Origin of the sequence: Actomonas aquatica (assembly GCF_019679435.2) — a bacterium.
GTDB lineage: Bacteria > Verrucomicrobiota > Verrucomicrobiia > Opitutales > Opitutaceae > Actomonas > Actomonas aquatica.
Window position 1 is genome coordinate 3,112,808 of sequence record NZ_CP139781.1, and the last position, 115,343, is coordinate 3,228,150.

Here is a 115,343-nt window from a genome sequence, read left to right on the forward strand (position 1 = left end):
AAGAATGCTGAGTGGTGAGTGGTGAATCCGTAGCACCGTATGCGGCTTGGGGTTCGGCGACGATGGGTTCGGGTTTCGCGAAGGTGCGTTCGCGCAGGGCGTCGGTGACCGTCGCTTTGTTAATTTTGTCGAGGTCGGCGAAGGCGCCGTCTTCGCCACTGTGTTCTTCTTCGAGTTCGGTGATCTCGGCGGTGATGGCTTCGAGGTCGGCGGTGAGGCGGTCGAGCTCGGCCTGCTCCCGCGCAAAGTAGCGGGCGACGAGCAGGGGCTTGGGCACGAGGTCGCAGGTCCAGCCTTTGTCCTTTTCCTTCCCTTTCTTGTCCTTCTCCACGATGCGGCTGGTCTCGGCTTTCCAGCCGTCGGCGGCGATGAGGTAGGCATCGTCCTGCATCGTCTCGGCCCAGTAGTCCATGAGGTGCTGGTAGATCGCATACGGATCGACCAGCGCCTTGCCGTGGTAGTGGGCGAGCAGGGCTTCGCTGTGGCGGTGAATGAGTTCCTTGGGTTGGAAGCCGGACTCCAGCGCGCGCAACGCGGTGGCGGAGCGGTCGCGCCACGCGGCGAAGTGCCGGTCCATGTCGGCGACGAAGGTGGCGAACTCGGCGTGGGCGGCGATCGTGGGCTTGAGGTTGGCGGCGGTGACACCGTCGCGGAGCGTGGCGTAGCCGGGGCGCAGGATGGTGAAGAGCGCGTCGCGGAGGGACGGGCAGACTTTCCAATAAGCGCCGAGGGCGTCGAGGTCGGCGGTAGGGATGCCGCCGTGGAGGTGACCGGCGATGTCGTGAATGTCCTCGGCGTCCTGGGTATCGAGGTAGCGCGGCAGGTTGAGGTTGAATTCGTTTTTCTCGATTTCGGCCAGCGGCACAAGGCGGGCGTAGCCGGGCTTGTCGGCGGCCTTGGTGAAGACGTCGACGATCTGGTGAAGGTCCCGCGAGCGCAGCCGGTTCTTGTTGCCGTCCTTCAGGAAGCCGCGGCTGGCATCGATCATGAAGATGCCCTTGCGACCGGGCGCGCCGGCCTTGTCGATGACGAGGATGCAGGCGGGGATGCCGGTGCCGTAGAAGAGGTTGGCGGGCAGGCCGATGATGCCCTTCAGGTAGCCGCGGCGGACGAGGTTTTGGCGGATGACGGCCTCGGCGTTGCCGCGGAAGAGCACACCGTGCGGCAGAATGATGGCACCCTGCCCGGAGGGCTTGAGCGAGCGGATGAGGTGCAGCAGGTAGGCGTAGTCGCCCTGCTTGTCGGGGGGCACGCCGAAGCCGCGGAAGCGTTCGTAGGGATCGTGGGCCGGGTCGAGACCGGTGCTCCAGCGCTTGTCGGAGAAGGGCGGGTTGGCGACGACGTAGTCGAAGGTCTTGAGGCTGTCGCCGGTGAGGAAGCGCGGCGCGGAGAGGGTGTTGCCCTGCTTGACCTCGGCGGTGGGGTTGCCGTGCAGGATCATGTTCATGCGCGCCAGACCGGTGGTCGTCGCATCCTTTTCCTGACCGTAGAGGGTGACGGGAGTGCGGGCGGCGTCGGCGACCTTAAGCAGGAGCGAACCCGAGCCGCAGGTCGGGTCGTAGACGGTGGTGTCGGGAGACGTCTGGGCGGCGCCGATGCCGATGACCTCGGCCATGATGCGGCTCACCTCGGCCGGAGTGTAGAACTGACCCTTGCTCTTGCCGCTCTCGGTGGCGAAGTGCCGCATGAGGTATTCGTAGGCGTCGCCGAGGATGTCGTCGCCGTCGGCGCGGTTGCGGGAGAAATCGAGCGCCGGGTCCTCAAAAATGGCGACGAGGTTGGTGAGGCGCTCGACCATCTCCTTCGGGTCGCCGAGCTTGGTCGGGTCGGCGAAGTCAGGGAAGTCGGACTGGGAAAGCTGGGTGTTGGCCGCGACCAGCGGGGCGATGATCTTCTTGTTGATGTCGTCGCCGATATCCTTGGAGCCCTTGAGAGCGACCATGGCGGCGAAGGACGCGCCGGGCGGAATGGTGAGCGGGGCGAAGGGTTTGCCGGCGTATTTGTCGCTGACGTATTTGATGAACAGCAGGACGAGGACGTAGTCCTTGTATTGGCTGGCATCCATGCCGCCGCGCAACTCGTCGCAGCTGGCCCACAGGGAGGAGTAAAGTTGGGATTTCTTAAGCGCCATGAGCGAAGGTGCTCATGCCTAACCGCGTGATCTTGCGCCGCGAGCGAGAAGGTTGGCTCGAGGCGGAAATCTGGGGCAAGGCGAGAGGGATAAGATCGTCCGCGAGAGCCTAATCCAGAGATGCTGAGTCAGCCCATACACTCACAAATCAACGATTCTCCCAAAGGCGGTCGGTCGGACAGCTCCTTTGCTTCAGATCAACTGAGCTGCAGGTATTCGAGACCTCACATTTCAAGGATCAACGATAGCCCCCCCCCGACGTCCTCAGCGATAGACGTCATTGTCAGTTTCATTGTCACTTTGGGGTGCCCAGAGAAACAAAAAGCCCTGTAACTCATTCGAGTCACAGGGCTTCCGAAAAGTGGCGTCCCCACGGGGATTCGAACCCCGGTTCTCACCGTGAAAGGGTGGTGTCCTAGGCCGGGCTAGACGATAGGGACGTAAAGCGCGGGAGGGCGCAACGTAGGTAGCCATTCGGCCCACGCAAGGGAATTTTTTAGGGTTTTTTTAGCGGATTTTTCCCTCCCCTCGCTTTAACGCTCGCGTTTGCCCCTCAGGCTTCACGCTTCCTACCTCCCAGATACCATGACCGCCGCCGAGATCGCCGCCTCACTCCCCGCCGCCGCCCGCACGTCCATTTCCGGTCTGCCCTTTCCCCTCATCGCCTCCGGCAAGGTGCGGGAAATCTTCGACCTCAACGACGCCCTCCTCCTCGTCGCCACCGACCGCCTCTCGGCCTTCGACGTCATCCTGCCCGACGGCATCCCCGGCAAAGGCATCCTGCTCAACCAACTGAGCCTATGGTGGTTTGATCGCACCCGCGACCTCCTCCCCAACCACTTGCTACCCGACCAAGCCGGCGAATTTGCCCGCCGCGGCATCACCGATACCGATCTCCAACTGCGCTCCATGATCGTGCGCAAACTCACCCCACTCACCATCGAGTGCGTCGTCCGCGGCTACCTCGTGGGCAGCGGTTGGTCCTCCTACCAAAAGACCGGCCAAGTCTGCGGTCACACCCTGCCGGCCGGCCTGCGCCAAGCCGATAAGCTGCCCGCCCCCCTCTTCACCCCGACCACCAAGGCTCCCAAGGGCGAACACGACGAACCGATCAACGACGCCCAGGGCGCCGCCGCCGTCGGCCCCGCGCTCTACGAGCAGGTCAAAGCCACCAGCCTCGCCCTCTACCAGCGCGGCCACGACACCGCCGCCGCCGCCGGCATGATCCTCGCCGACACGAAGTTCGAGTTTGGCACCGACGCCGAGGGCAACCTCATCCTCATCGACGAAGTCCTCACCCCCGATTCCTCCCGCTACTGGCCGGCCGACGAATACCGGGTCGATTGCTCGCCCCCTTCCTACGACAAGCAATTTGTGCGCGACCATCTCGAGGCCGTCGCCTGGGACAAGGCCCCGCCCGCCCCCGTTCTGCCCGCCGAGACCATCGCCCGCACGCAGGAGAAATACCTCGCCGCCGTGCGCAACCTGATCGGCTAAGGCCTACGGCTTCGCGCCCAAAGCCTACGGCCTCACACCTAGAGCCTTCCGCTTAAAGCCATCTTCAAACCCGCTCACCGGGTTTGAGCATATCGAGCGTGCGGTTCACCGCCTCGCGAGTAGGGAAGATCGTGGCATCCACGCGCTCTTTATCGAGTCCGGCCTGCTTGAGCACCGCCTCGTCGGTCGTCCAAAAATCGCGTTCGATCGGCAGCCCCTGTTCCAACGCGTCACAGCCCCAGCAGGCCAGGTGCAGCAGCGCCGGCTCGAGTTGGCGCCGGGCATCCTGCGTTGGCGACCACGCGTAGCGCAGTCCGTTCACGGTCGTTGGGGCAAAGTCCCACAATTCCAGCAACTGCGCGCCGGCTTCGTCGGCCGACATGCCAAAAGTCGCCAGCTCCCACGCCCGGGTCTCCGCGCCGTTGGCTTTTGCGCCGCTGGTCGGCGGCAAGGCCGCCTCCTGCCCGATGCGCTGCAACAGCATGCGTCCCGCACTGCGCAACAGCCCCAGCGTGTAAGCCTCGCGCGGATCGCGCCCGCACGCCGTCGCCATTTGCTCCGCCGCCAGTGCCGTGACGAGCGCGTTGAGCCAAAGCGCATCGCCCGAAATCCGATAGAGCGGCAGCCCCACCGCGAAAAGTTGATCGGCCACCGCCGCGCCCACCAGCCGATGGATCTCACGCAGACCGATGCGACTGATCGCCATGTCGAGGCTCTCCACCGCATCGCCGCGGCGAAACACCGGACTATTGGCCACGCGGATCACCCGCACCGCCAGACTCGGGTCGACTCGCACCACCTCCACGACCGAGTCGATCGCCACATCGGGGTTGCGCAGCGCCGCCTCCAACGCGCCAAAGACGCGCGGCGAGGACGGCAGACGTTTCGCCGCCGCGGCCAAGGTTCCGGAAGTGATGTTTAGCTGGGACAAGTCATTCCCCTTTCGACGCGGTTTCAGGCAGCTTTACCGACAATTCCCTGACTGCGACACATTTAGCATCGTTAGCACCAGCGCTACTTTCATTTCGCCGCCCTCATGAAACGACCTCGCAGCTCCTTCCGGAAGCTCACCGATCGTGCAGACCGAGCGACGGCAAGCCCGGCGACTGATTGTCCCGCGCCTTCACCAACTCGCGCCGCAACCAATCGAGCGCGAAATTCACCGCGCGCAATTTCACCGCCTGGCGCGGCCCCGGATAACGGATGCGCTTCGACCACACACCTTCCTGCGTGTAGAGCGCCACAAACATCGTGCCCACCGGGTTCTCATTGTTGCCGCCACACGGCCCCGCAAACCCCGTGATCGCCAGCCCGTAGGCCGCCCCCAGTTTTTCCGCCGCGCCCGCCGCCATCGCGATGGCGTTCTCGGCGCTCACCGCTCCGTGCTGCATGAGGATCTCCTCCGGCACATCCAGCAGCTGCATCTTGGACTCGTTGGAATAACAAACCGAACCGCCGGCAAAAAACTTCGTCGCGCCCGATAGGTCCGTGAACGAACTCGCCAACATGCCGCCGGTGGCCGTCTCCGCCACCGCCAACATCGCTTCCTGCTCGCGCAACAGATCCGCACAGATCTTCGCCAACGAATCGTGGCCGAAGCCCATAAAGTCCGCGCCCAACTCCGCCGCGCACTGCTGCGCGACCTCCTCCAACCGCGCTCGCGACACGTCGGCACGGGCCGGACTCAACCGGCAGTCCACCTGGCCTTGGTGCGCACAAAACGCCACCTCCAGCTCGCCGGCGTGCGCGTCGAATATCGGCTGCAACATCGACTCCAGCGCCGACTCACCCACCCCCGCCGTGCGCAGTTGCACATACGACTCGCCTTCCGCGAGCACGCCCATCGCCGCCAGCCGCGGCAACACCTGCTCGACCAACATCGGCTGCAATTCGTTGGGCGGCCCCGGCAGCATCACCAGCACCTTGCCGTCCCGCTCATACCAGAGCCCCGGCGCCGTGCCGTTGGCGTTGCGCAACACCTCGCCGTCGGCGAAGCGGTAGGCCTGTTTTAAATTGTTGTCGGTCATCGGCCGTCCAAACGCCCGAAACCGTTCCCGCATGTCTTCCGCGATGGTGTCGTCGAAAACCAATTCCTGACCCAGCACCTTGGCCACCTCCTCGCGCGTGCGGTCATCGCAGGTCGGCCCGAGCCCGCCGGTCGTGATCACCACCGTCGCCCGCGCCCAACTCTCGGCAAACTGCGCCGCGATCGCCGTCGCCTCGTCGCCGATCGTCACGTTGCGCAACAAACGCCCGCCGCGTTTGCTGATTTCCTGACCAATGAAGGTCAGATGGCCGTTCGCCGTCAGCCCGAGCAGCAGCTCGTCGCCCAAGGTGATGAGCTCGATCGCCGGCCGAGGGGCATCTTGCGACGTCGGAGAATTATCGTCAGAGGGAGTTGGTGAAACCATTTGCAGCGGTTGAAACTAGGCCAAACTCCCCGATTTTCCAGTTCCTGCCGTAATTCGATCTATCGAACAGTTCCCGCCACCGATTCACCGACCACCAAACCATGTCCGTCCAAGCCAACCTCAAAGAGAAAGTCCGCCAGTTGCCCGAGAAGCCTGGCGTCTACCTCATGAAGGATCGGCTCGGCCGCATCATCTACGTCGGCAAAGCCAAGGCCCTGCGCAAACGCGTCAGCTCCTACTTCACCCCCTCGCGCGCCCACTACCACTCGCCGAAGATCCGCACGCTGGTGCAAATGATCGCCGACTTCGAAACCATCGAGGTGAAGTCGGAACCCGAAGCCCTCCTCCTCGAAGGCCGGCTTATCAAGCAGTGGAAACCCAAATACAACACCGACTTCGTCGACGATAAACGCTTCCTCATGGTGCGCGTCGACCTCGCCGAGCCGCTCCCGCGCTTCCGCCTCACCCGCTTTCGCAAAGACCAACGCTCGCGCTACTTCGGCCCCTTCGCCCACAGCGGCCTCCTCCGCAAAACCCTCGCCCAGATGCGCCGCCAATACGGCATCCTGCTCGGCGACTCCACCCCGCAGCGCCTCCCCGACGGCCGCTGGCGCCTCTACGACGACGTCCGCCAGGAGATCTACGGCCACACCAACGAGATCACCGCCGAGGCCTACCGCGAACGCGTCGCCGACGCCTGTGACTTCCTCGACGGAAAGTCCCGCGAATGGCTCGCCACCCTCCGCGAAGAGATGCTCACCGCCGCCGCCGAACAACGTTTCGAAAAAGCCGCCGAGCTGCGCGACATCGTCTTCGCCCTCGAAGGCACCCTCAAAAAAACCCGCCGGTTCGAGCGCGACCACCCTGTCGTCCGCACCGACGAAGAAGCCCTCGGCCGCCTGCGCGACGCCCTCCGCCTGCCAGGCCTGCCGGAGAACATGGAGTGTTTCGATATCTCCCACATCAGCGGCACCTTCGTCGTCGCCTCCATGGTGCACTTCACCCACGGCCGTCCCGATAAAGCCCTCTACCGCCGCTTCAAAATCAAGAGCTTCATCGGCAACGACGACTTCCGCGCCATGGAGGAAGTGGTCGGCCGCCGCTACCGCCGCCTCCGCGACGAAGGCCGCCCGCTGCCCGAGCTCGTCGTCATCGATGGTGGCCGTGGCCAGATCGGCGCCGCGTTGAAAGCCTTCATCGCCCTCGACCTCGAACCGCCGCCCATGATCGGCCTGGCGAAGAAGCACGAGACCATCATCTTCCCCGACGAACGTGAGCCCTTGAACCTCGGCCTCACCGACCCCGGACTGCAGCTCCTGCAACGCCTGCGCGACGAAGCCCACCGCTTCGCCAACACGTTCAACGCCGACCTGCGCAGCCAAAAAATCAAAGAGTCGATCCTCGATGATTTCCCGGGTCTCGGCCCCCGCCGCCGCGCCGCGTTGATGGAGCACTTTGGCACGATCGATAAACTCAAAGCCGCCAGCGCCGCCGAACTCTGCGACGTCGAAGGCATCGGCGACAAATTCGCCCGAGACCTCCACCGCTACCTGCGCCAGGACGGGCCCGTGAAGCCATAGGCCAAATGCCACTCACGCCGCGGCAAGATGCCGCGCCCACTCCCCACATCGCTACCGTAAAACCGTGGCCGAGGCTTCCAGCCTCGGGTGCCTTCCCGCCGTCCACACCGCGGCAAGATGCCGCGCCCACTCCCCACATCCCTACCGCAAAACCGCGGCCGAGGCTTCCAGCCTCGGGTCCCCTCCCGCTGCTACCCGTGACAGAACCCTTTGCTTTCTTTAACCCCACCCTCGACGTCTACATCAGCCAAGGCGATCTACCGCATTGGCGACAACCCCGTGCGCTCTACTTCGTAACCTTCCGCACCGCCGATTCACTGCCGCACCACCTGATCGAAGCATGGCGCATTCAAAGAGAGGACTGGTTGAATCAGCACCCCAAACCGTGGGACGAAGCGACTGCCGACGCGTATCGCGAACGCTTCCCGCGCCAGCTGCAACGGTCGTTGGACCAAGCTCACGGTGAATGCCTGTTGCGCGATAAAGACCTACGCGAACTGGTAGACTCATCTCTTCGTCGGTTCCACCAAGAGCGTTATTGGCTCGATGAGCATGTTGTCGCGGCGAACCACGTTCATGCCCTGATCGCACCGCTGGGAACTTGGGAGCTCTCTCGAATTCTACACTCGTGGAAATCCTTCACAGCCACAGCCATCAACAAAGCAGCCCACCGCAGCGGACCCTTTTGGCAGAAAGAGAGCTACGATCACATCGTGCGAAACCCCATCGAACTGGAACACATCCGAAACTACATCAAGGCTCACAAATAGCCCTCTCCCCACCCACTTCCTTAACCTGTGGCCGAGGCTTCCAGCCTCGGGTCCCCTCCACCGTCCACGCCGCGGCAAGATGCCGCGCCCACTTCATCGGCCCCCCCAACTCCCCGCCTATTCCACTGGCAAACTCCGCCGATCCGCGTAGCGGTGTGGCATGCCCCCTTCCTCGTTGCCCCAACCCACTCCCTCCCGTCGCGCCTTCTTTAAAACCGCTGGGCTCGCTGCCGCTTCACTCACCCTCGGCCGCACCTCCGCTTCCGCCACCGCGCCGATTCCCGACGGCACCCACGACGCCGTCCGCAACAGCGACCTCATTCCCTTCCACATCGGTGTCGCCAGCTACTCCCTGCGCGAACTTTCCGTCGACGGGGTGATCGACGCCATGCACGCGCTGCAGACGCCTTGGCTCTGCCTCAAATCCTTCCACCTGCCCTACGAGCTTTCGCCCGACGAGATGGCGGCGGCCCGCGCCAAATACGAAGCCGCCGGCCTCACCATCGTCGGTGGCGGCAACATAGCCCTGCGCAAGGATGACGATGACGACATCCGCAAATATTTCGACTACGCCAAAGCCGCCGGCATGCCGGTCATGGTCTGCTCACCGCTCATCGCCGCCCTGCCGCGCATCGAGAAGTTCGTAAAGGAATACGACATCAAGATCGCCATCCATAACCACGGCCCCGAGGACAAGGAATACCCCGCCGCCTCCGACGCCCTGCGCTACCTCGAGGGCATGGACCCGCGCATGGGCGTCTGTCTCGACATCGGACACGCCACCCGCGCCGGCGCCGACATCGTGGAAGAAGCCGCCCTCGCCGGGCCGCGCCTTTTTGATGTCCACCTCAAGGACCTCAAGGTCGCCACCGAGCGCGACAGCCAATGTATCATGGGCGAAGGCGTGCTGCCGCTTGCCCCTCTCTTCCGTCAACTCCAACGCCAAGGCTACACCGGCTGCGCCAACCTCGAATACGAGATCGACGCCAAAGACCCCGTGCCCGGCATGCTCCGCTCCATCGCCTACCTCCGCGGCACCCTCGCCGGCCTCACCACCGCCTGAGCCCAAACGTATTCAACCACAGATTACACAGAGACCACAGATCCATCCTCTGTGCTCTTCTGTGAAATCTGTGGTTTTATCATCTGCACTCCGTCCTTCCCCCGTGTCCTCGCGCCGCCTGACCCCATTCCTCCTCGCCGTCGCCACTGCGGCCACCACCCTCTCGGCCGCGCCGCCCGCTTCGCCCAACCTCGAGTTCACCGAGTTCGCCCGCGAGCCGATGGTGCGCAACGTCGTCGCCGTCAGCGTCGATGAACAGGGCCGCGTTTACGCCACCTCCGTGGTGCGCCGCCAAGCAGCCGACCTCGATATCCGCCGCTTCACCGAGTGGATCGAGACCGACCTCTCCCTCACGTCCGTCGACGCCAAACGCGACTTCTTCCAAAGCCAACTCACTCCGGCCAACTCGGCCACGTTCGCCGAGCGTTTCGAAGACACCAACGGCGACGGCTCCTACGACTTCGCCGACCTCAATCTACTCGCCGACACCATCAGCCGCCTCGAAGACACCGATGGCGACGGCGTCGCCGATCGCGTCACCAAGTTCAACGCCACTGAGAACACCCACATCACCGGCATCGCCGCCGGGCTCGCCGCCTGGGACCACTCGCTCTACGTCGCTGTCGAACCCGACCTCATTCGCCTCACCGACACCGATGGCGACGACCGGCCCGACACCCGTGACGTCCTCGCCCACGGCTTCTCCAATCACATCGGTTACGGCGGTCACAACTTCTCTGGCGCCACCATCGGTCCCGACGGCCGCATCTACGCCGCCGTGGCCGATCGCGGCATGAACGTCACCGCCTTCGACGGCTCCCGCCACGCCAACCCGCACAGCGGCGCCATCGTGCGCGCCGAACTCGATGGCTCCGGCTTCGAGATCTACGCCACCGGCATTCGCAACGTCCAGGAGCCCGCCTTCGACGCCCACGGCAACCTTCTCGGCGTCGACAACGACGGTGACATGCCCGGCGAACGCGAACGCTTCGTCTACCTCGCCGAGGGCAGCGACACCGGCTGGCGCACTTACTGGCAGTATCGTAAATCCAACTACAACCCGTGGCAGCACGAAGGTCTCGAGAAACCGCCCCACGCCGGCCAGCCCGCCTACCTCTTTCCGCCGCTCTCGCTCTACTACGACGGCCCCGCCGGTTTCGCCTTCAACCCCGGCACCGCCCTCTCCCCCACCTACCGCGACTACTTTTTCCTCTCCGCCTTCCCTTCCCGCCAGCTCTACGCGTTCCAGGTCGAGCCCGACGGCGCCGCCTTCCGCATGATCAACTCCCACACCGCCGCCTCCGGCGTGCTCATGGTGGGACTTGCCTTCGGTCCCGACGGCAAACTCTACGCCGCCGATTGGTCCTCCGACGGTTACGCCATGAACGAAAACGGCGCCGTCTGGACGATCGACGATCCAGCCTACGCCGACTCGGACCTGCGCCGCGAAACCGCCACCCTTCTCGCCCGCGATTGGACCCGCGTCTCTCTCACCGAACTCCCGGCCCACCTCGCCCACGCCGATCAACGCGTGCGTTTGAAGGCCCAGTTCGAACTCGCACGACAGCAGGCCGACGACGTTCTCCTCAACGTCGCCGTCGACCATCATCAGCCGCAACTTGCCCGCCTGCACGCCATCTGGGGCATCGGACAATGCCTCCGTTCGGGGAAGTGGGGCCTCACCCCGGGCGCGTTCTCCATCCTCTGCATCGACCCCGATCCGGAGGTGCGCGCCCAGACCGCCAAGATCCTCGGCGAAATCAAAACCGACACCCGGCCATCGTCCACCGATCTGCTCCACATCCTCGTCCGCGATCCCGCCGACCGACCGCGCTTCTTCGCCGCCATCGCGCTGGGCCGCACCGGCCGCCCCGACGCCGTGCCGCTCCTCCTAGATTACCTGCGGCAGGATGGCGCCGATCCCTATCACCGCCACGCCGCCGTGATGGGCCTCGCGGGCTGTGCCACACCCGCGCAACTCGCCACCCTCGCCACCGACGCCGATGTGCACGTGCGCCTCGGCGCCGTGGTCGCCCTGCGGCGCCAAGCTTCACCCCTCGTCGCCGACTTCCTGGCCGATCCCGATCCGCTGGTCGTCGCCGAAGCCGCCCTCGCCATCTACGACGACAGCGCCATCCCCGCCGCGTGGCCCGCACTCGCCGCCCTGCTCGACCACCGCGAGCGCCCGCAACTCGAACGCAGCACCCGCCGCGCCCTCGCCACCGCCCAACGCCTGCGCGACGCCACCAACGCCACCCGCGTCGCCACCTACGCCACCGACTCAAACCAGCCCCTCCCGCTCCGTCACTACGCTCTCACCCTGCTGCAGGACTGGGCCGAACCCGCCCGCCTCGATTCCGTGCAAGGGGCCTACCGCGCCTTGCCAGCCGTCGACGCCACCACCCTCGCCACCGCCGTTGCCCCAAGTCTTCGCACGCTCGCCACGACCCCCGATCCCGAACTCGCCCGCGCCGCGTGGGATGCTGCCACGGCCTTCGGCATCGAACCCAACGTCGCCGACCTGCGCCTGATCGTGCAACAGGACACGCCGCTCGCCGCCGACGCCCTGCGTATCCTCACCGCCACTACCGCCACCAACAACCTCGCCGACCTCGCGACCACCGCACTCGACTCCGCTCACCCACCCGTGCGCGCCGCCGCCCTGCGCGCTCTGGCGCAGGCCGATCCCGCCGCCGCCAACCACTACTTTGAAACTCACGCGACCGCGCTCCCCGCGCCCGTCACGCGCGCGGCGTTGGAGGTGATTCCGTCAACCACCGCCCTGCGCGACCTCACGACCGCGTTGCGCGATGACACGCTGCCGCCGGATCTCGCGCTCGACGTTCTCCTCGCCGCGCAAGCCTCCGCCGACGCCACCGTGCAAGCCACGCTCGCAGCGTATCAGAATTCCAAGGACGCCACCGATCCACTCGCGCCTTATCGCGAAACCCTGCACGGCGGCGACCCCGCCGCCGGAGCCGAAGTGTTCCGCACCTCCGTGACCGCGCAATGCACGCTCTGTCACCGCGTCGAAGGCCCCGGCAGCAACGTTGGTCCCGCTCTCGCACGCATCGGTCAAAAACGTTCGCCGGAATACCTGCTGCGCGCCCTCGTCGCTCCTGGGGCGGATGTCGCACTCGGATTTGGCTTCACCTCGCTCACCTTGCAAAACGGCGAAGTCGTCGGTGGCACCCTGCTCGCCGAAACCGCCGAAGCCGTGACGATGAAACTCGCCGACAATACCGAGCGCATCGTCCCGCTCGCCGACATCGCCGCCCGCACGCCGCTCATGTCGTCCATGCCACCGATGGGCCAGATCATGACGCGCCCCCAGCTGCGCGACCTCCTCGCCTACCTGCAGTCGCTGCAATAAAGGAGGTGTCTCCGCTGTAGCCGGGTTCGCTGAGCCCGGTCCTCCACCCCTCCCACGCTCCGGGCTCACCGAGCCCGTCTACAGCGACCCTTTCCTCCGAGCCTCACTTCGCATCGCGCGTCGCGTCGTGCTCCGTTTGCAGCGCGTGCAACTGCTCGATGATCCCCGCCAAACGCTCGCCCGCCGGCGTGAGATGATACTCCACATGCAGAGTCGTCGCCTCCGATAGGTCACGCCGCACGATCAATCCATACTCCAACAACCGGCGCAGTCGCTCATTCAGGATCTTCGTCGAGATGCCCGGAATGTAGCGCTCCAGTTTGCCCGGTCGCACCACGCCGCGTTGCAGCGCGCCCACCACCGCGGCCGACCATTTGCACCCCACCACATCTTCCAGACTACGGTAGGCGTTTCGTTCTTTAAGACTGAGGTGTGGGGTAGGCATGGACCGGCGAGGGTAGCAACTGCTTCGGCCACTGCCTAGCCCGCACTTTTTGGTAAGGGGGAGGCACCACTTTGTGCCCAATTCACGCCGCCCCCGTTCCGCGTTAAGGTGGGTCCATCGGCACGCCAGTCCGGCGGCCTCAATCCAACAAACCAGGAAACACCTCCCATGAAATCCTCCGCCAAGTTCTACCACGCCGGTTGCCCGGTCTGCATCGAAGCCCAAACCGTCGTCGAGTCCTACCTCGATACCACCAAGACCGATCTCGAAATCGTGCACCTCGGTGAGGCCGCCGAACGCCTCCCGGAAGCCGAAGCCGCCGGCGTCGTTTCGGTGCCCGCGCTCTTCGTTGATGGTCGTGTCCTGCACCTCAATCACGGGGCCGATCTCACCGCGTTGAAGTAAGCAACCGCCCAACCGGTCATCCTCGAACGATGACCGCTCAACCCAATTCGACTGCGGCCGACGGCCCCTTCCGCAGGGTCCGTCGGCATGCGCTTGCACACACTTGATCGCCTTTCCCGCCGCCTCCTGAATCTCAGCCTCGGGCTCGCCCTGGCTGGCTCCGTTTTCGCCGCGGCCCCCACCACCTTCACGGTCGCTCGCAGCGGTCCGTCCGCCCCCGATACGCCCGCTCTCATCTTCGTGCCGGGGCTCGCCTGCAACGGCAGCGTGTGGGACGACGCCGTCGCCCGCTACGCCGAAGACTACGATTGTCACGTGCTCAGCCTCGCCGGTTTCGCCGGCACGCCCGCCGCCGACAATCACGACGCCTTCATCAACTCGGTGCGCGATGAGCTCATCACCTACATCCGCGAAGAGAAGCTCCACAACCCCGTGCTGATCGGCCACAGTCTCGGTGGTTTCACCGGCCTGAAACTTTCCCTCGCCGCCCCCGACCTGCTGCACGGTCTGATGATCGTCGACAGCCTGCCCTTCTTCCCCGCCGGCTCCAATCCCGCCGCCACCGTCGACGCCATCCTGCCCATGGCCACCGCTCAACGTAACGCCATGCGCGGCGGCACCATGAGCGCCGCCCAGTCCCGCCAGATGATGGCCATGATGGTCACCGATCCCGCCGACGTCGAACGCGCCGTGCAAATGACCCTCGACAGCGATCCCGCCGCCGTCGCCCAGGCCTACTTCGAAATCAACACGACCGACCTCCGCGACCAACTCGACCAAGCCTCCACGCCCACCGTCGTGCTCGGCTCCTGGATCGCCTACCAAGCCTTCGGTGCCACCGAGGCCACCACCCGCGCCATCTTCGAGGCCCAATACGCCAAACACCCGCAACACCGCATCGTTATGAGCCCGAAAGGTCGCCACTTCATCCAGTGGGACGATCCGGAATTCTTCTTCGCGGAGTTAGACACCCTGCTGGCCGACGGCCAATAAGCCTCCCCCGCGGGCGACGCCTTGCGTCGCCCGCTTTCCCCACCATGTTTGGCGGGCCATGAAAATCCCGTCCGCGATTCTCGTCGCCCTCTCTCTCACCGCCGTTGCTTCGGCCGACGTGGTGCTCGCACCGCTCTTCACCGACCACGGTGTCCTGCAGCGCGACCAAGCGGTCCCGGTCTGGGGCACCGCCGATGCGGGCGAGGCCGTCACCGTCAGCTTTGCCGGTCAAAGCGTCTCCACCACCGCCGACGAGGCCGGTAAGTGGCGCGTCGATCTCGCCGCCATGCCGGTCAACGCCACCGGCCAGACCCTCACGGTCAACGGCCACAACACCCTCACTCTCACCGACATCCTCGTCGGCGACGTCTGGCTCTGCGGCGGCCAGTCGAACATGGAGTGGCCCCTGCGCAACACCACCGACGCCGACACCGCCATCCCGAGCGCCAACTTCCCGCTCATCCGCCACATCAAGATCGAGCGCCGCATCGCCCGCGATCCGCTCACCACCGCCACCGGTAGCTGGACCGTCTGCTCGCCCGAAACCGTCCCGCACTTCACCGCCGTCGGTTATTATTTTGCCCGCCAGCTGCACGCCGAACTCGGGGTGCCAATCGGCCTCGTGAACAGCAACTGGGGTGGCACCCCCGCCGAGGCCTGGCTGCCGCCCGCCGCCCTCGAAGACCTCGACATCCTCCTTGCCGCCACCTCCCACCAAGCCTACTCCTACACCGGCATCCACGCCAACCTCGTCAACTACCAGGAGAAGCTCGCTGCGTGGGAAGCCGACCCCGAGAACGTTGAAAAACCCTCCATGCCCTGGCGCCCCGGCGCGGAGAACCACTCCCTCGTGCTCAACAACGGCATGATCGCCCCGCTCGCCCCCTACGGCCTCAAGGGCGTCATCTGGTATCAGGGCGAAGCCAACGCCGACCAGCCCGAGACCTACCGCACCCTCTTCGGTGCCGTCATCGAATCTTGGCGCGACCAGTTTGAGCAGCCCGAGTTGCCCTTCTACTGGGTCCAACTCGCCAACTGGCAACCCGGCGGCATCGGCTGGGCCTTCCTCCGCGAAGCCCAAACCCAGACGCTCGAGCTGCCCCACACCGGCCAGGTCGTGATCAACGACGTCGGCGACCCCGACGACATTCACCCGCGCAACAAAACCGCCGTCGGCGACCGCCTCGCCCGCGTCGCCCTCCGTCGCCTGCACGGCTTCGACATCGAGGACACCGGTCCGACCTTCGCCTCCGCCATTCTGCGCGACGCCACCATCGAACTGAGCTTCACCCACGCCGCCGGCCTGCACACGACCGACGGCGCCGCGCCGAAAGGCTTCCAGGTTGCCGGAGCCGACGGCGTGTTTCATCCCGCCACCGCCGCCCTCACGCCGAATGGCACGATCAAGGTGACGAGCGACGCCGTGAGCATCGCCCACTTCGTGCGCTACGCCTGGGACGGCCACCTCGAGGTCAACCTCGTCAACGGCGACGACCTCCCCGCCGCCCCCTTCCGCACCGACCGCCTGTAAAGCGGACCGCGCCAAAACCGAACGGTCGCTGCCGGTAGGGTCGGACCGCCGGGCCGACCGTTCGCTGCCCCTCCGCCGTTAGCGCGACCAAGGTCGCGGCCTACGTTTCGTCATCGAACCCGCACTGTAGGCTGCGAGCTTGCTCGCGCTGCGTTGCCCCACCGCCACCGGGCTCACCGAGCCCGGCTACAGCAAACAGCTGTCCGGGGGTAGCAGCGGCCGTCTCGGCCGCTCCCCGTTGCCCCTCCCACGTTAGCGCGACCAAGGTCGCGGCCTACATTTCGTCATCGAAACCGCACTGTAGGCTGCGAGCTTGCTCGCGCTGCGTTGCCCCACCGCCGCCCCAAATCTTTCTCTTTATTCTTTATCTTTCTCTTTATCCCCACCGGCCGCACCCGGCCACCCGGCCCTACTCACCCGCGCCAGGCAGGCGACGCTCCGCGTCGTCAGAGAAAGATAAAGATAAAGACGAAAGAGAAAGAGGGGCTCCCGCCCCTCCTCGCGGCGCCCCTTACCGCTCCAACCAAACGTTCTGCAGCGGGTGGATGTCCAACAAGGTCGGATTCCAGCCTTTCACCGCGGGATCAATGAGGAACGAACGCGTGTAGGTGTAGAGCGGAATCACCGGCACATCGCTACCGAGGATCTGCTCCATCTCGTCGAAGATCGCTTTGCGCTGCGCTTCGTCGCGCACGGCCAGCGCCTGCTCGACGAGCTCATCGTAGTGCGGATTCGACCAGCCGGTGCGGTTGTTGCCGCCATCGGTCACCATCATGTCGAAGAAGGTCAGCGGGTCCACGTAGTCACCGATCCAAGCACTCCATGCGAGGTCGTAGTCCTGCTCGTTCATCGAGTTCAGGTAAACCTTCCACTCCTGGTTGTAGAGGCGCACGTCGATGTTGAGGTTCTCGCGCAACATCGCCTGCAAAGCCTCACACACGATGCGACCGCTGTCGGAAGTCGGATACAGGATCTCGATCGGCGGCATGCCTTCCCCATTCGGGAAACCGGCCTCGGCCAGCAAAGCCTTCGCCGCCTCCACATTGTCCTCAAATGTCGCCGGCGGCGTGTAGCCCGGCATCTTCGGACAGAAGCTGAAGCCCGGCAGTTTCACCCCGCGCAACACTTCATAAGCCAGCCCATCACGATCGATCGCCAGACCCAGCGCGCGGCGCACCCGCGGGTCCTGCAATTGCGGCTTGTTCACGTTCACGCGGAAGTAGGCCGCCGCCATAAAGTCATCCAGACGCAGCACGTCCGACCGCTCGTCGCGGTAGTGGTCGATCTTGCTCAGCGGCACCGAATTGGTGACGTCGAGCTGACCGGTCCGGAACATGCGCTCCTCGGCATCCTCGCTGTCGATCGGGTAAAACCGCACGCCGTCGAGCTTCACCTGGTCCGCCCCCCAATAGGTCGGACTGGGGGCGATCTGAATGTGTTGATTCGGTATCCATTCCGTCAGGACAAAGGGACCGTTGCCCACGTAGTTGCCCGGGCGGGTCCAGCGGGAGCCCTTGCGCTCCATGCCGTCAAACTTGGCCACCGTCGGCGGATGAATCGGATACCAGCTGTAGTGGTGCATCACCTCTAGCAGGTAGCTGGTCGGGTGATCGAGGGTGATTTGGATGGTGCGCTCGTCGAGGGCCTTGAAGCCGGTCTGCGCAAAGTCGGTCAGTTCGCCCTTGTTATAGGCCTCGGCGCCCACCACCGGGAACAGCATGTAGGCGTATTCAGATCCCAATGACGGTGTCAGAATGCGTTTCCACGACGTGATAAAGTGCTCCGCGGTGACCGGGTCGCCATTGGACCACTTGGCGTCGGGCCGCAGGTGAAAGGTGTAAACCAGACCATCATCGGAGATCTCCCACGACTCGGCTTGGCCGGGCATGGGTTTGAGAGTCTTGGGATCGGGGATGACCAGACCTTCCATCAGCGTGCGGATGATGGTGCTCTCGGGGCGGCCGGTGACGGTCTGCGGGTCGAGGTCCGAGGGCTCGGTGCCGTTGGCCATGTGCAGCACATTGCCCTTGGCGGCACCGGTGGCCGACTTGGCGCAACCGGCGGCACCGCCGAGCAGGACGGCGAGCAGGCCAATACACAGGAGGAGCGGTCGGAGGCGGGAGGAGGTAGTGGATCGGGAGGGTGTCATGATCAGATGGAGTATTTTTCGCGCACATCGGCGGGAATCGCCACCGCGCGGTTCGTTTTCAGGTCTATCAAAGCGTAGTCACAGGTGCCGTCGCAGGAGCGTTTGCGATCGGGCAGCCGGTCGATCTCAAACTTCAGGCGGCAGCCGGCCCGCGAAAAATCCGTAATCTGGCAACGCACCACCATGCGGTCGCCCAGCCCGAGCGGCCGTTTGTAGTTCACCGTGGTCGAGACCATATACCAACCGAGCCCGCGCGCCGCGAACTCCGTCATCGACATGCCGTAGTCGCGCTCCATCTGCACAAAACGCGCCGCCAGCACGTAGTCGATGTAGCGCGTGCTGTGCACGTGCTGGTAGAGATCGATGTCGTCGGGGCGCACATCGAGTTCGGTTTCAAAGGCAGTGAATACGTCCATGGGGAAAGGAGTTCGGTCGGGGATCGGGGTCGACTCAGCCGCCGCCCAGCAATTGGTCGAGTTGTCGCCGGTCCCGTTTGGTCGGCCGCCCCGCCCCGCGGTCGCGCGCCAACACCTGCTGCACCCGCGCCGCCTTCACCTGTTCGATCGCCTCCGGCGGCGTGCGGTCCTCGCAGAAATCCGGCACCAGCTTCGCCCCCACCCGCGAGGCCGGCAGGCCCTTCACCACGAAGCGGCGTTCGAGCAACCCGTCGCGCACTGTCACCACTTCGCCAATACGCACATCCCGCGCCGGCTTCACCACGGTGTCGCCCAGCCTCACATGCCCACCGCGGCAGGCACTCGCCGCCAGACTGCGGGTTTTGAAGATGCGCACCGCCCACAACCACCGGTCGATGCGGCAGGTGTCATCGGCAGGCACGGTGGAAGAGTTTGAGGGAAGCGGTTGGCTCAAAACAAAAACGGCCGCCAGCCAAACAGGGCCGGCGACCGGTATCAAATCAAACGCAAGTCGGAGGGTCGGATCAGGTGCGTTTTTGCCCACGCAGCTCCTGCCGCAGCCAACTGTCGATCAGTTGCTTTTCGTAACGCAGCGGGTCGTCGTCGTTGAAACGCACGCTATACATGAAGCTCATGTCCCGGAGCTTGCGATTGCCCTCGGAGACGACAGTGCCGTCCGCGCGGGCAAGACGGAAGCTCAGGTTGATCCGCGGCGGGTAGAGGCTCTTCACGATGCGAATATCCTGAGCGTTCGGACCGTGCCACGGTTCGAACTCACCGGCCATGTCGACATCCGTGATCACGACCTCGAGCTGCAGGTCACTCGGCAGCCGGGACTCGGCCCGACGCTCGATGAACTTGCTCAGTTCCTTGATGTAGGTCTCTCGCCCGCGATCCGGAAACGAATAGGAGCTGGTGAAATCGGTGAAGTTATCGGTATCGACGAAGTTCACCTTCACCGCGCTCGCTGGTTCCGCCGCGACAGCGCCGGCGAGAAGCCCGAAAATTGCGAGAAATGTGGAGGTTTTCATAACAGATCTTGGTTGCTGCTTTCGACCAGCGCCTCGCCGGGAATGTTTCAAAATTCCGCATCGTCAATCGTTCGTGTGTTCACATTTCGAATACTCAAGTCGTTGGCGCTGAGCCGCTCCCACCACCCGCGCCCGGGGTGCGATTTTTTCTTGGGTCCGTCGCTTTCCTTTTGGAGCACTCCGCCTAACTTGCTGCACCCCCGCCCCGTCATGTTTGCCAACTTTTTGCCTTCCCGTCGCCCCGAGGACGCCTCTGCCCACGAGCGCGCGTTCGTGCGGGAGGTGACGGTGAAACGTCCGGTGCAACGCAGCCGCCGCTCGGAGCTACTTATCGCCATTGGCTGGATCTGCGTCTTCGCCAAATGCTGGGGCTCCTTCTGGCTCGTCGAACACTACCAGATGCCCTTCAGCGCGTGGTGGATTGCATTACCGACCCTCGCCGCCGCCGCCCTTTGCACCTGGGTCTACTTGCGGCGCAATTGACGCCACCGGCCGGCCGCCGCAGGGTGGCGCATCCATGCCTGCCATTCCCGGTCTCCGCAGCCCCTACACCATCGTCACCCGCCTCTGCTACGTGGGGCGCATGTTCGATAAGATTCGCCTGCACGCCCGCGGTGAACTCCCCGCCGCCTACCAACCTTCCCTCGGCAAGGGCCTGGATCGTCGCGTCTGGACCTTCATCGGGCTCGACTACCCGACGATCCGCGACCGCGTCCTCGCCGGCGGGACCGACGCCGAACTCGAAGCCTGGTTGTTCAGCGGCGGCCGCGATCGCTCCGACGCCGATTGCCACATGTGGAACCACTTCATCAGCAAACTCGGCTGGCGCGACGAACGCTCCGACTTTCTTCGTCAACGCATCGTCGAAGACGGTTTCACCAACCGCGGCGTGGAGACCTTTTTCGACCTCATCGAAGTCGACGAAGGCCGCCCCATTGGAGGCCCCTATGCCTGAGCCGACCGAGGGGGTTCGGCCCGCCGCCTCCGCCATCGTCGTCATGGGCGTGAGCGGCACCGGCAAATCCACCATCGGCGCCCAACTCGCCACCCATCTCGGCTGGACCTACGTCGACGCCGACGACCACCACCCCGCCGCCAACGTCGCCAAGATGCGCGCCGGCACGCCCCTCGACGACACCGACCGCGCCCCTTGGCTCGACCGCCTGCGCGCTTTGTTGAGCGATCACGCCACCCGCGGCGCCGGTATCGTGCTGGCCTGCTCCGCGCTCAAAGCCGTTTACCGCCAACGCCTCAGCCCGCCGGATCATCCGCCCGCCTTCGTGTATCTGCACGGCACCCGCGAGCTGCTTGCCTCCCGCCTGCAAGCCCGCGCCGGCCACTACATGCCCGCCTCCCTGCTCGACTCCCAACTCGCCACCCTCGAGCCGCCTCCGCCCGCCGAAGCCGTGTGGTGTGACGTCGCCCTCACGCCCAACCAAATCGTGCAACACGTCCTCGCTCACCTTTCCACCCACGCTCGCTGATGTGGGTCGGGCTTTACGCCCGACATCCCGGCACCAGCCCGCCATCCTCCGGCTCCTTTCCCGCCCTCCTCCTTTCCCATGAAACGTTCCTTCACCCGCCGCCTCCTCCGTTGGATCGGCATCGGCCTGTGCACCGTCTTCCTCGTCCTCCTCGCGGGCTTCGCCTGGATCTGGACCCGCGTGCAAAGCAGCCTGCCAACGCTCGACGGTGAGCTCCCGCTGCCCGGCCTCTCCGCCCCTGTCTCCCTCGCCCGCGATGCCCACGGCGTAGCCATCATCGAAGCGACCTCCTTCGTCGACGCCCAGCGCGCCCTCGGTTTTGCCCACGGCCAGGATCGTTTCTTCCAAATGGATCTCCTGCGCCGTCGCGCCGCCGGCCGCCTCTCCGGCCTCTTCGGCGCCAAAGCCCTGCCGCTCGACCGCGCCACCGTCGTCCACCGCTTCCCCGCCCTCGCCGAGCAAGTCCTCGCCGCCGAGACGCCCGAGCGCCGCGCCCTCCTCGAAGCCTACGCCGAGGGCGTCAACGCCGGCCTCCACTCGCTCGCCGATGTCCCCTGGGAATACGCCGTCCTGCGCACCGACCCCGAGCCGTGGACACCCATCGACACCGTGCTCGTCTCCTACTCCCTCGCCCTCGACCTGCAGGACTCCACCGGCACCTACGAAAAGACCCTCACCACCCTGCGCGACACCCTCGGCACCAACATCGTCGACTTCCTCAACCCTCTCATTGGCCCCGACGACAGTGCCCTCGACGGCACCACCGCCCCACTCACCATCACCCCCACGTCCAAGCTCATCAACCTGCGCGACGAAGCCCTCCCCGGCACCACCACCGAGACCGACGACACCGCCTTCGCCGATCCGCCTGCCGTCGGCTCCAATGGCTTTGTGCTCCCCGGCGACCGCACCGCGTCCGGCTCCGCCCTGCTCGCCGGCGATCCACACCTCGGCCTCAGCCTGCCCAACGTCTGGTATCGCACCCAACTCACCTGGCCCGACGCCACCGGCACCACCCGCACCGCCGTCGGCGTCTCCCTGCCCGGCACCCCCGGCATCATCATCGGCACCAACGGCGACATCGCCTGGACCTTCACCAACGCCTACATCGACGCCGGCGACCTCGTCCCCGTTGACCTCAACTCCATCGCCCCCGAGCTCCTCTATCACTACAAAGGCGACTCCATCGAATTCGACGAACACACCGACGAGATCGTCCTGAAAAACGGCGACGTCGAAACCGTCGAGTCCACCTGGACCGTCTACGGCCCGCTCATCGGCAAAACCACTCGCCAGAAGGACCTCGCCTACAAGTGGGTCTTCCACGACCCGTCCGCGATCAACTTCAACGTCCTCGACCTCAACCACGCCCGCAGCGTCGACGAGGCCCTCACCATCGCCGCGGACGTTGGCCTGCCCCACCTCAATCTCATCCTCGCCGACCGCGCCGGCGCCGCCGCCTGGACCGTCGTCGGTCGCATTCCCCAACGCGACGGTTACGACGGTCGCTTCCCCGCCACCTGGACCTACGGCGACCGCAGTTGGACCGGCTGGCTGCCCGCCGACCAACGCCCCGTCGTGCGCGCCGCCCCCGGCCAGGCCCTGTGGTCCGGCAACCAACGCCAAGTCGGCGGCGACGCCCTCGCCGTCCTCGGCGACAGCGGCTACGACGACCCCGACCGCGCCGCCCAAATCGAACGCGACCTCGCCCAGCTCACCGCTCCCGCCGAGCCCGCCGACCTGCTCGCCATTCAACTCGACCACCGCGCCGAATGGGCGCTGCGCTGGCGCGACCTGCTCGTGCAGAGCTTCGCCGCGGCCGGCCCCGCCGCCATCGCCGATGCCGACCGAGCCACCTTCCTGCGTCTCATCACCGAATGGGACGGCATGGCGTCCGCCGACTCTGTGGGCTACCGCCTCATCCGCGATTGGCGCAGCCAGATCGTGCACCTGACCCTGCGCCCCATGCTCGGTCGCACCTATCGCTACGCCCCCGGTTTCCCGTATTGGCGACTCCGATACGAGGCTGGCCTGTGGGCCCTGCACCGCGACGAGCCCATGCACCTGCTCGCCGCCGACTACTCCGATTGGAACGCCCTGCGCTTCGCCGCCGTCGACCGCGTTATCGCCAACCTCGACGAAGAAGGCACACCGCTGGAAACCGCCACCTGGGGTGAAGCCAACGCCCTCGAGCTCAACCACCCCTTCGGTGACTTCCTGCCCAACCCGGTGGCCTCGTGGGTCAACCTGCCGGTCACGCCGCAAGCCGGCGACAGCCGCATGCCTGGTGTGGCTCGCCCGCGCTTCGGCGCGTCGTTGCGGTTTGTCGTCGCGCCGGGTCACGAAGACGAAGCCCTGCTCCACCTCCCCGGTGGTCAAAGCGGCAACCCCCTCTCGCCCTACTACCGAGCCGGCCACGACGACTGGCTCCGCGGCCGCCCCAGCCCCCTCCTCGCCGGCGACCAGGAACACACCCTGACCCTGATCCCGTAACCCCATCTTTCTCTTTACTCTTTATCTTTATCTTTCTCCCCGACTCCCGCACCGCACCCGCGAGTCCGCACACAGCGCACAGCGGCAGGCGACGCTCCGCGTCGTCAGATAAAGATAAAGAGAAAGACGAAAGAGAAAGAATAGCTCGGCTACAGCGCCCCGTCCGGGTGTAGCAGCGGCCGTCTCGGCCGCTCCCCCGTTGCCCCTCCGCCTCCGGGCTCATCACGCGCGCCACCTTCCACGCCACGGCAAGATGCCGCGGCCACAGCTCACCACCACCGTGGCCGAGGCTTCCAGCCTCGGCGCCTACATCCCTTGCCCCTCCCGCCCCACCTGCGAAAACCGCGTTGCCCCGCCAACGCGGTTTTTGTTTGTCTACTCCCGCGGCGCCAACCGCCGCTCCTCCTCGCGTGAAAAGCAAACTCAAGCCCGCTGCCCAGAGCTACTCCGTCTACTTCGGCGGAGAGCTCTTCGATATCAAACACCTCGTCGGTAACGCCTACCTCGCCGAAGCCATTTACGAGAAATCCCACGGCAAATTCCTCTGCCACCTGCCGCAGGATTTTGAGCTGCGCGGACTCAATCCCCACGTCATCCGCGACCAGGACATCCTCGCCCTCTTCGAAGCCGATCTCGCCATCTTCAACTTTGACGGCACCGAGCTCGATAGCGGCACCGTCGTTGAATTCATGTTGGCCAAGTTTGCCGACATCCCGACCGTCATCCTGCGCACCGATCTGCGCGCCGCCGGCGACCAGGGCAGCGCCCGCCACGATCCGTGGAACCTCATGGCCAGCTTCTACCCGCGCACCGAAGTCGTGCGCGCCGCCAGCCTCATCGATTACCGCGTCCTGCAAAAGACCCGCCTGCGCAAGGTGACCGACGACATCACCCGCCTCGCCGGTCAGCACGCCTCTGCCACCGCGTCGGTCATCTGCGACCGCCTCGCCACTCAGGTCGTGCGCGCGCTCAACAAGGTCCTTAAAACGCCCTCCGTCATGCCGGCCGAAGCCCGTCCCGATGTTTACACCTGGCTCGCCCTCATGCCCGGACTCAAGGGCAAGAAAAAGGAACTGCGCGCCCACCTCGCCAAACTCCAGGAACGCAAAGTCCTCCGCGGCCTCCTCTGAGCGCAGCCGCCGCGTTTCACCCTTCACTCTTCACCATTCTCTATTCTTCGCCATGGCCCAGCTCCTCCATCACCCGCTCGCGTCGCACATCCTCACCCACCTCCGCGACAAGACCACCAAACCGGCCACCTTCCGCACCCTGGCCCATCAGATCGGGATCATGCTCGCCCTCGAAGCCACCCGCGATCTGCCCACCGGCGTGAAGACCATCGAGACGCCGCTCGAACAGATCGATGGCACCGTGCTCGAAGAAACCCTCGTCGTCGTGCCCATCCTGCGCGCCGGCCTCGGCATGCTCCAACCCTACACCGATCTCTTCCCCAGCGTGAGCGTCGGATACGTAGGCCTCGAACGCGACCACGACACCGCCGTCGCCCGCAGCTACTACTGCAAGCTGCCGTCCGTCGAAGGCTGCCGCGTGCTCTGCATCGATCCCATGCTGGCCACCGGCGGTTCCGCCGTGCAGGCCGTGCAAATCCTCAAGGACTACGGCGCCACCGACATCCGCATGGTCTCCATCGTCAGCGCGCCCGAAGGCGTTGAGACCTTCGAATCCGCCCACCCCGACGTCCCTGTCATCACCGCCGCCATTGACCGCGAGCTCAATGACCAGAGCTACATCCTCCCCGGCCTCGGCGACTTCGGCGACCGCCTGTTCGACACCTGATCCCGACGGGCCCCAACCCGTCCGCCCCCCTCCGCCGCTTTCGCCCGCCGCCGCCCGTCCGCCCCCCAACCTTGCTGCATGAAGCCACCCCTGCCCTACACCATTCGCCCCGCCACCCACGCCCCGGCCGACGACGTCGCCTGGGCCCGCCTGCGCCACGAGCTCTGGCCGGATTGCCCGCCCGAGCGTCACGCCGTCGAAAAACAACTCTACCTCCGCTCCCCCGGCATCGTGCTCTTCGCGCTCAACGAAGCCGGCGAGCCCTTCGGTTTTGTGGAAGTGAGCGTGCGGCGCGATCACGTCGTAGGTAGCAGCTCCACCGATACGCCCTACCTCGAGGGCTGGTTCATCGAGGCCGACTATCGCGACCGTGGCATCGGCCGCGCCCTCATCGAGGCCGCCTGCGAATGGGCGCGCAACGCCGGTTACCGCGAACTCGCCAGCGACACCGAGTTCGACAATCACGACGGCATCTCCGCTCACCTCCGGCTTGGCTTCCGCGAAACCGAGCGCACGATTTCCTTCCTGCGCCCGCTCTAAGTTCCTCTGGCTTCCACCGTGTCCGCGCCCACCTCCACTCCGCTCCTCCGTCGTCCCTGGGACCGCCTCGCCGACTGCATGTGGCTGCCGCGTTTCGTCGACAAAGCCCGCCTCCACCTGCGCGGCGAATTGCCCGCCGATTTCCACAAAGCTTTCGGCTTCCGCCTGGCGACCGACGGCGTGTTCATGACCCACTTCGGCCTCACGCTGGAGGCCCTCCTCGAAGCGGTGAAAAACGCCGGTGCGGACGACGCCCCCATCGCGACGTGGTTCCTCGCTCAACCCGGTGTCACCGCCGAATCCATCGCCGCCTGGAACGAGTTGGCCCCTCGCCTCGGTCTGCCCGGCACGCCGATGGAACGCGCCTTTCGCTGGGCTCTCACGCACTACTACACCGGCGACGACCTCGATCCCCGCGTCACCACCGTCTTCACCGGCCTCGCCTGGGATGAAGGTTACCTGGACGAAATGCCCGCTGCTCTGCTGCCGTGAACCATACCCTGCGCCCCGCCACCGAAGCTGACCTGCCCGCCCTCGCGGCGATCTACATCGATGCAGTGCGCACCCTCGGACCCGAGTCCTACAGCGAGCGCCAGGTCGACGCCTGGGCCAAGTGGCCGAGCGAAGAACCCGATGCGTTTCGCGACCGCATTTTTGCCGGCGACGCCTGGGTCGCCGAGATCGACGGCAAACCCGCCGCCTTCGCCGTCTTCACCGCCCCCGACCACCTCGACTTCCTTTACACCAAGGGCGAATTCGCCCGCCGCGGCCTCGCCACCGCCCTGCACACGAAGCTGGAAATCATCGCCAACGCCAAAGGCGCGCCCTTCCTGCGCACCGAAGCCAGCTACCTCAGCCGACCCGTCTTCAACCGCTTCGGTTACCGCGTGACCGCCATCGAACGCGTGGAACGTTTCGGCGAGACCTTCACCCGCTTCCTCATGCGCAAACGCCTCTCCGTCGGTCCCCCCGCCACCGGTCCCGCCGTCGCCGTGATCAGCGAACACGAAGCGTCGTTTGCCGTCACCCCCGTCGTGGCCGCCGAAGAGAACGTGACCGTGCGCCGCTTCGACGAAAACAACCCGGGTTGGTTTTCCGGCTCCGACCCCCGCGGCGTGCCCGGCTATTTCCCCGCGGCCTGGTTCCAAATCGACGAGATCCAACACCGCGCCTCCGCTCTGCGCGACTATGCCGCGGTGGAACTCAACGTGGGCGTGGGCGACCTCGTGCACGTCATCAGCACGGTCAACAACTGGCACCTGGTGGTCACGGCCGACGGCCTCCACGAGGGCTGGATCCCCGGCGACTGCCTGCCCCCGGTGACCGATTCGGCCGATTGGCAACCCGCCTGAGCCCGCCCCGGCAATCCGCCGCTTTTACTTGCGACCGGCCCAAGCACCGGGACACTGCGCCCACCCATGAAAACGCTTTCTCACCTCTTTGAACAAAACCGCAAGTGGGCGGAAGCCATCACCAAGGAAGACCCGGAGTTCTTCACCAAACTCTCCCAACAGCAGACCCCGGAGCACTTCTGGATCGGCTGCTCCGACAGTCGCGTGCCCGCCACCGAACTCATCGGCCTCATGCCGGGTGAGGTGTTCGTCCATCGCAACATCGCCAACGTCGTCGTCCACACCGACCTCAACTGCCTCTCCGTTCTCCAGTTCGCCGTCGACGTCCTGAAAGTGAAACACGTCATGGTCGTGGGCCACTACGGCTGCGGTGGTGTCAAAGCCGCCCTGCGCTGCGAACGCGTGGGCCTCGTCGACAACTGGCTGCGCCACGTGCAGGACGTGAAAACCAAACACAGCGCCTGCCTCTGCGGCCTGCCCACCGAGGGCGAGCAACACGACCGCCTCTGCGAACTCAACGTCATCGAGCAAGTCGCCAACGTCTGCCAGACCACCATCGTGCGCGACGCCTGGGAACGCGGCCAGACCCTCCACATCCACGGTTGGATCTACAGCCTCAAGGATGGTCTCCTGCGCGACATGCACATCGGCGCCTCCTCGCAAAAAGAAGCCGAGGAAGCCTACCGCGTCGCCATCGCCGAACGCACCGCGACCTGACGCTGCCCCCAAGGTGGACGCGGACCTCCGGGCCGCGTCATCCCTGCCCCTCAGCCCGCGCCTGCGCCCTTCCAACGCAGACCGCGCCCAGAGGTCACGGTCCACCCTCCCCCCAAGGTGGACGCGGACCTCCGGGCCGCGTCATCCCTGCCCCTCACCCCGCGCCTGCGCCCTTCCAACGCAGACCGCGCCCAGAGGTCACGGTCCACCCTCCCCCCCAAGGTGGACGCGGACCTCCGGGCCGCGTCTTCCCTGCCCCTCGGCCTGCGCCTGCGCTGTTCCAACGCAGACCGCGCCCAGAGGTCACGGTCCACCCTCCCTCCCAAGGTGGACGCGGACCTCCGGGCCGCGTCATCCCTGCCCCTCACCCCGCGCCCGCGCCCGCCGCACCGCCCGCACCGCCGCATTCCCCGGCGCCCCCGCGCTGACAACCGCTCATCCCGAGTCGGTTGCCGCGCTGCGTGCTGCAATACACCGTCGAGCCTACTCCTCCAGTAACAACGATGTATAACCCGCAGTCCCCGCTCTCGCTCGACGAACAATGGCGCCACTACGCCGCCTCCCGCTTCATCACCATGCCGCTGGCCGGCACCATCATGTGGGTGATCATCGGCATCGTCGGCCTGCTGCGTCCGGGATACGTCGCGGAGATGGCAGTCTTCGTCTGCACCGGCTCCATCTTTTACCTCGCCCTCGGCCTGGCCAAATTCACCGGCGAGGACCTGCTCGGCAAAACCAAACCCGGCAACTTCTTCGACCGTATCTTTCTCTCCAGCATCCTCATGGCCTTCGCGGTCTACTCGATCGCCATTCCCTTTTATCTGGTCGAGAAGAGTTCGCTGCCCATGACCGTCGGCATCCTCACCGGCCTGATGTGGATCCCCTTCTCCATCCTCGCCCGCCACTGGGTCGGCCTCTTTCACGCCGGCGTCCGCACCGCCGGCATTCTGGTGGCCTGGTATTCACTCCCCGAATACCGCTTCGTCGCCATCCCCGCCGTCGTCGTCGCGACCTACCTCGTAACCATCGTCGTCCTCGAAAAACGCTACCGCGCCCTGCAGGCCGCCTCGCTGTAGCCGGGGTCGTCGACCCCGGACCGGGCTCACCGACCCCGGCTACACCCCGCCCGCCGCGGGCTTCGCAAGCAAAGCCCCTACAACCCATGTAGCGGTCTGGCTTGCCAGACCCTCGCGTGTATCGCCCGCCACAGGCCCCGCTACCGCTAGCGCGAGCGAGCTCGCAGCCTACATTCCGCCCTCGAACCCCGCACTGTAGGCCGCGAGCTCGCTCGCGCTAACCTTGCCCCTCGGCCCACACCCGGCCACGCCCCCCCCTCTTTCTTCTTCATTCTTTATCTTTCTCTTTATCCCCGCTTCCCGCTCCCCCGCCCAACGTCGGCGACGCTCCGCGCCGTCAGAGAAAGAGAAAGATAAAGACGAAAGAGAAAGAAGGCCCCTTCCCGCCGCACGCGCCCCTTCGCTCACTCCTCCAGCCGCACGTATTTGTAGGGGTGCTTGTCCAACGGATTGGGATACCAATGCTTCACCCGCGGATCGAGGAGGTAGCCCTGCGAATAATGATAAATCGGCGCAACCGGCATCTCGCGCAGCAGGATGGCGTCGAGCTCCTGCAGCATCGTCATGCGCTTGGCCGGATCCAACTCCGCCATCGAACGTGCGTGCAGCGTATCATATTCCTCAATACCCCAGCCGGTGCGGTTGTTGGGGTTCCCCGTGGTCATGATCTCGAGGTATTGATTCGCATCGGCGTAAACCGACACCCAACCCGATCGCGCGATCCCGTAATCAAGGTTTTTCAGCGAATCCAGATACACCTTCCACTCCTGGTTGTAGAGCGTCACGTCGATGCCCAGGTCCCGCTTCCACATCTGCTGAATCGCCTCCGCCAGCGCCCGGTGCTTCTCCGAGGTATTGTAAAGCAACTCCGCCGCCGGGAAACCTTCCCCGCCCGGATACCCTGCCTCGGCCAACAACGCCCGCGCCGCCTCGAGGTCGCGGGACACCGTTGCGATCGGCGTGAAGCCCCCCGTCCCGGGCGGCGAGAAACTGTGCGCCGGCTGCTCTCCGCCGCGCGTGATGTTCTCCACAATCGCCGTGCGATCGATCGCCATGGCCAACGCCCGCCGCACCCGCGCATCGTCAAAGGGCGGCCGCGTCACGTTGAACCGATAGTAGTAGGTGCCCCATTGCGGATCCAACCGCAGCGGCGACTCCGGCATCGCCGCGTAGGTCTCGATCTTCGTCAGCGGGACCTCGCTGGTTTTGTGCAACTGACCGCTGCGGAACATGCGCTCCTCCGTATCGATGCTCTCGATCGGGAAGAAGTGGATCTCATTGAGCGACACTACGTCGGCATCCCAGTAATGCGGATTGCGGTCCACGATGATCACCCGATTCGGCTGCCATGATTTAAGTCGAAACGGCCCACTACTCGCCAACACGCCCGCCTTCGTCCAACCCGAACCGCGGCGGTAGGGTTCCCCCGTCGCCTCGATCACATGCATGGGCACCGGGTTCCACGCCTCATAGGTCATGAGGGTGAGGAAATACGGCACCGGATGCTCGAGATGCACCACCAGCGTGCGCGCATCCGGTGCCTCAAAACCCACCGTCGAAAAATCCGTCGTCTCGCCGCGATTGTAGGCCACCGCGCCGCGCACGATTTCGAAGAGGTAGGCGTATTCCGCGCCGAAGCTCGGGTTAATCGCCCGCTCGTAGCCACGGATGATTTCCGGCGCTTCGATCGGCACCCCGTCCGACCACTTCGCATTCGGCTGCAGGTAAAAGGTGTAGGTCTTTCCATCCGCCGACATCTCCCAACGCTCCGCCAGGCCCGGCACCAGCGCGCCCGTCTCCGGCTCGATGTCGACCAACCCCTCGAACAGCGCGTCCATGATATGAAACTCCGGCACGCCCGTGGAGATATGCGGATCGAGGTCCGGCGGCTCCGCGCCATTGCCGAGGTAGAGGATGCCTTCCTGCACCCCGCGATCCACCGCGCGCTCATCGCGGGCACACCCCGCCGTGATCAGGAGAGCGCCGACCCAAACAGCCGCCAGCACCGCGATTCGCCCCAACGCTTTCATTCGCATGCGGGTGTTACGGTGCAATCCCGAGCCCAGTGCAATCCTGCAACGTCCGTGCCGCGACGCCCCGCCCGCGCCCACCCCGCGCCCCTCATGGCAACGGCTCGATCACCTTCACCACTTCGGTCAGCCGCAGGCCGTCATCCCACCCTGCCTTGATCGCTTCATCCGGCAGTTCATGCCGATAGAAATAACGCTGCTCGAGGTCCGACTTGGCCATGACGACAAACCACTTGCCCGCGCCGTGAGCGACGCGGCTGATGATGTAACCCTGGTCGTAACCCTGCGCGATCCAGCGCTCGGGGAAACGCACACTCGTCGTCCAACGCTGCACCCCGTAAGGCGCCTTGGCCGCCGCCGCCAGATACCACAGGCCGTTGTGGTAGGCGACATCCTGGATCCGCATGTCCCGACTCCAGATGTCCTGAATGCCCTCGCTCAGGCCGTCATCGCGCACCGATTTCCACCACTGTTTGCCCAGCGACGCCCCCCGCGCCATCAACACCGCCCACCGGCCTTCGGCCGTCACCTCAAACTCCATCAAGCCGTAGCCCTGATCCCACTTGGCCTTGATCCAATCCCGGGGAAAGGCCTCCCCCGTCTCCACGTTTTGCTCATCGTGCAACGGGCTCTTGGTGCGCACCACCAGCCAGCGGTCGCGCTCATCGTCGCGCGTCAGGTTGGTGATGTTCTGCCCTTCGCGCCAATACCCACTCAGGTCGGCCCGCAGTTCGTCGTCCGCCCAGCCGTAAGTCTGATGCGTGTTGGACTCCGTCATCACCACCACCCAACGGCGCCGCAACTCCCGCAGGCGTTGCCCTTCCGACGAGCTCAACGACGCGACGTTTTGCAACCGCCCCAACGCCTTCAGCTCCTCGTCGTCCATGTCCAGCTGCCGCGCCGCCTGCGCCCAACTGCGCAACGCCCGCTGGTGCGGTTTCCCACTCGTTCCATCCGCCAGGCGTTGCGACTCGACCATCGCCTCCCGCGCGCTGCCTTCCTTCAGCAACAGCGTCACGATCTGCTGCTCGATCGCCTTCTCCTGCGAGGCAAACTCCACCCGCTTGCGCGCTTCCCGGTAGTCCGCGATCGCCTCCGCATAACGACCGAGCTCCACGTTCGCCAGCGCCCGCAACTCATACAACGACGGCGCCGCCGGATCGATCAGTCCCGCGCGCGCCAGATCCTCCAATGCCGCCTCCGCGTCGCCCGCATCCAGCCGCGCCGCCCCCCGCATCAAAAAATACCGCGCGTAATCCGGATTCACCGGCACCTGCGCGATCGCCGCATCAAACGCGGCCAACGCTTCCGCCGTCGCACCATCCCCGAGCAACACCACGCCCTTCTCGTAATCGACCCGCCCCGGCAACCCGGCGTCCACGCGCCCGTCCGACGTGCCTTCTGCGGCGCCCTCCACCGTCGCGACGCGTCGCTCCACGCGTCGTCGTTGTTCAATCGCACTGAGCTGCGTCTGCGCTTCCGCCACCACACGCACATCGCCCCACTCCACTGCCCGGGCCAACCAACCCGCCGCGTCATCCCAGCGCTCGACCATGCCGAAGTTTAACCCCGCCAGCAGCGCCACCGCCCCGTCCTCGGTCGACTCCGCCACCGTCGCATACGCCGCCGCCGCGGCGGCAAAATCACCGGCACTCTCAAGTTGCTCCGCCTGCGCCCGCGCTGTCGCCGCCTCCCGCCGCGCCGCGATCTCGTCGCGATAGACCGCCAGCTCCGCCCGCAGCTCGCCCTCCGGCGCGCGCGCCACCGCCTGCTCGGTCAAGGGCAACGCATCGTCCCAAGCCCCGTCCGCCGCCAGAACCTGCGCGGCCAGCGCCGGCGCTTCCCACCGTTCCGGCTGCAACGCCTGCGCCGCCGCCGCCTCGGCAAACGCCCCGGCCAAATCCCCCGCGCGCCACCGCGCATCCGCCCGCGCCAACAACTCCCCATACGCTTCCGCCGCGCTCGGCCGCTGCTGCAGCGCCAACAACGCGCCGCGCGCCTCCGCCGCCTTCGCATGACCCGGTGCCATGGCCAGAAAACGTTCATACCCGCGCATCGCCTCCTCGGCGTCGCCCCGTGCTTCCGCCAGGACCGCCAGATTAAACACCGGATCCGGGTAGTCCGGCCACTGCGCCTGCAACTCGACAAACGCCGCCTGCGCCGCCGCCGCGTCTCCACTTTCCAAATACGCCACCACGGCCGCCGCAAACGCCTCCTCCGCCGCCGGCTCCACCGCCAGCGCACGACCGAAGCCGAATGTCAGCACCAACACGCCCGCCAGCCACCCCATCGCCTTCGTGCCCGCGCTCACGCGCCCCCGCTTCATCGTTCCGTTCATCATGATTGTCGTTTCGTTCACTCGTCGTTCTCCTCCGCGTCTTCGTCCCAGCCAAAGGTCTCGGCGTAACGATTCGCCGTGCGTTCATAAGCTTTGTAGAGCCGGTCCAGATAGTCCCGCGGCGGCGTGATGATGCGTGCCTCCGCAAACACGCGTTCCGTGTCCTGCTCGAAGCCGCTCAGTTCATCAAAGTCTTCGCCCGTGCGCTGCGTATACTCCAAGCGCGCGATGCCCTCGACCGATGCCTTCTTGGCCAGACTGCGCAACCGCGACCGCCAGTGCAGCCGTTTCCCCGCGGCCGCCATCACGTCATTCAGCCGACTGCTCACTGTCGTGCTTTCGCTGCCGATAAAATCCTGCGCCCACTTCTCCGGCTCGCTGTTGATCACTTTACGGTAGTGCTCCCGCACCACCTCCGTGCCCCTACGCAACCGCCGCATGCCGCGCTCCCAGATCCGGTCCAGCGTGCTCGGCTCCGCGGGCGCTTGGGCCAACGCTTCCTCGCTGGCGGCGCGCCCGGTATACTGCGCCAACGCGGAGTCCACCTCCGCCCCCCAGCGCGGCGCCAGTGGCGCCTCCGCCTCGTCGTTCCACCACCGGCTCACCTTTTCGCGCGCCGTCGCCAACCGTTCCTGTATCCAATCCGCGGATGCATACTCCGCGCCCAGCCGTGATCGCGGCACCCGTTCCGCCTGGCGACGGGCGATCGCTGCCGCCTCCGCCCGCGCGACGTCACGTTGTTGCTGTTCCACGCGCGCTTGTTCCGCGGCCAGCGTCGCCGCTTCGCGTTCCTGCGCCGCCAACATTGCGGCTTCGGCCCGGCGGGCGCGTTCGCGCAAGGCTACGATGGCCGCTGACTCAACCGGCTCGGCCACCGCCGCGACCGGCTCCGGTTCCGGCGCAGGAGGCGCGGATTCCCGCTCCGGCGCCCGCACCCGCTCGGCCCCGGCCAAGCTGCGCCAGATCGTCCGCCGCTCCTCCGGCACGAGTACCGCCGCCGCACGCGCAGCGCGTTGCGCGGCGAGTTCCGCCTGACGCTCCAGTCGCTTCGCCTCGCGCAACTCCCGCTCGGCTTCCCGCTTGGCCGCCTGCTCCGCCTGCGCTGCCTGGCGCGCCTCGATCCCGCCATAAAAATTGATCCCCCAGCGCGCATGGTTGGCGTCGATCCGCCGCAGATCGATCTGGTGATCCAGCTCCCGCTCCCTCGCTTCCGCCACCCGCACCCGTTCCCGCTGCTGCTGCACCGCGCTCTTGTGCTGCTCCTCCGTGCGCGTGATGAGCTCCTGCAAGCGCTTTACCTCGGCATCACGCTCCCGCTCCAGCTTCCGCCGCGCGGTATCACGCTCGTCGATGAGCTCCGACCGGCGGGTCCGATAATCCGACAACAGTTTGGCGTGCGCCTGCTGCTGCTGCGCCACGTCTTGTTGCAACTCCGCCAACTCCCGCGAACGCCGCGCTTCCGCCTCCTGCAGCTTGGCCTTCGCCTGTTCGATCGCGCGATCAAACTCCGCGGTTTTGCGCGCGACCACTTCTGCGCTCGCCGGGATCGCCCGGCCCGAGACCTGACGCAAATGGGACTGAAAGCTATTGCCCGTCTGATCCTCAATCTGACTCGCGGGCCGGTTGCACTGGCTGCAGTAATACCCCTCCTGCAGCTCGCGGATCCCCTGCTCCCGCAAGCGCTCCGCCTTGTCCAGGGCCTCGCGGGCGCGATCCACCCGGGCATTGATCTCGGTGGGATTCGCCGCCTTCGCCTGCAACTTCGCCAGGGCGTCTTCGCTCTTCGCGCGTTCGTCCCAGTGCTGCCGATCGAGCGTGTCGACCGCGCGATCAAAGCGGGCCGGATCAAACTCGCGCGCCCGCTCCCGCTCCAACCGCTCGCGCAGCGCCGGGGTTTCCGGACCGGTCGCCTGCAGGTCCCGCAAACGCGCGGTCGCCTGCTGCCGGGTCGCGCGAGCAGCGTTCAGCCCGCCCTGCAACTCACCAATCTGTGTCTCGATTTGCTGCAAATGCACCCGTGCCTCAGCCGCGGTTTTATACTGCGCGACCGCACTCGTCGGCAGCACGACGCACACCGCGAGCCACCACGCCACCCGCCACCGTCTCGTATCGGCCCAGCGCATCATGGTTGCCGGCGCTCCACCCGATCGATGACCGCCTGCAGCGCGCGCGACTCCTGCACCTCCGCCGCCGCGCGCACCCGCTCCGCCTCAGCGACGGCCTGCTGCCGCTGCCATTCCTGAAAGCCATAAAGCGCGCCCACTCCGCATAACACGCCCAAGAGCCACACCGGGAAACGTCGCCGCGGCTGTGAACGAACTCGCGGCGCCGCCTGCTGCGGCTGCGCGGGCGCTGGGGCCGGTTCTGGCTTGGGCTTCGGCTGCTGCGGTGGTTTGGGCTGCACCGGTGGCGGCGGTGACGAGGGCGGCGCTTTCGGCGCGCTACCCGGCCGCTTCGCCTGCTGACGCGCTTCGGCTGCGGCGACCGCCTCCTTCTCCAGACGATCGATCGTTGCCTCCAGTTGCTGCTGGAGCTGTTGCACGCGCGTCGGCGACGGACCGGGTTCCATCTTGGCGATGCGGGCCTGCAAAAACTCGCGGGCCCGTTCGTAGACGGCCCGACGTTTCGCGGGAGTGGTCGCGCGCGAAGCCTTGAAGGCTTCCCGCAACATCAGTTCAAAATCGTTCATGGAGTCGAGTCAGCGAGCGAGTTCGGCGGCAGCAGCAGGTGACATTCCCCGAAAAGGCCCCATTCACAACCATCCCGCCAAAAAGTCCCTCCGAAGCGGGACCGACTTGTCGATTTAGGGATTTCTCTGAATCGTCCCAACCCACTCCCCTCCATGCGACTCTGGCACAACAAAACCGTCTGGGAAAAACTCGCCCGCGAAGACCCTTACTGGGCGGTGCTCACCCTGCCCGACACCACCGGCAACCGCTGGGAGATCGAACAGTTCTTCGCCACCGGTCGCGAAAATGTGGATACAGACCTGACCTATATCGCCGGCCAACGGCCCGATCTGCGTCGCGAACACGCCCTCGATTTCGGCTGCGGGGTCGGTCGCCTGAGTCAGGCCCTCGCCGACCATTTCGCGCAGGTCACCGGCATCGACATCGCCGCACCGATGATCGAACTCGCTCAAAAACACAATCAACACGGCGAACGTGTGCGCTACGTGCACAACCCCGCCAGCGACCTGCGCTGCCTGCCCGACGCCAGCTTCGACCTCGTTTACAGCGTGATCACCCTGCAGCACATCCCCACCGCGCTCATCCGTGGTTACTTGCGGGAGTTCCTGCGCGTGTGCCGCCCCGGCGGTGCCATCTATTTCCAGCTCCCCGCCGAAGCCCCGGTGCAACCGTGGCGCTTTTCCTGGTATCCGCCGACCCTGTGGATGCGCTTTAAACGCTGGTTTCGCAAAGCCGCCGCCATCGATCCCGAGATGGTCATGAACGCCCTGCCCAAAGCGGAGGTCATCGCCCTGCTCGAAAAACACGGCGGCACGGTCATCGACACCCGTCCCGACCACGCCGCCGGCGACCTCGAAAGCTGGTCCTACCTCGTCACAAAAAAGTGAACCTCCCGCCACCCAAACGACCAATCTTTCTCTTTATTCTTTATCTTTCTCTTTCTCTGACGACGCAAAGCGTCGCCCAAACCGAATCATGACGCCGCGATCGGATTCCGGTCCGCGGGGATAAAGATAAAGATAAAGACGAAAGAGAAAGAACCGCTCCCGTCCCCTCACGGTTTTTGCGGAAACAACGCATCCCGGATCGCCCGCGAATCGATCAGGATGATGCCTTCCTCCTCGATGATGCGCCGCGTCTCCGGATCGGTCGCCCAATCAAAGTCGATCTGCCGCCAGGCCGCGCCCCAGAGCTCCTTGTTCACCGTGATCGCGCGCATCTCTTCGTCGTCGTAGGCGACATGCAACACGATCAGGTTCAGCCCCGGCTCCAGCTCGCGCAGCACGCGGTTGTAGTGCGCGGTCATACCGTCGGGGTAGGTCGCGGGCGGCGCTCCGTGAATGCTGGTGTAACCTTCGGCGTAGCCTTCGCCGGTGTGCGAGTGCAGCCGTAAGGGCAGGCCATACTCCGCGCCGATCTGCCGATAGAGCTGTAGCAACTCCGGCGTCGCCGACATCACGCCCATGTGCCCGTCGAGGTGCGTCACGTCGATGCCCTGCGCCAGCGCATGATCGATCTGCGCGCGCACCTCGCGTTCCACTTCGTCGATCTTCGCCGCGGCCGCGTAGTCGGGCACGTTGTCATGAAACACCCCTGCAGGCGTCACCAGACTCGGCACCTCATCCTTGCCCGCCAGGGGCCCCCATTTGAACGTCTCCCACTCCGCCGTGAGCGTGAGGTGCACCCCGATGTCGGCCTCCGGGTGCGCGTGTTGGTAGTTCACCACTTCGGCCACCCACGGTGTCGTCATCATCACACTGGTGGAAGTGACCACCCCGTCCTCCATCGCCCGAAAGGTCGCCATGTTTTGCGAGTGCGACAACCCGATGTCATCGCCGTGGATCACCAACAACTTCGCGTCCGCCGGATAACCGAGCCGCTCCTGAATCGTCATCGCCGCCACCGCCTCCTCGTCATGACCGTGCTCATGCGCACGGACCATCAGCGGAAACCATCCAACGAGCAACACCGCGGCGGCGACCCGCGAAAACAGAGGGGAACGTAGGGGCAACATGCCGCCAGCCTGCACGGCCGCCGCCACCTTGATGAGCCTTTTCTCGCGCTCGTTGGGGCTTAGGGCGTGTCTAGGAAAGCCGAGGTGCCAGCGTGAGTAGGAAAAGGGGCTCGCGCCAGGCGGCCGCGACGGAGGTGGCCCAGAGGGCCATGCCGTCGTGGGCAACGCCGCGCCAGCCCCTTTTCCCGCTCACCCTTCGGGCTGGGACGGAGTCAGAGGAGGCCGGCGTTGTCGCCGAGGGACAGTGCCCACGGGCACAGTTCCCTCGGCTCCGCCTTGCCCTCCACTGGCTGCGCTCCCAGCGATGGCTCCTCGGCTTTCCTAGACACGCCCTAGTCGCTGATCGTCATGCAGGTGCTCGTCGCCGTCGCGACCAGCCGCCCGCGCGCATCGCGCACTTCACAATCGAGAAACCCGATGCGCAGGCCGCGCTGCACCACCTTGGCCGTCGCCGTCAGCAAACCGAGCTTCACCGGCCGCATAAAATTCACCTTCAACTCGATGGTCGAAAAGTCGTCGTCCTCGTGCAGCTGCCGCCCGTAGCACGTGCCCATCGCCGCATCCGTCAGCGCCGAAATCACGCCACCATGCACGCGCCCCATCGGGTTCGCATGCTGCGGTCCGGCTTCGAGCGTCACAGTCGTGACGCCGTCAACTTCCGGCGCGACCCGGAAACCGACGAGCTTCGAGATAGGAGCCTCTTCAAACTGTTCTGCAGACGGAGCCATCCCGCACGGGAACGCACCCGACCGGGAATGCAAAGCCAGAAGCCAACTTCCCTCACGCGTCCGGCGTCTCCGTCACCGGCGGCAGCTTCACCGCCCGCACGCCCGGGTCCTCCGCCGGCAAACCAAACGCCTCCACCAGCAATGCCCGCAACGCCGCCTCATCCGCGACCTCACGACGCTGCTCCACCCGCCCATCGACGTAGCGTTCGTGATACTCCCGCCCGCGCAGAACCCGCCGATGATCGGCCTGCACCGACGTCACGATGAGCGCATTGCGAAAGAGCGAATCGGGATGCGTGCTCGTAAACCAGTTGGCCACCCGCACATCGACCGGAAACACCGGCGTGAGCTCCACGATGTAGACATCCGCCCATTTCCCGGGCGCCAGCTCCACCTCCTGCAACACCGTGCCGTCAGCCCGCCGCGAGAGGCGCCGCCGATCATGCGACGTCGCCTGCACCTCCGCCGTATCCAGCCGCAGCGGTGCCGTCGCCCCGATCCCACCGAAGCCCGCATCCACCAGCCACTCGGCCCCGTCCACCGTCACCCGCAGACACAGATGCGAACGTCCGGTCACGATCTCCGCCGGCACTTGCCAACGCACCCGCGCCAGCATCGGCACCACCGTAAAACCGAGCGCCTCCAGCGCCGCGCCCAACAGTGTGTTGTGCTCATAACAGTAACCGCCGCGCCGCGCCGTCACGAGCTTCGCCACGATGTCCGGCAGCTCCACCGACACCGCTTCGCCCGCCCACGTCGCCAGGTTTTCAAACGGGATCGCCGCCGCGTGGTCGCGCAGCACCTGCCGCAACACCGCCAGGCTTGGCGTGCGTTCACCGGCGTAGCCGATGCGTCGCAAATAAGCGTCGAGGTCGAACATCACGCCCTTCGAAAACCCGCAAACCTCGCCGCGTGGCAACGGTCGATGTCGAAAAAGTTCTGCCTCCGTAAACAAATCCCGCCCACCGCGACGCGTCCCCCGGGTATGAACGCCGTCCGCCAAGCCCTGCGTCAGCTGCGCGCCCACCCGTGGTTCAACCTCCTCGTCATCGTGCTGCTGGCCTGCGGCATCGCCGCCAACACCACCATGTTCAGCTTCGTGCGTGGCGTCCTGCTCAAGCCGCTGCCCTACCCGCAGTCCGGCGAACTCGTGCTGCTGCGCAAACAAGCCGTCGGCGACGCCGCCCGCCTGCCCGGAGGTGGCGCCATGGTGATCGACAAGGAATGGCTCGCCTGGCGCGACGCCGCGCCCCCCGCCTTCCGCGCCTTCGCCGCTTACCGCAGCGGCAGCGCCACGCTCAAACTCACCGAGTCCGCCCACAACGTGTCCGTCACCCGTGTGACCGCCGACTTCTTCAACCTGCTCGGCCAACAACCCGCGCGCGGACGCCTCCTGCAACCGTCCGACCTCGTGCCCGGCGCCACTCCGGTCGCCGTGCTCAGCCACGCGTTTTGGCAAAGTCGTTTCGGCGGCGACGAGGCCGTGCTCGGCTCGGTCCTGCGCCTCGACGACGAGGCCGTCACCGTCGTCGGCATCCTGCCCGCCGCCTTCAAATTCATCGAGCCCGCCCAACTCTGGTTGCCGCTCGTCGTCCACGAAGCCGCCAGCTCCGGCGGAGACTCCGGCGAACATGAAATCGTCATTACGATGCTCAGCGCCCTCGCCCGCCTCCAACCCGACGCCTCCCTCGAAGCCGCGCAGGCTCAGCTCGAACAAGCGTCCGACCGCATGTGGTCCACCTTCGGCGACGGCGGACCCGAGGGCGCGCCCTCTCTGCGCGATATGCTCGCGCCCCTGCGCGGCGGCCCCGCTCAGGCGATCGCATTGCAGGAATACCTCGCCGGTGACCTCCGCAGCACGCTCTGGCTGCTGTTCGGCGCAGTCGGCCTCGTGCTGCTCATCGGCTGCGTCAACCTCGCCAACCTGCAACTCGCCCGCGCCGCCACCCGCCGCCACGAACTCGCCGTGCGCGTCGCCCTCGGCGCCAGCCGCCGCCAACTCGCCGCCGATCTGCTGGCCGAGACCACCCTGCCCGCGCTGCTCGGCGGCGCCCTCGGCCTGCTGCTGTCGTATTGGGGTATCCAACTTGTGGGCACATGGATGGCCGACCAGTTGCCCGACCTGCTCGAGATCGGCATCGATGGCTGTGTCGCCACCTTCACGCTGCTGCTCGCCGTCGGCACGGGGATCGGCTTTGGCCTCGCTCCGGTGTGGCAGATCCGCCGCCTCGACGCGTCGTCCGCCCTGCACAGCGCCGGCCGCACCGGCACCGGCGCGCCCACGCCCGCCCGTTGGCGCCACACCTGCATCGCCCTCGAGGTGGCGCTCGCCCTCGCGCTCGCCGCCAATGCCGGCCTGCTGCTGCGCAGCTTCAACGCCCTGCGCGCGGTCGACCTCGGTTTCCATACCGCGGACGTGCTCACGCTGCAGCTACCCACCGACACCACCCTGCGCCCCGAGCAGGCCATGCACCTGCCGCCCGAGGTCCTGGACCAGATCCACAGCCGCGCCCGCGACCTGCGCAACCGCTACCTCGATGTGCTCTCGCAGGTGCAGGGCGTAAGCGTCGCGTCGATCGCCAACCGCGCGCCGCTCGACGATTTTAACCTCATGTTCATGTCCGACATAGAGGGCTATGAACCCGACCTGTTGGCGCCCCCCGCTCCCCTCACCGCCACCGCGATCGACGCCACCTACCTCGACGCCGTGGGCATGGATCTAATCGAAGGCCGCAACTTCACCACCGCCGACGGCGTGGGCGCGCCGCCCGTGGCTTTGGTCAACGAGGCCTTCGTGCGCCAATACTTCCCCGGTCAAAGTGTCGTCGGCCGCCGCCTCGCTTCGCCCGACAGCACTCAGGCCGAACTCGCCACGATTGTGGGCGTCGTTGGCGACACCCGCCGCAGCGCGCTCGATAGCTCGCCGCAGGCCCACGTCTATTTCCCCTTCGCCCAGTGGAGCCAGACCCGCCTCACCGCCTTGCTGCGCGTCACCGGCGACCCCGACGTCATTGCGGCCGGCGTGATCGAAGCCCTGCGCCGCTTCGACGCCACCAAACCCTACGACCAACCCGTCGTGCTCGAGTCGCGCCTCAACGCCACCATGGGACCGCGCCGCCTGCTCATGGGCCTGCTGAGTGGATTCGCCGCGGTCGCCATCATCCTCGCCGCCCTCGGCATCCTCGGCGTGATGGGTTACGCCGTCACCCAACGCACCCACGAGTTTGGGGTGCGCATGGCGCTCGGCGCCGATCCCCGCCGCATCCTCACCCAAGTCCTCGGCAGCACCGGCCTCGCCATCGGTGTCGGCCTCCTCGCCGGCCTTGCCCTTACCTTCGCCACCACCCGACTGATTTCCGCCCTGCTCTTCGGCGTTGGCCAAAACGATCCCACCGTGCTCGCCACCGCCTGCCTCGTGCTGGGGGCCGTCGCGCTGCTGGCCGCACTGGGCCCGGCCTGGCGCGCCGCCCGCCTGAACCCCGTGGACGCCCTGCGCGCCGACTAGTTCTCCCTAGCTATTTTCACCACCGATAGACACGGATGAATACGCCTTGGCGTCCGTGAGTAGCTGCGCTTGAACCGAAGGTGAAAGCGTGGCCCGAAGGCGCCCCCGCTCTCACTGCGTTCCAATACCGTCACTGCTCAGTAGGCCCGGGCTTCAAAGGCCATAATCCGTGGATATCCGTGCCATCTGTGGCCCCTCTTCCCCCTAAAAAACGTTCACAAGCGGCGACGGGCCGCCACGCTGCGTGATTCCGCACCGTGACTTCCGCCGCCGCTCTGGACATCCTCTTCGAAGACCGCGACCTGCTCGTGGTCAACAAACCCTCCGGTCTGCTGACCGAGGGTGGCGGCGACCGCGAACCCGACCTCGAACAACGTGCCTCGACCCACTGCCGTCGCCCGGTGCACGCCTGCCACCGCCTCGACCGCCTCACCAGCGGGGTGGTGCTGCTGCGCAAGACCGCGCGCCTCAACACTGCCCTCGCCCAACTCTTCGAAGGGCACCGACTGCGCAAAACGTATTGGGCGCTCGTCGACGGTGCCTGGGATGCGCGTATTCAGAAAATCGAGACACAGATCGCCCCTGCAGGCCCGGGTCGCTGCGCCAATGTCACCACCGGCGGCAAAACCGCTCTCACCACCGTGCGCGTGCTCGGCCGCGACGCCGGTCGGCCCGCCCGCACCTGGCTGAGTCTCCTGCTCAAAACCGGCCGCACCCATCAGGCGCGCCTGCACTGCCTGCACGGGGGCTGCCCGGTCCTCGGCGATCCGCTCTACGGGAGCTGCCCCGCCGACGCCCCCGTCTTTGGCCTGCACGCCCGCGAGCTGCGCTTCCCTCACCCCGCCACCGGCGAAGCCCTCACGCTCACCGCCGAGCCCCCCGCCAGCTGGGCTCCTTTGCTCGAGTCGCTCCGCTCAGGGTGACACCAACTCATCGGCGAGTCGGGCGATCTCCGTGCGCACCGCCGGTTCACGCAAAACCCCGCGCACGTCCGCCGCCGTCGCCGGCCCCAGCACCGCCAGCGATTCGGCCACCGTCGTGTCGTCGAGCAAATCGCCCAACTGGCGGAGTCCGTTGGCCAAAGCTTTGGCGCCCGCCGGTCCCACGCCGGGTAGGCCAAGCCCGACCAACACCCGCCGCAGCGGCGTGCTACGGCTTTCCTCGATTGCCTCCAACAAGCGCTCGGCCGAGCGCTTGCCCACCCCGGGCAATACGATCAATTGCGCCGACTCGAGTTGATATAGATCGGCCGGCGACCGCACCAATTCCGCCGCCACCAGTTTGTGCGCCAGGCCCGGACCCAATCCGCGCACATAGGCCGCCGACCGAGAGGTGTAGTGCAAGAGCCGCTGCACCGTTTGCTCCGGGCACGCCCGGTTGGCGCACACCAGCTGTGTATCCTCACTTTCACTACGCAGGGTCTTCCCGCACGACGGACACACCTCCGGCAAGGCGTAAGGCCTAGCGTCGACCGGCCGCGCGTCTTCGTCGACGCCGGCGAGTTGCGGGATGATCTCGCCCGCTTTCTCGATCCACACCGTGTCGCCGATCCGCAAATCGCGGCGGCGGATCTCGCCGGCATGATGCAGGGACGCGCGCGAGATCGATGCACCGCCCAGCACCACCGGATCAAACTCCGCCACGGGCGTGAGGCTGCCGGTGCGACCCACCTGCCAGGAAACGTCGCGCAGCACAGTTCGCGCGCGCGGTGGCACAAACTTGCGCGCCAGCGCCCAACGCGGCGCCGTGGGTCCATCACCGATACGGCGCTGCAGCTCGGTATCGTCGACTTTGATCACCACGCCGTCGGTCGGATAGGCCAACTCACGACGGGCGAATTCGGCGATGGCCACGTTGAGATCGGCGACATCGTCCGCCTCCACATAAACCGCCTCGCTCACGAAAGGCAGCGCGCGCTCCTCCAACCAACAGTGAAAGGCCGAAACCGATGCCGGGGTCGCTTCGTAGGGTTCCACCGCGCCCCAACCATGAAACACCAGCGAGAGGCGGCGCTGCGCCACGAGTGCCAGATCTTCGAGTTTGATCGCCCCCGCCGCCACACTGCGCGGATGCCGAAACGGCTCCTCGCCCCGGGCGACACGTTCGGCGTTGAGCGCGGCAAAATCGTCGTGCGTCAGATACACTTCGCCGCGTAGCTCGATGCTTTGCACCGGCACCGGGTCGGGATCCCAACCCGCGCTGTAGTGCAGGCCGCGCATCGAGGCGATTTGGCGAGTCACCTCCTCGCCGCTGGCGCCGTCTCCGCGCGTGGCCGCACTCACCAACCCGCCCGCCTCCAAGCGCACGTTGACCGCCACGCCGTCGTATTTCGGCTCGATCACAAAACGCAGCGGCCCGTCCCCGGCAAAGGAGCGCACCCGCGCAAAATAGTCGGCGACCTCCGCTTCGGTGTAGGCCTTGTCGAGACTCAGCATCGGCAAGCGATGCGCCACCTGCGGCCACTCCCCCGTCGTATCGTCGCCAAAGCGCGCGGCCTCGCTCGGCGCCATCCCGGCCTCCTGTTCGAGGCGACGCAGCTCCAGCTTGAGCAGGTCGTATTCGTAGTCGGTGATCTCGGGCGCGGCGCGCTGGAAATAGAGTTCGTCGTGGTGGACGATTTCCTCGCGCAACGACTCAATGCGCGCCGCCAGGGCGGGTTCGACCGCACCGGCAATCGAAGCCAGCAGGAAACCGCACAGGCCCGCCAACAGCAGGGACCAGAGTAAAAAGACGGTGGTGCGAAATGCGCTCCTCACGCCCCTGTAACGGGGTCAGACGGCGCGTTCTTACAAAAAAGTGCTCCAATCCTCAGTTCGCGCCCGCCGTGCCGGCTGCGCTCGCATCGCCACCACCGTCGCCGGATTTCGCCGCGTAGTGGGGAACGATCACACTGAGGTGGCCATTGATGATCTTCTGCACTGCCGCGGCAGGCAGCCGCGCTTGCGTGGCATCTCCCCGGTGCAATTCGAAGATCGCCACCAAGAGCGCGAGCTCGATGTCGGCTTTCTTGGGAGTCACTGCCTTCATCTGCGCCAACAACTCCAGCGCCTTCTTCTCGGCGCGTTTGTAGTCGGCGAATCCTGCATCCTGATTGGCGGCATCACTACTCATGCCTGCAGAGGCCGGAGTGCCCCGCGGACGGCGTCAAGGCCACAAGCCCGCGACCGCCCACCGCCCTACGGTGAGTCCGGGACCTCCGGACGTGTCACACCTGTTGTTTCAGGTTTTTTCATCAGTTGCAGGCTCGCTTTGTGCAAAGGCGGTTTTAAAGGTGCAAACGCACGTCAAAACAGATCGGGAATTCACCCCATTTTTCGCTCCTCCTTCCTCCAACCCGCCCAATGACCCAGACGACCGAATCGCGGCTCATTTTGCTCGTCGAAGACCACGAGAATTTTCGCGCGATGGTGGTGGAGGTCCTTTCCGAAGCCGGTTACCGGGTCATCCCCGCCTCCTCCGGTCAGGCCGGTCTGGCCCTCGCGCTGGATCACAACCCCGACCTTATCATCACCGATCTGCGCATGCCCGGGATGTCGGGTTTCGAGTTTATCGAAGAACTCAAACGTCGGCGCCGTTTCGCGACGACGCCGGTGATCGTGCTCACCGCCCTGTCCACGCCGAGCGACACGCGCCTCGCCATGAACGCGGGCGCCGATGACTACATCACCAAACCCGTCAACGCCGCCGACCTGTTACGCTCGGTCTCAGCTCGCTTGGAAAAACGCGACCTCATCGAAGAGCTCGACGCCTTTGCCCACACCGTCGCCCACGATCTGCGCTCGCCCATCGCCATGGCGCTGGGTCGCCTCGAACTCGCCGCCATGCGACTCGGCGAAAACGACCTCACCCGCCTCGGCGAAAACCTCACCGAAGCTCAAGCCTCCGTGCGCCGCCTCGGCGACATTGTGGATGAGATGCTGCTGCTCGCCAACGTGCGCCGCTCCACCGTGCGCTTCGCCCCACTCGACATGCACGAGATCGTCACCGAAGCCGTGCAGCGCGCCGGCAACTACCTGCGCACCGCCAAGGCCGAACTCACCGTGCCCGACACGTGGCCGACCGCGTTTGGCTACGCGCCGTGGATCATTCACGTCTGGTTCAACCTCATCACCAACGCCGCCAAATACGGCGGCAACCCGCCACGCATCGAGCTTTCCAGCGAGACACCAAACAACGGCGGCTGCATCCGCTTCATCGTGCGCGATTTTGGTCCGGGCCTGAAGGCCAGCTCGGCCGCGAACACCTTCACGCCCTTTGCCAAGATCCCACAGCAACGCGGCAAGGGCCACGGGCTCGGTCTGTCCATCGTGCGCCAGATCATGACCAAGCTCAACGGCAGCTGCGGCGTGCAAAGCGCCTCCGGCGAAGGTGCCGCCTTCTGGTTCGAGTTGCCCCCGGCCCCCGCCGAAGACGCGGTGGTCAACGCCTGACGGTCGGCGTTTCGCGCCGCCGCCCAAGTCGACTGCCACCACTCCGACGAACGCGGGCGACACGCCCGCGGCTACATCCCCGGCTTGCTGTAGCAGCGGCCGTGTCGGCCGCTTTGTCTCCTGCGTGGAATGCCTTGCTGGTCTATCGCGCGAACGCCTCGACTTTGCCCCCCGCCCTACGGCGTGCGACTCTTCGGCGTGTCCGGCCACGGAAACGGCGGCGCATCCTCCTGCACCGGCAACTCACCGCGCGCCTGCATCCGCGGCACCCGCCCGTCGAGGTATTCCTTCCACTCCAAGATCTGCCCGTCCTGCACCATACCCACCGCCACCGTGCCCGACGCCGACCGAAACCCGGTCTCTTTGTTCGTCGCCGCAAACTTGTATTCCACGCAAAAGTGCGCGCCGTCGATCACCAGCCGGTGCACCCGCAAGGTCGCCGAGCTGAAGTCGCGATTCCACTCGCGAAAGGCGACCAACGCCCCGTCGCGATCGAGTCGTTTGCCCGGATAAGCAAACACCGAATCCGGATGCAGCGTCGCCAAAAACTCGGCCTCATCGCCCGTCTCCCACGCCCGCGCCTGTCGCTCGACGAGCGCCTGCACCTCCGCCCGACTCGGAGCATCCTCCGCCGTGGCGGCTGCCGCGCGCAGCCCTCCCAGCATCGCGCAGCCTACAAAAGCGAGCACGAGCGCGAGCATCCACCCGCGTCGCGACCGGGCCATCATTGTCGTCGAAGTCATGTTGTTCAGCACGCCCGACGCACAGCAGGAACGGGCCCAATCCTCGCCGCAAATCGCCGTGATTTGTATAGCGCAAGATAGCGCGGATCACGCCGCCGCCAACGCCTGACGGCGCCGGCGGTGCCACCCGGCCGCACCCAATACGACCAGCCCCGCCATCATCGCGTAGGTGGAGGGTTCCGGCACGGCCGACAGCGCCACCGCGGCCACGTCGATGCTCACGCCCGAGCCGCCCGTGCCCAGAAAGAGATAACTGTTGGTGGCATCCAGAAAGTCCAACGTGTCCGCCACCGAAAAGGACTGGGTAAGCTCGACCGAGGAGCCCTCCACCAGCGCGTTGGCATCAAACTCCATCGTGAAGGTGTCTCCAATCCGCGTCAGCACCACCATGTGCGTGCCACCTCCCGGGTTGAGCAGGTTGGACGATTCCTGGTGAGTCCCCGCGGACGCACTGATGTCGTAGAGCAACTTTTCCCCGCTGAAGTCCGGCGCCGTCGCCCGGAAGTAGATCGCCGTGTGTGGCTCATGGAAAAAGCTACCATCCGGCAGACCTGAACCGAACCCGACAAACATGGACTGATTGGCCCCGCCGCTCTCGGGTAAGGTGAATTGCACCATCATGCTGAAGTCGTGGTCGATGAAGTCGGACGCCGCCGTGCGGATATAAACCCGGTTCCCCGTCAGGTTGGTGGCGTCCCCATCAAACTGATACGTTCCCGGCGTGGTTTCCTCCCACTCGCTGGAAAGCGTTGGGCCGTTGAATTCTTCGAAAAACACGGAGGAAAACTGCGCCTGCAGGCAACCGGCCAACATGAAAAATGCGCACACGCGCAGCAGGGAAAAAAAGGAAGTTGTCATAACAAGGAGGGCGTTGAAGGGGGACGCGCCACGCATACCCACGTGGTGCCGCTGTTCACTCGCGGAACCGCGCCCCGCGAAAGTGTCACGACCGCCAAAATTTTTTGGCCGGCGTCGCCGCGGGGCCGGCGCGCCGCCGATCCCTAGCAAATTATATAGCGCAAGATATTGTGACGCCGCCCGCCGCGTGGGACGCTCCGCCACCATGCTTCCGTTCCTGCGGCGCGCCGCCTTCGTCTTTCTGCTCAGCCTGTTTGTCGGGGTCGCGCCGACCTTTGCCGCCGCGCCGACCTATGATGTGATCATCCGCGGCGCCCGCGTCCTCGACGGCACCGGCGCACCGTGGTTCTACGCCGATGTCGCCGTGCGCGATGGCACCATCGCCGTGGTGGGTCAGGTGCCCGCCGACGCGTCGGCCGCCACTCAAATCGATGGCCACGACCTCATCCTCGCGCCCGGGTTCATCGATCCGCACAGCCACGCCGGGCCCGCCCTCGCCACCGCCCAGCTCGCCGGCGCGGTGCCTTTGCTGGCACAGGGCGTGACCACCGTGTTCATCAACCCCGATGGTGGCGGCCCGACCGATCTCGCGCACCAACGCGAGGTGATTTTGGCGGAGCGTCCGGCGGTGAATGTTGCCCCGCTCATCGGCCACAACTCCGTGCGCACCGACATCCTCGGCCTCGCCGATCGCGACCCCACTGCGGCCGAACTCGCGGCCATGGGTGACCTCGTCGAGTCCGCCATGCGCGAGGGCGCGTTCGGGCTGTCGGCCGGTCCGTTTTACACCCCGGGCGCGTTTTCCAAAACGCCCGAGCACATCGCCCTCGCCACCATCGCCGGGCGTTGGGGTGGCGTTTACACGAGCCACCTCCGCGACGAGGGCGACTACTCCATCGGACTCGTCGCGGCGGTCGACGAAGTCATCACCGTGGCGCGAGAGGCGCAGTTGCCCGGCATCGTCACGCACATCAAAGCGCTCGGGCCGCGCGTGTGGGGGCTGTCGACCGAGGTCATTCAACACATCGAGGCGGCGCGCGCCGCGGGCGTGGAGGTATTCGCCGATCAATACCCGTTTGAGGCCTCGTCCACCTCGCTCGACGCCGCGCTCATTCCGGCGTGGGTGCGCGAGGGCGGCCGCGCCGCGAAGTTGGCGCGACTCGCCGATCCGACGCAGGACGAGATCATCCGCGACGGCATTGCCGAAAACCTCGATCGCCGCGGCGGCGCGCAACGCATTCAGATTCGGTCCTACGCACCGCATCCCGCCTGGGAGGGTCAGCGCCTCGACGCCATTGCCCGCGAACTCGGCGTCGATGCGATCGAGGCGACCTTGCACATCGTCAAAGCCGGCGGCGCGTCGATCGTGTCCTTCAACATGGCCGAGGCCGACATCGTCGCGTTCATGCGACAGCCGTGGACGATGACCTGCTCCGACGGCGCGCTCGTCGCGATGGGCGACGGGGTGCCGCATCCGCGCTCCTACGGCACCTTCCCCGAAAAGCTGCGTCGCTACGCGCTCGATGGTGATGCGGTGACCTTGGCGCAGGCGGTGCACAGCATGACCGGCCTGCCCGCCGCCGTGATGCGCCTGCGCGACCGCGGACTCGTGCGTCCGGGCCTCGTCGCCGATCTCGTGCTCTTCGATCCGGCGACCATCGCGTCGCGTTCCGAGTATCAGGACCCGCACCATCTCTCGGTCGGCGTGGAGTGGGTGTTGGTGAACGGCCAGATCGCGTGGCGCGAGGGTGCGTCGACCGATCAGCGCGCGGGCGCGTGGTTGCGCCTCAACGAGTGAGAGCGGCTTATCCGTCCGCCAGCACGCGCGCCCGGTGCTCCGACGGACTGATGCCGCGCACGCGTTTAAACGCCGCGCTCAACGCGTAGGGACTACCGTAGCCCACCTGCTCGGCCACCGTGCCGACGGTGGCGTCCGGTTCGCTCAACAGATCGGCCGCCAACGCGAGTCGCCATTGCGTAAGAAACGCCATCGGCGACTCCCCCACGATCTCCTGAAAACGCCGCGCCAACGACGCCCGCGATACGCCCACCGCCGCCGCCAGGCGCGCGAGCGTCCACGGCTCGGCCGGTTGTTGATGGATGAGCTTCAATGTGCGCGTCACCACCGGATCTCCCTTGGCCTGATACCATGGCGTGGCGCGGCTTTCGCCGCGCGCAAACCACGTGCGCAGCACCGCGATGAGCAGCATGTCGAGCAAGCGGTCGAGCACCGCCGCCTGACCCGGCGCATCCCGCGCCATCTCCGCGCTCAAGAGATCGACGAGTGGTGAATCCCACTCCGCCTGCTTCACCCACAGCAGGGGCGGCAGGGCGTCGCGCAGACGTGCGCTGATGTCGCCCGCCGAATCGTAGCTGCCCACCAAAAACAAAGTCGGCGCCGCCGGATCGTTGCCCCACGTGCGCACGCCGAGTTTGAGCTCCTCCGTGAGCGGTTGGCCATCGGTCCCGCGACAATCCTGCCCCGGCAACACGCGAATGGTGGGCGTCGTGCCGGGCGTATCCGTCACCGTGTAGTTGCCCGGCGCGCGCGTGATCGCGACGTCGCCCGGACCGAGCGAAACCGCGTCGCCGTTGTCGTGGTGCATATGACAAGCGCCTCGCACCACCGCCCAGACTGTCACCGGCGATGCCGTTTCCATGCGCAGGCCCCACGGCGGCGCCATCAGCCCGCGCAACGCAAACGCACCGCGCGCCCGCGGTCCTTCCAACAGCCCACTGAAGTCGTCGGATTCCATCAGTTTGGACGATCACACATGAGGTTGAGCATTCTGGCCATGGCCGGTTCCCGTCCAGTCACATAGACTGTGGACATGAACACAACCTCTGCTTCCCCGCTCGCCGCCACCCCCGCCGCCCTCGTCAGCCAATTCATCGCCGACGTCTTCAACCAAGGCGACCTCGCCGCCCTCGAGCGCTACATCGCGCCGTCCTACCGCTACCACTCCCCCTCCGAGGAGCTCGTCGGCATCGCGGCCTTGCGCACGTTCATCGCCGATCTGCGGACGGCCTTCCCCGACATGCACGTCGCGGTCGTCGACCAGGTCGGCGACGCGCACAAAGTCTGCACCCGCGTCACGCTCACCGGCACCCACCGCGGCACCTTCGCCAGCGTTCCCGCAACGCAGCGCGCAGTGAAGGTCGACGGCGTGATCATCAGCGAAGTGAGCGCCGGGCGCATCACCCGCGAATGGGAGCTGCTCGATCAGCTCACCATGTTCCAACAACTCGGCCTGCTCCCCACCGAGGACGCGACCGCTTCCAGCAAGTAGCTGCGCTTGAGCCGCAGGTGAAAGCGTGGCCCGAGGGCGCCCCTCCCGCGGACGCGCCATCGCTGCGCGGCGACGCCCCAACGCCCAACGAGCCAACCGCTCAGGCCTTCTTCACCTTCCAAGCCGAGTCCATCATGCCCGCATCATACGGAGCCGGCACCACGCCTTCGGTCGCATAGATGTAGAGGGCGCAGCGATAGATGTGGCCGATCATGGCCATGAGGAAGCCGTAAGCGATGATGGCAATGAGCCAAACACCGACGCCCGACAGAATCGGCCACGGTGTCTGCAGGACGCCGGACACCACCCCCAAGGTGCCCAGGAACAACACCGAACCGATCGCCACGATCCAGCCACCAAAGGTCACGCCGAGGTAGCCGATCAAAGCCTCGCCCCAGGTCTGGCGCAGGGTCTGCGCCGAACTGCGCAGCAGCGCGATCGGGTTGGCTTTGCCTTCACGAATCAGCACCGGAATTGCGAAGACCGACGCCACGCTCCACACCACGCCCACGAAGCGCATGACCAGGGCCCCCACCCAACCGAGACGCTCCTCGAGCATCTTGATGATGAGACCGATCACCCCGGCGAAGAGGCTCCACATCAGGATCGAACGCAGCCGCGTCAGGGCGAAAGCCACGCCGGCGCGGATCGAAACCGCCTCACCCGAGAACGCTTGGATGATCTGGTGATAAAACGCCGTGTTCGCGAAGGTCGCGATGAACATCGACACCAGGTAGAGCAGCGCGCCGTAAGCATAAACGACCGGCTCGGGACGTATCGGACCTTCCACTACACCGTCCTGATACACCCCGATCATGCGGGCCAGGCTGATCCAGTGCTCGGACTCGTTGAGCGAATATCCGGTCGGATAAAACACCGCCGGCGTCAGGAAGAAACCCGTGATCACCAGCGTGCAGACGAAGGTGATGATCGGAAACAGCAACAGGCTGGGATGCTGGCGAAGGACAACGAGGGACGCCTTGAAGAGCGCCCAACTGCGCGCGAATTTACCCGGGGTGCGGTCAGACATGATTTTTCTGGAGGTGGAGTTGACGGATGAGCTGCTCGAGCGAAATGCCGTGACTGCGGGCCTCCGCCGCCACGCGCGCACTCAACTCGATGACCTTGGCTTGCCGGCTGGCGGCCGGAAGTGCCGGCGGCTCGACGGGCGGGGCGGTGACGTAACAACCGCTCCCGTGCGCCGTGGCCACCAATCCCAGATGGGCCAGTTCGCGATAGGCCCGCGCCACCGTGTTGGGATTCACGTCCAGTTGCCGGTGCAGGGCCCGAATGGTCGGCAGTTGATCGCCCTCCTTCAGCGTGCCGGCCGCGATGGCCGCCTGCACGAAGTGGATGATCTGCTTATAGACCGGAATTCCGGAGTGAAACTCGATCTGCCAAGCCTGACCTATCTGACCCATGGTGTATTAACACACTAGAACACTTGGACCAAAGTCAACGCTCCTTTTCAGGCGGCGACGCGGGTGCAAACACGAGCAACCACCGCCGATTTGAAACTGGCGCGTCGGAGCGCCGCCCGGTATCTCCGCGGCATGGCCACCGTGGTCTGCCCTGATTGCCGTCAGACAATCCCGCTCGGCGACGTGAATGTCGCCAAAGACGTCGCGCTGTGTCGGCGCTGCTCCATGACTCACGCGTTCTCCGAACTGTTGTTGGAGAAAGAGAGCCAGGAGCTGATGGAATCAGCCCATCGGCCCAGCGGAGTCTGGGAGCGCACCTCGGCGCGCGGTGTGATCTTCGGCGCCTCGCATCGCTCCATCGGCGGCACGTTGGGGTGGCTGGCGGTCGCCCTGTTTTGGAACGGTATCGTAGCGGTGTTCGTGCTGCTCAACCTCGCCAGCACACTCCACTTGCTCGGCATCGGCCTGCCCGAGTGGTTCCCCGTCGCCTTGGCGGATAACGACAGCATGGGGTGGGGCTTCACGCTCTTTCTGTGGCTGTTCCTCACGCCGTTCATCGCCATCGGCGCGACCTTGATCGGCAGTGTTTTCATGTGTCTTGGCGGGCGCACCGAAGTGCGCCTCGAGCCGGAGCAAGGCAGTGTGTTCACCGGCGTCGGTCCGTTCGGGCGGCGACATCGTTTCAACCCGCGCGACGTGAAACGCCTGCGGCTGCTCGACCAACGTTGGACCGATAGCGACGGTGACCCGCAGCGACGGCAGGAGATCGTCCTGGAGAAGATCGGCGGCCCACCGATCAAGTTTGGCGCCTCGCTCCAACCCGCCCGCCGCCTCTACCTCGCCGCCCTGCTCCGCAAGACGCTCGGTTGAGCGACGGCTGCCGAGGGTATCCGACAGATCCTCAGGGCTCCGCCGTCGTTGGCGTGGACTTGGCCGTTGGTGCGGGCGCCTCCGCCGACGCTGCCGTCTCCGTCTCAGCCGTTTCCGCCAAGTGGAAGTCGAGCGGACCATCGGTCCAGAGCAGGAGCTCGGTCTCCTCCAGCGCGACTCCGCCATGCACGACGTCCGTTGGAGTGTAAATGAAGTCCCCGGCGGTCAGGATCTCGCCATCGTAATCAATCCGCCCCTTGAGCACGTAGATCGAGTGACCAGCGGTGGTGTGAAAGTGGCGCGGCTCCACGAAGCCCTTGGCAAATCGCAGCGTCGCCACCCCACCCTCGATGCGCGCATTGGCGTGGAGGGATTTGATGGCGAGCCCCGGCGGAAACTCCGCCCGCTCAATCTCCCGCCAAGCCACGTCCGCGGACCGCACGACGGTCACTGGCGCGGACACCTCCACACCTTCGCCGTCCGTGGCGGATTGCCCCACCAGCGGCAGCACCAGCAAACCCACGACCAAACCAACAACACTTCGGAGCATGATTTTCATAAGATGGAGCATCTCTGCTAGGGGGACACGGGTCGCACAGATCACCACGGAGGTGCCGTCTCATTCTACGGCCAAACGATCCGTCGTGGATCCGGGGAATTTGTCGTTAGGAAGCGGTTTAACGAAGCAAATTTCCCTTTCGCAGCAGAAATAGCCCCCTCACCGACGACCCTCGCCGGACCATTGGACTCCCCACTCCGCCCGCCTACCGCCTGACCGGGCTTGCGCTCCGCATCATCCTGCAACTTTATGCAATCTTTCTCCAAACCCCAATCGACCCCATGACCCGTTTTTCGCTCCTACTGGCCCTGGTAGTTGGCTTCGCCGGCTGCCAAAATCGCCCCTCAACCTCGGCCCCCGTCGTGGCAGCCAAAGACCCCGCGGCGACTGCGCAGCCCGGCTCGGACTGGGAATTGGTGTGGAACGATGAGTTCGACGGCACGGGGTTACCGGACGCCGCAAAATGGACCTACGACGTGGGCGGGCACGGTTGGGGTAACAACGAGAAACAATTCTACACGCAGGCCCGCCTCGAGAACGCCCGCCAACACGATGGCAAACTTCACATCACCGCGCGCCGGGAAGCGTGGGAGGGCAATGATTACACCTCCGCCCGGGTCATCTCGAGTGGCCTCGGTGATTTTCAATATGGCCGGTTTGAGATCCGCGCCAAACTTCCCGCCGCTCGCGGCTCCTGGGCTGCCATTTGGATGATGCCGTCGGATTGGGACTTCAGCCAAGGTGGGTGGCCCGACGTCGGCGAAATCGACATCATGGAACACGTGGGCCACGACCCCGGGGTGATCCACGCCTCGGCCCACTCCCGCGATTACCAATGGCAAAAAGGCACCCAGAAAACCGGCACGATCTCCGTTCCTCGCGCGACCGAGGCGTTTCACACCTATGTGCTGGAGTGGTCGGAAAACCGCTTGGCGGCCTACGTCGATGACGCGCTTTATTTCGAATACCTCAACGAAGGTGACGGCGAAGGGAAGTGGCCCTACGTCAAACCCTTCTATCTGATCCTCAACGTCGCCGTCGGCGGGGAATGGGGCATGGTCAAAGGCATCGACGAAGCCGCCTTCCCCCAAACCATGGAAGTCGACTACGTCCGCGTCTACCGCGCCACCCACTGAACCGTTATCGCGGTCTCGTCCGTGGGGATCGTCAAAAACCACGAGCACGAGCCAAGAGCCTGCTCGGCCCGCAACACTCGCACCCGAAAGCTTCGGAATTAACCGTCACTTCCGAGCGCCAGTTGCCCCGCCTCTGTGCTATGGGCAGCTGCTTAAGGCCGTGGTCCGCCTGCCTGACCCATTTACTTTTTTACCGGCAGAGTATGAAAACTCCGGTCTAGGTGCTGGGACTGACCACAATGTTATCAACTGGGATTATGATGTCATCATTAGTAACGACATCCTCCAGATCTACATCGGCTGCGCTATCAGCGACATCGGTCTCGGTTAATCCACTGAGATTGGCTCCATTATTGGAGGCGGCGGTGAAAGCCGTTGAGGCCATGCTGTCAACAGACTGACCGGAACCGGCACTGGCGGCCGCTACAACGGTATTGATCGCCGATAGCGTTGTTGCATCCGATGCACCGTCTTGGGTCAGACCACCAACGGCGGCCTCCACAATACTCGCCGCGGCCGAGGGGTCCGCGCTGGAAAGCACCTGCACCACCGTGGCGAGCGCCCGGTTCAGTTCCGCGGCCTGTGTGCTGTCCGTGTTATTTGAGAGCTGGCTTGCCGCAGTTTTGACCGCGTCCATCAGCATGTCGCGATACTCCGGGGCGCCCATCAGCTCGGCGATAGGCTGGACCGTGCTCTGACCAGGGTTTTCGGAATCGATCACGGTCGCGTTGCCGGCACCGATCTGGATCTCTCTTCCGTTGGGGAACTGCAAGGTGATCGTGCCGGAATACACGGCCAGGGTGCTTTTGTCCCCATCGGTGGTCAGCGAACCAGCGAACTGGTCTTGCCCGCCGGTGCTTCCGGAATCGGACATCTGAATTCCGTTCATCAGGTTTTGCAGACTAACATTTAGTTCATTCCCAGCCCCGTTGAAGAAGTTACTGAGGCTTGAGCTCGAAACTGGTTTAATGCTGAACCACGTCAGCAGATTCTGGGCATGGGACGTGGCGACCGGCGCGAGTAGCAGCAAGGCCAGTAGGCGAAATGTTATGCGGGAAGGCATCATTCCGCGGATGAAGGAGTGATGTTTTAGCTAATCAACAAGTTTGGATACTTAATCGGAATTTCAGTTATTTTTAACTTAGTATTGCTTTTTACATTCTGAAATTTCAGCAGATCGAGGCTGTAATACACCTCATACTTATTGTTATCGGTGACAACACGCCCTCATCAATCCACCTACCGGGTGACCCGATGCAAACAACGTCGCAGCCGACGGGATCGATTACGCTACCCCTCTGCTCCGCCATAAGGGGTCATGTCGTCACCTGTCTACATTTTGCGCATCCGCCACAGCCCCATCCGCAGCGTGGCCGACCGCTGGATATTGAGCTGTTCAGCCAGCCAGACCAGAGAAGCCCCCGTTTCGCGCTGTAGCTGATCAGCCACCTCGCATTTCCAACGCTCCGCTCGCCTTGTCGCTTGGAGATCGGCCGTCGACCGATGCCTCGCTTTGAGAATCTCGCCCAGCCGCGCGCGCCAACGCGCGTGATTGGCTTCCTGAGGTGTCGTGTATTCGGCATGCGGCTTGGATGCTACCGCCGCCGCGTTATCGGTCGCCACCACCTGTTTCCATTCCGTTGCGCCAATCGCCCAGCCCCGGGTGTAATTACTCCGCTCTCGCAGCGGCTTCCCCTGCTCGATGGCGTGAATCTCTTTGAGGTAGTCGAGATAGCGCAGCCAGTCTTTCCGCCGACTCTGATTCCAACCCAAGGTCCCCAGCCACGGGTTCGCAGTGAGTCCAGGAGCGGAATCCCTGCTGAGGTAACGCCTTAAGCTGGACCACCGAAAATTCCCCAACTGCGCCGGCTCGACGACAAACGCCCGCAATGGATTCAGATGAATGTAGTCCGCAACCCTGGCCCACACCTCCTCGTCCTGTAACAGCAGCGCTTTGTAACGACCTTGGAACAGGTGACCATTCTCACCGCGGAGACGGTTAAAACGTGCTGCAAAGGTCGCTTGCAGCCAGTGCATCCCCGCCGAGAGATTCGGCACCGGGGTGCGGACGGCCAAATGGTAGTGATTTCTCATCACCACATACGCTCCCAGCTCCCACTCATATCGCTGAACCGCCTCCTCCAACGTTTCCACAAAACGCTGCGCCGCTCCCGCCGAGCCAAACACATCCCACCGATAGTTTCCTCGGTTAATCACATGGTAAATCGCCCCGGGGTATTCGATTCGCGCCGTTCTTGGCATGACGCCTCACTCCAACAATCTACCACCCCAACGTCAAATGTAGACAGGTGACGACATGACCCCTTCTGCCTGCCCCTCTTCAGCCTGCCGCCTACGGATCTCCCGCAATCGTCGACAAAAGCTCGGCATCTTCATGATCCAAACGTCTTTTCTCCAAAGAACCCAGCAACTGCATTAGACCACTGTGGCGCTTTTTATAGATACTCAATTTCTCACTTAGCCGGGCAATCTGTTCTCTCGCTGCGCTACCATTGGTGCCCACCGATTCCGCACACTCCTCCATCTTGCTCTCTATATCGAATATACAACTCTCACACTTACTAACTTCACGCTCCACCACTTGAATTTCTCTCCACAAGTTCCTTTCATCTTTCTCCGCTATTGAAACCCGCAAATTCGGACGCTGGACGCGTGTTTCTTGAATCACACGCTCATCAAGCCTGCCACCGATATTCTTATTCGCCTGCGACAAGAACCGGTGCGGCTTATACATTAAAAACCGCTGGCCAGTCTCTTCTACAAATTCTGCCACAAGTTCCGGCCTTGGGCCCAAGGTATTTCCCGACTTCATCAACCACCAATCTTCTTTTTGATCATCAGAAACAAAAATCACATCCCTAGAATCCGTCTTAGATTTAAGAACAATCTCCTTCCAAATTATCAGATCCGCATATGGGCGATAGATATCCCCATCCGTTGACTTAGAATCATCCTTAAATCCGGGTGGTATGTGCCGCTTGTATCGAACCTCGCCCTCCTTAGCTATCGTGTCTTTCTCCTCACGAGAAAATCCCCCACCTACCCTACCACCGATCACTAATTCGACTCGATCGAGGATAGGATCTTTTGAGACAAGATTTTTGTAACTCTCAGCTTCACCATCTAGATGCTCAACTATCTCACCAACCATCGTATTTAGCTTCTTCGCAAGCGGTTCACTCAAGAATGGATGTGCTCGCTCACTCTCAAACCGCTTGCTAATATTTTCGAGCTCAGTCTTCGCGGACTTGTATGATTTCTCTTGCTCAAGTATTACATCAACCCTCTTACGGAGAAATTCAAAGCACGCTTGGTGCGGGGTCCAAATCCGATGCTTATGCTTAGTCAGCAAATCCAACAAAGCACCACGCGTCCCAACAGAATAGCGATAAAGGTTAAGTAACACATTGGCATCAAAGATGATTAGTGCCGATTTCCAAATCTCACTAATGATTAAATCACTTGGCTTAATATAACCAGGAAACTGCTCCCTCAATCTAGCATTCTCTGCTTTCTTATTACTCATGGCGTTAAATGAAGGTGGTGGTGCTGTGGATGTAAGTGCGAGGAACAGACTGTTGGATTCATGCCTTCACCTGATCAAACTGGAGGGCTACGCAGTCACCAACTCCGAGGCCGGACGAACTGCTTTAGCCAGTTTGGGGGCTTCGGTCGCAAGAGCCCGGAAGTCGCACTCGACCTGAATCCCGTGCCAGAATTTTGGCGACTGGTCGAAGAAGGCGCCGAATCGGATGGACATGGCGGGGGTGATGGAGCGCTTGCCGAGGACGATTTCGTTAATGGCACGAGGAGCCACGCCGATGGCGCGGGCCATGGCGTTTTGGGAGATGCCCATCGGCTTCAGGTATTCCTCCAAGAGGATTTCACCGGGTGTGATCGGCGGGTTCATAAGCAATAACGTGTAACGTCATACGGGTGTTTCAATGGTAATCTTGAACCCGAACTTCGGCAGGACCGGCATCGGTCCAGCGGAAGACGATGCGCCATTGGTCGTTGATGCGGATGGAGTGATAGCCGGCAAGGTCACCAGAGAGCGGTTCGAGGCGATTGCCGGGCGGAACGGAGAGGTCGCCGAGACGTTCGGCGTGGTTCATTTGGATGAGTTTGCGCAACGCGACACGGGCGATGGCGTGGAAGCGTCGGTTCTTCTCCTCGTGGAAGAGTTGTTCGGTGTCTCGATCGGCGAACGACTGGATCATTCTTATGGGGTGTAACGTTGGTGCGGGGCGGTTTCTTTCAATGGGGCATGAAAAAGGCCCGGTTTTGAGCCGGGCCCGAAGGGAGAGCGGAGAGGCAGGTCAAGCGCCTGCAAGCAGGCAGCCTACGTTGAGGTTCGCACGCTTACTGACAGGCTTCGCACTCCTCTCCGTTGCGCATCGCCTCGATTGAACAGGCGCGCTTCTCGGCCTCGGTAAAGGTCTTTTTCTGGCCTGCTTCCGCCGTCGCACCACGCATCTCCTTCTTCACAGCAACCGTGGCTTTCTCGATGTTCGAGGCGCCCAAGGTCCTCAAATAATACGTGGTCTTGAGGCCGGTGTGCCAGGCGTGGCGATACATGTGGCTCAGGGTCTTGAGGTCCGGCGTCGCCAACCAGAGGTTCACCGACTGGGCCTGGTCGATCCACTTTTGGCGGCGGGCCGCCGCGTCCACCACCCACTTGTGATCGATGCCGAAGGCGGTGAGATACTTCGCTTTGATGTCCTCGGGAATCCGATCGATGTCCTTCAGCTCGCCGTCGAAATACTTGAGGTTGTCGATCATGTCCTGGTCCCACAGGCCGCGGGCCTTGAGGTCGCGGACGAGGTGGTGGTTCAGCACGGTGAAGTCACCGGACAGGTTGCTCTTCACGAAGAGATTCTTGTAGCCGGGCTCGATGCAGGGGCTGGTGCCGGTGATGTTGGAAATGGTCGCGGTTGGGGCGATGGCCAGCACGTTGCTGTTACGCATGCCTTGCTTGGCGATCTTCTCGCGCAGCGGGGTCCAGTCCATCTTGCCACCGCGCGGGACCTCGACCGGAACGCCGCGTTCCTGCTCGAGGAGGTCGACGGTGTCGGGCGGGAGGAGTCCGCGGTCCCACTTGGAGCCTTTGTAGCTCGAGTAGGTGCCGCGCTCGGCGGCGAGGTCGGAGGAGGCTTCGTAGGCGTAGTAGGCGATGGCCTCCATCATCTCGTCGTTGAAGTCGACGGCGGCCTCGGACGCGAAGGCGATGCCCTTGCGGTAGAGGGCGTTGGCCAGACCCATGACACCCATGCCGATGGGGCGGTGGCGACGGTTGGAGGTCTCGGCGGCCTTGGTCGGGTAGAAGTTGATGTCGATGACGTTGTCGAGCGCGCGGATGGCGGTGCGGATGGTCTCGCGCAGCTTCTCGTGGTCGATCGCGCCGTCGGGCGTGAGGTGGTTCTCGATGATGACCGAGCCGAGGTTGCAGACGGCGGTCTCGTCGTTGGAGGTGTTGAGCGTGATCTCGGTGCAGAGGTTGGAGGAGTGCACCACGCCGACGTGGTCCTGCGGCGAGCGGAGGTTGCAGGCGTCTTTGAAGGTGATCCAGGGGTGGCCGGTCTCGAAGAGCATGGAGAGCATCTTCTTCCAGAGCTCTAGGGCCTTGATCTTCTGGCCGTAGATTTTGCCTTCCTCGGCGAGTTGCTCGTAGCGCAGGTAGGCTTCCTCGAACTTTTTGCCGTAGAGGTCGTGGAGGTCCTTCACCTCGTTGGCGCGGAAGAGGGTCCACTCCTCGCGGGCTTCCATACGCTTCATGAACAGGTCGGGAATCCAGTTGGCCGTGTTCATGTCGTGGGTGCGACGGCGGTCGTCACCGGTGTTTTTGCGAAGTTCGAGGAACTCGAAGATGTCGTTGTGCCACGACTCGAGGTAGGCGCAGCCGGAGCCCTTGCGCTTGCCGCCCTGGTTGACGGCGACGAGCTGGTCGTTGTGGAGCTTGAGGAAGGGGATGACGCCCTGCGACTCGCCGTTGGTGCCGGCGATGTGCGCGCCGGTGCCGCGGACGGCGGACCAGGAGCCACCGAGGCCGCCGGCCCACTTGGAGAGCTGGGCGTTCTCGGCGATGCCGCGATACATGATGCCCTCGAGGGAGTCGTCGACGTAGTAGAGGTAGCAGGAGGAGAGCTGGGAGTGCAGCGTGCCGGAGTTGAAGAGTGTCGGCGTGGAGCTGCAGAAGCGGCGGCTCTTGTAGAGGTTGTAGAGCGAGAGCACGCGGGCTTCGCGGTCGCCCTCTTCGCCGAGGAAGAGGCCCATGGAGACGCGCATCCAGAAGAGCTGCGGGGTCTCGAGGCGGCGGGCCGGCTTCACCGTCTTGTCGATGATGAGGTAGCGATCGTAGAGGGTCTGGACGCCGAGGAAGTCGAGCTCGAGGTCGGCGGAGGGATCGAGGGCTTCGGCGAGGCGTTCGAGGTCGTAGTCGAGGAGCTTGCCGTTGATGCGTTTGATGTCGGCGCCGTGCTTGAGGTGCTTGGCGAGGGCCTTGTGGTGGAACTCCTTCAGCTTGCCGATGCCGTCGGTGACGATGTCCCAGCCGAGGACTTCCTGGTAGATGTAGGTGAGCTGGATGCGGCCGGCGAACTTGGAGAAGTCGGCGTCCTTTTCGATGAGGGTCTTGGAGTTGAGGACGATGGTGGAATCGAGGTCCTTTTGGTTGATCTCATCGAAGACGGAGCGGAGGAGCTCGATCTCGATCTCCTCGGGGGAGAGGCAGAGGTCGAGGCCGATGGAGGCGAACTCGATGCGCTTCTTGAGGTCGGCGCGGTCCCAGAGCTTGGTGGAGCCGTCGGGCTGCTTGACCACGATCATGGCGGGCTGGGCGGAGGCGGCGGCCTTGCGGAAGGCGGCCTCGTCGCCCTCGTCGTTGTCGTTGGACTCGTCGCGGTGCTCGTTGCGCAGGGCGCGGTAGAGGATGTAGGCCTCGGCGACCTTGTAGTGGCCGGACTTCATGAGCTCCTCCTGGACGATGTCCTGGATCTCCTCGATGTGGACGAAGCTCTGCTTGGAGCCGAGCACGCGGGCGGTGACGGCCTCGGTCACGCCGACGGCGCCGGAGGAGTCCTGCTGGAGGGAGAGGAAGGATTTGCGGACGGCGATCTCGACCTTTTGGGCGATGTAGGGGACGACTTGGTTGGAGCGGCGGATGACGCGCACGCCGGCGGTGGCGTGACGGGAGCCGGGAGGGGTGAGCTTGCGGGAGCGGTTGAGGAGGAGGCTCTTGGCGACGTCGTAGGCGTTGTTGTCGACGAGGGTCTTCTCGATGAGCTCGTAGAGGTCGTTGAGGGAGACCTTGAGCGGGGACTGCTTGAGGGACTGGGCGGCGAGGTTGGCGGCGACCTCCTTCACGATGCGGCCCACGAAGCCGCGCGTCTCGGGGGTGAAGATGTTGCCCTTCTCGCCGCGGGCGAGGTGCACGTTGGTGACGGCGTTGCCCAGGGTCTCGGCGACTTCGGCCAGGTTAAACTCCGTCTCGCCCTGCGGCGCGATCAGCTTGATGGGCGGGAGCAGGGGCGTGTCGGTGGGCACGCACTCGCGCCAGGCGTAGCTGGGTCGGTCGGCGGTGTTTTGGTTGGCGGCTTTGAGCGCGAGGTCGTGGGCGAGGGAAGGATTCATTTTCTTAAGTCTAAAAGTCTAAAGGTCGGAAGGTCTAAAGGTCGGGAAGCGGACAGGCGCAGGCGGGGACGCGAGCGCCCGGTCGACGCTGGGACGCGGGTCGGCCGGGCACGGAAGAAGTCAGACGACGAACTGGCAGAAGGAACGAAGCTGGGGAGACGACGGAGGTAGGGGTAGGGTTGAAGGTTCTGGTTTTGGGGGCGAAAGCGCGGTCGGTTTTTAGGGGGGAGCGCCGGGCCTTAGGGTTTGCGAGCGGTGGAAGGGGAAGACCACCGCCCGGCCGGTCAGGCGCGACGACCGCAGGGATTAAAGATCGTCGTCGTCGGCGGCTTCGAGGGCCGAGGACTTCTGGTATTCGGTGACGCGCCCCTCGAAGAAGTTCTGCTCCTTCTTGATGTCCATCATCTCGGCGAGCCACGGGAGCGGGTTCTTGATGCCGGGATTGAGGGGCGTGAGACCGCAGCCTTCGAGGCGACGGTCGGCAATGTAGTCGATGTAGGTGAGGAAGTCGTCGATCACGAGGCCGACGGCGTTGACCGGCAGGCAGTCGCGAATGAACTCCTTCTCGAGGGTGACGGCTTCGCGCATGGTTTCGCGGAGCTCCTCTTTGAACTCGGTGGTCCAGATCTCGCGGTTCTCCTCGATGAGGTCCATGAACAGGTTGCGGAAGACCTCGATGTGGTTGGACTCGTCGCGCAGGGTGTAGCGGAACATCTGGCCGATGCCCGGGAACTTGTTCTGGCGGTAGAGCGAGAGGATCATGCCGAAGAGGCCGTAGAACTGAGTGCCCTCCATGCACTGGCCGAAGAGGAACATGTTGCGGGCGAGCAACTTCTTGTTCTCCGGGTCAGTCAGATCGATGTCGCGGCGCAGGTCCTTGGAGTTCTTGGTCACGAACTCGTTCTTGCGCACGATGGTGGGGATGTCCTCGAACATGGCCTCGCACTCGTGCGGGTTGATGCCGAGCGAGGAGATCATGTAGAGGAGTGAATCGGCGTGGATGTTCTCCTCGTGGGCGTGGCGGCCGAGCACGAGCTTGAGCTCGGGGGCGGTGACCAGCTCACGGGTGACGTGCTGGATGTTGTCCCCCACGATGCCCTCGGCGGCGGAGAAATAACCGATGCCCATGCGGATGATCCAACGCTCCTGGTCATTGACTACGTTGTCGTCGCGCCACTGCTCGATGTCCTTACCCATCGGGATGTCCTCCGGCTCCCAGTGGTTCGCCTTCATCTTCCGATACAGATCATAGGCCCACTGATACTTCAGCGGGAGCAGGTTGAAGGTCATGGTCTCGCGACCATTGATGACCTTCTTGGCCGCGAAGGCGGCTTCGGCTTTGGTTTGATCGAGCAGGAAGGTTTTGGAACCGACGGTAAAAGACTTTTGCATGGCAGGCGCGGGTGGTCCGGAAAGGTTGGCGGAGGAAGACGAAACGGAGGCTGAAAGCTGGCGGAAACCGGTCGTTGTTTGCGGCTGAGCGCCAACTCGCGAACAAAAGTTGTTCAGAGTTGTTCGCACGTTGTTGACCACAAGGGGTTGTGGTTACCCGCCCGACAGGCCACTACCGATGGGCTTGAGGCCAAATTCCGTCAACTGGTTTGTCCTCAAAAAATGCCAAAAAAAACTTCATTTTCCCCTTGATGTGACGAGACCCAAACACGCCCCCGGAGCAGGCCCCCCAAACGGGCTGAGCGCAGCTCCCCGGGAGCATTCCGGCAAGGTCGGCGCAACACGGCGAAGCGACGTTACGCAAGCCCCCTTGGGGCAGGGTTTAAGCGACCGCCAAGGTCGCGCGGACCTTCGCAAATCAGGTTGACGCGGACGACCCCGGCTGCGTCGGGCCGGTGCTTCCCGGTCACTCCCCTCGCCCTTCCAACCGCCCCCGACGCCGCCCGGAGGTCGGCGTCCACCTACTTAGAACGGAGCGGCGCTGGAGCGCGTGCGCACTCGCGCCCGCTCGGCGGCGCACTCGGGACAATCGGTATAGGTGAAGGCAACGGGCTCCCCCTCGGGCACCACCACTTCCATGGCACACCATTCACCGTCGGCATTCGCCACTCGGCGACAGCGACGGCAACTGGGCAGCGCCTGATCGATCCGACCCGCGCGGTCGGCAAACCCGATCAAACGCCGGGCGACGCCGAGGCGCATGGCCAGCTCTTCTGGATTGATCGGCTTGGTGAGAAAATCGTCCACGCCAGCACGCAGGGCCATTTCGCGGTTGGAGCGGGTGGGCGCACGGTTGGTCAGCAGGATGAAATACACGTAATGCCCCGCCTGATCCCGCACGCGCTGACAGAGGTCCAGACCGGTGATCTCCGGCATCACCCAATCGCTGATCACGATCTGCGGCTCTTCACGGATAATCATATCCCAGGCAGAACGCCCGTCGACGGCCTCGATGGGTTCGCAACCGTGCTCCCGCAGTGCGGCATCGAGCATCAGGCGGGTGACGTATTCGTCGTCGGCAATGAGAACTTTCATGGTCAATCACTTAGGCCGCTGAAGTGCGGGTAACTACGTAATCGGCCAGTAGGGGTTCTAACCTAAGCCAAGAATCGCGGGCGCGGGCAATTTCGTTGGGCACCTGCTCCCACCCGTGATCGGCGGCGAGGTTTTCGATCTCGCGCAGGGCATCCCGCATCACGAAAGCACCGATATTGGCGGCACTGCCGGCGAGTTTGTGCGCGACCATTTCCAACTCGTCCGCGTCACGAGCCGCAAAACAACGCTCCACCTCAGCGAGTCGCCCCGCCGTCTCCTTCAGGAACAATTCCACCATCGTGACCGCCAGGGAGGCGCCGTCCCGCGTGGACATGGTTTCAAACAAGCGCACCGGCTGCGGATCCCAGTCGCTCATCCGCAAAGCCGCGGGGACCGTCCGCGCCGCCGCGGCCGATGCCCCCTCCCCCGCCGTCGGTTCGCCCAGCAGACGGCAGCGCGCAAAGGCCGCCGCCAGTTCCTCCGGCTCGATCGGTTTGGCGATGTAGTCGCTCATGCCGCTTTGCAGGCAACGCTCACGATCCGACTCCAAGGCATTGGCGGTGAGGGCGATGATCGGCAGGTTTTCGCTCACGCCCTCCACTTCTCCGCGACGGATGCGCCGCGTCGTCGAGAAGCCATCGAGCACCGGCATGTGGCAATCCATCAACACGGCATCGAAAGTCGCCTCACGCAGTCGCGCCAAAGCCTGCTTGCCGTCGCCGACCACTTCCACGCTGTGCCCCAGCCAATCGAGCAGCATGCGCGCGACGATCTGGTTCTCGTGATTGTCTTCCACCACCAGCAGGCGCAGCTTGCGCTCCGGCGCCGCCGGTCGGCGATTGGTCAACAAAACATCCTCTTCGCCAGCCTCGCGCTCCGGCTCTGCGACCGGGTGAAGCGCCTCCAGCACCTCGTTGAAACACGAGCGCAGCGCATCGCGGCTCACCGCCTCCGGCCAGCGCCAATCAAAACACGCCGCCGCCACGCCTGTCGCCCGGCCATCGACCGCGCCGACCAAACCCAGCTTCACCCCACGGTAAGCGACATCTGCCCGGATAAGCGTGGCCAGTTCCACCGCGTCGACCCCTTGCAGGTCATCCAGCATGAGCACGCATTGAAACTCCCCATCGTCCAGTCCGTCACGGGCCGCGGTGAGCCGATGCACCGCGCCTTCGGCCGTGGTGGCTTCATCACCGCGGATACCGACCTCCAGCAAACGCGCCAGCAGCGAGCGGCGCCGATCCCCGTCATGCGCCACCACCAGCACGCGCAAGTCTTCCAACCGCGGATCGCCTTTACGCCCACTCCGCGACCGCCCGCCCACCAACGGGATCTCAAACCAAAACGTGGAGCCTTCCCCTTCCTCGCTCTCAAAATCGATCACTCCGCCCATCAGCTCGACCAGGCGCAACGAGATCGCCAGCCCCAACCCGGTGCCGCCGAAGCGACGCGTGGTGCTGCCATCGGCCTGGGTGAAGGGTTGGAACAACTTCGCCTGCGCGGCGCGCGGAATGCCCACGCCGGAATCGTGCACCTCGATGCGCACGGTTTCGCAATCCCCGTCGGTGCACACCACTCCGGCACTGACGAGCACCTCGCCTTCCTGGGTGAACTTGATGGCGTTGCCCACCAGATTTGTAAGGACCTGGCGGATACGCGCGCCGTCGCCCAGAAACTCCCCATGCACCCGCGGCTCCAGCTCGCAGGTGAGCTTGATGCCTTTCTGCCGCGCCGTCGCGTCGAGCAGGGCGCAGGTGTCCTCGATCATGCGCCCGAGGCCGAAAGGCTCGCGGTCGACCTTGAAGCGGCCCGACTCGATCTTCGAAAAATCGAGGATCTCATTGATGATCCCCAACAGCGATTCGCCACTGCGGCGGATGACTTCACTCATCTCGCGCTGCGGATCGCTGAGCTCCCCTTTGAGCAGGAGATTGGTCATGCCGATGATCCCGTTCATCGGCGTGCGAATCTCATGACTCATGTTGGCCAAAAACTCCGATTTGAGCCGTGACGATTCCAACGCCCGGTCACGCATGTCGGCCAGGTTCGCCTCCAATTCCTTGCGGTCCGTGATCTCGGTGATGAAGCCATGCCACAACACGCCGCCCGCCGGTTCACATTCCGGCGTGGCCGTGCCTTCCAGCCAACGCACCGCACCGTCGCCCTGGCGCCAGCGACATTCATGTTTCCATGGCTTCAACAGCCGCGCCGACTCCCGCAACGACTCCACAAATCCTTCCGCGTCTTCCGGCAGCAGCTTGTCCAGGAACAGCCCCATGTTCGCCCGCAGGTCAGCCGGTGCGAGGTCGAAGAGATCCCGCAAACGCTCCCCGGCAAAGGGAAACCCCAGGCTGCCATCCGGCCGCATACGCGCCTGGAACAGCACCCCCGGCACCTGCGAACCGAGTTTGCCCAGCCGCGCCATGAGCTCCTCGCGCTCCGAGCGCTCCCGGGCGGTCTGCAACGCTCGCCGCACCGCCGGCGCAAACCGGGCCGGGTTGGACTTGAGCACGAAGTCGGTCGCCCCGGCCCGAAAACACTCGGCCACAAGCTCTTCGGTGCCCTCGGATGACATCACGATGATCGGCAACCCCGGGCGACTGGCGCGCATCAGCCGCAACGCGGAGAGACCGTCGTAATCGGGCAGCCGATAGTCGCAGATCGCGAGGTCGTAAACATCCTCGTCGAGCGCCCGACGCAGCGGCCCCTCGCGATCGGCCACGACGGTGAGGCACTCGATACCATCCACCGCCAAACGATCACCCACCCAACGCGCCTGCATCGGGTCGTCCTCCACCATCAACAATCGGATCGTCATGCTCATGGCAGACGAACGCCCTCGGCGCAGCCGCAGCCAGCGGCCGGCGATCTCGCGAGCACGCAGCGATCAGGGGGACAGGATGGGCCGACACACATGCATCAACCGGAATCGGTCGCTGCCGCCGTTTTTTTAGCGAAATCGCCCCGCGCCGACCGGAAATCAGGTCAACGCAAAGGGCGCCGCAGTGCCCGCCTCGTGACTGGCCAGCACCGCCCGCTCCAACACCTTGGCCAACTGCGGGATACGCACGGGCTTGGAAATGTAGTCATCCATGCCGCAGCGCAGGCACCGCTCGCGGTCGCCTTCCATCGCATTGGCCGTCAACGCGATGATCCACGGCCGATGCGCACCGGCGTCGCTGGCGGCGCGGATTTCACGGGTGGCGGCTTCGCCATCCATCGCCGGCATGTGCACATCCATGAGGATGACATCAAACTTGGTCTGCGCGGCCGCCGCCACGGCTTCGTTGCCATCGAGCGCCAACGACACGTCGCAGCCGAGGCGACGCAGCATGACCGCCGCCACCCGCTGGTTGACCAGGTTGTCCTCGGCCAACAGCACCTTCAGATTGCCAAAGGGCGGAGTCACCACCGGGTCGGTGCTCGCGGGGCCGGCCACGACGGGCGGTCGGCTCGGGGCCGACATCACCTCGGCTTCGACCGGCTCACCATCCGGCTCGGCCTGCGCCAGACGCAGCAAGGTCGCCAGGACCTGCGCGGGTTTGGCGGGCTTGGTCAAACTGGCCTGAAACAGCGCCCGTCCCGCGCCCAGATCCTGCAGGCAGAGCGACGACAGCATCACCAAAGGCAACTGGGCAAATGCCTCACGCCGACGAATCGCCTTGGCCAAATCAACGCCATCCATCTCCGGCATCTGCATGTCGAGAATGGCAAAATCGATGCGCCCGCCCCCATCGAGCACGGAGAGCGCCTCGCGGCCGGAGTTGGCCAGCACCGGCTGCATCCCGTGGTTGCGCGCCATGGTGCCGAGGATGCGGCGGTTGGTTTCATTGTCGTCGACGATGAGCAGGCGCCGCCCGGCCAGCACCGGACGCCCCGACTCCGTCGGCGGCACCACATCGGACGCCACCGGCTCGACCACCACGCTGAAGCGGAACACCGACCCTCGGCCCAACTCGCTCTCCACCTCGACTTCCCCGCCCATGAGCTCGATGAGGCGCTTGCTGATCGCGAGCCCGAGCCCCGTGCCGCCATAACGCCGGGTGGTGCTGGCATCGACCTGGTAAAAGGTTTCGAACAGTCGCGATACCGATGCATCCGGGATGCCGATGCCGGTGTCGCGCACCGAGAAGAGCAGGCGTTGGCGACCATCGGGTTGGAGTTCGCCAGTCGACACGGTCAGCGCCACTTCGCCCTCCTCCGTAAATTTCACCGCGTTGCCCAAGAGGTTTACCAACACCTGCCGCAGGCGCATGCAGTCCCCTTTCACGATCGACGGCACCGCGGGATGAATGTCGTAGAGGAAATCCAGGTTTCGCTTCGTCGCGCGCTGCGCGAAGATGTCGAGCGCGACCTCCACACAGTCCGAGAGCAGGAACTCCTCGTGCTCCACCTCGATGTGACCCGATTCGATTTTCGAGAAGTCGAGGATGTCGTTGATGACCGACATGAGCAGGTCGCCGCTCTGCCGAATGGTCTCCACGAACTCGCCCTGTTGTTCGTCCAAGGCAGTGTCACTCAACAGCGACGCCATACCGATCACCCCGTTCATCGGCGTGCGGATCTCGTGACTCATCATGGCGAGAAACTGACTTTTGGCGCGGTTGGCCGCCTCGGCGGCTTCCTTGGCCTTGCGCAGCGCCTCCTCCGCCTCCTTGCGCACGGAGATATCCTGCACGAATCCCTCGTAATACTGCACCTGTCCGTCGGGCCCCCGAACCGCCCGCGCCGATTCGCGAATCCAAATCACCGCCCCGTCCTTGCGCCGCACCTGATACTCCATGCCCTCAACCACCCCGTCGCGCTGCATGCGCTCGGCAAACTCCCGCCGTTTGGCCGGGTCGAAATAGATCAGTCGTGAAATATCGGATACAACCGACTGCGCCATCAACTCGTCCGGCCCCGCGTAGCCATACATCCGGGCGAGCGCCGGGTTGACCAGCAGATAGCGGCCATCCGGGGTCGATTGGAACACGCCTTCCACTGCGTTGTGCACGATACCGGCATAACGCTCGAACTCCGAGGGCAACCCGGCGGGGGCGGAGAAGTGGACAGACATAGAGCGGCACCTTGCCGCACGCCGCGTGCCATGCAAGTCGGTGCGTTCGACAGTTTTACCCTTTGATTACGGGCAAACGACTATAAGGCCCCTACCCCACCTATCGACCGACGCTCGAGGCCGCTTGAATTAAAAAATTTCACCCCGACCAGCGCGCGCCGGTCGGGGTGCAGAAGCTCGATTGAGCAGAAGTGGGCAGCGCCGGACTTATTCGCCCAGCACCCAGCTGAAGATGAGCGGAGCCACGATGGTGGCGTCGCTCTCCACGATAAATTTCGGCGTGGACGCGGCGAGTTTGCCCCAGGTGATCTTCTCGTTCGGCACCGCACCGGAGTAGCTGCCGTAGCTGGTGGTCGAATCGCTGATCTGGCAGAAGTAGCCCCACAGCGGCACGCCCGTGCGCTCGAGATCCTGGTGCAGCATCGGCACCACGCAGATCGGGAAGTCGCCGGCGATGCCACCACCGATCTGGAAGAAACCGATCGAGCCTTCGCCGTTTTTGAGCAGACGCGCCTTCTTGGTGTAAAGCTCGGCCAGCATCGTCATGTATTCGATACCGGTGCGCACGGTGTGCACGTTCTTCACGTCACCGCGGATGACCGCCGCCGCATACATGTTGCCGAGCGTGGCGTCTTCCCACCCCGGCACGATGATCGGCAGGTTCTTCTCCGCCGCGGCCAGCAACCAGGAATTCTTCGGGTCAATCTGATAGGACTTCTCCAGCTTCCCGCTGCGCAGGATGCGATACATGAACTCGTGCGGGAAGTAACGCTCGCCGGCGGCGTCGGCCGCCATCCACTCCTCCAGCACCGCTTTTTCGATGCGACGCATGGCCTCCATCTCGGGAATGCAGGTGTCGGTCACCCGGTTCATGTGACGATCAAGCAGTGCCTGCTCGTCGGTGGCGGTCAGATCGCGGTAGTGCGGCACCCGCTCGTAATAGTCGTGTGCCACCAAATTGAATACATCCTCCTCGAGATTGGCGCCGGTGCAGACAATGCCATGCACCTTGTCCTGACGGATCATCTCCGCGAGCGAGATACCGAGCTCGGCGGTGGACATCGCGCCGGCGAGCGTGACGAACATTTTGCCGCCGGCCTTGAGGTGGTCTTCGTAACCTTTGGCCGCATCGAGCAGGGCCGCGGAGTTGAAGTGCCGGTAGTGGTGCGCAATGAACTTCGAGATCGGTCCCTTGCGGGCGGCTCGCTTGGCATTGAGGTCTTCGGGGCGCTGCTTCTGACGTTTGGCTTTCATATTGAAGGCCCAACCTAGCGACTGCCGGAAGGTGCAGAAGCACAAAAGTGTAAAATCAGCGCACCGCCGTCTTCAGCTCCGCCATGCGCAACTCGGCCCGTTCACTGAGCACCCGGCTAGCCTCTGCCAACTCCGGCCACAGCTCCTGCGCCGCCGTCCGATCCCCCTCCTTGACCCGCTTCTCCATGTAAATCGCCAGACGCCGCACCCGCTGCCCCCCAAAGGTCGCCGCCGAGCCCCCGAATTGGTGCACCTTCTGCGCAAATGCCTCCCATTCCCCCTCGTCCCGCAGGGCCGCCAGCACAGCCAACTCGTCCGCCCAACTGGCCACGAACCCCCGGGCCACAAAGGTAAAAACATCCAAGCCCGGCTCGGCCTCGATCTCACAGAGCTCCGCCACCACCTCCTCGTCGAGCACGTCGGCCGCGCTCTCTTCGTGGATCCCATCCGTCTTCCGGGCCGGACCCATCGCCATCGCCGCCCGCTGCACCACCCCACGCAAGGCCGCCGTCACCTCGCGCGCCCGCAGCGGCTTGGTCAAATAATCATCCATGCCCGCATCGATACATCGCTGCCGGTCCCCCTCCATCGCGTAAGCCGTGAGCGCCACCACCGGAATCCTGGGATCCACCCCCGGCACGTCGCCGGCCCGCAACTTGCGCGTAGCCGTGAAACCATCGAGCACCGGCATCTGGCAGTCCATCAACACCACATCGAAGCGCGCCACGCTCAGTGTATCCAATCCTTCCTGACCGTTGTTGGCCACGGTCACCGTGTGGCCCATGCGCCGGAGCATCAGCGTCGCCACTTCCTGATTCGCCCGATTGTCCTCCACCAGCAGAATCTCCAACGGCCCCGGCCCGGACGGTTCCTTCGCCGGCGTCTCCGCCGAACCGATACGCGTCCGCTCCGCCCGCACGGCCGCCGGCTTGGCCACAGCCGTCAATCCGCCGGGCACCGGGCGCACACCCACCGGCAGCGAAAGCTCCACCCAGAAGGTCGAGCCGACCCCGAGCTCACTCTCCACACCAACGCGCCCGCCCATGAGCTCGATGATCTGCCGCGAGATCGACAGCCCCAGCCCCGTGCCGCCCTGCGCCCGTGAGTCGGATCCATCCACCTGCACAAAGGATTCAAACAACCGTTCCAGCATGTCCGCGGGGATGCCACAGCCCGTATCCTCAACCTCGATACGCATCTGGCGCCGACTCGACAACGAGCTCAGGTCGCGCAGCCGCAACGACACCGTGCCGGCATCGGTAAACTTGAGGGCATTGCCCAGCAGATTGATCACCACCTGCCGCAGACGCCCCTCGTCGCCACTCACCCACCAGTCGCTGCCCGGCGGGATCTCGCAGCGCAGCGCAACATGTTTCGACTCGGCCCGCGGCACCAACAACTCGATCGCTTCGCGCAGCAGCGTCGCGAGATCGAAATCCGCCACGCTCAGACGCATCTTCCCGGCCTCCACCTTGGAGAGGTCCAGGATGTCGTTGATGATCGTGAGCAGATTTTCGCCGCTCTGCCGGATCACCTCGATCATGCGATGGTGCTCCGGGTGGGTGACCATGCCCGACAGCATGTCCGCCATGCCGATCACCCCGTTCATCGGCGTGCGCAGTTCGTGGCTGACGTTGGCCAAAAATTCCGACTTGAGGCGCGACAGGGCGATGGCGTCGTCCCGCGCCTGCGCCAGACCCTTCTCGTATTCGCGGTTGCGGGTCACATCGATGCGGATCGAGACGTAGCGGCGCACCTCTCCGTCGACATTGAGCTCCGGCACGATCAATGTATCCACCCAGTAATTACGCCCGTCCTTGGTGCGATTGCAGATATCCCCGTGCCAGTTGTAACCGCCGCGGATTGTTTTCCACAACTTGCGGAAGAACTCCGGCGCATGCTCGCCGGAGTTGAGGATGCTGTGGTTCTGGCCCACCAACTCGTCGTGAGTGTAACCGGAATTTTCGCAGAACTTGCGGTTCGCGTAGAGAATCGTGCCATTCAGATCCGACACTGAAATCTCCACAAATTGATCGAGCGCCTGCTTGAGCATGGAGAGCTCAATCATCGCCGCACGGCGGCTCGCCTCGGCTTGCTTGTGGCTGGTGAGGTCCTGCGCCACGCCGAGGAATCCGGTCACTTCGCCGGCCTCATTGCGGATCGCGGTGACGGACAATTTAACCGGCACCTTCACCCCATCACTGCGCACGTAGGTCCACTCGCGTTCGTCCTTCAATCCGCGCAGGGCCAGCGCGACAAACACCCCCATATCGGCCGCCACCGGTTCGCCAAATTTGCGCGAGAGGGCCGCGGCTTCCCGCTCCACTTCCTCGACGAGGTGAAACCCCTCCGGCGTCCGCCGGCCAATCACCTCACTGGCCGCATAACCCAACATCCGTTCCGCCCCCCGGTTGAAGCTGCGGATGATCCCCTGCAGATCCACGCTGATGAACGCGAAATTATTGCTGTCCAAGACCCCGCGTTGCAGCGCGATCAATTCGGCCATTTGAGCCTGCGCTTTTTCGAGCTCGGTGGTGCGTTCGGTCACCAGCACCTGCGCCCGTTGCTGGGACACTTGGAGCAAGGTCGCCATTCCCGCTGCAGCCAAGACTGCCAACGCCAACCCCGCCCCGATCCAGGACGAGGTCACCGCCCCCGCCCCGGCAAATTTCTCCGTCTTGCGCCAACCCAGCGTGAACGATTCTCCGCCCAGCTTGAGCTCCCGCACCGCTGCGTAGGCCGCACCGGCATCTTGCGTCGGACCGCCCGCATACAGCAAATCTCCCGGAGCCGTGGAGCTGCCTTCAAACAAATCCAGCGTGAGCTCCTGCGTGAGACTCGGCAGCACGCCCTCGACAAAACTCTCGGTCACAAACGGCGCATACACCCAGTGCCGAAATGCAGCGCGTCGCTCCGCCACCGTAGTGGTCGGCCAGCCATTCGCATACACCGGCAGGTAGAGCAAAAAGCCCGCGCGCTTTCGCCCATCCTGCACCAGGACGATCCGCCTGGTCAGCCGAGCCTCGCCGCTATCGCGCGCCAACAGCGCCGCCGCCCGCCGGTTGGCCTCCGAGCCTACATCCAATCCCAGCGCCGCTCCATTGGCCGACTCCGGCTCGATGTAGCCGATCACCAAGTGCCTCGGATCCCCCGCCGCTACGACCGGCCTCTCCACGCCCGGCACCTCGTGCACCGCCAAGTCGCCGGCTCGCGCCGCCGCCATTTGCACCCGAAACGCCGGCAGGTCCGCCTCCTCCACCGGCCAGATCACCCCCACGCCACGGATTCCGGGAAACGATTCCGGCAACCTCAGCGCATCCGCAAACCGTCGCCACTGCGCCGCATCCACATCGCCCGTCGTATGAAACAACGCCTCTCCCGCCCGGAGCGCTTCGACATAAATCGTCATCCGGTCCTCCAGCGCATCCATCGTGTTGACGACCTCCGCATCCAGATGGGCCACCTCCGCCCGCACTTCCGTGCGCCGGTGCAAATGGTAAACCACCGCACTCAAACTCCACCCGGTCAGCAATACCACCGCGCCCAACCGGAACGTCCCCAGCATCCGAAACAGCGGCAGCGCCAACGCCGTCGCGATCACACTGGCCAGGAACACCTCCATGCTCAGCAGGCCTTCGTTCAGCTGATCCCCATAAAACGGTCCCCGACCCGTAGCGGTGGCCAGCACCGCCGCCACCGCGATGAGCATCACGACCAACTGCACGCCCATACGCCCGCCCCAGTGTTTGCCGAGCAAGAGCGGCGGAAACAGCAGAAACAACCAACCTCCCGGCTCGCTCGGCCAGAGCGCCACCCCCGCCGCCAACACGGTCGCCCCCACCAGTCCGGCCAATCGTCCGAGATTTCGCCACAGCGGCTCCGCCTCACCGCGGCTTCGCCACCACGTCTCCAAGGTCGAGACGAGCAATACGATGCCAAACACATCCCCCACCCACCACGTGAGCGCCACGACCGGCAGGTCAGTTGTCGGAACCACCCCCACGCCCCACAGGATTCCGACGCCCAAAACCATATTGGGCAGCGCCCCCGCCACGGCTGCCACCAACCACGAAACGACTTCGGCCAGCCGCCGCGAACGCAGCACCGTGCGCGCGCCGACGCGACGGATCACCTCCGCCCCGATCCAGGCTTCCACGCCCGGCCCCAATGCCGCCACCCAGGATTCCGCGCCCAGACCCGTATTCACCCGGCTGAGGAACGCGCCCAACACCACGCCCCACAACATCCGGCGCCCGCCGCGCAACACCATCCATACGCCGAGGCCCGCCGCCGGCCACACCGGCGACGCCATGCCGCTCACCGAGCTGACCAAGAGCCCCAACTCACTGAGCCCCCACACCAGCAAGGCCCCTGCGATCACCAGACGCCAAGACGCCCGCGGCGGCGCATCCATTGATGCAGCCGCCCCGCCAAACGGCGAATTCGAGCCGAAAGCGTTCCAGGCAGAGAAGGACATGAGACTGGGGCTCTACATCGGCGCGCGACCGCCAAACTGAAACGACCTTACGCCACCGCCCCGGTTGGCAGCTTGCGCCCGCGATCCGTTCTTTCCACACACAGCCTCGACCCTGCCGCCCACGCCCCATGTTCGCCTCCCTGCTCACCACCGTCTTTTTCTCGTTCTCGGCGATCTTCGCCACGCGATCGATCAAGACGATCGGGTCCACCACCGCCAACCTGGGCCGACTCGCCCTCGCGATGTTTTTCCTCGGGCTCTACGCCCACCTGTTCGGCATCGGTCTCGGCGGCGCGGGTCGCGACTGGTTCCTCCTCAGCGGCGTCATCGGCATGGGGCTCGGCGACCTCGCGCTCTTCGCCGCCCTGCCCCGCCTCGGCTCTCGCCTCACCGTGCTCATGTGCCAATGCATCGCCGTGCCGGTCGCCATGCAGGCCGAATGGATGTGGATGGGCACCCGCCTCACCCTCGGGCAAATCAGCTGGGCCTTCGTCATCCTCGTCGGTGTGACCGTCGCCCTCATGCCCTCGCGGCGCGATCCGCCCAAGGTGCCGGTCACGCGACTGGGCCTGTTGTTTGGCTTCCTCGCCGCCGTCGGCCAAGGCCTCGGTGCCGTCGTCAGCCGCCACGCCTACGAGGTCACCACCGCCGCCGGTTCGAGTATCGACGGCGTCAACGCCGCCTACCAGCGCATCACCGGCGGCCTATGCATCACCGCCGCCTACTTTATCATTCGTCACCTTGCCCAGCGCCGCCGCGAAACCGCCGTCACCGCGACACCACCGCTCGACCGCTCCACCCGGCTGCGGGGCTGGGCGCTCATTTTGGCCAACGCGCTCTGCGGGCCGACCCTCGGCGTGAGCTGCTACCAATGGGCCCTCGCGACCACGCCTTCCGGCATCGTGTTGCCCATCGTGGCCACGACGCCACTGGTGATCATCCCGCTCAGTTACTGGATCGAGGGCGACCGTCCCAGCCGCCGCTCCGTGGTCGGCGGCATCATCGCCGTCGCCGGCGTGGTGGCCCTCACCCTCGTGCGTTAGCCAGCGCAGGGTGGGCGCGGACGTCCCCGGGGCGGGCGGCGAGCGCCGATCAATACGGCGCGATTTCCGCCAGCTCCGCCTCCTTCTGGCTCTCCGCCTCGGCGCGCTGGCTATCGTGCTCGAGCTGGGCTTCGTCCAGCCGGCGGGCGATGGCATTGAGCTTTTCATCGCGCTGCGCTTCCAGCTCCGCCAGACGCGGATCCCCGGCCACCCCGTAGCTGCTGCTGCGTCCGGCCGCCACGTCCTCCTGGATCTGCAGAACGAGCCGCGCCACCTCACGATCGTAGAGGTTGTGCGCCTGCCGCTCCTCGCGCTGCAGCTCGATGCGCGCGAGTTCCCATTCGTGACTCAGCGCGTCAAACCGCTCCTGCCAGCGCTGCTCGATCTTCACCGACTTGCTGAGATACTCCCGCATCTGCCGGTTCTGATCCTCGTCCCCCACGTCGAGCGTGCGGGCGTGCACCGCCGTTTCGTCGGCCACCCGCTGACGCTGGATGGCGTTCTCCGCCTGCGTCTGCGCCGCATCGATCAACGGAATCGTGCGCCACTGCAGCTCGGCCTCTGCCTCCGCCAGGGCATACTGCGCCTCCACCACCGAACCATCCCGCTGCATCGCCGCCGGCGTGATGCCTCGCTTGAGCTCCGCGATACGACCGCGCGCCTCATCCCGCGCCTCCAGCCGCTGCCGATCGAAGTCCAACTGCACCTGACGCAACTGGTCCTGCGCCTTGCGACCGATGTCCTGCACCTGACGCAGCACGCTCGCATCCTGCGCGAACAGGCTGGTGGCAAAAATGACGGCGGCGAGCACGAGGCCCGACCCGCGCCGTCCGAAAAGAGGCAAAGAGAAGATCATACTCACCCATTCGCCAACCGCATCGCGACTGTTGCAAAGCGCGCCCCCGGCCCTTTGCGTGCCCGACTCCATGCTTACGATCGCAGATGTCGCCAAGTCCTACGGCACCCGGGAACTCTTCTCCGAGGTGTCGCTCTTCATCGCGCGCAGCGATCGCTTCGGCCTCGTCGGCCCCAACGGCGCCGGCAAGTCGACGCTGTTTAACCTCATCCTCGGTCACGAGTCGCCCGACGAGGGCATGATCGAGTGGGAACGCGGCGCCGACTTCGGCTTCCTGCCGCAGGAAAGCGCCCCCGTCGGCGACGAGACCATCATCGGCATCGCCACCGGCGGCGCCAAACTCGACCTCGAGGGCGACGACGACGAGGACTACGACATCGATTGGACCCTCGAACCGCGCGCCCGCAAAATCCTCGCCGGCCTCGGCTTCAAGGACCCCGACATGGACCTGCCCGCCAAGTCCTTCTCCGGCGGCTGGATCATGCGCGCCCATCTCGCCCGCCTGCTCGTTTCCGAGCCCACCCTCCTGCTGCTCGACGAGCCGACCAATCACCTCGACCTCGAAGCCCTGCTCTGGCTGCAGGACTACCTCACCCGCTACCCCGGCGGCCTGCTGGTCATCTCCCACGACCGCGCCTTCCTCAACGCCCTCTGCAACGGCATCCTCGAACTGCGCGGCGCCACCCTGCACAAATACACCGGCAACTACGACGACTACCTCGAGCAAAAGGACGCCCGCCACGAGCAACTCCTCTCGCTCTACAAGTCGCAACAGCGCGAAATCGCCCACCAGCAGAAGTTCGTCGACCGCTTCGGCGCCAAGGCCTCCATGGCCACCCGCGCCAAGTCCAAGGAGAAGCACATCGCCCGCCTCAAAGAGGAGGCCATCGACTCCCCCGAGGAAGACCTGCGCCGCATCAATTTCCGTTTCCCGCAACCCGCCCGCTCCGGCCTCAAGGTCGTCGAGCTCGAACACGTTGAACAGGCCTACGGCGACCACGTGGTGTATGAGGATCTCAACTTCACCTCCGAACGCGGTGAAAAGATCGTGCTCGTCGGCCCCAACGGCGCCGGCAAATCCACCCTGCTCAAAATCCTCGGTGACGTGATCCCCATCCGCGGCGGCACCCGCGAACTCGGCGCTAACGTCACCGCTGGCTACTTTGCTCAAAACCGCGCCGACAACCTCAACCTCGAGGCCACCGTGCTCGCCAACATGATGGACTTGCGCACGGCCGAGAACGACCTCACCGAGCAACAGGCCCGCGCCCTCCTCGGCGCCTTCCTCTTCCGCAAAGACGACGTTTTCAAAAAAGTCAGCGTGCTCTCCGGCGGCGAAAAATCCCGCCTCGCCCTCGCCCGCCTGCTCATCAACCCGCCCAACCTGCTGTTGATGGACGAGCCCACCACCCACCTCGACATCCCGTCGATCGACGCGCTCATCACCGCGCTCAAAGGCTTCACCGGCACCCTCATCTTCATTTCCCACGACGTGTATTTCATCCGGCAACTCGCCGAGACCGTGCTCCACGTCCACAGCGGCCGCCTCACCCGCTACGCCGGCAACTACGACTACTACCTGGAAAAATCCCAGGCCACCGGCGCCCGCGAAGCCCTCACCGCCGGCTTCACCCAAGCCCGTCCCTCCCAAGGTTCGGGCGGCGGCAACTCCGGCGCCGGCAAAGGCCAGCGCGCCGACGATCGCGCCGCCAAAAAGGAACGGGAAAAACAACTCCGCGACCTGCGCAGCGCCGTGAGCGCCGCCGAAAAACGCGTCGTCGACCTCGAGACCCAACAGGCCGAACTCACCGCCGAACTCGAAGACCCCGCGACCTACGACGACCCCGGCAAAGCCCAGCACCTCAACCGCGAACTCAGCGCGGTCACGGATCAACTCACCGCCGCCAACACCGACTGGGAAACCGCCGCCGAAAAACTCCTCGAACTCGAATCCGAGGAAGGCTGAGGGGTCGGCCCAGCGAAGAGTCGGGCATAAAGCCCGACCCACATGACAGGAACCCTATCTAAATTGTGGGTCGGGCTTTACGCCCGACATCCTGTTCCGTCGGCCCGCCCCCCCGTTACTTCACCCGCTTCGCCACCCGTTTCCGTTTCGCCGCTGGCGCCGGACCATTCAGGTGCGCACAGATCTCGCAGGTGTGCCCATCACACCCGCGCGCCGAGCAATGCTCGCGACCGTAGAAAATGATCTGCAGGTGCAGCTTGTTCCAACTCTCCATGGGGAAGAGCCGCTTCAGATCCTGCTCCACTCGCACCACCGTCGCGCCCTGCGGTGTGAGTTTCCAACGCTGAGCGAGTCGATGGATGTGGGTGTCGACCGGAAACGCCGGCACTCCAAACGCCTGCGCCATCACCACCGAAGCCGTTTTGTGCCCCACCCCCGGCAACGCCTCAAGGGCTTCGAAAGAGGCCGGCACCTTGCCGTCATGATCGGTCATGAGGATCTCGGACAGCTTCCAAATCGCCTGCGCCTTTCGCGGCGCGAGACCACACGGCCGCACGATATCGTTAATGTCATCCACCGACAGAAGCACCATCGACTGCGGCGTCGAAGCCCGGTTAAAAAGCGCCGGCGTGGTCAAATTCACCCGCTTGTCCGTGCACTGCGCAGAGAGCAAAACCGCGATCAGCAACGTGTAAGCATCCGAATGGTCCAACGGAATCGGCGTCTCTGGGTATAACCCCCCAAGGCACTGTTCTACATAAGAGGCTCTCTCCGAACGAGTCATAAGGCGAAATAAGGGCTGTTACTCAAATTTGACGCAATATCCGGCCCTGAAAACTTGCTGCTTTGGCCCGCCACTTGCAGCGTCATTCCCAATACATTCTTCCAGACCCGTTCAGGCCCACTTCGCTCAGCCATGAGATTTTCCCTTTTTCCGCTTTTGCTCGCCGGTCTTCTTTCGTCAGCCCAAGGCCAATTCGTGTCTATTTCGGATGATTTTTCGAACAACGGATCACTAGGAGGAAGCACTCCAGACAGCGGTGTTGGCAACTGGGAATCCAATGACTCAGATCCTGCAATTTCCGTCACCGGTGGCGAAGCGCTGGTCGCCGCCGGATCTGGAGAGATGGTTCAACTGAACTTTTACGACGGCAGCGGCGACCTTTCGTCGGGAACATACTACTACGGCTTCAGTTTCCGAGTGGATGATTCGGGATCAATAAGCACCAACAACACCGTTCAGGCTGTAACCGGTTTTAGACAAGGAACCGTAGGTAGTGGCACCTACGCACTCTCATTCGGAATTTTTCGTCCTTCGACAGCTACACAAAACAATAGTGGTGTCCCCAACACCTCGACGAGCCAGTTTGCAGTGGGGTTTTTCGATGGCGCCTCCCTCAACGGATCCACCAACAGCCTAACTTCATGGGGCAGTGCTCTAGACCGTGGAACCAATTACCGGGCAGTCATCTCATTTGACCTTGAAAACAATGGGGCGGAACTCTGGATCGATCCAACAAGTTCATCCTCGTCATCGATCACCTTGACCGGAATTACGAGCGACACCCGCGGTATTTTTCTTAGGCAAGCAAGCGGTTCTCATGGAGATGTCTACTTCGATGACGTGTTAGTCGCGCAGTCATTTGAGGGCGCCCTCTCCGCCGTCCCCGAGCCTTCCACCTACGCGGCGATCGCGGGTGCCGCCATGCTCGGCTTCGCGGTATATCGCCGCCGCCGCCAACAACGCAACTCGGTGGCGGCCGCCGCGGCTTAATTCCGTCGCGTTCATCTTCTTTCAATTTGCCGGACGGTAGGCCCCGCCTACCGTCCGTTTTTATGTCCGACTCTGCGAACGACCTTTCGTCGCTCTCCTCCCTCCTGCCGCCGCCCGATAGCTTTGCCCGCCGCCACAACGGCCCCGATGCCGCCGAACAGGCGCGCATGCTTGAAGTCCTCGGCCAAAGCTCCCTCGACGCCCTCGTCGATACCGCCGTCCCGGCCGACATCCGTCGCGACGGCCTCGACCTGCCACCCGCCCTGGGTGAATCCGCCGCGCTCGCCGAACTCCGCGAGATCGCCGACAAAAACCAAGTCTTCCGCTCCTTCATCGGCCAGGGTTACTACGGCACCCATACCCCCGCCGTCATCCAACGCACCATTCTGGAAAACCCGGGGTGGTATACGGCCTACACGCCCTACCAGGCCGAGATTTCCCAGGGCCGTCTCGAGGCCCTGCTGAATTTCCAAACCCTCGTCACCGACCTCACCGGTCTCGAGATCGCCAACGCCTCCATGCTCGACGAGGGCACCGCCGCCGCCGAAGCCATGATGATGGCCCACCGTCTCCGCCGCGGCAAAGGCTCCACCTTCTTCGTCTCGGAAAAGTGCCACCCGCAAACGATCGACATCGTCCGCACCCGCGCCGAGCCCCTCGGCCTCACCATCACCGTCGGTGACCACACCACCTTCGCGCCCGACGCCGATACCGTGGGCGTGCTCGTGCAATACCCCGACACCACCGGCGACATCCTCGACTTCACCGACTTCTTCGCCGCTGCCCACGCGGTCAAAGCCTACACCGTCGTCGCCACCGATCTGCTCGCACTCACCCTCCTGCGCCCGCCCGGCGAGTTTGGCGCCGACATCGCCGTCGGCTCCGCTCAACGCTTCGGCGTGCCCATGGGCTTCGGCGGACCGCACGCCGGTTTCCTCGCCACCAAAGACGACTTCAAACGCCAGATGCCCGGCCGCCTCGTCGGCGTCTCCAAGGACGCCCAGGGCAACCCCGCCATGCGCCTCGCCCTCGGCACCCGCGAGCAACACATCCGCCGCGACAAAGCCACGTCCAACATCTGCACCGCCCAGGTCCTCCTCGGCGTGATGGCTTCGATGTATGCCGTCTATCACGGCCCCACCGGCCTGCGCACCATCGCCCGCCGCACCAAGCTCCTCACCGAGCTGCTCGCCGCAGGCCTGCGCACCGCCGGCGCCACCGTCAACACCGCCCCGGTCTTCGACACCCTCACCATCGGCAACGTCGCCGCCGATCGCGTGCACGCCGCCGCCACCGCGCAGCGCCTCAACCTGCGCGCGATCGACACCCACACCGTCGCGATCTCGCTCGACGAAACCACCACCCTCGAAGACCTCCACAGCCTTCTGCGCTGCTTCAACGAGTCGGTCCACCTGCCCGACCTCACTTCCCCTTCATCTTTCGACTTAAACTCGGCGCAGTTCACTGCGCCGTTCGCCCGCACCAGCGCCTTCCTCGAAGCCCCCGTCTTCAATCAACACCACACCGAGCACGAGCTGCTGCGCTACATCAAGCAACTCGAGGCCAAGGACCTCTCCCTGTGCCACTCGATGATCTCGCTCGGCTCGTGCACCATGAAGCTCAACGCCGCCAGCGAGATGTTCCCCGTCTCCTGGCCGCAGTTCGGTACCCTGCACCCCTTCGCCCCGGCGGAGCAAACCCGCGGTTACGCCCACCTCGTCGCCGACCTCGAGCAATGGCTCGCCGAGATCACCGGCTTCGCCGCCGTGTCCCTCCAGCCCAACGCCGGCTCGCAGGGTGAATACGCCGGCCTGCTCGCCATCCGCGCCTACCACGCCGCCCGCGGTGAGCCCGACCGCACCGTCTGCCTCATCCCCACCAGCGCTCACGGCACCAATCCCGCCAGCGCCGTGATGGGCGGCATGCAGGTCGTGCCCGTCGCCTGCGACGACGCCGGCAACATCGACCTCACCGACCTCCGCGCCAAGATCGAGCAACACGCCGCCAAACTCGGCGCGCTCATGGTCACCTACCCATCGACTCACGGCGTATTCGAATCAACGATACGCGAGATCTGCGAGCTGGTGCACGCCGCCGGTGGTCAGGTTTACATGGACGGCGCCAATATGAACGCCCAGGTCGGCCTCACGTCGCCCGGCCACATCGGCGCCGACGTCTGCCACCTCAACCTGCACAAAACCTTCTGCATCCCCCACGGTGGCGGCGGACCCGGCGTCGGCCCCATTGCGGTCGCCGCCCACCTCGCCCCCCACCTGCCCGGTCACGTCAACTGGGGTTCGACCGATGGACGCGTCGGCGCGGTCAGCGCCGCGCCCTATGGTTCCGCCAGCATTCTCGTCATCTCCTGGATGTATATCCGCATGATGGGCGCCGCCGGACTCACCGAGGCCACCAAGCTCGCTATCCTCAACGCCAATTACGTGGCCAAGCGCCTCGATCCGCACTTCCCCGTGCTCTACCGTGGCAATGAGGGCCTCGTCGCCCACGAGTGCATCATCGACCTGCGCGCCTGGAAGGCCCACGGCCTCGAGGTCGAAGACGCCGCCAAGCGACTCATCGACTACGGTTTCCACGCCCCGACCATGAGTTTCCCGGTGGCCGGCACGTTCATGATCGAGCCCACCGAGAGCGAATCCCTGGCCGAGCTCGATCGCTTCTGCGACGCCCTCATCGCCATCCACGGCGAAATGCAAGCGGTGGTGCACGGCGAGTCCGACGCGACCAACAACCCGTTGGTGAATGCGCCGCACACCGCTCAAGCCCTCGCGGCCGGGACCTGGGATCATCCCTACTCCCGCGAGACGGCGGCCTTCCCGGCTCCGTGGACCCGCAACAGCAAGTTCTGGCCCGCCGTCGGCCGCGTCGACAACGTTTACGGCGACCGCAATCTCGTCTGCTCCTGCATCGGCATGGCCGCCTTCGCCGAGAACTAACGCCTCCACTCGCTCACGCTCGTAGCTACCATGGATGACCCAACGCCAAGTAGCTACGAGCGGAAGCGAGTGGCTGCGCCAGCGCCTCATCGACACCTCCCGCGCCTCTCCCCGGAACACTACACCGGGATGGCCACGGTGCACTGGACCTTCGTCGTGGAGCGTCGCGCGACGGGGTGGCTGAACGCGACGTTTCACGCCCGCTGGAGAGAGGCGCTGCTGCACGCGTGCTGTCGCTATGAACTTCTCTGTCCGATCTACGTGCTCATGCCTGATCACACCCATCTCCTCCTGATGGGATTGAACGAGCAGGGCTCAGACCAACGCACCGCGATCGCGTTTCTGCGCGGGCACACCAAACACGCGCTCGAGCCTCAAACCTGGCAGCACCAAGCTCACGATCACGTGCTCCGACCGGCGGAACGGCAGCGGAATGCCTTCGCCAAAGCCTGCCACTACGTCGCGAAAAACCCGGTGCGCCAATCCCTGTGCGACTTGGCAACCGACTGGCCCTATCTCGGAAACGTCATTCCCGGCTATCCAGACCTCCCCCTCCGAGACAACGACCACTGGGATCGATTCTGGCGGATTCGCACCAAACACCTTGCCGCGCACGACGCACCACCCACTCGCTCACGCTCGTAGCCACCAAGCAACCATCCCGTGGCTACGAGCGTGAGCGAGTGGACGCGTCGGCCCCTTACGCCGCCATCAACTCGCGGCGGCGAGCGGAGGGGGCGGCGAAGTGTGCACCTGCGCCATCACTGTCACCATCCGCCCCCGCGCCTTCGTCGGTGCGACCCATGGCGCGACGGAGCGCTTCCACGGCGGCGACGACTTCGTTGGCCTGGCTGCGCAGTTCGGTGGCGCTGGCCGAAAGTTCCTCGGCGTGCGCACTCGTCGCCTGCGCGGCTTGGTCGACCTGACTCATCGCCCCGGAAATCTGGCCCACGCCCGCTTCCTGTTCCGCGATGGAACCGGCGGCTCCGACCACGACATGCTCCAGTTGGTCGAAGCTTTGGCGCACCTGTTCGAGGCGACGGGTCAGTTCGTCGGACGCCTTGCCGCCATCCTTGCCGCTCGCGGCGGCCTGTTGCAGCAACTCACCGGTCTTGCCGGCGGCTTCCGAGGCGCGACCGGCCAGCGAACGCACCTCTTCGGCAACAACCGCAAAACCCGCACCGGCTTCGCCCGCCCGGGCGGCTTCCACCGCCGCGTTGAGCGCGAGAATATTGGTTTGGAACGCGATCTCCTCGATCGTCTTCACGATGCCAGCGATGGCCGAGCTCGACTCCGCGATGCCTTGCATGGTCTGCGCGATGCGCGAACCCGCCTGCTCGATATCGGAAATCGATCCGCGCAACTGACCCACGTGCTGATTGCGCGCTGTATTCAAATCTTCGGCACACGACTTGGACTGGGCGGAGATTTCCTGCAGCGAGGCGCTGACTTCCTCCACCGTCGCCGCCTGGCTGTTGGCATCCTCGGCGAGGTGATCACTCGCATTGCTCAATTGGGCAGAGGTGTGACGCAGCCCCCGACCGGTCTCAGCGAGTTGATCGACCACCAGCCCGGCCCCCACGACATACTGGCCAAAAATCCGCGCTAGGTAGCAACCCGGGATGGTCGCGATGACCACAAAAACCGCGTGCAACACCACGATGCCAAATCCGGCGTCGTAGTTGAACAGGCTCTCCGGTCGCCAGAAGAACATCGCAATGTGATGCACTGCCGCCGCTGCCGCTCCCGCGACGACCACCCACGGATTTCCATACATGGCGAAGAGCGGCAGAATCACGAAGATGTGGAAGTGCATTTCGATCATGCCGCCGCCCAAGTGGATAAGACCGCCACTCAACAGAATGCCGGAGCCAGCCGTCGCGATCGCCGTGAGAAATCCTCCCGGATCGAGACGGTAGAGCAGCGTCGGGCCCACCGCGCCGGCGAGACCCAGCCCCAGCGCCAGCCAGATGCTGTCGCGCCCGCTCCACCAGGCGATCGCCATAAACACCGGCACGTGCAGCCAGTAAGCGAGAATGAACCAGCGCGAGATTCGCGCCCGGTGGCCTTCAATTCCGGAGAGTGAGGCAGGGTGTTGAGTCGAATTCATAGGAGGAGAATCTGGAAAATTAAGATCGGCTGAAGGGCGTCAGAGACCGCAGCCCGCGGGCACCTGCGGAGGCAGGGAGTCCCCCCGGAGAACCGCCCGAAAGGCCGCCGTATCAAGCGGCGCCGCCCCCGCCACCAACAGGCCGGGACCGTCGTGTCGCGCCTGCCAGGCCAGTTCGCCATCGGGGCGCCACAGGGCCACGCCCAGCGAAGGCACCGTGGAAAACTCGTCCTCACCTACCACCGTCCAGCCCGCGTTTTCGAGCGCCGGGGCAAAAGCCTGCGCATCACCGCTGAGCGACACCCGCTCTGGCAGCCCCGGCAACGGGCCCCGCGCCAGCAGATGATCCACCACGCGTGCCTCCACATCCGTCGCAGCCGTCAACCGATGCTCCGCGCGCCAGCCGGGCTCCGTCCACGCCTTTTCGGCCAACACCCCGCGGGGCAAGCCACACGGCAATTTACCCATCCAGCCAAAGACCGCTACCGCCAAACCCAGCCACAGACCGAACACCGTCAGGACCCAACGTCGGCGGGACGTGGTCGGAGTGCGGTGGTGGTTGGGCGATAGAGACGGCATGCCAACGGTCTGCATCGGCACCCCTCAAACATACTAAAGCCAAACTCTGCCTGCCCGGGTTGAAGTCGCTCGGTTTGAACGGCATGCTGTGCCAGAAATTTGCCACAAAACACAACGCCCGGCGCTCGCCCCGCGCGCCGCGATTGCGTTTGCTCCCGCAGACTCCGCCTTCCCGTTCCTTTTTCGACCCGATCCGACCCACCATGCGCTACATCCGCCACCTCACACCCACCGGCCCGGCCTGGGCCACTCTCACTGTCGATGGTGCCACCCGCGCCGTGCAAGGCGACCTCTTCGGCCAACACCACGTCACCGAGACGCCCGTCGTCCCGACCAAGATCCTCGCCCCCATCGCGCCCACCAACATCCTCGGCATCGGTCTCAACTACCGCAAACACGCCGAGGAGGGCGGCAAAGCCGTGCCACAGCGCCCCATGTGGTTCATGAAGACCACCGGCAGCCTCCAGCACCCCGGCGACCCGATCCGCCTCCCCGCCGATTCCACCAAGGTCGATTACGAGGGTGAACTCGCCATCGTGCTCGGTCGCGACACGCTCAACGCCACGCCCGCCAACGCCATCGACCACGTGCTCGGCTACACCATCGCCATCGATGTGTCGGCGCGCGACTGGCAGTTTGAACTCGGCGGCGGCCAGTTCAACCACGGCAAGAGCTTCGATACCTTCTGCCCGCTCGGCCCCATGCTCGTCACCCCCGACGAACTCACTAACCCCGACGCCCTGCGCCTCGTCACCCGCGTCAACGGCGAGGTCCGCCAGGACTCCACCACCGCCGACATGGTGTTCGACGTGCGCACCCTCATCAGCTTCCTCAGCACCGACCGCACCCTGCCCGCCGGCACCGTCATCCTCACCGGCACACCCTCCGGCGTCGGCTACGCCCGCAAGCCCCCGACCTTCCTCCAAGCCGGCGACACCATCGAGGTCGAGATCGAGGGCATCGGCACCCTGTCCAACTCAGTCGCGAGCTGAGTGGGCCGGGACGTTTTCCACAGTAATTCACAGGGCCTCCCGCACTCGGCTCGCTAAGGAAAACGGCTCGGTTCGTGTGCCCGAAGGCATTTAAGATCCTACCTACCTGAAACTTACGAATCATTAGCCACTCCAATATACCGTTTGGACGGGAGTAGGCAGCCTTGGTTCACAAGTTATTCACAACGCCCTGCCGCGATTTGCGCTCACTGCAGTTCCTTACAACCGCGCGCTGCTATTCCACTCGCCCAAGCGAAACAATCCAGAGTCCGGCCCGTCCCATAGGGTGCTATGAAAAACCTCAGCACCCGCATCCTTGGCACCCTGGTCGCCTTCGCGCTCCTCGCTCCCTTGGCCTCGGCCAAGAGCACTGCGGTTCCGCCCGCCCTGCAGGTGCGCATCGAAACCCCCACGGTGATCGACCTCATGCGCGAGACCGACATCCAGGACGCCATCAGCGTTCACCTGTCCGACGCCTTCCGGCGCAGCGGCTTCAAAGGCCGCATCGCGCAAGTCGACCACCGCGACGATGCCGATCCGGCCATCCCACTCCTCACCATCCGCTTGGACAACTGGCGCGCCCGCCCCACCGGCATGGTCGAATGCCGCTTCTTCGCGACCCTCACCGCCACCGACGGCTCCGAAATCCGGTTGGGCAGCTACTACGGCACGACCATGCATTGGGGTCACGCCAACCGCTTCACGGTGCGCAACGCCTTTGAAGACGCCGCGGTGAGCGCCCTGCGCGACCTCTACCGCGACTACGCGAAGCTCGACACCGCCAACGCCGATTCGACGGAGTAGACCCTGACGCCCACCGCGCGTCGTCCTCATCTCTCAGCGCCCGTTTTTAACGACGGGCGCTTTTTTACGTCCCCGGCTCAAACGTTCTCCGCCAGCCCCCAAAGCTCCAGGATCGCCGGCATGCCATCGAGCACCACCTCCGCGCCCGCTTCGCGCAACTGCGCCTGATCATGCGTGCCGGTGGTCACGCCCACAAATCCCATGCCGGCCCGTGCCGCCGCCTGCACGTCAAACGGCGAGTCGCCCACCAGGCAGGTCGTCGCCGCGTCGGCGCCGATCCGCTCCAGCGCCCATGCCGCAAACTTCGGCTCCGGCTTCAGCCACTCCGTGTCGCCCGCCCCCACCACATCGTCGAGCAGCTTCGCCACGCCGAGATGCTCACACACTTTGCGCGCCGACGGTCCGTGTTTGTTGGTGAACACCCCGCAGCTCACGCCCCGGGCCTTGAGCGCCCGCAACAACGCCTCCGCCCCCGGCATCAGTTCCACGCCCTCCAGCATGGTCTCATCCCAATGCGGCCGGTAGATCGCCAGCGCTTCCTCCACCCGCTCCGGCGGCACAAAATGCGCCATCGCCCGCGGCAACCCACCCCCGATCGCCCGCTTCACCTGCTCGTAGGTGGGGGCCGGATACCCCAGCTTCGGCAGGGTGTAGCAATAACAGCGGTGAATGGCCGGCAGATGCTCGATCAAAGTGCCATCCAAGTCGAAGAGGACCGTGCGAAAACGCATACCTCTCCACCTTCGTTCGCCCCACCACCCCGCCTCAATCTTTCTCTTTATTCCTTATCTTTATCTTTCTCCCCTGCCCATTCTCCCCAAACCTCCCGCGACGCCGATGTCCGCACCGACCGCAGATGCACCGCCCGCCACCGCCGAGCTCTCCGCGACCGATTCCGGTCTGTGCGTGAAGCTCGCCGGCGATTGGCGCGTCACCCGGTCGACCCCCGATTGGGACAAACTCTCCCGCAACACCCCGCCCGCCCGTATCGACTTTGAGTTTTCCCAACTCGGCTACTGGGACAGCTCGCTCGTGCTCTTCCTCGACGATGTCTGCAACTGGTGCCGCACCCACGGCACCTATTGCAACGTGAAGCCGCTCCCGGCCGCCCTGCGCGACCTCGCCAGCCAGCTCGAGGACAAGACCGTCCACCCGCTGCCCGCCAACCGCTCGCCCGACTTCCTCACCCTCGTCGGCAACGCCACCCTCGATCTCTGGGAGAAGACCAAACAATACTCCAACTTCGTCGGCCAGTGCGTCATCAGCGGCGTCTACCTCGCCAAACACCCGCAGAAGTTCCGCTGGCGTGACGCCACCTCCGAGATGCAGCGCTGTGGCGCCATGGCCCTGCCCATCACCGGCCTCATCGCCTTCCTCGTCGGCGTCATCCTCGCCTACTCCGGGGCCATCATCCTGCGCCCCTTCGGCGGCGACATCTGGGTGGCCGACCTCGTCGGCGTCACCATGACCCGCGAGATGGGCGCCATGATGACCGCCATCGTCATCGCCGGCCGCACCGGCGCGTCCTTCGCCGCCGAGATCGGCAACATGCGCGCCAACGAAGAAGTCGACGCCCTCGTCACCCTCGGCATCCGCCCGGTCGATTTTCTGGTCATCCCCCGCATCGTCGCCCTCGGCGTGATGATGCCGTTGCTCGCCATCTACGCCAACGCCCTCGGCATCCTCGGCGGCGCCATCATCGCCTGGGGCCTGCTCGACATCCCGCCCCCCGCCTACTGGGTCGAGCTGCTCACCATCGTCGACACCTCCGACCTCATGACCGGCCTCATCAAGGCCGCCACCTTCGGCCTCATCATCGGTATGGCTGGCTGTCTGCGCGGTCTCCAAGCCGAACGCTCCGCCTCCGGGGTCGGCCAAGCCACCACCTCCGCCGTGGTCACCGCCATCACCCTCATCATCACCTTCGACGCCATCTACGCCGTCATCTTCAACATCCTCGGCTGGTGAGTTCGCCCGATCCCACTTCTGCTTCCGCCCCCGTGATCGTCGCCGACGATCTCGCCATCGGCTACGACGGCGTCGCCATCATGGAGCAACTCAACTTCGCCATCGCGTCCGGCGAGATCTTCTTCGTCATCGGCGGCTCCGGCTGCGGCAAATCTACCCTCCTGCGCCACCTCATCGGCCTGCTCCCGCCCATTCGCGGCGACGTGCAGATCTTCGGCGAGTCCTTCATCAAAACCACCCTCGAGCGCCGCCGCGAACTGCTCAAATCCTTCGGCGTGCTCTACCAGGGCAGCGCCCTCTGGTCGTCCCTCACGCTCGCCGAGAACATCATGCTGCCGCTGGAGGAATACACCACGCTCTCCAAACGCGACCGCCTCCAGATCGCCCGCCTCAAACTCGCTCAGGTCGGCCTCACCGGCTACGACGACTACTATCCCAGCGAAATCTCTGGCGGCATGAAGAAACGCGCCGGCCTCGCCCGCGCTCTCGCCCTCGATCCCGACATCGTCTTCTTCGACGAGCCCTCCGCCGGCCTCGATCCCATCACCTCGCGCGAACTCGATGAACTCATCCTCCGCATCCGCGACAACCACGGCACCACCTGCGTGATCGTTTCCCACGAGCTCGCTTCCATCTTCGCCATCGCCGACCGCGTCATCCTCCTCGACAAGCAGGCCCGCACCATCATCGCCGAAGGCCCGCCCAAAGACCTCGCGAAAAACAGCACCGACCCGCGCGTCCAAACCTTCCTCCACCGCGGCGATCGGCCTTCCTGACAGGCCGACCGTTTCCTCCTCGCTACTCACTACCCGCTACTCACTACTTTTAGAATGAAGACCAAGGTCAGCCCCACCGTTGTCGGTTTTTTTGTGCTCGGGGCCATGCTTATCGGCATGATCGGGCTCTTCTCCTTCGGCAGCCTCAACTTCCTGCGCAAACCGCAGCGTTTCGTCGTCTATTTCGATGAATCCGTCTCCGGTCTCGACGAGGGCTCCCCCGTCAAATTGCGCGGCGTGCGCGTCGGTCGAGTCACTCAGGTCAACCTCACCTACGACGAGCAAAACCATAACTCCGTCGTCGCCGTGCTCTGCGAACTCAACCGCGCCGTCATGAAGGACACCAGCGGCGAACTCATCGACGTCACCGACCGCGCCGAGATCGAGAAACTCATCGACGGCGGCCTGCGCGCCCAACTCGGCGTCATCGGGCTCGCCACCGGCCTGCTCTACGTCGAACTCGATTTCCGCAACCCCGCCGAATACCCCGCCGACGCCCGCGACCGCGTGCCGGTCGACTACGCCGTCGTGCCTGCCGTGCCCTCCGCCATCTCCGAGTTTCAGGCCACCTTCTCCGAGATCCTCGCCAGCGTGAAGGACATCGACTTCAAAGCCATGGCCGAGGAACTCCACGGCCTGCTCGCCGACAGTCGCCGCCAGATCAACGCCATCGACGTCGCCACCCTCAGCAGCGAACTCACCGCCACCGCCAAGTCGGTGCGCGCCCTCGCCGAGAACCCCAAGATCCCGACCATCGTTGACAACCTCGACGGTGCGCTCGCCGACCTGCGCGCCACCCTCCAACGCGTCGAATCCAACATCGACCCCACCGCCGCCGAACTCGCCGAAACGCTCCAACAGGCCCGCAAGTCGCTCGCCGCCCTCGACGAGGTGACCGGCACCGCCAACCAGTTCATCGCCGCCCAATCCGGCCTCGGCGCCGAAGCCGCCGTCGCCCTGCGTCAACTCGGCGAAGCCTCCCGCGCCATCGCCCGTCTCGCCGACTTCCTCGAGCGCAACCCCAACGCCCTCCTCACCGGCCGCCAACCCCAGCCGTAACCGACTCTTTCTCTTTCCTCTTTATCTTTCTCTTTCTCCCCGCCGACCGATGACCCGACGCCCTTCAATTCTCCCGCTCCTTCTCGGTGCCGTCCTGCTCCTCACCGGCTGCCAAATCCTGCCCGAAGCGCAACCCGACCCCACCCGCTTCTTCCGCCTCGACGAGCCCGCCCCCTCCACCACCGCACCCGCCAGCGATGCCGCCGTGCTCGGTCTGCTGCCCATCGAGGTGCCCGCCTACTTGCTCGACGCCCGCGCCATGGCCGTGCTCGACGCCGACCTCCAGGTTTCCTACCGCGACTTCGACCGCTGGGCCGAACCGCTCGACGAGGGCATGAGCCGCGTCCTGCGGGGCGCCCTCGCCAATGCTCCGCAGATCCAGCGCGTGCTCATCCCCCCCTTCCCGCTCCAACCCGAGCGCGACTACGACCTGCAGATCCGCATCGTCGAAGCCGCCCCGCTGCGCAGCGGCAGCCTGCGCTTTGTGCTCCGCTACGACCTCGCGTCGCCCGATGGCGCCAAGTATCACTCCGGCGAATACACTGCCAGCGGCATCGCCTGGGACGGCACCCCCGCCGACCTCGCCCGCGGCCTGAGCACCGCGCTCCAGCAAGCCGGTGCCGCCATCGCGGCTGAGCTCGAGTGAGCGCAATCGCTACGCCTCGGGCCGGATGCGTTAAAAAACGTCCGCGTGCGCTTTTTTTGAAACCTGCGGGCAGGCGGCGGTGAAACTCATGATACCGACGCCCGCCGTCGGCGTTTCGCCATGAATTCCACCTTTCGCTTCCTTTCCACCGGTTTCCTTTTTGCGGCGCTGCTGCTCGGCTTCACCGCGCGCGCCGACGCCAACGAGGCGCTCGCTCCCGCCGAGAACGAGCTGCCGCTGCATCTCGCGCCCTTCGTGGTCACCGGCAACGACCTCACCGTCACCATTCACGCCCGCAGCAAAAGCGACCGCCGCTACGCCGAGAAGTTTGCCGATGCCGTCATGCGCGTCGCCGACGATACCCTCGAGGACGGTTATTCGCCGGGCCGTGGACTGATCATTTTGGGCGACGAAGGTGAACCGCACCCGCTGTGGGTCTTCCGCAAATTCCTCGCCATGGCCGAAGCCGGCCAGCTCCAACCCGCCGTCGCCGAACGCGCCCCGGAGTTACAGGCCTACCTCACCGAGTGGGAGGAAAAGCTCGAGCTGGACGAAGCAGATTCCGAGCTGGGCCTCGAGTTTGACCTCGTCGTGCCCGCCCTGCCCTTCCAACTCGAGGGCATCGGCACCGCCATCTACCAGGTCGCTTGGATCCACGAGTTCGACGTCGAGCAGGTGGAATACGCCTTCCACGATCTCACCGTCGCCGACCTGACCCAAGACCGGCTCTCTCGCTTCAACTGGGTCTACTTCCTGCCGCCCCGCAACGCCTTCGACCAGGTCATCAAGGTCATCCTACCGAAAGTCATGGAACAGGAGGACATGGGCTTCTTCACCCGCACCGCCGTGCGCGGCGCCATGGTCGTTTTTAAGCCCCTCATTCGCAAAGCCATCGAAGGTCTGCGCAAGGGCATGCTGTTTAACACCATCCTGCAGACCCGCAGCCCGTGGAGCGAAGACGACAACTATGCCCTCACCGAGGCCTATGTGAGCGCCATCATGCCCGACATGAAGTTCAACGACTCCCGCGATGCCACCCACGCCCGCGCCATGGAAGCCATCGACGAGCAGAAGCGCAAAAACGCCGAATACGCCAAGGACCCCTTCATCACTCCCGAGCGCCTGACCGACTACGATCCGGCCGACTACGCGGCCTTCCTCGGCGACTACACCGACAAGGACGCCGAAGAGCCCACCCATCACTTTCTCCAGGTCGACGGCACCTATCAGTGGAACTATCGCGACGAAGACCCGCGCCTGTTTTACCCGGCCGGCCCCCGCCTGCTCGTCCGGGAGGACGGCAAAATGACCATCGAGTTCCTCGTCGACGCCACCACCGGCGAACTCACCGGCATCGAGGAACGGTGGCACCGCCGCCGCAAAACCGTCCCGGCCGGCCCGGAGGCGTAGCCCGGCCCCCCCCTCAACGACTCCCCCCCAAAACAACAAAAAGCGCCTCCCGATCAGGGAGGCGCTTTTGGGATTTAGAAAACGAGTAAGACCAATCGATCGATCAAGCCGACGGGCTGGCGACGTCGCGCGGGTTTTCCGGCACCTCGATCTCAGGCGTTTCAGGGGAGGTCGGACTGTCGACCGTCGGCGTCTGCGCGATCGGAGTCTGGGCCGCGCTTTGGACCTGCCCGGTCTGCTGAGCGCCCGGAGTCTGGTCTTGTCCGCCAGAGGAGGGGGTCACAAACGCCGTCTGCATCGTGGACGAGCCACGCGTATTAACCGCAGTCTGCACCTGAGCAGCCGCCTGCGGATTGCTAGTCTGCACGGTCGCCACCACCGTATTGGCGGCGGAACCGACGGTGGTCTCCAGCGTGATGTCGGCCGCAGACACGGCCGGATCCGAAGCGATTTCCACCGCCACAGCCATCAGCGCGGCCGAGTTCTGCGGATCCACATTGGCGAGGTTCACCGCCATCGTCGAGATGCTGGCGACCACCCGAGCCAAGCTCGCCGCGCGACCAGCGCGCACCTGAGCCTGGACGAGGGCATTGAGACCAGCCGTGTTACCAGCTTGGGCCAGCGCAACAATCTGCGCCTGCAAGGTGCGTTCGGCCTGCGACATCGGAGCCGCGGCCTGCGCGGAAGCAGTCGACGTGACCGTAAACACGAGCGGGGAACAAGCAGCCAAGCCCAAGGCGAGGCGCGCGAGACGGGAAAGGGATGAAAAGCGGTTCATTCCGCACACATGAGCGGCCTTGGACCTAACTTCAAGCGTCTCACTCATCCATGTTTGGAATCATATCATGCATTCTGCACGCATCCAGCGGCGCCGATTTGCCAAATCCCTCCACCGCACTTGTCTGCCCAATGCGCCTTCGCCCTTGGCTTGCTCTGATTCTTTTTCTCCTCGCCGCCTTCCTCGTCGCCGCAATCGGTGGCGGAGCGACCGCCAGCAGCGTGCGCGAGTGGTATCCCACGATCGCCAAACCGAGCTGGACGCCCCCGAGCTGGGTCTTCGGCCCGGCGTGGACCACTCTCTACATCCTCATGAGCATCGCGGCCTGGCGCGTGTGGTGTCGGCGCGAGGCCCTCGAAGGCGCCGCCCTCACCCTGCGCCTGCATGGCGTCCAGCTGGTGCTCAACGCCCTGTGGTCCATCCTGTTCTTCGGACTGCGCAACCCTGCCCTCGCCCTCATCGAGATCCTCCTGCTCTGGGCCGTGCTGGCCACCTTGCAACTCCGCCTCTTCCGCCACGACCGCGTCGCCGGCGCGCTCTGGGTCCCCTACCTCGCCTGGGTCAGTTTCGCCACCGCGCTCAATGCCGCGATCTGGTGGCTGAACTGATTGCGATCGTCACGGTCTTATCACCCAGTCGCCGATTCCCCGGCGACAATCCTGCTAACCTGAACTTATGAGCGCCTGGTCCTGCACCCTCGGCGGCCGCCACTACGGCTTCGCGACCTTGGCTGAATTGTTGGCCAAGGCGACCCCGCTGCGCTCGGGCGACGAACTGGCCGGAATCGCCGCCACCTCCGCCGCCGAGCGCGTCGCTGCCCAACACTGCCTCGCCGACGTCCCGCTCGCCCGCTTCCTCACCGATCCGCTCATTCCCTACGAAGCCGACGAGGTCACCCGCCTCATTCTCGATACGCACGACGCCGACGCCTTTGCGTCCGTCGCCGATCTGTCCGTCGGGCAGTTCCGCGATTGGCTCCTGCGCTACGAGACCGATACGACCACCCTCACCGCCCTCGCCCCCGGCCTCACGCCCGAGATGGTCGCCGCAGTGACCAAACTCATGGGCAACCAGGACCTCGTGCTGGTTGCCGCCAAATGCGAGGTCGTCACCGCCTTTCGCAATACCCTCGGCCGTCGCGGCACCTTCGCCACCCGCCTCCAGCCCAACCATCCCACCGACGATCCCCACGGCGTCGCGGCCTCCGTCGTCGACGGCCTGCTCCTCGGCGCCGGCGACGCCTGCATCGGCATCAACCCCGCCACCGACAACGTCGCCGCCACCACCACGCTGCTGCACCTGCTCGACGACCTCATCCAGCGCCACGCCATCCCCTCCCAGTCCTGCGTGCTGGCCCACGTGACCACCACGCTCGACGCCATCCGCCAAGGCGCCCCCGTCGATCTCGTCTTCCAATCCATCGCCGGCACCGAGGCCGCCAACCGCGCCTTCGGCATCGACCTCGCCCTGCTCGCCGAAGCCCACGACGCCGCCCTCTCCCTGCAACGCGGCACCGTCGGTCACAACGTGATGTATTTTGAAACCGGTCAGGGATCCGCGCTCTCCGCCGACGCCCATCACGGGCTCGATCAACACACCTGCGAGGTCCGCGCCTACGCCGTCGCCCGCCACTTTTCGCCACTGCTGGTCAACACCGTCGTAGGCTTCATCGGCCCCGAATACCTCTACGACGGCAAACAGATCACCCGCGCCGGCCTCGAGGACCACTGCGGCGGCAAACTGCTCGGCCTGCCCATGGGCGTCGACGTCTGCTACACCAATCACGCCGAGGCCGATCAGGACGACATGGACACCCTGCTCACCCTGCTCGGGGTCGCCGGCTGCAACTACATCATGGGCGTGCCCGGCGCCGATGACGTCATGCTCGGCTACCAGTCCACGTCGTATCACGATGCCCACTACATCCGCCAGGTGCTCAACCGCCGACCCGCGCCTGAGTTCGCCACCTGGCTGGAACAGCAACACATCCTGACGCCCAACAATCGCCTGCAATCCGTCGCCCCCGACCACCCCTTGCTGAATGGCTGACCTCCCCGCCAAGACCTCATCGACTTGGGCCGCCCTCCGGCGCCACACCACCGCGCGCATCGGGCTCGGTCGCAGCGGCGGCAGTCTGCCGCACCGTGCCCTGCTCGACTTTCGCGGCGCCCACGCCCGCGCCCGCGACGCCGTGCACAGCACCTTCGACGCCGCCCAACTGGCCGCCGACCTGCGCCACGCCGGCCTCGACTCCCTCACCCTCGCGTCGGCCGCCACTGATCGCGCCACGTATCTGCGCCGACCCGACCTCGGCCGCCAACTGGACCCGGTATCCGCTACTCAACTACGCGAGCGCGTCGCCGCCCGTCCCGACCTCGTCATCATCGTCTCCGACGGCCTCTCCGCCACCGCCGCTCACCGGCAGGCCGTTGCGACCGTGGCGCCGCTGCACGCCGCACTCAGCGCCGCGGGCTGGACGCTCGCCCCCATCCTGCTGGTGCCGTTTGCGCGCGTGAAGCTACAGGACGAGATCGGTCATCTACTGCAGGCCCGCCTGAGCCTCATGCTGCTGGGCGAACGTCCCGGTCTCGGCGCGCCCGACAGCCTCGGCGCCTACTTCACCCACGCGCCGCATCCGCGCTGCACCGATGCCGATCGCAACTGCTTGTCCAACATCCGCCCGGCCGGTCTGCCGCCGACTCAGGCCGCCCGCAAACTCGCCGCCCTGCTGCAGGCCTCGCGCGAAGCCGGGTTGAGTGGAGTCCGCCTGAAGGACACCTCTCAACCCGACGCGCTGGAATCCGCCGAATAGCGGATCGGCTCAGGACACGTATTCCAGCGGCGTGGCGGCTTCGACCTCTTCGATGGTGGTGAGGCCGAGCAGCACTTTCTTTAGTCCGTCGTAGCGCAGCGGCCGGTAGCCGACTTTGCGCGCGGCTTGCGTGATATCCTCGAGGTTCGCGCGATTGGCGATGAGGCCGCGCAACTCGCGGTTGACGACCAGTAGCTCGTGAAATGCGACGCGGCCCTTGAAGCCGGTATGGTCGCAATGCGGGCAACCGCGACCGCGATGGAAGAGCACCTTTTCGGGCAGCTCCTCATCATCGAAGTAGCGGCGCAACACCGCCTCCTCGGGCTCGTAGGATTCTTTGCAACGCTCACAGATGCGCGGCACCAATCGCTGCCCCGCCACCGCCAGCACCGACGGTGCGATGAGGTAGTTGTCCACGCCCATTTCCTGCAGGCGCACAAACACCTCGGGTGCGCTCTTCACGTGCAACGTGGTGAGCACCAAGTGACCGGTGAGCGCCGCTTCGGTGGCGATCTTGGCCGTCTCGAGATCGCGGATTTCACCGACCAGCAGGATGTCCGGATCCTGACGCAGGAGCGCGCGCAGCATGCGGGCAAACGACAGGTCGATGGTGTGGTTGACCTGGGTCTGGTTGATACTCTCGAGCTTGAGCTCGATCGGATCCTCGATGGTCGAGATGTTGACGTCGGGCTGGTTGAGCTCCGCCAGCGTCGCGTAGAGCGTGGTCGTCTTGCCTGAGCCGGTTGGACCGGTGACGAAGATGATGCCGGACGGACTCTTCATCACGCGGCGGTAAGGCTGCAGAATCGACTGCGAGATCATCATCTTATCGAGCGAGAGCATGGTGCGCAGGCTCGTGTTGCCGAGGAGGCGGATGACGGACTTTTCGCCGTATTGCGACGGGATGGACGAGAAACGGAAGTCCGCGCTGCTGGCCCCCACCGGAATCGAGAAGCGACCATCCGCCGGCATGCGCGACTCGGTGATGTCGCAATCCGCCATGACCTTGAGGCGGATCGTCACCGCCGGATGCAGCGCCCGCGGAATCGTCAGCAAAGGACGCAGCGAACCGTCGATGCGGTAGCGCACGGTGACTTCGGTCTCCTGTGGCTCGATGTGGATGTCGGACGCGTCCTTGTTGATCGCGAAGTAGATGAGCGCGTTGACGAACTCGATGATCTGCTCGTTCTCGGCGATCGCTTTGAGTTGCGCCCCACCGGCGGAGAACTCCACGTCGTCTTTGAGCAGCTCCTGGGCTTCGGCCAGTTGGCAGGCCTCGGCGAGGGACTCCTCCGTGGCGTAATGGATGCGCACGAGATCGGCGATCTCACTCGGCGGCGCAAAGGCCGGACTCACTTCCATCTGCGCCACCATTCCGAGGCGGCGCACCAGCGCGGCATCCTCGGGGTGAGCCATGGCGACAGTGAGCACGCCGTTGAGCACGTAGAGCGGCAGGGCGTTGGCTTTGGTCGCGATCTCCGCCGGGATGGCGGCCAGCGCCTCGGGGGTGACGATGGTGGTGAACGGGTCGACGTAGGAGTGATTCACCTGCCCGGCCCAGAGGCGGCAGATCTCGGTCTTGTTCACATTGCCCGAGCGGATGAGCTGCTCGATGAGCTGCAGCGGATCGTCGACCGTGAGCGCGAGCGCCTGCAGATCGATGTTGCGCGAAAAGGTGCGCAAGTCGCGGATGGCGACCAGGAATTCGGGCTCAATCTTGGGCATCGTTCGAGGGGGTTGCGGGCTGATCCTGGCGGAAGAGGCGATGGATTTCGTCCTGCTTCAACTTCTGCATGCCGAGTGCGCCGGAGACGCGTTCGATCGAGACTTCAGTCAGCAGATCGGCCAGCGAGAAACGTTCCTCCGTCATGCTCCACGAAGCGTGGGGCGCGGGAGTGGTGGGAGGTGGGGTGGAATCGCTCATGAGTCGGAAGAAGATTGCGGCAGAGCCTCGACGATGGACCGCAGCGACGCGGCGAGTTCGTCCATCGGCGTGTCTTTGAGAATGTAACCACGCGCGCCGGCGGTGAGCGCGGTCTCCACCGCACGGCGCACGTCCACCGAGGTGACCATGACGACGTTGGCGGTGGGATCGGCCGCCCGCAGCGCTTGCAAGGTTTCGAGTCCGTCCATGCCCACCATGTTGATGTCGAGCAGGACGAGGTCGGGGCGCTGCGCGGTGTAACTGGCAACGGCCTCCTGGCCACTGCCGACCGCGGTGACGGTGGCGTCCTCAAAGGTGTCTTCGAGGAGCATGCTGAGAAAACGGCGAACGTGCGGTTCGTCGTCGACGATAAGGACAGTGGCGGGAAACGGCATGAGGCAGGAGGGGATGAGTTGAAAAACGTTAGGCCGTGGGCGGCGGCGGTGAAGGAAGGACAGGCGGGAGGCGCAGCCAAAACCGCGCGCCGGCGCCGGGCGAGCTGTCGCAACCGACGGCGCCGCCGTGGAGTTCGACGATGGTTTTGACGATGGAGAGACCAAGTCCGGTGGAAGTCTCTCCGCCGGTCGGGCGCGGGGTCAGTTTTTGGAATTTTCCAAACAGCTTCGCCTGGTCTTCCGCGCTGAGTCCCGGGCCCTGGTCCTGCACCGCAAACTCGGCGCCGCCCGTCGCCGCATCGGGCGCGAGACTCACCGTCACGGTGCATCCAGAAGGTGAATACTTCACCGCATTGGACACGTAGTTGTCGCAGGCTTCGCGCAGGAGTTGCGCATCGGCTTGGAGCGTGAGCGGGTCGCCCGGTAGCAGTTGCAGGTTGATCTTTTTGCGGGCAGCGGCCGCGGCGCTGAACCGCACCACTTCGGCCGCGATGCGGCGCAGGTCGACGGACTCCGGGTGCAGCGTCATGCGGCCGGATTCGATGCCCTCGTTCAGCAGGATGCCGCGCACGATGTCGGACATGTGATTGGCCGATTCCTCGATGCTCTCGAGTGACTCGATCTCCGCCTGCGCGCGATCGTCGTCCGGAGCGGCGTGCTTGCGTTTGCGGCGCAGTAGCAGCCCCGCGATGCCGGCGATGGCCGCCAGCGGGTTTTTTAAATCGTGGGTGGCGATGGCGAGCAGTTCGCCTTTCGCGGCATTGGCCTGGTCGGCGCGATCACGTTGCACCCGCATGTCGGCTTCGGCGGCCTCGATGCCATGCAGGTGGGCCAGACTTTCGCGCCGACCGACAAACGCTGTGCCGGCCAGCATCACGCTGATCAGCAGCGCGCCGCCAAACGCGATCCAGCCCGCCACGCGCACCTCGTTGAGCCGTTGATGAAAGGTCGCCAACGAGTAGTGAATTCCACCGTAGCCGACGTAGCGGCCCGACGCGTCGAAGAGCGGATGGCGCGCATTGATGAAGGTGCCAAAGTCGTCCGAATACGGGATGTCGAACACGTAGGAACTGCCGCCGCGCAGGAGGGCGTCGGCCGCTTCGTTGCCCGGCGGAGTGTGGTAGACTTCCAGCAGCGGCGAGGGCACCGGCTCCCGCCCCTCGGCGCGCTCGAAGGCCATCACCTCGTCGTCCGTGGTGGTATCAAGCATCACCAGTTCCTCGCCGTCGGCGGTGACCCGCATCGTATAGACGTAGATCACCTCAGGATGGCGCAGGTGAAAGGCCTTCAGTGGAGCGAGCAGTTCCCGGTAGAGCGGCGAGTTAAACTGTTCGGGGCGCTGCAGGAGTTCCTGCCGATCTGCATCGACCGAAGCCGCGACGATGTGAGCCAGATCGGCCACATGCCGACGGATCATTTCGGAGTGATGGGAAACCGCCTGCCGATAGAAGTAGGCCAAGGTCCCCGCGCTACTCCCCAGGATGAGAACAAACACCAGCCCGGAGAGGGCACGCGGACTGAGTTGGGCGAGGTGACGAAACACAGCGAGGCTGGAGGAAGGGAGCAGAGAGGACCGCGGCCATCACGGAGACAAATCCCGCCGCTGCCAACACCAACCGTTTGCTTTAAGCGCCCACCGGGTGCCAGGTCGTCTTAAACTCGAGCAAATCGCGGATGGCGTAGAGGGACGGCATGGGACCATTGCCCGCCAACCAGTCGATCGGTTCCTCGGCCTTGAGCAGGCGCGTGCGCTTCACGGAGTCGGCCGCCTTCTGCTCGACGGACTCGCGTTCCTCGGCACTCAGCACACCGCTCAGAGCGCGGATGCCAACATGACTGGCCATGGTTGATACCATCTCGGCGCGGAAACCGGTGAGCAGGTTGACCACTCCACCCGGCAGGTCGCTCACGGCCAACATCTCGCCGAGCACGATCGACGCGTAAGGCGCGGTCTCACTCGCCACGGCGACGACGCTGTTGCCCGAAGTGATGGCCGGCAGGATGAGGGTCATGAGCCCGAGCAGCGGCGCCTCGTCCGGCGCGACCACGGCGATCACGCCCATGGGATCGGTCACGGTGAAATTGAAGTGCGGCGACGCGACCGGATTCACGCTGCCGAGCAGCTGCTCGTATTTATCGGTCCAGCCCGCGTAGTGCACGATGCGATCGATCGTCGCAACGACCTCGGCCTTGGCAGCGGCGGCGGTCACGCCGGGCGTGAGCAACAGTGCGGCTTCGAGTTCGGCGGCGCGCGGCTCGATCATCTCGGCGAGGCGGTAGAGGATCTGTCCGCGGTTGTAGCCGGAGCGCCCGGCCCAGCCACCGCCCGCCTTCCCGGCGACCTCCACCGCGTTGCGCACGTCTTTGCGCGTGCACTGCGGAACATGGGCGAAAAAGTTCCCCTTCGCATCATTGAGCGCAAACGTCCGCCCGCTCTCCGAACGGATGAACTTACCCCCCACATAACACTTGGGCGTTTTGGAAACAGTCAGACGAGACATGGCAGAAAAGATGGAACGAGGATTTGTTTTTTTAACCACGGATGGACACGGATGACTTCGCTAACGCTACGTCTTCTATATCGGAGAAATTCAGAGAACCACGCGCTCCCATTGCAGTTTGGCGTGTTTAAAATTGATGATCAGACCCACGGTCAGACCCGTTATCCTTAAATAGTTTATCATCTGGCCACGTTCGTGCCCGGTGATCCGATCGATCACCTTGGTATCGACGATTACCCGCTCATCCACCACCAGATCCGGGATATACTCGCCAACCTTTCGCCCCCGAAACTCGACTCGATACGAGGGCTGTTGTTCGAAGGGCACATGCTCTTCTTCGAGGGCGACCACCAACGCGTTCTCATACGGCTTCTCATGCAGTCCATGACCTATCTCCCGCGCCACTGCCATGGCACATCCGAGAATCTGGTAGCAGATATCCTCCTCCCTCAAAGATGCATCATCTCCATTCATTTCGATTGGTTTGGGGCGTAGCGTTAGCGGAGCCATCCGTGTCCATCCGTGGTTAAAAAAAACAGCGTCGGGCGGGGAGGCGTTACTCAGGTGAGTTTCACGTAGTCGGCGAGGCCGTGTTTGCCGCCTTCGCGGCCGAAGCCGCTTTCTTTGTATCCACCAAACGGCGACGCCGGGTCGAACTTGTTGTAGGTGTTGGCCCAGACGACTCCCGCTTTAAGCGCCGTGCTCATCTTCAGGATGCGCGAGCCTTTGTCGGTCCACACGCCGGCACTCAGTCCGTAGGCGGTGTTGTTGGCCTTCTCGATCGCCTCCTCCACCGTGCGGAAGGTGAGGATCGACAGCACCGGACCAAACACTTCTTCCCGCGCGATGCGGTGACTCAGCTCCACGCCGCGGAACAAGGACGGGCGGAAGAACCAGCCCTTCTTCGGCAACGGGCAGCTGGGCTGATACAACTCCGCGCCCTCGTCCTGACCGGCCTGCACCAGCTCGGCGATCTTGTCCAACTGAGTCTTCGAGTTGATCGCGCCGATGTCGGTGTTCTTGTCCATCGGATCACCCACGCGCAGGGTGCGCACGCGATTGCGCAGTCGCGTGAAGACCGCGTCGGCCACACTCTCCTGCACCAGCAGGCGCGAGCCCGCACAACACACGTGACCTTGGTTGAAAAAGATGCCGTTCACGATGCCCTCCACCGCCTGGTCGAGTGGCGCGTCGTCGAAGACAATGTTGGCCGCCTTGCCGCCCAACTCGAGGGTGAGCTTTTTGCCGGTGCCGGCCGTGCTGCGCATGATCACCTTGCCGACTTCGGTGGAGCCGGTGAACGCCACCTTGGCCGCCGCCGGATGATTGACCACTGCGGCACCCACGTCGCCCGCGCCGGTCACGATGTTGACCACGCCCGGCGGCAGTTCCGCCTCGGCGATGATCTCGGCAAACTTGAGCGCGGTGATCGACGTCGTCTCGGCCGGCTTGAGCACGACCGTGTTGCCGGTCGCCAAAGCCGGAGCGAGTTTCCACGCCAGCATGAGCAGCGGGAAATTCCACGGGATCACCTGCCCCACCACGCCGTGCGGCACCGGGGTCGCGCCCGGAAACGCGTAAGCGAGTTTGTCGGCCCAGCCCGCATGATAGAAGAAGTGTGCTGCGGCCATCGGCACATCGAAGTCGCGCGACTCCTTGATCGGCTTGCCCCCGTCGAGCGTCTCCGCCACCGCAAATTCACGCGCCCGATCCTGCAGCAGCCGGGCGAGGCGGTAGAGGTATTTGCCGCGCTCGGCACCCGGCAACGTCGCCCAGGCCGGGGCGGCCTTGGTCGCGGCGGCGTAAGCGGCGTCGACGTCCTTGGCCGACGCGTGTGGGATCTCCGCCAGCGGCTGCTCCGTCGCCGGGTTGATCGACGCAAAATACTTCCGGCTCTTCGGCGCGACAAACTTGCCATCGATAAAGAGCGTGTAGCGGTCCTTCAGTTTCGGATCCGCCGACTCCGGCGCGGGATCAAACTCCCACAGATCGCCAAACACCAACTCAGGCTCAGCACGACGGGAACGGGATTTTTTCGGAGTAGAAACAGGCATGGGAAAATCGGGAGAGGGGTTAACCACGGATGAACACGGATGGCTTCACTAACGTTCCGCCGGCACTGTCTCAGCGCGTAGCCGGTAGGCGAAGCTATCCGTGTTCATCCGTGGTTAAAAAAAGAGGTTAATAGGAGCCGGCGGCTTCGCTGAATTCGTAGGCGGCGCGGTAGGTGCCGGTCTTCATTTTCACGAGCTGGCGCAGGAGGTCGTTAAGCAGGGACGAGGCGCCGAAACGGTAGCGGCGGTTGTTCAGCCACTCGTCGCCGAGGGTTTCCTTCACCGCCACCAGGAAGGTGAGCGCCTGTTTGGCCGACTTGATGCCGCCGGCCGGTTTCATCGCGATGGCCACGCCTGTATCCAAATAATGGTCACGGATGGCATCGAGCATGACCTGGTTGTTGCCCAGCGTCGCGTTGGCCGAGGTTTTGCCGGTGGAGGTTTTGATGAAATCGTTTTCGCGGATCACCCGCATGGCCAGAAACGAGGCCGCGCGAATGTTGTCGTAGGTCTCCAGCTCGCTGGTCTCGAGGATGACCTTGAGCGTCGCCTCCCCGCAGGCTTCGACCACCGCCGCAATTTCGTCCTGCATGCGACCGAACTCGCCCGCCAGAAACGTGCCACGGTTGATCACCATGTCGATCTCGTCCGCCCCGTCGGCCACCGCCGCCTTCACTTCGGCCAGACGAGTTTTGATCGGCGCCTGGCCGCTCGGAAACGCGGTCGCGACCGAAGCGATGCGCACGGGTGCTTTGGTGCCGAGCGCCGCCCGGGCGTGTTTTACCATCGACGGATACACACACACCGCCGCGACCTGCGGGATGTCGGGGTCGTCGTGCGGATGCAGGGCCTTGGCGCAGAGCGCCTGCACCTTGCCCGGCGTGTCCTTACCCTCGAGGGTGGTGAGATCGACCATGGTCGTGGCGAGTTTAAGGCCCGCGATCTTCGAGCCGGTCTTGATGGAACGGGTCCCGTATTTGGCGACCCGTTCTTCAATCCCGACCGCGTCGACGGTCCCGATCTCACTGAACAACCGGCGAAAGGCATTGGCTCCGGAAGGCATGGCGGCACGTTCAGCCATTCGCCCGACGAAGCCAACGGCAAAGATGACCGTCTCCGGCCCCTCAGAATTCAGCGCCGGCCGGCAGGTCCGCCACCACTCCGGCGGCGACGATTTGTTTCCAATCGCGCAACTGCACGTGCTGCCCGGCGAGCCCCGCCGCCGCCTGACGGCCGGCCTGGCCGCCGATCACTGAGCGCGCGTCACACAACGCATCGCCGGAGCGCACGTCGTAAAAGAAGTCGACTTGGTTGATCGTGGCCACCTCGCGCGCCGCGATCGATCCTCGCACCTGCGGACGCGGCAAACGCGCGCCGCCCTGCACCGTGACCTTCGACTGCGGGGCGTGAATCAGCCCAGTGAATACGTCAAAGTCGCGCATCCGCACCTCGTGTCCACCGAGGGCGTGCACCACAAATCGCGCCGGCGGCCAGTCGCCACAGTTTACCGCCAGCACAATCGCTTCGTTCACGCAGAGAGTGAGCGTGGCATCACCGACCAGACGCAGCTCGCCCAGCCACTCCAGGCCCTGCTCTGCGTGCACGATGACTTGTCCCTCGATGGTGAGAGGCTGGTTCTGCGGCAGCTGCGAGAGGTCCTTAAAATGCACCAGGGTTTTGGCGGCCGGCTGACCGAGTTCGTAGACCGGCTGACCCGCGCCCGCGTCGGGCGGCGTGAGGCCGCCCAAGACCACCACACTGGTGCCGGTGCCGGTCATGTGTGGGTTGCCATGCTGACCCGGTTGGTGGGGATCACCGTGTTGCCCGGCCTGGTGCGGGTCGCCCGTGCCACCGACGATCAGGCCGCCCGTCTGCACGGTGCCGCCAGTCGTGGCCTTGCCCGTCGTCGCGCTGCCCGTCGACTTTCGCGTCCACCCCTCCTGACGCGCCCAGGTTGAATCCACTTGCGGCAGAACCGCCGGACAGAAATTACCCGCAAAATCCGCCGTGACCCGATTGTTATCAAAGCCCACCTGCGGCGGCGTATCCGGTCCCACCAGGAGGGTGCCACTTTCCGCCGGCCCTCCCGCCGGTCGCACCTGCGGGGTGCCCCCGCCGGTGCGGATCGTGCCGCGCACAAAACCATTTTGAATGCGGATCGCGCCATCCTGCGCCGAGGCCGTGCCGAGGGCGGCGTCGAAGCCAAAATTGTTATCCCAATCGGGGGCACCAAAATTTTCGCTGCTGTCGTAGCTCGCCACCCGCACGCCTTGGTCCGGCGCGTTGCGCAGTTCCATCTTATCCTGCACCGCGATCACATAACCCGGTCCGGTCAGCGGGCCTTCCAGCAAGGCCACCGTCGCCTGCACGGCACGCAGCGCCACCAACCCTTCGGCGTGTGTTGCCTGCGCCACCGAGCGCACGGTGTAGAGGTTGGAGTTGGGCGCACGCGTCAGCAGGATGCGTTGCGCGCCGGAGTTGCCGCGACCGAGATCGGTGTCCGCGGGCTTGAGCACTTCGAGCACACCTTGGTGCTCGATCCCGGCCACCGGATCGACCGCCCATTCGCCCGCTCGAATGCGTCGCGCGGCCTCCTCCAGACCGGACTCCGCCAGATAAAATGCGGCGTTCTCCAGGTGCGCGCGATGCGCTGTGTTGAGCTCGTTAAAAGCCGTTTTGTAGAGCCGCGCGGTCACGGTGATGAGCACCACCGCCAGGATCAGCGCGACCAGGAGGACCGAGCCCCGTTGCGACTGCATCCTCATGGCAACGCGATCCTCCGCAGCTGAAAGAGACTGGACGTGAACACCGCCGCGCTTCGCTCGATACCGCCGCCCGCCGAGTGATGATTCGGCACCAACGAGACCCGCACCGCGTTGACCTCCGCCGTGGTGGCCGCGACCTGTTCCACCCCGCCCACCCCGCGCCGGAAATAATGAAACGCGCCGTCGACCAACTGGTTCATCAGCACCCGTTCCTCGCCGCCTTCCTCCCGCCGAAATTCGCCCGCCGCCGCGTCCACCCGATACGTCACCACGCGCTCGTCCTTGGGGCCATCCTCGTAATAACGCACCCGCAACGTGAGCGCCTCCGGTCCCATGCTGACGAGGGCGACGGTGTTGCGCAGATCGAGCCCCAGTTGCTCCTGCACGAAGATGAAGCGGTTCACCTCCACCATGTCCTCCTGCGCCGCCACAAAACTCCGCTGCAGCGAGATGAAGGCCGTCAACACGCCCACCATCGCAAACGCCCCCAAGGTCGTCGCCAACAACACCTCCGCCAAGGTGAAGCCGCCCCGCCGATTCCGCTGTGCCTCAGCCCTCGCCCTCATAACTGATTCACCCCTTCGCGAAAAAAGTCCGCCACCACATCGAGTTCCCCGGTGTGGCTGTCGACCGTCCACAACACCCGCACACGCAGTCGCATATAATCCGGATCCACCTGCTGCGGCACCACCACCCAATCCACCGGATACACCCCGGCAACACTGGGCGCACGGACAGTTCCCTGCAGCTTCCCGGGATCCTGCAACTGTTGCTCCAACACCCCGTAGTCCATCGCCCGAAACTCCTCCACCTTGGAGCTCAACACCGTGTTGGCCCGCGCCGTCGCCTCCGCCACCACGGCCACTTCGCGGATCCGCACCGCCGCTGTCATCACCCCGGCAAACACCATCGCCAACACACACACGCCCAAGGCGACCTCCAGCAGGGTGAAGCCGGTGGCGGGCCGTCGAACTCTCGATTTCGAGTTGGGGCTGGAGCGAAACATGTCCGTAGTCGGGCTGAAGCGGACGCCAAGCCAGCAGCCTGCCCCGTTCGCGGCAAGCCGAGATGCCATTTCCCTGCATTTCTCGTCCCTCCCCTCGCTCGATTGACGGCTTTTGACTTGGCCGCACCTCCCCACCGCCGATGCTTCCGGGCTTTGTTCCGCTCATGCGCGCCTTGTTGATCACTCTCCTTACCACCGCCTTGCTCTCCGGCTGCACCGCTCTGCCGCAACGCACCCCCACCTACGGCCCTCACACCGAGTTTGCCGCGATCACCGACCCCAACCTCGCGGAGGTCAGCGGCATCGCCCCGTCCCGCCGCGAACCCGGCGTGTATTGGGTCCACAATGACAGCGGCGACACGCCGCGCATCTTTGCCCTCAACGCCCAGGGCCAGCGCCTCGGCACCGTCGAACTCGCCGGCGCCACCGCCATCGACTGGGAAGACATCGCCAGCTTCACCTACCAGGGCCAGGCGTGGTTGCTCATCGCCGATGTGGGCGACAACTACGGCCGCCGCGACGACTTGCGTTTCTATTTTCTGCCCGAGCCCGATCCCACGACGCTCCGCCCCGATACGCTCACGGTCGTCCGCCCGACCCACACGTGGAACGTCGCTTTCGCCGACGGCGCTCGCGACTGCGAAGGCGTGACCGTCTCCCCCGCCACCGGCGAGGTGCTGCTCATCTCCAAACGCACCGAACCGCCCGTGCTCTACACCCTGCCGCTGCACTTCGACGCCACGCCGTCAACCGCCCGCCACGTCGCCCGTCGGGTCACGCCGTTGCCCGGCATCGCCGCCCCCACCACGCTCGAACGCGCCCTGCCCGGCCGCCTCGGTCAGTTCCGCTCCCAAGTCACCGCCTTCGACCTCTGCGCCGACGGCACCTGCGCCGCCGTGCTCACCTACGGCAACATCTGGATCTACCAACGCCAGCCCGGCGAAACTTGGACCGACACCTTCACCCGCGACCCCGCGCGCATTCCGATCTCCGGCCTCACTCAAGCCGAAGCGATCTGTTTCGAGGCCGACAACCACGACCTCATCGTCACCACCGAACGCCTCCCCGCCCCCCTCCTGCGCTACGAAGCGAAATAGAGCGCCCCAACCAAATCTTTCTCTTTCCTCTTTATCTTTCTCTTTATCTGACGGCGCGGAGCGCCGCCCTTCTGAGCGTGCGGTTGGGTCCGACTCGTGGAGAGAAAGAGAAAGACGAAAGAGAAAGATGCCGCCGGTGACGGCTACTCCACCCGCACCGGCTGCCCCGTCTCACCCGACTGATACAGCGCGGTGATCAGCGCCACGGCCTTGCGCGACTCGGGTCCATCGATGTGCAGCGGCCGCTGCTCGCGGATCGCGTCCACCAAATCTTCGATCTGGCGTTTGTGACCTTCGATCGAAATGCCCGCCGGGTTCGACGCGCCGGAGCCCAGCTCCGCCGAACCCGCCTCCCGGATCTTGGCGTCGCCCGGTTCCTCATCCCGAAATTTCCATTCGGTGATCACACCGTCCTCCAGCCGCACCGAGCCGTTTTCGCCACACAACTCGATCCGCAGCGACCAACCGGGCCACGCCGCCGTCGTCGCTTCGATCGTGCCCAGCGCCCCGCTCGGAAAACGCAGCACCGCCACCGCTGTATCCTCTGCCTCAATACCGGTGTGCACGCGCCGCGTTTTGAACGCACTCACTTCCTCCGGCAGCCCCGCAAACCACTGCAGCAGGTCCACACCGTGGATGGCTTGGTTCATCACCGCACCACCACCGTCGAGCTTGAGCGTCCCCTTCCACGGTGAGCCTTTGTAATATTCCTCCGTGCGGAACCACTTCACGTAACAGCCCGCCGTCGCCAGTCGCCCAAAGCGTCCCGCATCGAGCGCGGCTTTGATCGTGCGCGCGCCGTCGCTGAAGCGTTGCTGGAAAATCGGCGCCAGCTTCACGCCCGCCATGCGCGCTTCGCTGATGAGTTTGTCCGCCCGCGCCGTGGTCGCCTCGATCGGTTTCTCCACCACCACGTGTTTGCCCGCGCGAATCGCCACCAGCGCCGGTTCCAAATGCGCGCCACTCGGCGTCGTAATGCAGACCGCATCCACATCGGGCCGCGCCACCATCTCTTCGACGGTCGAGGTCAGCGCCACCGCGCCATGCTTCGCCGCGAAGGCCGGCCCCTTTTCCGGCGACCGGCTCACCACCCCGACCAGGCGGGCACCGTCGACAGCGTTGATGGCTTGGGCATGCACACCGGCAATCATGCCGGTGCCGACGATGGCGAATCCGAGGGGGTGATCAGACATGCCGCCATCAAAGCCCGTCCGTCACCCCCGCGTCGAGCGGAAGTCTTGAGCAACCGTTTCGTCGGCAGCGGTGAAGATTTTCCACCGTCGCTGCAACAGACCGAACCGACTTCGCGAACAAAGACCTAGAACCCGCTTGGCCGCGCTCTCCCGCGACCCTGTCCCAAACGCTGTCCTCATGAAAAAACGCTCTGCTCCCGCCGCTTTTACCATGGCGTGCCTCCTTCCGGTCTTGGCTTCCCTGGCTCAGGCCCAGTTCACCACGGCTTCCGGCACAGGCCTGACCCTGATCGCCGACAGTTCCAACATGCCTGATTTCTATAATTTCACGCCCGAGTTCGGCAGCGTGTCCGTGTCGAACGGCCAGGTGGCCTTTGCGGTCGACGGCTGGAACAAGGGCGTGCTGCTCACCAGCACCAGCGGCGGCGGCGCCTTCACCGTCATCGCGTCGGATGCCACCGACGTTCCCGGCGCGACGACCGGCACCAAATTTTCCAGCTTCAACGGCGTCACGCTGCACAACGGCACCGTCACCTTCAGCGGCAGCGGCGCCTCCTTCAGCAGCCAGGGCGTGTTTTCCGGCAACGGCGGCGCCCTGACCACCCGGCTGTATTATGGCGATACCCCCACCAACGCCTCCGGCAGCCTGAACGGCATCTCCACCAGCTCGCCCGGCATCGGCGCCAACGGCACAATCCTGACCACCGCCTCCACCTCCGGCGCTCAGAACCTCGTCACCATCACCAGCGGCGGCGCCCAAACCGTCGTGCTCGCCCCTGGCGACACGATCCCCGACGGCAATGGCTACGCCGGCGGCACCGCGTCGACTTCCGGCCTCAGCAATGCCCGGATCGTCACCACCGGCGATCTCGCCCTGCACACCTTCGCCTCCAGCGGCACTCAAAACGGTTCCTCCTTCACCAACCGCAGCGGCCTCATGTTCACTGACCTGCAATCCGGCGACCAATCCGTTTTCTTCGCCAATGAGATGCCCCGCCCCGGTGCGTCCGGTTACCCGCAGATCAACCTGACCTCCTTCGACATGACCAGCGCCGGCATCGCCTTCACCGTGCGCAGCGCCGACTTCCAGTCGGATCTCTATTTCAGCACCGACAACGTGTTCGGCGCCTCGGATTTTCTGCTCAGTAGCGACTCCTCGCTCGATCCCGATGCGCCCATCGACTTCAGCTCGATCGGCTCGGTGGCCATTCTCGGCACGGGGGAAATCGCCTTTGAGGGGGTGACCGCCGGCGGCGAAGGACTCTACGCGATCGACCCCGTCACCGGCACGCTGCGCACCCTGCTCGAGACCGGCGAAAGCATCAACGGCGACGTTGTATCCGGCATTACGTTCACGGGCGCCTCCGCCGACAGCAGCGATTTCCTCGTCGTGCTCGAATTCGCGGCCTCCGACCCGGGACTCTACGCGCTCTCCGGCGTGGGACTTTCCGCCGTGCCCGAACCCTCCACCTACGCAGCCCTCTTTGGCGCCGGCGCGCTCGGTTTTGCCTGGTGGCGTCGCCGTCGCGCCGGCGCGGCCAGCGCCTCCGCGAGCTGATTTTCGCTCTCATCCGCAGTTCCTATATCACGTCCACCGAGCAGGGGTTACCCCGCTCGGCGGACGTTTCGTTTACCGTTTCCCGGTCATTTTTGAAGTCCTGACATTGACCCACCCATACGGGCGGGTTTGCTGGCGCCCATCTCATGGTGTCGTCATTCCCGCAACGGCCTGAGCGAACACCGTTTCGCCTCGGGCGCTCGGCTATAACCCTGCTGGTTTTACTGGCCGCCGCGAGCCCCTCCGTCGCCGCGCCCACCGAACTCGACGCGCTCTTCGCCGCCCGTGATTGGCCGGCCTACGAAGCCGCGCTTGCCACCTCGCTCGAAGCTCCCACGTCTTCAGCACTCGACCGCGCCATCGCCACCGTCCGGCTCGCGTCATTCCGCCATGCGATTCGCCAACAGGGTTTCGCCGAATCCGTCGAGTCACTCCCGCCGGCCATCGCCACGCTCGAAACCGCCGCGCCCTCCAGCCCTTGGCTCGCCGAAGGTCACGCCCAACTCGCCACCGCCTTCTACCGTCTGCAACGCATCCCCGACGCCGTGGCCCCCGCCACCGCCGGCGCCGATCTCGCCCGCCGTCTGCTCGCCACCGCCGACCTCGACGAGACCACCCGTATCCGCCTCTACACCGCCTTCAACGTCCGCGCCTCCATCCACATGCTCTCCGGCGAAGAGGCCGCCGCCAGCGCGCTCTTCGACGAGACCATCACCGCCCTCGAAACCCTCGCGCCCAACCACCCGCAGCTCGGCTCCGCCTACGTCAACCACGGCCTCATTCTCTACAACTTCGGCCGCTTCCGCGAACTCGCCGACGCCATGACCAAGGCCGGGCGCATCTTCGCCGACGGCGCCAACCCCGTCGCCCTTGCCGCCACCCGCACCAACCACGGCCTCGCGCTCAACCAACTCGGCCGCTACGCCGAAGCTGAACCGCTGCTCGCCGATGGCGTCGCCCGCTTCGAAGCCATCGGCGCCTCCCGCGCTCCCATCTACGCCAACGCCATTCAAAACTGGGGCATCGCCGCCGGTTACCTCGGCCAAACCGACGCCGCTCTCGCCCGCATCAACACCGCCCTCGAACTCCGCACCGCCCTCTATGGCGAAGACCACTTCGAGGTCGCCGTCACCCTCGCCCACCGCGCCCGCGTTCACCTCCAGGCCGGCGACTTCACCGCCGCCGTGGCCGACTCCACCCCCGCCGCCGACCTCACCGCCGCGCTCGCCGATCCCACTGCCCACCTCGACCTCGAGTTAACCGTCCTCGACGTCCACCTGCGCTGCCTCGCCGCCGCCGGTCGTATCGACGATCTCCACGCCATCTACCCGCGCTACGTCGACCGCCTCGAACGCTTCACCCGCCATCAGCTCGCTTACGGCCACGAAGGCGAACGCCTCGGTTTTCTCGATCGCCACGATCCGGTGTCCGCTGCCCTCGCGACCGGCGACGCCTCTCTCGTCGGTGAAGCCCTGCTGCACTATCGCGGACTCGTTTCCGCCGCCTTCATCGAAGACGTGCAACTCGCCG

General features: G+C 64.8%; 98 protein-coding genes and 1 tRNA gene (2 of these 99 running past the window's edge). 45 read left to right on the plus strand and 54 right to left on the minus strand.

Annotated elements, in window-relative coordinates:
* Window positions 1–2,131: the 5' portion of a type I restriction-modification system subunit M gene (locus tag K1X11_RS12200; protein WP_221032892.1), read on the minus strand. The gene continues 356 nt to the left of window position 1, outside the view; the window shows 2,131 of its 2,487 coding nt (coding positions 1–2,131); the start codon lies at window positions 2,129–2,131; its stop codon lies beyond the left edge, outside the window.
* A 362-nt stretch (window positions 2,132–2,493) separates the two neighbouring features.
* Window positions 2,494–2,571, minus strand: a tRNA-Glu gene (locus K1X11_RS12205).
* Between the two features lie 145 nt (window positions 2,572–2,716).
* Between K1X11_RS12205 and K1X11_RS12210 the strand changes: the two genes are divergently transcribed.
* The gene (locus K1X11_RS12210) at window positions 2,717–3,628 is read left to right on the plus strand and encodes a phosphoribosylaminoimidazolesuccinocarboxamide synthase (RefSeq protein ID WP_221032891.1); all 912 of its coding nucleotides are present in this window, start codon (window positions 2,717–2,719) and stop codon (window positions 3,626–3,628) included.
* 64 nt (window positions 3,629–3,692) lie between these two features.
* Here the strand turns inward: K1X11_RS12210 and K1X11_RS12215 are convergent, their stop codons facing one another.
* Both K1X11_RS12215 and K1X11_RS12220 read right to left on the minus strand, forming a co-directional pair.
* Window positions 3,693–4,529: an HDOD domain-containing protein gene (locus K1X11_RS12215; RefSeq protein WP_221032890.1), complete on the minus strand. Its 837-nt coding sequence runs from the start codon at window positions 4,527–4,529 to the stop codon at window positions 3,693–3,695.
* Window positions 4,530–4,695: 166 nt separating this feature from the next.
* Entirely contained in the window at window positions 4,696–6,039 is a 1,344-nt protein-coding gene (locus K1X11_RS12220; protein ID WP_221032889.1) for a CinA family nicotinamide mononucleotide deamidase-related protein, read from the minus strand.
* A 101-nt stretch (window positions 6,040–6,140) separates the two neighbouring features.
* On the opposite strand from K1X11_RS12220, the gene K1X11_RS12225 reads away from it, so the two are divergent.
* The 4 genes from K1X11_RS12225 to K1X11_RS12240 all read left to right on the plus strand — a co-directional run bounded on the left by K1X11_RS12225 (window position 6,141) and on the right by K1X11_RS12240 (window position 12,825).
* On the plus strand, window positions 6,141–7,619 hold the full coding sequence (locus tag K1X11_RS12225; protein ID WP_221032888.1) for an excinuclease ABC subunit UvrC: 1,479 nt from the start codon (window positions 6,141–6,143) through the stop codon (window positions 7,617–7,619).
* 197 nt (window positions 7,620–7,816) lie between these two features.
* Entirely contained in the window at window positions 7,817–8,389 is a 573-nt protein-coding gene (locus K1X11_RS12230) for a transposase (RefSeq protein WP_221032887.1), read from the plus strand.
* A 175-nt stretch (window positions 8,390–8,564) separates the two neighbouring features.
* Window positions 8,565–9,452, plus strand: coding sequence for a sugar phosphate isomerase/epimerase family protein (locus K1X11_RS12235; protein WP_324725967.1), 888 nt, complete (start codon window positions 8,565–8,567; stop codon window positions 9,450–9,452).
* Between the two features lie 103 nt (window positions 9,453–9,555).
* On the plus strand, window positions 9,556–12,825 hold the full coding sequence (locus tag K1X11_RS12240) for a HEAT repeat domain-containing protein (protein ID WP_221032885.1): 3,270 nt from the start codon (window positions 9,556–9,558) through the stop codon (window positions 12,823–12,825).
* Window positions 12,826–12,928: 103 nt separating this feature from the next.
* Here the strand turns inward: K1X11_RS12240 and K1X11_RS12245 are convergent, their stop codons facing one another.
* Window positions 12,929–13,270 carry a winged helix-turn-helix transcriptional regulator gene (locus K1X11_RS12245; RefSeq protein ID WP_221032884.1) on the minus strand — a complete coding sequence of 114 codons (342 nt, stop codon included), beginning with the start codon at window positions 13,268–13,270 and terminating at the stop codon, window positions 12,929–12,931.
* A gap of 168 nt (window positions 13,271–13,438) precedes the next feature.
* Here K1X11_RS12245 and K1X11_RS12250 point away from each other — a divergent pair, with 168 nt between their 5' ends.
* From K1X11_RS12250 to K1X11_RS12260, 3 genes are all read left to right on the plus strand, one after another.
* A complete protein-coding gene (locus K1X11_RS12250; protein ID WP_221032883.1) occupies window positions 13,439–13,675 on the plus strand; it encodes a thioredoxin family protein in 237 nt (78 codons plus the stop codon).
* An 87-nt stretch (window positions 13,676–13,762) separates the two neighbouring features.
* Window positions 13,763–14,668: an alpha/beta fold hydrolase gene (locus K1X11_RS12255; protein ID WP_221032882.1), complete on the plus strand. Its 906-nt coding sequence runs from the start codon at window positions 13,763–13,765 to the stop codon at window positions 14,666–14,668.
* Window positions 14,669–14,726: 58 nt separating this feature from the next.
* Window positions 14,727–16,199 (plus strand): sialate O-acetylesterase, encoded by a 1,473-nt coding sequence (locus tag K1X11_RS12260; RefSeq protein ID WP_221032881.1) that lies wholly within the window; start codon window positions 14,727–14,729, stop codon window positions 16,197–16,199.
* Window positions 16,200–16,710: 511 nt separating this feature from the next.
* Here K1X11_RS12260 and K1X11_RS12265 read toward each other — a convergent pair.
* The 4 genes from K1X11_RS12265 to K1X11_RS12280 all read right to left on the minus strand — a co-directional run bounded on the left by K1X11_RS12265 (window position 16,711) and on the right by K1X11_RS12280 (window position 19,795).
* The gene (locus K1X11_RS12265; protein WP_221032880.1) at window positions 16,711–18,348 is read right to left on the minus strand and encodes a peptide ABC transporter substrate-binding protein; all 1,638 of its coding nucleotides are present in this window, start codon (window positions 18,346–18,348) and stop codon (window positions 16,711–16,713) included.
* Between the two features lie 2 nt (window positions 18,349–18,350).
* Window positions 18,351–18,764, minus strand: a complete 414-nt coding sequence (locus K1X11_RS12270; protein ID WP_221032879.1) for an acyl-CoA thioesterase — start codon at window positions 18,762–18,764, stop codon at window positions 18,351–18,353.
* Window positions 18,765–18,798: 34 nt separating this feature from the next.
* The gene (locus K1X11_RS12275) at window positions 18,799–19,185 is read right to left on the minus strand and encodes an RNA-binding S4 domain-containing protein (protein WP_221032878.1); all 387 of its coding nucleotides are present in this window, start codon (window positions 19,183–19,185) and stop codon (window positions 18,799–18,801) included.
* A 103-nt stretch (window positions 19,186–19,288) separates the two neighbouring features.
* Window positions 19,289–19,795 (minus strand): DUF3016 domain-containing protein, encoded by a 507-nt coding sequence (locus K1X11_RS12280; RefSeq protein ID WP_221032877.1) that lies wholly within the window; start codon window positions 19,793–19,795, stop codon window positions 19,289–19,291.
* A gap of 210 nt (window positions 19,796–20,005) precedes the next feature.
* Between K1X11_RS12280 and K1X11_RS12285 the strand changes: the two genes are divergently transcribed.
* From K1X11_RS12285 to K1X11_RS12335, 11 genes are all read left to right on the plus strand, one after another.
* Window positions 20,006–20,278: a hypothetical protein gene (locus tag K1X11_RS12285; protein WP_221032876.1), complete on the plus strand. Its 273-nt coding sequence runs from the start codon at window positions 20,006–20,008 to the stop codon at window positions 20,276–20,278.
* Window positions 20,279–20,312: 34 nt separating this feature from the next.
* Window positions 20,313–20,750 (plus strand): DUF5069 domain-containing protein, encoded by a 438-nt coding sequence (locus K1X11_RS12290; protein ID WP_221032875.1) that lies wholly within the window; start codon window positions 20,313–20,315, stop codon window positions 20,748–20,750.
* Window positions 20,743–21,279 (plus strand): gluconokinase, encoded by a 537-nt coding sequence (locus K1X11_RS12295; protein ID WP_221032874.1) that lies wholly within the window; start codon window positions 20,743–20,745, stop codon window positions 21,277–21,279. The genes K1X11_RS12290 and K1X11_RS12295 overlap by 8 nt, the downstream gene beginning before the upstream one ends.
* Window positions 21,280–21,357: 78 nt before the next feature.
* Window positions 21,358–23,772, plus strand: coding sequence for a penicillin acylase family protein (locus K1X11_RS12300; protein ID WP_221032873.1), 2,415 nt, complete (start codon window positions 21,358–21,360; stop codon window positions 23,770–23,772).
* A gap of 410 nt (window positions 23,773–24,182) precedes the next feature.
* Entirely contained in the window at window positions 24,183–24,902 is a 720-nt protein-coding gene (locus tag K1X11_RS12305; protein WP_324725968.1) for a nucleoside 2-deoxyribosyltransferase, read from the plus strand.
* Window positions 24,903–24,954: 52 nt separating this feature from the next.
* Entirely contained in the window at window positions 24,955–25,569 is a 615-nt protein-coding gene (upp, locus tag K1X11_RS12310) for a uracil phosphoribosyltransferase (protein ID WP_221032871.1), read from the plus strand.
* Between the two features lie 78 nt (window positions 25,570–25,647).
* Window positions 25,648–26,109: a GNAT family N-acetyltransferase gene (locus tag K1X11_RS12315; protein WP_221032870.1), complete on the plus strand. Its 462-nt coding sequence runs from the start codon at window positions 25,648–25,650 to the stop codon at window positions 26,107–26,109.
* Window positions 26,110–26,127: 18 nt separating this feature from the next.
* Window positions 26,128–26,601, plus strand: coding sequence for a DUF5069 domain-containing protein (locus K1X11_RS12320; protein WP_221032869.1), 474 nt, complete (start codon window positions 26,128–26,130; stop codon window positions 26,599–26,601).
* Entirely contained in the window at window positions 26,598–27,461 is an 864-nt protein-coding gene (locus K1X11_RS12325) for a GNAT family N-acetyltransferase (protein WP_221032868.1), read from the plus strand. The genes K1X11_RS12320 and K1X11_RS12325 overlap by 4 nt, the downstream gene beginning before the upstream one ends.
* Before the next feature lie 66 nt (window positions 27,462–27,527).
* Window positions 27,528–28,178 (plus strand): carbonate dehydratase, encoded by a 651-nt coding sequence (gene can / locus K1X11_RS12330; RefSeq protein ID WP_221032867.1) that lies wholly within the window; start codon window positions 27,528–27,530, stop codon window positions 28,176–28,178.
* Window positions 28,179–28,681: 503 nt separating this feature from the next.
* Complete coding sequence (locus K1X11_RS12335) at window positions 28,682–29,254, plus strand: DUF7010 family protein (protein WP_221032866.1); 573 nt, start codon at window positions 28,682–28,684, stop codon at window positions 29,252–29,254.
* A 404-nt stretch (window positions 29,255–29,658) separates the two neighbouring features.
* On the opposite strand, the gene K1X11_RS12340 is transcribed toward K1X11_RS12335, so the two are convergent.
* The 4 genes from K1X11_RS12340 to K1X11_RS12355 all read right to left on the minus strand — a co-directional run bounded on the left by K1X11_RS12340 (window position 29,659) and on the right by K1X11_RS12355 (window position 36,311).
* Window positions 29,659–31,290 carry a peptide ABC transporter substrate-binding protein gene (locus K1X11_RS12340; RefSeq protein WP_221032865.1) on the minus strand — a complete coding sequence of 544 codons (1,632 nt, stop codon included), beginning with the start codon at window positions 31,288–31,290 and terminating at the stop codon, window positions 29,659–29,661.
* 85 nt (window positions 31,291–31,375) lie between these two features.
* Window positions 31,376–33,643 carry a tetratricopeptide repeat protein gene (locus tag K1X11_RS12345; protein ID WP_324725969.1) on the minus strand — a complete coding sequence of 756 codons (2,268 nt, stop codon included), beginning with the start codon at window positions 33,641–33,643 and terminating at the stop codon, window positions 31,376–31,378.
* Entirely contained in the window at window positions 33,640–35,748 is a 2,109-nt protein-coding gene (locus K1X11_RS12350; RefSeq protein WP_221032863.1) for a coiled-coil domain-containing protein, read from the minus strand. The genes K1X11_RS12345 and K1X11_RS12350 overlap by 4 nt, the downstream gene beginning before the upstream one ends.
* The gene (locus K1X11_RS12355; RefSeq protein ID WP_221032862.1) at window positions 35,745–36,311 is read right to left on the minus strand and encodes a hypothetical protein; all 567 of its coding nucleotides are present in this window, start codon (window positions 36,309–36,311) and stop codon (window positions 35,745–35,747) included. Before K1X11_RS12355 ends, K1X11_RS12350 begins: the two co-directional genes overlap by 4 nt.
* A 153-nt stretch (window positions 36,312–36,464) precedes the next feature.
* Here K1X11_RS12355 and K1X11_RS12360 point away from each other — a divergent pair, with 153 nt between their 5' ends.
* The gene (locus tag K1X11_RS12360) at window positions 36,465–37,199 is read left to right on the plus strand and encodes a class I SAM-dependent methyltransferase (RefSeq protein WP_221032861.1); all 735 of its coding nucleotides are present in this window, start codon (window positions 36,465–36,467) and stop codon (window positions 37,197–37,199) included.
* 167 nt (window positions 37,200–37,366) lie between these two features.
* On the opposite strand, the gene K1X11_RS12365 is transcribed toward K1X11_RS12360, so the two are convergent.
* The 3 genes from K1X11_RS12365 to K1X11_RS12375 form a co-directional block, all read right to left on the minus strand.
* Window positions 37,367–38,326 carry a polysaccharide deacetylase family protein gene (locus K1X11_RS12365; RefSeq protein ID WP_221032860.1) on the minus strand — a complete coding sequence of 320 codons (960 nt, stop codon included), beginning with the start codon at window positions 38,324–38,326 and terminating at the stop codon, window positions 37,367–37,369.
* A gap of 332 nt (window positions 38,327–38,658) precedes the next feature.
* Window positions 38,659–39,054, minus strand: a complete 396-nt coding sequence (locus K1X11_RS12370; protein ID WP_221032859.1) for a PaaI family thioesterase — start codon at window positions 39,052–39,054, stop codon at window positions 38,659–38,661.
* Window positions 39,055–39,106: 52 nt separating this feature from the next.
* Window positions 39,107–39,934: an arylamine N-acetyltransferase family protein gene (locus K1X11_RS12375; protein ID WP_225919692.1), complete on the minus strand. Its 828-nt coding sequence runs from the start codon at window positions 39,932–39,934 to the stop codon at window positions 39,107–39,109.
* Between the two features lie 105 nt (window positions 39,935–40,039).
* Between K1X11_RS12375 and K1X11_RS12380 the strand changes: the two genes are divergently transcribed.
* Both K1X11_RS12380 and K1X11_RS12385 read left to right on the plus strand, forming a co-directional pair.
* Entirely contained in the window at window positions 40,040–42,559 is a 2,520-nt protein-coding gene (locus K1X11_RS12380; protein ID WP_221032857.1) for an ADOP family duplicated permease, read from the plus strand.
* Between the two features lie 257 nt (window positions 42,560–42,816).
* Window positions 42,817–43,482 (plus strand): RluA family pseudouridine synthase, encoded by a 666-nt coding sequence (locus K1X11_RS12385; protein ID WP_221032856.1) that lies wholly within the window; start codon window positions 42,817–42,819, stop codon window positions 43,480–43,482.
* Here the strand turns inward: K1X11_RS12385 and ligA are convergent.
* Complete coding sequence (ligA, locus tag K1X11_RS12390; protein WP_221032855.1) at window positions 43,474–45,315, minus strand: NAD-dependent DNA ligase LigA; 1,842 nt, start codon at window positions 45,313–45,315, stop codon at window positions 43,474–43,476. The genes K1X11_RS12385 and ligA overlap by 9 nt on opposite strands.
* Before the next feature lie 52 nt (window positions 45,316–45,367).
* Window positions 45,368–45,670 carry a hypothetical protein gene (locus tag K1X11_RS12395; RefSeq protein ID WP_221032854.1) on the minus strand — a complete coding sequence of 101 codons (303 nt, stop codon included), beginning with the start codon at window positions 45,668–45,670 and terminating at the stop codon, window positions 45,368–45,370.
* Window positions 45,671–45,900: 230 nt separating this feature from the next.
* On the opposite strand from K1X11_RS12395, the gene K1X11_RS12400 reads away from it, so the two are divergent.
* The gene (locus K1X11_RS12400; RefSeq protein WP_221032853.1) at window positions 45,901–46,989 is read left to right on the plus strand and encodes a sensor histidine kinase; all 1,089 of its coding nucleotides are present in this window, start codon (window positions 45,901–45,903) and stop codon (window positions 46,987–46,989) included.
* A 176-nt stretch (window positions 46,990–47,165) separates the two neighbouring features.
* Here K1X11_RS12400 and K1X11_RS12405 read toward each other — a convergent pair whose 3' ends face one another.
* Both K1X11_RS12405 and K1X11_RS12410 read right to left on the minus strand, forming a co-directional pair.
* Window positions 47,166–47,732 carry a nuclear transport factor 2 family protein gene (locus K1X11_RS12405; RefSeq protein ID WP_221032852.1) on the minus strand — a complete coding sequence of 189 codons (567 nt, stop codon included), beginning with the start codon at window positions 47,730–47,732 and terminating at the stop codon, window positions 47,166–47,168.
* 87 nt (window positions 47,733–47,819) lie between these two features.
* The gene (locus tag K1X11_RS12410) at window positions 47,820–48,590 is read right to left on the minus strand and encodes a PEP-CTERM sorting domain-containing protein (RefSeq protein ID WP_221032851.1); all 771 of its coding nucleotides are present in this window, start codon (window positions 48,588–48,590) and stop codon (window positions 47,820–47,822) included.
* Window positions 48,591–48,795: 205 nt separating this feature from the next.
* Between K1X11_RS12410 and K1X11_RS12415 the strand changes: the two genes are divergently transcribed.
* On the plus strand, window positions 48,796–50,388 hold the full coding sequence (locus tag K1X11_RS12415) for an N-acyl-D-amino-acid deacylase family protein (RefSeq protein WP_221032850.1): 1,593 nt from the start codon (window positions 48,796–48,798) through the stop codon (window positions 50,386–50,388).
* Window positions 50,389–50,395: 7 nt separating this feature from the next.
* Here K1X11_RS12415 and K1X11_RS12420 read toward each other — a convergent pair whose 3' ends face one another.
* Entirely contained in the window at window positions 50,396–51,346 is a 951-nt protein-coding gene (locus K1X11_RS12420) for an AraC family transcriptional regulator (protein WP_221032849.1), read from the minus strand.
* Window positions 51,347–51,421: 75 nt separating this feature from the next.
* On the opposite strand from K1X11_RS12420, the gene K1X11_RS12425 reads away from it, so the two are divergent.
* Window positions 51,422–51,880, plus strand: a complete 459-nt coding sequence (locus K1X11_RS12425; protein WP_221032848.1) for an ester cyclase — start codon at window positions 51,422–51,424, stop codon at window positions 51,878–51,880.
* A 100-nt stretch (window positions 51,881–51,980) separates the two neighbouring features.
* Here K1X11_RS12425 and K1X11_RS12430 read toward each other — a convergent pair whose 3' ends face one another.
* Both K1X11_RS12430 and K1X11_RS12435 read right to left on the minus strand, forming a co-directional pair.
* Window positions 51,981–52,910, minus strand: a complete 930-nt coding sequence (locus tag K1X11_RS12430) for a DUF6159 family protein (RefSeq protein WP_221032847.1) — start codon at window positions 52,908–52,910, stop codon at window positions 51,981–51,983.
* Window positions 52,903–53,301, minus strand: coding sequence for a GntR family transcriptional regulator (locus K1X11_RS12435; protein WP_221032846.1), 399 nt, complete (start codon window positions 53,299–53,301; stop codon window positions 52,903–52,905). The genes K1X11_RS12430 and K1X11_RS12435 overlap by 8 nt, the downstream gene beginning before the upstream one ends.
* A 132-nt stretch (window positions 53,302–53,433) precedes the next feature.
* Between K1X11_RS12435 and K1X11_RS12440 the strand changes: the two genes are divergently transcribed.
* A complete protein-coding gene (locus K1X11_RS12440) occupies window positions 53,434–54,171 on the plus strand; it encodes a hypothetical protein (protein ID WP_324725970.1) in 738 nt (245 codons plus the stop codon).
* A 31-nt stretch (window positions 54,172–54,202) separates the two neighbouring features.
* On the opposite strand, the gene K1X11_RS12445 is transcribed toward K1X11_RS12440, so the two are convergent.
* Window positions 54,203–54,730 (minus strand): cupin domain-containing protein, encoded by a 528-nt coding sequence (locus K1X11_RS12445; RefSeq protein WP_324725971.1) that lies wholly within the window; start codon window positions 54,728–54,730, stop codon window positions 54,203–54,205.
* Window positions 54,731–55,092: 362 nt separating this feature from the next.
* Between K1X11_RS12445 and K1X11_RS12450 the strand changes: the two genes are divergently transcribed.
* Entirely contained in the window at window positions 55,093–55,866 is a 774-nt protein-coding gene (locus K1X11_RS12450) for a glycoside hydrolase family 16 protein (RefSeq protein WP_324725972.1), read from the plus strand.
* Window positions 55,867–56,083: 217 nt separating this feature from the next.
* On the opposite strand, the gene K1X11_RS12455 is transcribed toward K1X11_RS12450, so the two are convergent.
* The 12 genes from K1X11_RS12455 to K1X11_RS12510 form a co-directional block, all read right to left on the minus strand.
* A complete protein-coding gene (locus tag K1X11_RS12455; RefSeq protein ID WP_221032842.1) occupies window positions 56,084–56,932 on the minus strand; it encodes a hypothetical protein in 849 nt (282 codons plus the stop codon).
* A gap of 266 nt (window positions 56,933–57,198) precedes the next feature.
* Entirely contained in the window at window positions 57,199–58,083 is an 885-nt protein-coding gene (locus K1X11_RS12460; RefSeq protein ID WP_221032841.1) for a transposase, read from the minus strand.
* 136 nt (window positions 58,084–58,219) lie between these two features.
* Window positions 58,220–59,413, minus strand: a complete 1,194-nt coding sequence (locus tag K1X11_RS12465) for a PIN-like domain-containing protein (protein ID WP_221032840.1) — start codon at window positions 59,411–59,413, stop codon at window positions 58,220–58,222.
* 87 nt (window positions 59,414–59,500) lie between these two features.
* Window positions 59,501–59,797 carry a HigA family addiction module antitoxin gene (locus tag K1X11_RS12470; RefSeq protein WP_221032839.1) on the minus strand — a complete coding sequence of 99 codons (297 nt, stop codon included), beginning with the start codon at window positions 59,795–59,797 and terminating at the stop codon, window positions 59,501–59,503.
* A 31-nt stretch (window positions 59,798–59,828) separates the two neighbouring features.
* Window positions 59,829–60,107 (minus strand): type II toxin-antitoxin system RelE/ParE family toxin, encoded by a 279-nt coding sequence (locus tag K1X11_RS12475; RefSeq protein WP_221032838.1) that lies wholly within the window; start codon window positions 60,105–60,107, stop codon window positions 59,829–59,831.
* 142 nt (window positions 60,108–60,249) lie between these two features.
* Window positions 60,250–63,516, minus strand: coding sequence for a ribonucleoside-diphosphate reductase subunit alpha (locus K1X11_RS12480; protein ID WP_221032837.1), 3,267 nt, complete (start codon window positions 63,514–63,516; stop codon window positions 60,250–60,252).
* 306 nt (window positions 63,517–63,822) lie between these two features.
* Window positions 63,823–64,908 carry a ribonucleotide-diphosphate reductase subunit beta gene (locus K1X11_RS12485; protein ID WP_221032836.1) on the minus strand — a complete coding sequence of 362 codons (1,086 nt, stop codon included), beginning with the start codon at window positions 64,906–64,908 and terminating at the stop codon, window positions 63,823–63,825.
* A 525-nt stretch (window positions 64,909–65,433) separates the two neighbouring features.
* Entirely contained in the window at window positions 65,434–66,003 is a 570-nt protein-coding gene (locus tag K1X11_RS12490; protein WP_221032835.1) for a response regulator, read from the minus strand.
* 10 nt (window positions 66,004–66,013) lie between these two features.
* Window positions 66,014–68,827: a hybrid sensor histidine kinase/response regulator gene (locus K1X11_RS12495; RefSeq protein WP_221032834.1), complete on the minus strand. Its 2,814-nt coding sequence runs from the start codon at window positions 68,825–68,827 to the stop codon at window positions 66,014–66,016.
* Window positions 68,828–68,983: 156 nt separating this feature from the next.
* Entirely contained in the window at window positions 68,984–71,062 is a 2,079-nt protein-coding gene (locus tag K1X11_RS12500) for a PAS domain-containing hybrid sensor histidine kinase/response regulator (protein WP_221032833.1), read from the minus strand.
* 207 nt (window positions 71,063–71,269) lie between these two features.
* Window positions 71,270–72,316 (minus strand): deoxyhypusine synthase family protein, encoded by a 1,047-nt coding sequence (locus K1X11_RS12505; RefSeq protein ID WP_221032832.1) that lies wholly within the window; start codon window positions 72,314–72,316, stop codon window positions 71,270–71,272.
* 55 nt (window positions 72,317–72,371) lie between these two features.
* On the minus strand, window positions 72,372–76,793 hold the full coding sequence (locus K1X11_RS12510; RefSeq protein ID WP_221032831.1) for a CHASE domain-containing protein: 4,422 nt from the start codon (window positions 76,791–76,793) through the stop codon (window positions 72,372–72,374).
* 128 nt (window positions 76,794–76,921) lie between these two features.
* On the opposite strand from K1X11_RS12510, the gene K1X11_RS12515 reads away from it, so the two are divergent.
* Window positions 76,922–77,836, plus strand: coding sequence for a DMT family transporter (locus tag K1X11_RS12515; RefSeq protein WP_221032830.1), 915 nt, complete (start codon window positions 76,922–76,924; stop codon window positions 77,834–77,836).
* 49 nt (window positions 77,837–77,885) lie between these two features.
* Here K1X11_RS12515 and K1X11_RS12520 read toward each other — a convergent pair whose 3' ends face one another.
* Window positions 77,886–78,680 (minus strand): coiled-coil domain-containing protein, encoded by a 795-nt coding sequence (locus K1X11_RS12520; RefSeq protein ID WP_221032829.1) that lies wholly within the window; start codon window positions 78,678–78,680, stop codon window positions 77,886–77,888.
* A gap of 82 nt (window positions 78,681–78,762) precedes the next feature.
* Between K1X11_RS12520 and K1X11_RS12525 the strand changes: the two genes are divergently transcribed.
* On the plus strand, window positions 78,763–80,658 hold the full coding sequence (locus K1X11_RS12525; protein WP_221032828.1) for an ABC-F family ATP-binding cassette domain-containing protein: 1,896 nt from the start codon (window positions 78,763–78,765) through the stop codon (window positions 80,656–80,658).
* 115 nt (window positions 80,659–80,773) lie between these two features.
* Here K1X11_RS12525 and K1X11_RS12530 read toward each other — a convergent pair whose 3' ends face one another.
* Window positions 80,774–81,442 carry an endonuclease III domain-containing protein gene (locus K1X11_RS12530; RefSeq protein WP_221032827.1) on the minus strand — a complete coding sequence of 223 codons (669 nt, stop codon included), beginning with the start codon at window positions 81,440–81,442 and terminating at the stop codon, window positions 80,774–80,776.
* Between the two features lie 132 nt (window positions 81,443–81,574).
* On the opposite strand from K1X11_RS12530, the gene K1X11_RS12535 reads away from it, so the two are divergent.
* From K1X11_RS12535 to K1X11_RS12545, 3 genes are all read left to right on the plus strand, one after another.
* On the plus strand, window positions 81,575–82,432 hold the full coding sequence (locus K1X11_RS12535; RefSeq protein WP_221032826.1) for a PEP-CTERM sorting domain-containing protein: 858 nt from the start codon (window positions 81,575–81,577) through the stop codon (window positions 82,430–82,432).
* Window positions 82,433–82,494: 62 nt separating this feature from the next.
* Entirely contained in the window at window positions 82,495–85,386 is a 2,892-nt protein-coding gene (gcvP, locus tag K1X11_RS12540) for an aminomethyl-transferring glycine dehydrogenase (protein WP_221032825.1), read from the plus strand.
* Between the two features lie 129 nt (window positions 85,387–85,515).
* Window positions 85,516–86,031 carry a hypothetical protein gene (locus tag K1X11_RS12545; protein ID WP_221032824.1) on the plus strand — a complete coding sequence of 172 codons (516 nt, stop codon included), beginning with the start codon at window positions 85,516–85,518 and terminating at the stop codon, window positions 86,029–86,031.
* A 55-nt stretch (window positions 86,032–86,086) separates the two neighbouring features.
* On the opposite strand, the gene K1X11_RS12550 is transcribed toward K1X11_RS12545, so the two are convergent.
* Together K1X11_RS12550 and K1X11_RS12555 are read right to left on the minus strand one after the other, a co-directional pair.
* On the minus strand, window positions 86,087–87,496 hold the full coding sequence (locus K1X11_RS12550) for a methyl-accepting chemotaxis protein (protein WP_221032823.1): 1,410 nt from the start codon (window positions 87,494–87,496) through the stop codon (window positions 86,087–86,089).
* Between the two features lie 39 nt (window positions 87,497–87,535).
* On the minus strand, window positions 87,536–88,075 hold the full coding sequence (locus tag K1X11_RS12555; RefSeq protein ID WP_221032822.1) for a hypothetical protein: 540 nt from the start codon (window positions 88,073–88,075) through the stop codon (window positions 87,536–87,538).
* A 203-nt stretch (window positions 88,076–88,278) separates the two neighbouring features.
* Between K1X11_RS12555 and K1X11_RS12560 the strand changes: the two genes are divergently transcribed.
* Complete coding sequence (locus K1X11_RS12560) at window positions 88,279–89,067, plus strand: fumarylacetoacetate hydrolase family protein (protein ID WP_221032821.1); 789 nt, start codon at window positions 88,279–88,281, stop codon at window positions 89,065–89,067.
* A 291-nt stretch (window positions 89,068–89,358) separates the two neighbouring features.
* A complete protein-coding gene (locus K1X11_RS12565; protein WP_221032820.1) occupies window positions 89,359–89,871 on the plus strand; it encodes a hypothetical protein in 513 nt (170 codons plus the stop codon).
* 77 nt (window positions 89,872–89,948) lie between these two features.
* Here the strand turns inward: K1X11_RS12565 and K1X11_RS12570 are convergent, their stop codons facing one another.
* Window positions 89,949–90,602, minus strand: a complete 654-nt coding sequence (locus tag K1X11_RS12570) for an HAD family hydrolase (protein WP_221032819.1) — start codon at window positions 90,600–90,602, stop codon at window positions 89,949–89,951.
* Window positions 90,603–90,708: 106 nt separating this feature from the next.
* On the opposite strand from K1X11_RS12570, the gene K1X11_RS12575 reads away from it, so the two are divergent.
* The 5 genes from K1X11_RS12575 to K1X11_RS12595 all read left to right on the plus strand — a co-directional run bounded on the left by K1X11_RS12575 (window position 90,709) and on the right by K1X11_RS12595 (window position 95,730).
* Entirely contained in the window at window positions 90,709–91,839 is a 1,131-nt protein-coding gene (locus tag K1X11_RS12575; RefSeq protein ID WP_221032818.1) for an MlaE family ABC transporter permease, read from the plus strand.
* The gene (locus K1X11_RS12580) at window positions 91,836–92,615 is read left to right on the plus strand and encodes an ABC transporter ATP-binding protein (RefSeq protein WP_324725973.1); all 780 of its coding nucleotides are present in this window, start codon (window positions 91,836–91,838) and stop codon (window positions 92,613–92,615) included. The genes K1X11_RS12575 and K1X11_RS12580 overlap by 4 nt, the downstream gene beginning before the upstream one ends.
* Window positions 92,616–92,669: 54 nt before the next feature.
* Window positions 92,670–93,674: an MlaD family protein gene (locus tag K1X11_RS12585; RefSeq protein WP_221032817.1), complete on the plus strand. Its 1,005-nt coding sequence runs from the start codon at window positions 92,670–92,672 to the stop codon at window positions 93,672–93,674.
* Window positions 93,675–93,723: 49 nt separating this feature from the next.
* Window positions 93,724–94,320 (plus strand): PqiC family protein, encoded by a 597-nt coding sequence (locus K1X11_RS12590; protein ID WP_221032816.1) that lies wholly within the window; start codon window positions 93,724–93,726, stop codon window positions 94,318–94,320.
* Between the two features lie 120 nt (window positions 94,321–94,440).
* The gene (locus K1X11_RS12595) at window positions 94,441–95,730 is read left to right on the plus strand and encodes a hypothetical protein (protein WP_221032815.1); all 1,290 of its coding nucleotides are present in this window, start codon (window positions 94,441–94,443) and stop codon (window positions 95,728–95,730) included.
* Window positions 95,731–95,833: 103 nt separating this feature from the next.
* Here K1X11_RS12595 and K1X11_RS12600 read toward each other — a convergent pair whose 3' ends face one another.
* Complete coding sequence (locus K1X11_RS12600) at window positions 95,834–96,439, minus strand: superantigen-like protein SSL4 (protein WP_324725974.1); 606 nt, start codon at window positions 96,437–96,439, stop codon at window positions 95,834–95,836.
* Window positions 96,440–96,639: 200 nt separating this feature from the next.
* Between K1X11_RS12600 and K1X11_RS12605 the strand changes: the two genes are divergently transcribed.
* From K1X11_RS12605 to eutC, 3 genes are all read left to right on the plus strand, one after another.
* Window positions 96,640–97,116, plus strand: coding sequence for a TspO/MBR family protein (locus tag K1X11_RS12605; protein WP_221032813.1), 477 nt, complete (start codon window positions 96,640–96,642; stop codon window positions 97,114–97,116).
* A 67-nt stretch (window positions 97,117–97,183) separates the two neighbouring features.
* On the plus strand, window positions 97,184–98,557 hold the full coding sequence (locus tag K1X11_RS12610; RefSeq protein ID WP_221032812.1) for an ethanolamine ammonia-lyase subunit EutB: 1,374 nt from the start codon (window positions 97,184–97,186) through the stop codon (window positions 98,555–98,557).
* Window positions 98,550–99,320: an ethanolamine ammonia-lyase subunit EutC gene (gene eutC / locus K1X11_RS12615; protein ID WP_221032811.1), complete on the plus strand. Its 771-nt coding sequence runs from the start codon at window positions 98,550–98,552 to the stop codon at window positions 99,318–99,320. Before K1X11_RS12610 ends, eutC begins: the two co-directional genes overlap by 8 nt.
* A 9-nt stretch (window positions 99,321–99,329) precedes the next feature.
* Here the strand turns inward: eutC and K1X11_RS12620 are convergent, their stop codons facing one another.
* The 11 genes from K1X11_RS12620 to K1X11_RS12670 all read right to left on the minus strand — a co-directional run bounded on the left by K1X11_RS12620 (window position 99,330) and on the right by K1X11_RS12670 (window position 109,965).
* Window positions 99,330–101,045, minus strand: coding sequence for a GspE/PulE family protein (locus tag K1X11_RS12620; protein WP_221032810.1), 1,716 nt, complete (start codon window positions 101,043–101,045; stop codon window positions 99,330–99,332).
* A complete protein-coding gene (locus K1X11_RS12625; protein WP_221032809.1) occupies window positions 101,032–101,244 on the minus strand; it encodes a hypothetical protein in 213 nt (70 codons plus the stop codon). Before K1X11_RS12625 ends, K1X11_RS12620 begins: the two co-directional genes overlap by 14 nt.
* Window positions 101,241–101,639, minus strand: a complete 399-nt coding sequence (locus K1X11_RS12630; protein ID WP_221032808.1) for a response regulator — start codon at window positions 101,637–101,639, stop codon at window positions 101,241–101,243. The genes K1X11_RS12625 and K1X11_RS12630 overlap by 4 nt, the downstream gene beginning before the upstream one ends.
* Before the next feature lie 28 nt (window positions 101,640–101,667).
* Window positions 101,668–103,182 (minus strand): sensor histidine kinase, encoded by a 1,515-nt coding sequence (locus K1X11_RS12635; RefSeq protein WP_221032807.1) that lies wholly within the window; start codon window positions 103,180–103,182, stop codon window positions 101,668–101,670.
* Window positions 103,183–103,264: 82 nt separating this feature from the next.
* A complete protein-coding gene (locus K1X11_RS12640; RefSeq protein WP_221032806.1) occupies window positions 103,265–104,140 on the minus strand; it encodes an aldehyde dehydrogenase family protein in 876 nt (291 codons plus the stop codon).
* Window positions 104,141–104,230: 90 nt separating this feature from the next.
* The gene (locus K1X11_RS12645; protein WP_221032805.1) at window positions 104,231–104,614 is read right to left on the minus strand and encodes a GxxExxY protein; all 384 of its coding nucleotides are present in this window, start codon (window positions 104,612–104,614) and stop codon (window positions 104,231–104,233) included.
* An 86-nt stretch (window positions 104,615–104,700) separates the two neighbouring features.
* The gene (locus K1X11_RS12650) at window positions 104,701–106,128 is read right to left on the minus strand and encodes an aldehyde dehydrogenase family protein (protein WP_343212925.1); all 1,428 of its coding nucleotides are present in this window, start codon (window positions 106,126–106,128) and stop codon (window positions 104,701–104,703) included.
* A 193-nt stretch (window positions 106,129–106,321) separates the two neighbouring features.
* Complete coding sequence (deoC, locus tag K1X11_RS12655; RefSeq protein WP_221032803.1) at window positions 106,322–107,257, minus strand: deoxyribose-phosphate aldolase; 936 nt, start codon at window positions 107,255–107,257, stop codon at window positions 106,322–106,324.
* Window positions 107,258–107,318: 61 nt separating this feature from the next.
* Window positions 107,319–108,953 (minus strand): pilus assembly PilX family protein, encoded by a 1,635-nt coding sequence (locus tag K1X11_RS12660; protein WP_221032802.1) that lies wholly within the window; start codon window positions 108,951–108,953, stop codon window positions 107,319–107,321.
* A 2-nt stretch (window positions 108,954–108,955) separates the two neighbouring features.
* Window positions 108,956–109,525, minus strand: a complete 570-nt coding sequence (locus K1X11_RS12665; protein WP_221032801.1) for a PulJ/GspJ family protein — start codon at window positions 109,523–109,525, stop codon at window positions 108,956–108,958.
* Window positions 109,522–109,965, minus strand: a complete 444-nt coding sequence (locus K1X11_RS12670; protein WP_221032800.1) for a type II secretion system protein — start codon at window positions 109,963–109,965, stop codon at window positions 109,522–109,524. Before K1X11_RS12670 ends, K1X11_RS12665 begins: the two co-directional genes overlap by 4 nt.
* A gap of 140 nt (window positions 109,966–110,105) precedes the next feature.
* Between K1X11_RS12670 and K1X11_RS12675 the strand changes: the two genes are divergently transcribed.
* Complete coding sequence (locus K1X11_RS12675; protein ID WP_221032799.1) at window positions 110,106–111,062, plus strand: hypothetical protein; 957 nt, start codon at window positions 110,106–110,108, stop codon at window positions 111,060–111,062.
* A gap of 143 nt (window positions 111,063–111,205) precedes the next feature.
* Here K1X11_RS12675 and K1X11_RS12680 read toward each other — a convergent pair whose 3' ends face one another.
* A complete protein-coding gene (locus K1X11_RS12680) occupies window positions 111,206–112,255 on the minus strand; it encodes a Gfo/Idh/MocA family protein (protein ID WP_221032798.1) in 1,050 nt (349 codons plus the stop codon).
* 232 nt (window positions 112,256–112,487) lie between these two features.
* Between K1X11_RS12680 and K1X11_RS12685 the strand changes: the two genes are divergently transcribed.
* Window positions 112,488–113,813: a PEP-CTERM sorting domain-containing protein gene (locus K1X11_RS12685; protein ID WP_225919680.1), complete on the plus strand. Its 1,326-nt coding sequence runs from the start codon at window positions 112,488–112,490 to the stop codon at window positions 113,811–113,813.
* 146 nt (window positions 113,814–113,959) lie between these two features.
* On the plus strand, window positions 113,960–115,343 hold the 5' portion of the coding sequence (locus K1X11_RS12690) for a CHAT domain-containing protein (protein ID WP_221032797.1). Its footprint extends 1,280 nt past the window's final position; only the first 1,384 of its 2,664 coding nucleotides appear in the window; the start codon lies at window positions 113,960–113,962; the stop codon falls past the right edge of the window.

Coding starts and splice junctions, on each gene's coding strand:
- K1X11_RS12210 (WP_221032891.1), top strand. CDS start 2,717: ATGACCGCCGCCGAGATCGCCGCCTCACTCCCCGCCGCCGCCCGCACG.
- K1X11_RS12220 (WP_221032889.1), bottom strand. CDS start 6,039: ATGGTTTCACCAACTCCCTCTGACGATAATTCTCCGACGTCGCAAGAT.
- K1X11_RS12225 (WP_221032888.1), top strand. CDS start 6,141: ATGTCCGTCCAAGCCAACCTCAAAGAGAAAGTCCGCCAGTTGCCCGAG.
- K1X11_RS12245 (WP_221032884.1), bottom strand. CDS start 13,270: ATGCCTACCCCACACCTCAGTCTTAAAGAACGAAACGCCTACCGTAGT.
- K1X11_RS12250 (WP_221032883.1), top strand. CDS start 13,439: ATGAAATCCTCCGCCAAGTTCTACCACGCCGGTTGCCCGGTCTGCATC.
- K1X11_RS12255 (WP_221032882.1), top strand. CDS start 13,763: ATGCGCTTGCACACACTTGATCGCCTTTCCCGCCGCCTCCTGAATCTC.
- K1X11_RS12260 (WP_221032881.1), top strand. CDS start 14,727: ATGAAAATCCCGTCCGCGATTCTCGTCGCCCTCTCTCTCACCGCCGTT.
- K1X11_RS12265 (WP_221032880.1), bottom strand. CDS start 18,348: ATGACACCCTCCCGATCCACTACCTCCTCCCGCCTCCGACCGCTCCTC.
- K1X11_RS12270 (WP_221032879.1), bottom strand. CDS start 18,764: ATGGACGTATTCACTGCCTTTGAAACCGAACTCGATGTGCGCCCCGAC.
- K1X11_RS12280 (WP_221032877.1), bottom strand. CDS start 19,795: ATGAAAACCTCCACATTTCTCGCAATTTTCGGGCTTCTCGCCGGCGCT.
- K1X11_RS12285 (WP_221032876.1), top strand. CDS start 20,006: ATGTTTGCCAACTTTTTGCCTTCCCGTCGCCCCGAGGACGCCTCTGCC.
- K1X11_RS12290 (WP_221032875.1), top strand. CDS start 20,313: ATGCCTGCCATTCCCGGTCTCCGCAGCCCCTACACCATCGTCACCCGC.
- K1X11_RS12295 (WP_221032874.1), top strand. CDS start 20,743: ATGCCTGAGCCGACCGAGGGGGTTCGGCCCGCCGCCTCCGCCATCGTC.
- K1X11_RS12300 (WP_221032873.1), top strand. CDS start 21,358: ATGAAACGTTCCTTCACCCGCCGCCTCCTCCGTTGGATCGGCATCGGC.
- upp (WP_221032871.1), top strand. CDS start 24,955: ATGGCCCAGCTCCTCCATCACCCGCTCGCGTCGCACATCCTCACCCAC.
- K1X11_RS12315 (WP_221032870.1), top strand. CDS start 25,648: ATGAAGCCACCCCTGCCCTACACCATTCGCCCCGCCACCCACGCCCCG.
- can (WP_221032867.1), top strand. CDS start 27,528: ATGAAAACGCTTTCTCACCTCTTTGAACAAAACCGCAAGTGGGCGGAA.
- K1X11_RS12335 (WP_221032866.1), top strand. CDS start 28,682: ATGTATAACCCGCAGTCCCCGCTCTCGCTCGACGAACAATGGCGCCAC.
- K1X11_RS12340 (WP_221032865.1), bottom strand. CDS start 31,290: ATGCGAATGAAAGCGTTGGGGCGAATCGCGGTGCTGGCGGCTGTTTGG.
- K1X11_RS12350 (WP_221032863.1), bottom strand. CDS start 35,748: ATGATGCGCTGGGCCGATACGAGACGGTGGCGGGTGGCGTGGTGGCTC.
- K1X11_RS12355 (WP_221032862.1), bottom strand. CDS start 36,311: ATGAACGATTTTGAACTGATGTTGCGGGAAGCCTTCAAGGCTTCGCGC.
- K1X11_RS12360 (WP_221032861.1), top strand. CDS start 36,465: ATGCGACTCTGGCACAACAAAACCGTCTGGGAAAAACTCGCCCGCGAA.
- K1X11_RS12365 (WP_221032860.1), bottom strand. CDS start 38,326: ATGTTGCCCCTACGTTCCCCTCTGTTTTCGCGGGTCGCCGCCGCGGTG.
- K1X11_RS12370 (WP_221032859.1), bottom strand. CDS start 39,054: ATGGCTCCGTCTGCAGAACAGTTTGAAGAGGCTCCTATCTCGAAGCTC.
- K1X11_RS12375 (WP_225919692.1), bottom strand. CDS start 39,934: ATGTTCGACCTCGACGCTTATTTGCGACGCATCGGCTACGCCGGTGAA.
- K1X11_RS12380 (WP_221032857.1), top strand. CDS start 40,040: ATGAACGCCGTCCGCCAAGCCCTGCGTCAGCTGCGCGCCCACCCGTGG.
- K1X11_RS12395 (WP_221032854.1), bottom strand. CDS start 45,670: ATGAGTAGTGATGCCGCCAATCAGGATGCAGGATTCGCCGACTACAAA.
- K1X11_RS12400 (WP_221032853.1), top strand. CDS start 45,901: ATGACCCAGACGACCGAATCGCGGCTCATTTTGCTCGTCGAAGACCAC.
- K1X11_RS12405 (WP_221032852.1), bottom strand. CDS start 47,732: ATGACTTCGACGACAATGATGGCCCGGTCGCGACGCGGGTGGATGCTC.
- K1X11_RS12410 (WP_221032851.1), bottom strand. CDS start 48,590: ATGACAACTTCCTTTTTTTCCCTGCTGCGCGTGTGCGCATTTTTCATG.
- K1X11_RS12415 (WP_221032850.1), top strand. CDS start 48,796: ATGCTTCCGTTCCTGCGGCGCGCCGCCTTCGTCTTTCTGCTCAGCCTG.
- K1X11_RS12420 (WP_221032849.1), bottom strand. CDS start 51,346: ATGGAATCCGACGACTTCAGTGGGCTGTTGGAAGGACCGCGGGCGCGC.
- K1X11_RS12425 (WP_221032848.1), top strand. CDS start 51,422: ATGAACACAACCTCTGCTTCCCCGCTCGCCGCCACCCCCGCCGCCCTC.
- K1X11_RS12430 (WP_221032847.1), bottom strand. CDS start 52,910: ATGTCTGACCGCACCCCGGGTAAATTCGCGCGCAGTTGGGCGCTCTTC.
- K1X11_RS12435 (WP_221032846.1), bottom strand. CDS start 53,301: ATGGGTCAGATAGGTCAGGCTTGGCAGATCGAGTTTCACTCCGGAATT.
- K1X11_RS12440 (WP_324725970.1), top strand. CDS start 53,434: ATGGCCACCGTGGTCTGCCCTGATTGCCGTCAGACAATCCCGCTCGGC.
- K1X11_RS12445 (WP_324725971.1), bottom strand. CDS start 54,730: ATGAAAATCATGCTCCGAAGTGTTGTTGGTTTGGTCGTGGGTTTGCTG.
- K1X11_RS12455 (WP_221032842.1), bottom strand. CDS start 56,932: ATGATGCCTTCCCGCATAACATTTCGCCTACTGGCCTTGCTGCTACTC.
- K1X11_RS12465 (WP_221032840.1), bottom strand. CDS start 59,413: ATGAGTAATAAGAAAGCAGAGAATGCTAGATTGAGGGAGCAGTTTCCT.
- K1X11_RS12470 (WP_221032839.1), bottom strand. CDS start 59,797: ATGAACCCGCCGATCACACCCGGTGAAATCCTCTTGGAGGAATACCTG.
- K1X11_RS12475 (WP_221032838.1), bottom strand. CDS start 60,107: ATGATCCAGTCGTTCGCCGATCGAGACACCGAACAACTCTTCCACGAG.
- K1X11_RS12480 (WP_221032837.1), bottom strand. CDS start 63,516: ATGAATCCTTCCCTCGCCCACGACCTCGCGCTCAAAGCCGCCAACCAA.
- K1X11_RS12485 (WP_221032836.1), bottom strand. CDS start 64,908: ATGCAAAAGTCTTTTACCGTCGGTTCCAAAACCTTCCTGCTCGATCAA.
- K1X11_RS12490 (WP_221032835.1), bottom strand. CDS start 66,003: ATGAAAGTTCTCATTGCCGACGACGAATACGTCACCCGCCTGATGCTC.
- K1X11_RS12495 (WP_221032834.1), bottom strand. CDS start 68,827: ATGAGCATGACGATCCGATTGTTGATGGTGGAGGACGACCCGATGCAG.
- K1X11_RS12500 (WP_221032833.1), bottom strand. CDS start 71,062: ATGTCTGTCCACTTCTCCGCCCCCGCCGGGTTGCCCTCGGAGTTCGAG.
- K1X11_RS12505 (WP_221032832.1), bottom strand. CDS start 72,316: ATGAAAGCCAAACGTCAGAAGCAGCGCCCCGAAGACCTCAATGCCAAG.
- K1X11_RS12510 (WP_221032831.1), bottom strand. CDS start 76,793: ATGTCCTTCTCTGCCTGGAACGCTTTCGGCTCGAATTCGCCGTTTGGC.
- K1X11_RS12515 (WP_221032830.1), top strand. CDS start 76,922: ATGTTCGCCTCCCTGCTCACCACCGTCTTTTTCTCGTTCTCGGCGATC.
- K1X11_RS12525 (WP_221032828.1), top strand. CDS start 78,763: ATGCTTACGATCGCAGATGTCGCCAAGTCCTACGGCACCCGGGAACTC.
- K1X11_RS12530 (WP_221032827.1), bottom strand. CDS start 81,442: ATGACTCGTTCGGAGAGAGCCTCTTATGTAGAACAGTGCCTTGGGGGG.
- K1X11_RS12535 (WP_221032826.1), top strand. CDS start 81,575: ATGAGATTTTCCCTTTTTCCGCTTTTGCTCGCCGGTCTTCTTTCGTCA.
- gcvP (WP_221032825.1), top strand. CDS start 82,495: ATGTCCGACTCTGCGAACGACCTTTCGTCGCTCTCCTCCCTCCTGCCG.
- K1X11_RS12545 (WP_221032824.1), top strand. CDS start 85,516: ATGGCCACGGTGCACTGGACCTTCGTCGTGGAGCGTCGCGCGACGGGG.
- K1X11_RS12550 (WP_221032823.1), bottom strand. CDS start 87,496: ATGAATTCGACTCAACACCCTGCCTCACTCTCCGGAATTGAAGGCCAC.
- K1X11_RS12555 (WP_221032822.1), bottom strand. CDS start 88,075: ATGCCGTCTCTATCGCCCAACCACCACCGCACTCCGACCACGTCCCGC.
- K1X11_RS12560 (WP_221032821.1), top strand. CDS start 88,279: ATGCGCTACATCCGCCACCTCACACCCACCGGCCCGGCCTGGGCCACT.
- K1X11_RS12565 (WP_221032820.1), top strand. CDS start 89,359: ATGAAAAACCTCAGCACCCGCATCCTTGGCACCCTGGTCGCCTTCGCG.
- K1X11_RS12570 (WP_221032819.1), bottom strand. CDS start 90,602: ATGCGTTTTCGCACGGTCCTCTTCGACTTGGATGGCACTTTGATCGAG.
- K1X11_RS12575 (WP_221032818.1), top strand. CDS start 90,709: ATGTCCGCACCGACCGCAGATGCACCGCCCGCCACCGCCGAGCTCTCC.
- K1X11_RS12585 (WP_221032817.1), top strand. CDS start 92,670: ATGAAGACCAAGGTCAGCCCCACCGTTGTCGGTTTTTTTGTGCTCGGG.
- K1X11_RS12590 (WP_221032816.1), top strand. CDS start 93,724: ATGACCCGACGCCCTTCAATTCTCCCGCTCCTTCTCGGTGCCGTCCTG.
- K1X11_RS12595 (WP_221032815.1), top strand. CDS start 94,441: ATGAATTCCACCTTTCGCTTCCTTTCCACCGGTTTCCTTTTTGCGGCG.
- K1X11_RS12605 (WP_221032813.1), top strand. CDS start 96,640: ATGCGCCTTCGCCCTTGGCTTGCTCTGATTCTTTTTCTCCTCGCCGCC.
- K1X11_RS12610 (WP_221032812.1), top strand. CDS start 97,184: ATGAGCGCCTGGTCCTGCACCCTCGGCGGCCGCCACTACGGCTTCGCG.
- eutC (WP_221032811.1), top strand. CDS start 98,550: ATGGCTGACCTCCCCGCCAAGACCTCATCGACTTGGGCCGCCCTCCGG.
- K1X11_RS12620 (WP_221032810.1), bottom strand. CDS start 101,045: ATGCCCAAGATTGAGCCCGAATTCCTGGTCGCCATCCGCGACTTGCGC.
- K1X11_RS12625 (WP_221032809.1), bottom strand. CDS start 101,244: ATGAGCGATTCCACCCCACCTCCCACCACTCCCGCGCCCCACGCTTCG.
- K1X11_RS12630 (WP_221032808.1), bottom strand. CDS start 101,639: ATGCCGTTTCCCGCCACTGTCCTTATCGTCGACGACGAACCGCACGTT.
- K1X11_RS12640 (WP_221032806.1), bottom strand. CDS start 104,140: ATGTCTCGTCTGACTGTTTCCAAAACGCCCAAGTGTTATGTGGGGGGT.
- K1X11_RS12645 (WP_221032805.1), bottom strand. CDS start 104,614: ATGAATGGAGATGATGCATCTTTGAGGGAGGAGGATATCTGCTACCAG.
- deoC (WP_221032803.1), bottom strand. CDS start 107,257: ATGCCTTCCGGAGCCAATGCCTTTCGCCGGTTGTTCAGTGAGATCGGG.
- K1X11_RS12660 (WP_221032802.1), bottom strand. CDS start 108,953: ATGCAGTCGCAACGGGGCTCGGTCCTCCTGGTCGCGCTGATCCTGGCG.
- K1X11_RS12665 (WP_221032801.1), bottom strand. CDS start 109,525: ATGAGGGCGAGGGCTGAGGCACAGCGGAATCGGCGGGGCGGCTTCACC.
- K1X11_RS12670 (WP_221032800.1), bottom strand. CDS start 109,965: ATGTTTCGCTCCAGCCCCAACTCGAAATCGAGAGTTCGACGGCCCGCC.
- K1X11_RS12675 (WP_221032799.1), top strand. CDS start 110,106: ATGCTTCCGGGCTTTGTTCCGCTCATGCGCGCCTTGTTGATCACTCTC.
- K1X11_RS12680 (WP_221032798.1), bottom strand. CDS start 112,255: ATGTCTGATCACCCCCTCGGATTCGCCATCGTCGGCACCGGCATGATT.